The organism is Buttiauxella agrestis (genome assembly GCF_900446255.1).
Lineage (GTDB): Bacteria > Pseudomonadota > Gammaproteobacteria > Enterobacterales > Enterobacteriaceae > Buttiauxella > Buttiauxella agrestis.
Map to the genome: position 1 here is coordinate 2,811,515 of NZ_UIGI01000001.1, position 115,343 is coordinate 2,926,857.

Annotated in this window: 100 protein-coding genes and 2 tRNA genes (2 of these 102 running past the window's edge); 44 read left to right on the forward strand and 58 right to left on the reverse strand. The window is 51.4% G+C overall.

The genetic code is table 11. The features are described 5' to 3' along the window. Nucleotides 1-2,099, forward strand: partial view of a beta-galactosidase gene (locus DY231_RS13400; protein WP_115628989.1) — the 3' portion only. It extends 997 nt beyond the left edge of the window; only the last 2,099 of its 3,096 coding nucleotides appear in the window; its start codon lies beyond the left edge, outside the window; it ends in the stop codon at nucleotides 2,097-2,099. Between the two features lie 274 nt (nucleotides 2,100-2,373). After that, complete coding sequence (gene ansP / locus DY231_RS13405; RefSeq protein ID WP_115628991.1) at nucleotides 2,374-3,843, forward strand: L-asparagine permease; 1,470 nt, start codon at nucleotides 2,374-2,376, stop codon at nucleotides 3,841-3,843. A gap of 50 nt (nucleotides 3,844-3,893) precedes the next feature. Here ansP and DY231_RS13410 read toward each other — a convergent pair whose 3' ends face one another. The 3 genes from DY231_RS13410 to DY231_RS13420 are packed head-to-tail and all read right to left on the reverse strand — an operon-like array spanning nucleotide 3,894 to nucleotide 5,713. Beyond that, a complete protein-coding gene (locus DY231_RS13410; RefSeq protein ID WP_115628993.1) occupies nucleotides 3,894-4,547 on the reverse strand; it encodes an anti-sigma factor in 654 nt (217 codons plus the stop codon). Beyond that, on the reverse strand, nucleotides 4,544-5,098 hold the full coding sequence (locus DY231_RS13415; RefSeq protein WP_115628995.1) for an RNA polymerase sigma factor: 555 nt from the start codon (nucleotides 5,096-5,098) through the stop codon (nucleotides 4,544-4,546). Before DY231_RS13415 ends, DY231_RS13410 begins: the two co-directional genes overlap by 4 nt. Before the next feature lie 54 nt (nucleotides 5,099-5,152). Next, a complete protein-coding gene (locus DY231_RS13420) occupies nucleotides 5,153-5,713 on the reverse strand; it encodes a fasciclin domain-containing protein (protein ID WP_115628997.1) in 561 nt (186 codons plus the stop codon). 252 nt (nucleotides 5,714-5,965) lie between these two features. Between DY231_RS13420 and pqqU the strand changes: the two genes are divergently transcribed. Then, nucleotides 5,966-8,086 (forward strand): TonB-dependent receptor PqqU, encoded by a 2,121-nt coding sequence (gene pqqU, locus DY231_RS13425; RefSeq protein WP_115628999.1) that lies wholly within the window; start codon nucleotides 5,966-5,968, stop codon nucleotides 8,084-8,086. Between the two features lie 67 nt (nucleotides 8,087-8,153). On the opposite strand, the gene DY231_RS13430 is transcribed toward pqqU, so the two are convergent. Beyond that, nucleotides 8,154-8,873, reverse strand: coding sequence for an energy transducer TonB (locus tag DY231_RS13430; RefSeq protein WP_115629001.1), 720 nt, complete (start codon nucleotides 8,871-8,873; stop codon nucleotides 8,154-8,156). A 224-nt stretch (nucleotides 8,874-9,097) separates the two neighbouring features. Between DY231_RS13430 and DY231_RS13435 the strand changes: the two genes are divergently transcribed. Together DY231_RS13435 and DY231_RS25230 are read left to right on the forward strand one after the other, a co-directional pair. After that, the gene (locus DY231_RS13435; RefSeq protein ID WP_034455828.1) at nucleotides 9,098-9,394 is read left to right on the forward strand and encodes a YciI family protein; all 297 of its coding nucleotides are present in this window, start codon (nucleotides 9,098-9,100) and stop codon (nucleotides 9,392-9,394) included. A gap of 42 nt (nucleotides 9,395-9,436) precedes the next feature. Then, a complete protein-coding gene (locus tag DY231_RS25230; protein WP_172588694.1) occupies nucleotides 9,437-9,592 on the forward strand; it encodes a hypothetical protein in 156 nt (51 codons plus the stop codon). Between the two features lie 43 nt (nucleotides 9,593-9,635). Here DY231_RS25230 and DY231_RS13440 read toward each other — a convergent pair whose 3' ends face one another. Next, entirely contained in the window at nucleotides 9,636-9,818 is a 183-nt protein-coding gene (locus tag DY231_RS13440) for a YciY family protein (protein ID WP_072009405.1), read from the reverse strand. Nucleotides 9,819-9,963: 145 nt separating this feature from the next. On the opposite strand from DY231_RS13440, the gene cls reads away from it, so the two are divergent. Together cls and DY231_RS13450 are read left to right on the forward strand one after the other, a co-directional pair. Continuing rightward, a complete protein-coding gene (gene cls / locus DY231_RS13445; RefSeq protein WP_115629003.1) occupies nucleotides 9,964-11,424 on the forward strand; it encodes a cardiolipin synthase in 1,461 nt (486 codons plus the stop codon). Between the two features lie 37 nt (nucleotides 11,425-11,461). Beyond that, entirely contained in the window at nucleotides 11,462-11,791 is a 330-nt protein-coding gene (locus tag DY231_RS13450) for an HI1450 family dsDNA-mimic protein (RefSeq protein WP_034494996.1), read from the forward strand. 50 nt (nucleotides 11,792-11,841) lie between these two features. Here DY231_RS13450 and DY231_RS13455 read toward each other — a convergent pair whose 3' ends face one another. The 7 genes from DY231_RS13455 to DY231_RS13485 all read right to left on the reverse strand — a co-directional run bounded on the left by DY231_RS13455 (nucleotide 11,842) and on the right by DY231_RS13485 (nucleotide 19,764). Further along, complete coding sequence (locus tag DY231_RS13455; protein ID WP_115629005.1) at nucleotides 11,842-12,708, reverse strand: ion transporter; 867 nt, start codon at nucleotides 12,706-12,708, stop codon at nucleotides 11,842-11,844. A 15-nt stretch (nucleotides 12,709-12,723) separates the two neighbouring features. Next, complete coding sequence (oppF, locus tag DY231_RS13460) at nucleotides 12,724-13,728, reverse strand: murein tripeptide/oligopeptide ABC transporter ATP binding protein OppF (RefSeq protein ID WP_115629007.1); 1,005 nt, start codon at nucleotides 13,726-13,728, stop codon at nucleotides 12,724-12,726. Then, the gene (locus tag DY231_RS13465; protein ID WP_034494992.1) at nucleotides 13,725-14,738 is read right to left on the reverse strand and encodes an ABC transporter ATP-binding protein; all 1,014 of its coding nucleotides are present in this window, start codon (nucleotides 14,736-14,738) and stop codon (nucleotides 13,725-13,727) included. Before DY231_RS13465 ends, oppF begins: the two co-directional genes overlap by 4 nt. A gap of 11 nt (nucleotides 14,739-14,749) precedes the next feature. Further along, nucleotides 14,750-15,658: an oligopeptide ABC transporter permease OppC gene (oppC, locus tag DY231_RS13470; protein ID WP_034494990.1), complete on the reverse strand. Its 909-nt coding sequence runs from the start codon at nucleotides 15,656-15,658 to the stop codon at nucleotides 14,750-14,752. A gap of 14 nt (nucleotides 15,659-15,672) precedes the next feature. Further along, nucleotides 15,673-16,593, reverse strand: a complete 921-nt coding sequence (gene oppB, locus DY231_RS13475; RefSeq protein WP_034455836.1) for an oligopeptide ABC transporter permease OppB — start codon at nucleotides 16,591-16,593, stop codon at nucleotides 15,673-15,675. A gap of 126 nt (nucleotides 16,594-16,719) precedes the next feature. Beyond that, nucleotides 16,720-18,354, reverse strand: coding sequence for an oligopeptide ABC transporter substrate-binding protein OppA (oppA, locus tag DY231_RS13480; RefSeq protein WP_115629009.1), 1,635 nt, complete (start codon nucleotides 18,352-18,354; stop codon nucleotides 16,720-16,722). 762 nt (nucleotides 18,355-19,116) lie between these two features. Further along, entirely contained in the window at nucleotides 19,117-19,764 is a 648-nt protein-coding gene (locus DY231_RS13485; protein ID WP_034494989.1) for a YchE family NAAT transporter, read from the reverse strand. 480 nt (nucleotides 19,765-20,244) lie between these two features. Between DY231_RS13485 and adhE the strand changes: the two genes are divergently transcribed. Then, entirely contained in the window at nucleotides 20,245-22,929 is a 2,685-nt protein-coding gene (gene adhE / locus DY231_RS13490) for a bifunctional acetaldehyde-CoA/alcohol dehydrogenase (RefSeq protein WP_115629011.1), read from the forward strand. 125 nt (nucleotides 22,930-23,054) lie between these two features. Here adhE and tdk read toward each other — a convergent pair whose 3' ends face one another. Continuing rightward, a complete protein-coding gene (gene tdk / locus DY231_RS13495; RefSeq protein ID WP_034494987.1) occupies nucleotides 23,055-23,660 on the reverse strand; it encodes a thymidine kinase in 606 nt (201 codons plus the stop codon). A gap of 555 nt (nucleotides 23,661-24,215) precedes the next feature. Here tdk and hns point away from each other — a divergent pair. Continuing rightward, a complete protein-coding gene (hns, locus tag DY231_RS13500) occupies nucleotides 24,216-24,626 on the forward strand; it encodes a histone-like nucleoid-structuring protein H-NS (RefSeq protein ID WP_034494985.1) in 411 nt (136 codons plus the stop codon). A 598-nt stretch (nucleotides 24,627-25,224) separates the two neighbouring features. Here hns and DY231_RS13510 read toward each other — a convergent pair. The 4 genes from DY231_RS13510 to rssA all read right to left on the reverse strand — a co-directional run bounded on the left by DY231_RS13510 (nucleotide 25,225) and on the right by rssA (nucleotide 29,713). Then, nucleotides 25,225-26,565, reverse strand: a complete 1,341-nt coding sequence (locus DY231_RS13510; RefSeq protein WP_115629015.1) for a UDP-glucose dehydrogenase family protein — start codon at nucleotides 26,563-26,565, stop codon at nucleotides 25,225-25,227. A 24-nt stretch (nucleotides 26,566-26,589) separates the two neighbouring features. Then, entirely contained in the window at nucleotides 26,590-27,498 is a 909-nt protein-coding gene (gene galU / locus DY231_RS13515; protein WP_115629017.1) for a UTP--glucose-1-phosphate uridylyltransferase GalU, read from the reverse strand. A gap of 199 nt (nucleotides 27,499-27,697) precedes the next feature. Next, nucleotides 27,698-28,711, reverse strand: coding sequence for a two-component system response regulator RssB (gene rssB, locus DY231_RS13520; RefSeq protein WP_034494979.1), 1,014 nt, complete (start codon nucleotides 28,709-28,711; stop codon nucleotides 27,698-27,700). A gap of 93 nt (nucleotides 28,712-28,804) precedes the next feature. Then, nucleotides 28,805-29,713: a patatin-like phospholipase RssA gene (gene rssA / locus DY231_RS13525; RefSeq protein ID WP_034494978.1), complete on the reverse strand. Its 909-nt coding sequence runs from the start codon at nucleotides 29,711-29,713 to the stop codon at nucleotides 28,805-28,807. A gap of 116 nt (nucleotides 29,714-29,829) precedes the next feature. On the opposite strand from rssA, the gene DY231_RS13530 reads away from it, so the two are divergent. From DY231_RS13530 to DY231_RS13545, 4 genes are all read left to right on the forward strand, one after another. Continuing rightward, entirely contained in the window at nucleotides 29,830-30,288 is a 459-nt protein-coding gene (locus DY231_RS13530) for a YchJ family protein (RefSeq protein WP_115629019.1), read from the forward strand. Nucleotides 30,289-30,343: 55 nt separating this feature from the next. Next, on the forward strand, nucleotides 30,344-31,186 hold the full coding sequence (gene purU, locus DY231_RS13535; RefSeq protein WP_034494973.1) for a formyltetrahydrofolate deformylase: 843 nt from the start codon (nucleotides 30,344-30,346) through the stop codon (nucleotides 31,184-31,186). Between the two features lie 164 nt (nucleotides 31,187-31,350). Continuing rightward, nucleotides 31,351-31,435, forward strand: a tRNA-Tyr gene (locus DY231_RS13540). Nucleotides 31,436-31,485: 50 nt separating this feature from the next. Then, a tRNA-Tyr gene (locus DY231_RS13545) sits at nucleotides 31,486-31,570 on the forward strand. Nucleotides 31,571-31,748: 178 nt separating this feature from the next. On the opposite strand, the gene narI is transcribed toward DY231_RS13545, so the two are convergent. The 8 genes from narI to narU form a co-directional block, all read right to left on the reverse strand. Continuing rightward, complete coding sequence (gene narI, locus DY231_RS13550) at nucleotides 31,749-32,426, reverse strand: respiratory nitrate reductase subunit gamma (protein ID WP_115629021.1); 678 nt, start codon at nucleotides 32,424-32,426, stop codon at nucleotides 31,749-31,751. Between the two features lie 2 nt (nucleotides 32,427-32,428). Continuing rightward, nucleotides 32,429-33,130 carry a nitrate reductase molybdenum cofactor assembly chaperone gene (narJ, locus tag DY231_RS13555; RefSeq protein WP_115629023.1) on the reverse strand — a complete coding sequence of 234 codons (702 nt, stop codon included), beginning with the start codon at nucleotides 33,128-33,130 and terminating at the stop codon, nucleotides 32,429-32,431. After that, entirely contained in the window at nucleotides 33,127-34,662 is a 1,536-nt protein-coding gene (gene narH, locus DY231_RS13560; RefSeq protein WP_115629025.1) for a nitrate reductase subunit beta, read from the reverse strand. Before narH ends, narJ begins: the two co-directional genes overlap by 4 nt. Further along, entirely contained in the window at nucleotides 34,659-38,405 is a 3,747-nt protein-coding gene (locus DY231_RS13565) for a nitrate reductase subunit alpha (protein WP_115629027.1), read from the reverse strand. Before DY231_RS13565 ends, narH begins: the two co-directional genes overlap by 4 nt. Nucleotides 38,406-38,764: 359 nt before the next feature. Beyond that, nucleotides 38,765-40,012, reverse strand: coding sequence for an MFS transporter (locus tag DY231_RS13570; RefSeq protein ID WP_115629029.1), 1,248 nt, complete (start codon nucleotides 40,010-40,012; stop codon nucleotides 38,765-38,767). A gap of 100 nt (nucleotides 40,013-40,112) precedes the next feature. Continuing rightward, nucleotides 40,113-41,087, reverse strand: coding sequence for a sugar phosphate isomerase/epimerase family protein (locus tag DY231_RS13575; RefSeq protein ID WP_115629031.1), 975 nt, complete (start codon nucleotides 41,085-41,087; stop codon nucleotides 40,113-40,115). Further along, nucleotides 41,084-41,803 (reverse strand): GntR family transcriptional regulator, encoded by a 720-nt coding sequence (locus DY231_RS13580; protein ID WP_115629033.1) that lies wholly within the window; start codon nucleotides 41,801-41,803, stop codon nucleotides 41,084-41,086. Before DY231_RS13580 ends, DY231_RS13575 begins: the two co-directional genes overlap by 4 nt. A gap of 193 nt (nucleotides 41,804-41,996) precedes the next feature. Further along, nucleotides 41,997-43,388, reverse strand: coding sequence for a nitrate/nitrite transporter NarU (gene narU / locus DY231_RS13585; RefSeq protein ID WP_034495098.1), 1,392 nt, complete (start codon nucleotides 43,386-43,388; stop codon nucleotides 41,997-41,999). 309 nt (nucleotides 43,389-43,697) lie between these two features. On the opposite strand from narU, the gene narX reads away from it, so the two are divergent. Together narX and narL are read left to right on the forward strand one after the other, a co-directional pair. Further along, entirely contained in the window at nucleotides 43,698-45,482 is a 1,785-nt protein-coding gene (gene narX / locus DY231_RS13590; protein WP_115629035.1) for a nitrate/nitrite two-component system sensor histidine kinase NarX, read from the forward strand. Further along, nucleotides 45,475-46,125: a two-component system response regulator NarL gene (narL, locus tag DY231_RS13595; RefSeq protein WP_034494964.1), complete on the forward strand. Its 651-nt coding sequence runs from the start codon at nucleotides 45,475-45,477 to the stop codon at nucleotides 46,123-46,125. Before narX ends, narL begins: the two co-directional genes overlap by 8 nt. 103 nt (nucleotides 46,126-46,228) lie before the next feature. Here the strand turns inward: narL and DY231_RS13600 are convergent, their stop codons facing one another. From DY231_RS13600 to DY231_RS13630, 7 genes are all read right to left on the reverse strand, one after another. After that, entirely contained in the window at nucleotides 46,229-47,629 is a 1,401-nt protein-coding gene (locus DY231_RS13600; RefSeq protein WP_115629037.1) for a YchO/YchP family invasin, read from the reverse strand. 67 nt (nucleotides 47,630-47,696) lie between these two features. Continuing rightward, entirely contained in the window at nucleotides 47,697-50,273 is a 2,577-nt protein-coding gene (locus DY231_RS13605; RefSeq protein WP_115629039.1) for a nitrate reductase, read from the reverse strand. Next, nucleotides 50,270-54,337: a nitrite reductase large subunit NirB gene (gene nirB / locus DY231_RS13610; protein WP_115629041.1), complete on the reverse strand. Its 4,068-nt coding sequence runs from the start codon at nucleotides 54,335-54,337 to the stop codon at nucleotides 50,270-50,272. The genes DY231_RS13605 and nirB overlap by 4 nt, the downstream gene beginning before the upstream one ends. Before the next feature lie 10 nt (nucleotides 54,338-54,347). Continuing rightward, nucleotides 54,348-55,136, reverse strand: coding sequence for an ABC transporter ATP-binding protein (locus DY231_RS13615; RefSeq protein ID WP_115629043.1), 789 nt, complete (start codon nucleotides 55,134-55,136; stop codon nucleotides 54,348-54,350). Between the two features lie 2 nt (nucleotides 55,137-55,138). Next, a complete protein-coding gene (gene ntrB / locus DY231_RS13620; protein WP_115629045.1) occupies nucleotides 55,139-56,020 on the reverse strand; it encodes a nitrate ABC transporter permease in 882 nt (293 codons plus the stop codon). Nucleotides 56,021-56,030: 10 nt separating this feature from the next. Next, nucleotides 56,031-57,284 carry a CmpA/NrtA family ABC transporter substrate-binding protein gene (locus DY231_RS13625; RefSeq protein WP_115629047.1) on the reverse strand — a complete coding sequence of 418 codons (1,254 nt, stop codon included), beginning with the start codon at nucleotides 57,282-57,284 and terminating at the stop codon, nucleotides 56,031-56,033. A gap of 242 nt (nucleotides 57,285-57,526) precedes the next feature. Continuing rightward, entirely contained in the window at nucleotides 57,527-58,741 is a 1,215-nt protein-coding gene (locus DY231_RS13630) for a nitrate regulatory protein (protein ID WP_115629049.1), read from the reverse strand. A 71-nt stretch (nucleotides 58,742-58,812) separates the two neighbouring features. Between DY231_RS13630 and DY231_RS13635 the strand changes: the two genes are divergently transcribed. Together DY231_RS13635 and DY231_RS13640 are read left to right on the forward strand one after the other, a co-directional pair. After that, entirely contained in the window at nucleotides 58,813-59,166 is a 354-nt protein-coding gene (locus tag DY231_RS13635) for a DsrE/DsrF/TusD sulfur relay family protein (RefSeq protein ID WP_115629051.1), read from the forward strand. 236 nt (nucleotides 59,167-59,402) lie between these two features. Then, a complete protein-coding gene (locus DY231_RS13640; RefSeq protein ID WP_115629053.1) occupies nucleotides 59,403-59,648 on the forward strand; it encodes a DUF1883 domain-containing protein in 246 nt (81 codons plus the stop codon). Between the two features lie 42 nt (nucleotides 59,649-59,690). Here DY231_RS13640 and DY231_RS13645 read toward each other — a convergent pair whose 3' ends face one another. Together DY231_RS13645 and chaB are read right to left on the reverse strand one after the other, a co-directional pair. Beyond that, nucleotides 59,691-60,386, reverse strand: coding sequence for a gamma-glutamylcyclotransferase (locus DY231_RS13645; RefSeq protein ID WP_147295663.1), 696 nt, complete (start codon nucleotides 60,384-60,386; stop codon nucleotides 59,691-59,693). Nucleotides 60,387-60,611: 225 nt separating this feature from the next. After that, entirely contained in the window at nucleotides 60,612-60,842 is a 231-nt protein-coding gene (gene chaB, locus DY231_RS13650; protein ID WP_115629057.1) for a putative cation transport regulator ChaB, read from the reverse strand. Nucleotides 60,843-61,121: 279 nt separating this feature from the next. Here chaB and chaA point away from each other — a divergent pair, with 279 nt between their 5' ends. Then, entirely contained in the window at nucleotides 61,122-62,225 is a 1,104-nt protein-coding gene (gene chaA, locus DY231_RS13655; RefSeq protein ID WP_034494956.1) for a sodium-potassium/proton antiporter ChaA, read from the forward strand. A 66-nt stretch (nucleotides 62,226-62,291) separates the two neighbouring features. Here chaA and kdsA read toward each other — a convergent pair whose 3' ends face one another. From kdsA to hemA, 6 genes are read right to left on the reverse strand one after another with little or no spacing between them, the layout of a single operon-like run. After that, nucleotides 62,292-63,146 (reverse strand): 3-deoxy-8-phosphooctulonate synthase, encoded by an 855-nt coding sequence (gene kdsA / locus DY231_RS13660; RefSeq protein WP_034494955.1) that lies wholly within the window; start codon nucleotides 63,144-63,146, stop codon nucleotides 62,292-62,294. Nucleotides 63,147-63,186: 40 nt separating this feature from the next. Further along, nucleotides 63,187-63,996 (reverse strand): invasion regulator SirB1, encoded by an 810-nt coding sequence (gene sirB1, locus DY231_RS13665; protein WP_034494954.1) that lies wholly within the window; start codon nucleotides 63,994-63,996, stop codon nucleotides 63,187-63,189. Between the two features lie 3 nt (nucleotides 63,997-63,999). Next, on the reverse strand, nucleotides 64,000-64,389 hold the full coding sequence (locus DY231_RS13670) for a SirB2 family protein (protein WP_115629059.1): 390 nt from the start codon (nucleotides 64,387-64,389) through the stop codon (nucleotides 64,000-64,002). 5 nt (nucleotides 64,390-64,394) lie between these two features. Then, a complete protein-coding gene (prmC, locus tag DY231_RS13675; protein WP_115629061.1) occupies nucleotides 64,395-65,237 on the reverse strand; it encodes a peptide chain release factor N(5)-glutamine methyltransferase in 843 nt (280 codons plus the stop codon). Further along, nucleotides 65,237-66,319 carry a peptide chain release factor 1 gene (gene prfA, locus DY231_RS13680; RefSeq protein WP_064518434.1) on the reverse strand — a complete coding sequence of 361 codons (1,083 nt, stop codon included), beginning with the start codon at nucleotides 66,317-66,319 and terminating at the stop codon, nucleotides 65,237-65,239. The genes prmC and prfA overlap by 1 nt, the downstream gene beginning before the upstream one ends. Nucleotides 66,320-66,354: 35 nt before the next feature. After that, a complete protein-coding gene (hemA, locus tag DY231_RS13685) occupies nucleotides 66,355-67,611 on the reverse strand; it encodes a glutamyl-tRNA reductase (protein WP_115629063.1) in 1,257 nt (418 codons plus the stop codon). Nucleotides 67,612-67,821: 210 nt separating this feature from the next. On the opposite strand from hemA, the gene lolB reads away from it, so the two are divergent. From lolB to dauA, 4 genes are all read left to right on the forward strand, one after another. Next, nucleotides 67,822-68,439 (forward strand): lipoprotein insertase outer membrane protein LolB, encoded by a 618-nt coding sequence (gene lolB / locus DY231_RS13690; RefSeq protein WP_115631845.1) that lies wholly within the window; start codon nucleotides 67,822-67,824, stop codon nucleotides 68,437-68,439. Further along, nucleotides 68,439-69,308 (forward strand): 4-(cytidine 5'-diphospho)-2-C-methyl-D-erythritol kinase, encoded by an 870-nt coding sequence (gene ispE / locus DY231_RS13695; RefSeq protein WP_115629065.1) that lies wholly within the window; start codon nucleotides 68,439-68,441, stop codon nucleotides 69,306-69,308. Before lolB ends, ispE begins: the two co-directional genes overlap by 1 nt. Before the next feature lie 123 nt (nucleotides 69,309-69,431). Next, the gene (gene prs / locus DY231_RS13705; protein WP_034494941.1) at nucleotides 69,432-70,379 is read left to right on the forward strand and encodes a ribose-phosphate diphosphokinase; all 948 of its coding nucleotides are present in this window, start codon (nucleotides 69,432-69,434) and stop codon (nucleotides 70,377-70,379) included. A gap of 99 nt (nucleotides 70,380-70,478) precedes the next feature. Next, nucleotides 70,479-72,152 carry a C4-dicarboxylic acid transporter DauA gene (gene dauA, locus DY231_RS13710; RefSeq protein ID WP_256682667.1) on the forward strand — a complete coding sequence of 558 codons (1,674 nt, stop codon included), beginning with the start codon at nucleotides 70,479-70,481 and terminating at the stop codon, nucleotides 72,150-72,152. 54 nt (nucleotides 72,153-72,206) lie between these two features. Here the strand turns inward: dauA and ychH are convergent, their stop codons facing one another. Then, nucleotides 72,207-72,485, reverse strand: coding sequence for a stress-induced protein YchH (ychH, locus tag DY231_RS13715; RefSeq protein ID WP_034494910.1), 279 nt, complete (start codon nucleotides 72,483-72,485; stop codon nucleotides 72,207-72,209). 275 nt (nucleotides 72,486-72,760) lie between these two features. Between ychH and pth the strand changes: the two genes are divergently transcribed. After that, the gene (gene pth, locus DY231_RS13720; protein ID WP_115629069.1) at nucleotides 72,761-73,345 is read left to right on the forward strand and encodes an aminoacyl-tRNA hydrolase; all 585 of its coding nucleotides are present in this window, start codon (nucleotides 72,761-72,763) and stop codon (nucleotides 73,343-73,345) included. A gap of 137 nt (nucleotides 73,346-73,482) precedes the next feature. After that, entirely contained in the window at nucleotides 73,483-74,574 is a 1,092-nt protein-coding gene (gene ychF, locus DY231_RS13725) for a redox-regulated ATPase YchF (RefSeq protein ID WP_064518423.1), read from the forward strand. Between the two features lie 65 nt (nucleotides 74,575-74,639). Here ychF and DY231_RS13730 read toward each other — a convergent pair whose 3' ends face one another. The 4 genes from DY231_RS13730 to DY231_RS13745 all read right to left on the reverse strand — a co-directional run bounded on the left by DY231_RS13730 (nucleotide 74,640) and on the right by DY231_RS13745 (nucleotide 77,231). Continuing rightward, complete coding sequence (locus tag DY231_RS13730; RefSeq protein WP_115629071.1) at nucleotides 74,640-74,924, reverse strand: heavy-metal-associated domain-containing protein; 285 nt, start codon at nucleotides 74,922-74,924, stop codon at nucleotides 74,640-74,642. Beyond that, the gene (locus DY231_RS13735; RefSeq protein ID WP_115629073.1) at nucleotides 74,921-75,283 is read right to left on the reverse strand and encodes a mercuric transporter MerT family protein; all 363 of its coding nucleotides are present in this window, start codon (nucleotides 75,281-75,283) and stop codon (nucleotides 74,921-74,923) included. Before DY231_RS13735 ends, DY231_RS13730 begins: the two co-directional genes overlap by 4 nt. Further along, nucleotides 75,255-76,400 (reverse strand): transglutaminase-like domain-containing protein, encoded by a 1,146-nt coding sequence (locus tag DY231_RS13740; RefSeq protein ID WP_115629075.1) that lies wholly within the window; start codon nucleotides 76,398-76,400, stop codon nucleotides 75,255-75,257. The genes DY231_RS13735 and DY231_RS13740 overlap by 29 nt, the downstream gene beginning before the upstream one ends. Before the next feature lie 267 nt (nucleotides 76,401-76,667). Beyond that, entirely contained in the window at nucleotides 76,668-77,231 is a 564-nt protein-coding gene (locus DY231_RS13745; protein ID WP_115629077.1) for a winged helix DNA-binding protein, read from the reverse strand. A 160-nt stretch (nucleotides 77,232-77,391) separates the two neighbouring features. On the opposite strand from DY231_RS13745, the gene DY231_RS13750 reads away from it, so the two are divergent. The 4 genes from DY231_RS13750 to DY231_RS13765 all read left to right on the forward strand — a co-directional run bounded on the left by DY231_RS13750 (nucleotide 77,392) and on the right by DY231_RS13765 (nucleotide 81,716). Further along, the gene (locus tag DY231_RS13750; RefSeq protein ID WP_034494891.1) at nucleotides 77,392-78,120 is read left to right on the forward strand and encodes a DUF969 domain-containing protein; all 729 of its coding nucleotides are present in this window, start codon (nucleotides 77,392-77,394) and stop codon (nucleotides 78,118-78,120) included. Beyond that, nucleotides 78,117-79,103, forward strand: coding sequence for a DUF979 domain-containing protein (locus DY231_RS13755; RefSeq protein ID WP_115629079.1), 987 nt, complete (start codon nucleotides 78,117-78,119; stop codon nucleotides 79,101-79,103). Before DY231_RS13750 ends, DY231_RS13755 begins: the two co-directional genes overlap by 4 nt. 37 nt (nucleotides 79,104-79,140) lie before the next feature. Beyond that, complete coding sequence (locus tag DY231_RS13760) at nucleotides 79,141-80,136, forward strand: DUF2891 domain-containing protein (RefSeq protein ID WP_115629081.1); 996 nt, start codon at nucleotides 79,141-79,143, stop codon at nucleotides 80,134-80,136. 242 nt (nucleotides 80,137-80,378) lie between these two features. Then, nucleotides 80,379-81,716, forward strand: coding sequence for an MFS transporter (locus DY231_RS13765; protein WP_115629083.1), 1,338 nt, complete (start codon nucleotides 80,379-80,381; stop codon nucleotides 81,714-81,716). On the opposite strand, the gene DY231_RS13770 is transcribed toward DY231_RS13765, so the two are convergent. Further along, on the reverse strand, nucleotides 81,685-82,380 hold the full coding sequence (locus DY231_RS13770) for an IclR family transcriptional regulator (RefSeq protein ID WP_115629085.1): 696 nt from the start codon (nucleotides 82,378-82,380) through the stop codon (nucleotides 81,685-81,687). The genes DY231_RS13765 and DY231_RS13770 overlap by 32 nt on opposite strands. Nucleotides 82,381-82,443: 63 nt before the next feature. Between DY231_RS13770 and DY231_RS13775 the strand changes: the two genes are divergently transcribed. Continuing rightward, a complete protein-coding gene (locus DY231_RS13775) occupies nucleotides 82,444-84,702 on the forward strand; it encodes an FAD-dependent oxidoreductase (protein WP_115629087.1) in 2,259 nt (752 codons plus the stop codon). Nucleotides 84,703-84,758: 56 nt separating this feature from the next. Here DY231_RS13775 and DY231_RS13780 read toward each other — a convergent pair whose 3' ends face one another. Next, nucleotides 84,759-86,024 carry an MFS transporter gene (locus DY231_RS13780; RefSeq protein ID WP_115629089.1) on the reverse strand — a complete coding sequence of 422 codons (1,266 nt, stop codon included), beginning with the start codon at nucleotides 86,022-86,024 and terminating at the stop codon, nucleotides 84,759-84,761. A gap of 132 nt (nucleotides 86,025-86,156) precedes the next feature. Further along, entirely contained in the window at nucleotides 86,157-89,264 is a 3,108-nt protein-coding gene (locus DY231_RS13785; protein ID WP_115629091.1) for a beta-galactosidase, read from the reverse strand. Nucleotides 89,265-89,505: 241 nt separating this feature from the next. Between DY231_RS13785 and DY231_RS13790 the strand changes: the two genes are divergently transcribed. The 6 genes from DY231_RS13790 to DY231_RS13815 all read left to right on the forward strand — a co-directional run bounded on the left by DY231_RS13790 (nucleotide 89,506) and on the right by DY231_RS13815 (nucleotide 97,227). Next, nucleotides 89,506-90,576 carry a LacI family DNA-binding transcriptional regulator gene (locus tag DY231_RS13790; RefSeq protein WP_115629093.1) on the forward strand — a complete coding sequence of 357 codons (1,071 nt, stop codon included), beginning with the start codon at nucleotides 89,506-89,508 and terminating at the stop codon, nucleotides 90,574-90,576. 268 nt (nucleotides 90,577-90,844) lie between these two features. Further along, on the forward strand, nucleotides 90,845-91,339 hold the full coding sequence (locus DY231_RS13795; protein ID WP_147295647.1) for a hypothetical protein: 495 nt from the start codon (nucleotides 90,845-90,847) through the stop codon (nucleotides 91,337-91,339). Continuing rightward, a complete protein-coding gene (locus DY231_RS13800) occupies nucleotides 91,284-92,810 on the forward strand; it encodes an EAL domain-containing protein (protein WP_256682710.1) in 1,527 nt (508 codons plus the stop codon). Before DY231_RS13795 ends, DY231_RS13800 begins: the two co-directional genes overlap by 56 nt. A 335-nt stretch (nucleotides 92,811-93,145) precedes the next feature. Next, nucleotides 93,146-95,380, forward strand: coding sequence for a bifunctional diguanylate cyclase/phosphodiesterase (locus tag DY231_RS13805; protein ID WP_115629099.1), 2,235 nt, complete (start codon nucleotides 93,146-93,148; stop codon nucleotides 95,378-95,380). Further along, nucleotides 95,368-96,285, forward strand: coding sequence for an amino acid ABC transporter substrate-binding protein (locus tag DY231_RS13810; protein WP_115629101.1), 918 nt, complete (start codon nucleotides 95,368-95,370; stop codon nucleotides 96,283-96,285). Before DY231_RS13805 ends, DY231_RS13810 begins: the two co-directional genes overlap by 13 nt. A gap of 54 nt (nucleotides 96,286-96,339) precedes the next feature. Further along, a complete protein-coding gene (locus DY231_RS13815; RefSeq protein WP_115629103.1) occupies nucleotides 96,340-97,227 on the forward strand; it encodes a transporter substrate-binding domain-containing protein in 888 nt (295 codons plus the stop codon). Nucleotides 97,228-97,297: 70 nt separating this feature from the next. Here the strand turns inward: DY231_RS13815 and DY231_RS13820 are convergent, their stop codons facing one another. From DY231_RS13820 to DY231_RS13840, 5 genes are all read right to left on the reverse strand, one after another. Beyond that, the gene (locus tag DY231_RS13820) at nucleotides 97,298-97,612 is read right to left on the reverse strand and encodes a hypothetical protein (RefSeq protein ID WP_034494879.1); all 315 of its coding nucleotides are present in this window, start codon (nucleotides 97,610-97,612) and stop codon (nucleotides 97,298-97,300) included. Nucleotides 97,613-97,786: 174 nt separating this feature from the next. Continuing rightward, nucleotides 97,787-99,094: a histidinol dehydrogenase gene (gene hisD / locus DY231_RS13825; RefSeq protein WP_115629105.1), complete on the reverse strand. Its 1,308-nt coding sequence runs from the start codon at nucleotides 99,092-99,094 to the stop codon at nucleotides 97,787-97,789. 3 nt (nucleotides 99,095-99,097) lie between these two features. Continuing rightward, a complete protein-coding gene (locus DY231_RS13830) occupies nucleotides 99,098-100,237 on the reverse strand; it encodes a nuclear transport factor 2 family protein (protein WP_115629107.1) in 1,140 nt (379 codons plus the stop codon). 148 nt (nucleotides 100,238-100,385) lie between these two features. Further along, nucleotides 100,386-101,357 (reverse strand): nuclear transport factor 2 family protein, encoded by a 972-nt coding sequence (locus tag DY231_RS13835; protein WP_115629121.1) that lies wholly within the window; start codon nucleotides 101,355-101,357, stop codon nucleotides 100,386-100,388. Then, the gene (locus DY231_RS13840; RefSeq protein WP_115629124.1) at nucleotides 101,354-102,424 is read right to left on the reverse strand and encodes a LacI family DNA-binding transcriptional regulator; all 1,071 of its coding nucleotides are present in this window, start codon (nucleotides 102,422-102,424) and stop codon (nucleotides 101,354-101,356) included. Before DY231_RS13840 ends, DY231_RS13835 begins: the two co-directional genes overlap by 4 nt. A gap of 281 nt (nucleotides 102,425-102,705) precedes the next feature. Between DY231_RS13840 and DY231_RS13845 the strand changes: the two genes are divergently transcribed. The 6 genes from DY231_RS13845 to DY231_RS13870 all read left to right on the forward strand — a co-directional run bounded on the left by DY231_RS13845 (nucleotide 102,706) and on the right by DY231_RS13870 (nucleotide 108,843). Then, complete coding sequence (locus DY231_RS13845; RefSeq protein ID WP_115629126.1) at nucleotides 102,706-103,956, forward strand: MFS transporter; 1,251 nt, start codon at nucleotides 102,706-102,708, stop codon at nucleotides 103,954-103,956. A 94-nt stretch (nucleotides 103,957-104,050) separates the two neighbouring features. Continuing rightward, entirely contained in the window at nucleotides 104,051-105,382 is a 1,332-nt protein-coding gene (gene hisD / locus DY231_RS13850) for a histidinol dehydrogenase (RefSeq protein ID WP_115629128.1), read from the forward strand. Beyond that, the gene (locus DY231_RS13855) at nucleotides 105,382-106,149 is read left to right on the forward strand and encodes an SDR family NAD(P)-dependent oxidoreductase (RefSeq protein ID WP_256682668.1); all 768 of its coding nucleotides are present in this window, start codon (nucleotides 105,382-105,384) and stop codon (nucleotides 106,147-106,149) included. Before hisD (DY231_RS13850) ends, DY231_RS13855 begins: the two co-directional genes overlap by 1 nt. Beyond that, nucleotides 106,146-106,877 carry an alpha/beta fold hydrolase gene (locus DY231_RS13860; protein ID WP_115629131.1) on the forward strand — a complete coding sequence of 244 codons (732 nt, stop codon included), beginning with the start codon at nucleotides 106,146-106,148 and terminating at the stop codon, nucleotides 106,875-106,877. Before DY231_RS13855 ends, DY231_RS13860 begins: the two co-directional genes overlap by 4 nt. Then, complete coding sequence (locus DY231_RS13865; protein ID WP_115629134.1) at nucleotides 106,874-107,665, forward strand: HpcH/HpaI aldolase family protein; 792 nt, start codon at nucleotides 106,874-106,876, stop codon at nucleotides 107,663-107,665. Before DY231_RS13860 ends, DY231_RS13865 begins: the two co-directional genes overlap by 4 nt. Nucleotides 107,666-107,676: 11 nt before the next feature. Next, nucleotides 107,677-108,843, forward strand: a complete 1,167-nt coding sequence (locus tag DY231_RS13870; protein WP_115629136.1) for a cupin domain-containing protein — start codon at nucleotides 107,677-107,679, stop codon at nucleotides 108,841-108,843. Between the two features lie 70 nt (nucleotides 108,844-108,913). On the opposite strand, the gene DY231_RS13875 is transcribed toward DY231_RS13870, so the two are convergent. Next, the gene (locus DY231_RS13875) at nucleotides 108,914-109,120 is read right to left on the reverse strand and encodes a hypothetical protein (RefSeq protein WP_115629139.1); all 207 of its coding nucleotides are present in this window, start codon (nucleotides 109,118-109,120) and stop codon (nucleotides 108,914-108,916) included. A 340-nt stretch (nucleotides 109,121-109,460) separates the two neighbouring features. Between DY231_RS13875 and ynhH the strand changes: the two genes are divergently transcribed. The 3 genes from ynhH to DY231_RS13885 all read left to right on the forward strand — a co-directional run bounded on the left by ynhH (nucleotide 109,461) and on the right by DY231_RS13885 (nucleotide 111,620). Then, nucleotides 109,461-109,667 carry a protein YnhH gene (gene ynhH, locus DY231_RS25690; RefSeq protein WP_440898614.1) on the forward strand — a complete coding sequence of 69 codons (207 nt, stop codon included), beginning with the start codon at nucleotides 109,461-109,463 and terminating at the stop codon, nucleotides 109,665-109,667. Continuing rightward, on the forward strand, nucleotides 109,664-111,076 hold the full coding sequence (pykF, locus tag DY231_RS13880; protein ID WP_115629142.1) for a pyruvate kinase PykF: 1,413 nt from the start codon (nucleotides 109,664-109,666) through the stop codon (nucleotides 111,074-111,076). Before ynhH ends, pykF begins: the two co-directional genes overlap by 4 nt. Nucleotides 111,077-111,383: 307 nt before the next feature. After that, nucleotides 111,384-111,620 (forward strand): major outer membrane lipoprotein, encoded by a 237-nt coding sequence (locus DY231_RS13885; protein ID WP_034455915.1) that lies wholly within the window; start codon nucleotides 111,384-111,386, stop codon nucleotides 111,618-111,620. A 75-nt stretch (nucleotides 111,621-111,695) separates the two neighbouring features. Here DY231_RS13885 and ldtE read toward each other — a convergent pair whose 3' ends face one another. From ldtE to sufD, 4 genes are all read right to left on the reverse strand, one after another. Next, on the reverse strand, nucleotides 111,696-112,745 hold the full coding sequence (gene ldtE / locus DY231_RS13890) for a L,D-transpeptidase LdtE (RefSeq protein ID WP_115629144.1): 1,050 nt from the start codon (nucleotides 112,743-112,745) through the stop codon (nucleotides 111,696-111,698). 100 nt (nucleotides 112,746-112,845) lie between these two features. Further along, the gene (gene sufE / locus DY231_RS13895; RefSeq protein ID WP_115629146.1) at nucleotides 112,846-113,262 is read right to left on the reverse strand and encodes a cysteine desulfuration protein SufE; all 417 of its coding nucleotides are present in this window, start codon (nucleotides 113,260-113,262) and stop codon (nucleotides 112,846-112,848) included. Nucleotides 113,263-113,275: 13 nt separating this feature from the next. Then, nucleotides 113,276-114,496, reverse strand: a complete 1,221-nt coding sequence (gene sufS, locus DY231_RS13900) for a cysteine desulfurase SufS (protein ID WP_115629149.1) — start codon at nucleotides 114,494-114,496, stop codon at nucleotides 113,276-113,278. Further along, nucleotides 114,493-115,343, reverse strand: partial view of a Fe-S cluster assembly protein SufD gene (sufD, locus tag DY231_RS13905; protein WP_115629151.1) — the 3' portion only. It continues 430 nt past the right edge of the window; 851 of the gene's 1,281 nt are visible here — the last part of the coding sequence; the start codon falls outside the window, past its right edge; its stop codon occupies nucleotides 114,493-114,495. The genes sufS and sufD overlap by 4 nt, the downstream gene beginning before the upstream one ends.

Genomic DNA, 115,343 nt, shown 5'->3' on the forward strand with positions numbered 1-115,343 from the left:
ATGACGTGGGTTTCCGTAAAGTCGAAATCCAGCAAGGTTTGTTGAAGCTTAACGGCAAACCATTGCTGATCCGCGGTACCAACCGCCATGAGCATCACCCGATCCATGGCCAGGTGATGGACGCAGAAACCATGCGCCGGGACATTATGCTGATGAAACAGCATAACTTTAATGCGGTGCGCTGCTCGCATTATCCCAATCACCCGCTCTGGTATCGGCTGTGTGACAAATACGGAATGTACGTGGTCGACGAAGCAAATATTGAAACTCACGGCATGGTGCCGATGAACCGTCTGAGTGACGATCCGGTGTGGCTCCCCGCGATGACCGAACGCGTCACGCGAATGGTGCAGCGCGATTTCAATCATCCCTCGATTATTATCTGGTCGCTGGGTAATGAGTCCGGCCATGGCGCGAACCACGACGCGCTTTACCGCTGGATTAAATCCGTCGACCCGACGCGCCCGGTGCAGTACGAAGGCGGAGGTGCCGACAGCGCCGCCACAGATATTATTTGCCCGATGTATGCGCGAGTCGACCAGGATCAGCCTTTCCCGGCGGTCCCAAAATGGTCAATCAAAAAGTGGATTGGAATGCCCGGTGAAACACGCCCGCTGATCCTGTGCGAATACGCTCATGCCATGGGAAACAGCTTTGGCGGCTTCCATAAATACTGGCAGGCATTCCGCCAACACCCGCGTCTGCAAGGCGGTTTTGTCTGGGATTGGGTCGATCAATCGCTGATTAAACACGATGAAAACGGCAATGCCTTCTCAGCCTACGGTGGTGACTTTGGCGATAAACCCAACGATCGTCAGTTCTGCATGAATGGTCTGGTGTTCGCCGACCGCACGCCACACCCGGCGTTGTATGAAGCCCAACAGGCACAGCAGTTTTTCCAGTTTGAACTGCATCGCGAATCCCCACTACGCCTGGTCATTTCCAGCGAGTATTTATTCCGCCAGAGCGATAACGAACGCTTAATCTGGAATATCGCGCAGGCCGGAGAAACACTCGCCAACGGCGAAGTGCTGTTAGAGATCGCGGCGCTTGGTACGCAGACCGTTATCTTCGATTCCCTGCCGAAAATCACCCAAAACGGCGACGTGTGGCTGACGGTAAAAGTTGAACAAATCGACGCCACCGCCTGGTCTGATGCCGGTCATATTTGCGCCTGGGATCAATGGCAGCTTGCGGGTGCGCTGAATGCATCGGTGCCCCAACTTACGGGCGAAGCGCCGCGTCTGGAAACCAGCCCTTGTCACTTTAATGTTCACCTTGGCCGCCACCACTGGCAATTTAACCGTGAAACCGGGCTGCTCAATCAGTGGTGGACGGCGCAACAGCCCGCCCTGCTACACCCGCTGCACGATCAATTCACCCGTGCGCCGTTAGATAACGACATCGGCGTAAGCGAAGTGACGCGCATTGACCCCAATGCCTGGGTGGAGCGCTGGAAAGCCGCGGGCATATATCAACTCGAGTCACAACTGGAGTACTGCGAAGCCGAAGCGCTGGCCAATGAAGTCCAGTTGCGCACGGTTCATAGCTGGGTGCATGACGGTAAAACGCTGTTTGTCAGCCGCAAACTGTGGCGGATTGATTGCCAGGGCGAGTTGCATGTCAGCGTGGATGTTGATGTGGCGTTTGGCACGCCGCCGCCTGCCCGGATTGGTTTAACCTGCCAGCTTGCCCACGTCGATTCGCAGGTCAGTTGGCTCGGGCTGGGGCCGCACGAAAACTACCCCGACCGTCAGCAATCTGCACTGTTTGATTACTGGCAGCGCCCGCTTGAGGAGATGCACACGCCGTATGTTTTCCCTGGCGAAAATGGTCTGCGGTGCGACACTCAAAGGCTGGAATATGGCGATAATCAATGGCGTGGGAGTTTCCATTTCAACATCAGCCGCTTTAGCCAGCAGCAATTGCGCGAGACGTCCCATCGCCATTTATTAGTTGAAGAAGCCGGGAGCTGGCTGAATCTGGATGGTTTCCATATGGGTGTCGGCGGTGATGATTCCTGGAGCCCGAGCGTGTCGCCGGAATATCTGCTGGATAAACAGCATTATCATTACGAGCTGAGTTGGACGCGTCGCTAAGTCAGAATACGCTTTCGTAGGCCGGATGAGCGCAGCGTCATCCGGCATTTACGTCTGATTGTCGGATGACGCTACCGCTTACCCGACCTACAAAACCTGCAAAATAGTGTGTGTTTCCGCACCGCCCTCTCTATTTGAAAAAAGGCATTAGCGTCCTTAACCATTTATGGATAGGATCTAGCGCCCGTTTTGCCATGACGCTGCCGTTATAAGGCTGAAGTTAAAAAATGTCAGGTTACAAAACGGGATTCTTTTGACAAGGATAAAGGGAAACATGAACACAACATCGACCACAGAAGCAGAAAAACACGCAGCCAAACGACGTTGGCTAAATTCACACGATTCCGGTTATCACAAAGCGATGGGCAACCGCCAGGTGCAGATGATTGCCATTGGCGGCGCAATTGGCACCGGCCTGTTCTTAGGCGCAGGCGCTCGTTTGCAAATGGCTGGCCCGGCGTTAGCGCTGGTCTATCTGGTTTGCGGGATCTTTTCTTTCTTTATTCTACGTGCGCTGGGCGAACTGGTGCTCCATCGCCCTTCCAGCGGCAGTTTCGTTTCTTATGCCCGTGAGTTCCTCGGCGAGAAAGCCTCTTACGTTGCAGGCTGGATGTACTTCGTAAACTGGGCGATGACCGGCATCGTCGATATCACCGCCGTCGCACTGTATATGCATTACTGGGGCGCGTTCGGAGATATTCCGCAGTGGGTGTTTGCGCTCTGCGCCCTGGGGATCGTCGGCACGATGAATATGATCGGCGTGAAGTGGTTCGCAGAAATGGAATTTTGGTTCGCGCTGATCAAAGTCCTCGCCATTGTCGCGTTCCTGGTCGTCGGGACGGTTTTCCTCGGCAGCGGCAAAATGCTTGATGGCAACGCGACCGGCTTCCATTTAATCACCGATAACGGCGGTTTCTTCCCCCACGGCCTGTTGCCTGCTTTAGTTCTGGTGCAGGGCGTGGTGTTTGCCTTTGCCTCGATTGAACTGGTCGGCACGGCGGCTGGCGAGTGTAAAGATCCGCAGACCATGGTGCCGAAAGCGATTAACAGCGTTATCTGGCGCATCGGCCTGTTTTACGTCGGCTCCGTCGTTTTGCTGGTGTTGTTGCTGCCGTGGAATGCCTATCAAGCCGGGCAAAGCCCGTTTGTGACATTTTTCTCAAAACTCGGCGTGCCTTACATCGGTGACATCATGAATATGGTGGTGCTGAGCGCGGCGCTTTCGAGCCTCAACTCGGGCCTCTATTCCACCGGGCGTATTCTGCGTTCCATGTCGATGGGCGGCTCGGCACCCAAATTCATGTCAAAGATGAGTAAGCAACAAGTGCCGTATGCCGGGATTCTGGTGACGCTTGGCGTTTATGTGATTGGCGTGGTGCTGAACTATCTTGTGCCTTCGCAAGTGTTTGAGATTGTCCTGAACGTGGCCTCGCTGGGAATTATCACTTCCTGGGCGTTTATCGTGATTTGCCAGATGCGTCTGCGCAAAGCGATTAAAGAAGGGAAAGCAGCGGATGTCAGTTTTAAAATGCCGGGAGCACCGTTCACCTCGTGGTTGACGCTGTTGTTCCTGTTCAGCGTGCTGGCGTTAATGGCGTTCGATTATCCGAATGGAACCTATACCATTGCGTCCATTCCACTGATTGGGGTGTTGCTGGTGCTGGGTTGGTTTGGTGCGCGTAAACGCGTACACGAGTTGGCGCATAATCCTGATGCGCATCCAGACGATATTCCAAACGTTTAGTCCGGTTTAAACATACAGGGCAGAATGAGTATTCTGCCCTTTTGCAGTGTTTATAACGTCCCACTAAACACAACTGGCCCGGTCGGCTGCCCGGTTGGAGACCCCCCCTGCGGTTCGAGACTCATTGCAATCGTCATCCCTGCCACAAGCTTTACATTTCCTGCCGCTAACTGCGTCGTCTGCTGCGTATTCACTAAGCCCAATGAAATCGGTTTTTCCCCTTGCGGGATGGCCCACAGCTGCAAGCTGCTATTGGCGGCAATTTCACGCGTTTGTACCGGAACCAGCTTCAGCGTTTGGCGATTGCTGTCGGTGCTGATAATCCACTGCCCTTTCGCCGCATCGCTACTGTTTAATACCACCAGCGGTGCAAGTTCCGGAGTAGGACGGGTGAAATGTGGGACCAGCACAATTGCGGCAAGCCCTGCGGCCAGCGCCCATCCTAAATAGTTCCAGTTCCACCCTGCTATGCGCTTTGTTGGCGGCAAGCTGAGTTGTATTTTCTTCCACACGCGTTCCGGCGGCGTTCGCGCCACAACGTTGTTATCGAGTGCGGCTAGCATCGTTTGCCAGCGACCTAAAATGGCGACTAAATCGGGTTCGTTGGCCAGTCGCCGCTCAAAACGCAGACGCGCACCGCCACGCAATGTGCCCAGGGCATACTGTGCAGCCAGCGCGCTATCGATATCTTGTCTGCTTTTCATAATCCCACACAGTCCTTCAGATGGCCGAGCGCACGGCGAACCCAGCTTTTAATGGTGCCGAGCGGTTGATGCATCCATGTCGCAATTTCGCTATGCGACATCCCCTGGTAGTAAGCCAGAACCACACTTTGGCGCTGCTCCGGGGGGAGATGCGCCAGGCAGCGAGTGAGTTGCTCGACTTCGTCGTCGCCATGATGAGTTTCTGCGCTTTCGTTACCCGACATCGGTGTGAACTCGGTGAGTTCTTCTTCGAGTTCGCTGGCGCGTGCTGTACCGCTTCGCAGCCAGTCAATGCAACGGTTGCGGACAATATGCGTCATCCATGTCATCGGGGAGCTCGCCGTCGGGTCGTAAGAAGCGGCACGGTTCCACACCGAGAGAAAGCTGTCATGAAGCACTTCTTCCGCCCAGGCCGAACGGCGCAACATTCGCAAAGCGACGGGAAAAAGGTGCGGGGAAGTCTGGCGATAGAGTTGTTCAAAAGCGCGACGGTCGCCCTCGGCAACCGCCCTTACCAGCATAACCTGATGCTGCACCTGCTTATTATCCATATCCATCCTGATTGGGGTGTGGGCGAATTCACCCACACCGAGTATAGACAGGATTTATTTCGGCATCAGAACCGTATCAATCACATCAATCACCCCGTTTTTCTGATTCACATCATAAGTGCTGATATTGGCAATATTGCCTTTGCCGTCTTTAAGCTGAATGTTGTGCGGGCCATTGCTCATAATCCACAGCGGCTGGCCGTTGACGGTTTTCAGTTCTGCATGACCGCCGCCATCTTTGATTTTTTTCTCAAGCTGCTTCATGTCGTATTTACCTGCCACCACGTGGTAAGTCAGGATGCTGGTCAGCGTGGCTTTATTCTCCGGTTTTACCAGATTTTCAACGGTGCCTGCCGGCAGTTTTGCAAAGGCGGCGTTAGTTGGCGCAAACACGGTAAATGGCCCTGGACCTTGCAAGGTATCCACCAGCCCTGCCGCTTTTACCGCCGCAACCAGCGTGGTGTGATCCTTAGAATTCAGCGCATTTTCTACAATATTTTTAGAAGGATACATCGCAGCGCCGCCTACCATAACGGAGTCTGACATCATGGCAGCCATGGAGGTTGCACTGAACAGTAACGATGTAGTAACAGCAGCAGTAATCAATTTGTTCATGGTTAATTCCTCATTGCGTCAGGAGCGCGTTATTGGCTCACACTCTGATATACGAATGAGGAAACGAACTGGATGCAGAAAAAGTGAAATATTTTTCAGATTCGTTCTTTTTCTTCTTCACGCTAAAAATTTGCATTAACGTTATGTGCCGTTAACACTTTTCAAACATTCATCACAAGTATTAACATACCCACCTGAATGTTCCAGATGGTTCGTCCGGAACGTAAATGTCTCCACCAGTGAAAATGTCTGATGAAAATTGTGCACCATGGAAAGATTTCCCTACCGCTGATTTTAGCTCCGGCCCTCTCTACCTTTGCGCTTCCCGTGCTCGCGGTAGAAGACACGATGGTCGTCAGCGCCACGCCAGGCCCGATTTCCGAGCTGGACACGCCCGCGGCGGTGAGTGTGGTCAATGGCGACGATATGCGCCAGGCGGCCCCACGCGTGAATCTTTCAGAAAGCCTCGGCAGCGTGCCGGGTCTGCAAGTTCAGAATCGCCAGAATTACGCGCAGGATTTACAGCTTTCGGTTCGTGGGTTCGGTTCGCGTTCCACTTACGGTGTGCGCGGGATACGGATGTATGTTGACGGTATTCCTGCCACCATGCCTGACGGGCAAGGGCAAACCTCGAATATCGACATTAACAGCGTTGAAAGCATTGAAGTGCTGCGCGGGCCATTTTCAGCGCTCTACGGCAACGCATCTGGTGGCGTCATTAATGTCACGACAACCACCGGCACGCAGCCGCCGACGCTCGAAGCCAGCACGTATTACGGGAGTTTTGGAAGCTGGCGCAATAGCGTTAAAGCGACAGGCGCTACCGGCGACGGCACCCAGGCGGGCGATGTTGACTACGCTATCTCAGCATCACGCTTTACCACTCACGGTTATCGCGACCACAGCAGCGCACAAAAAAATCTCGGCAATGCCAAACTGGGCGTGCGGCTTAACGAGGCGAGTAAAATAACGCTTCTGCTCAATAGCGTAGATATTGATGCCAACGATCCGGGCGGTTTAACCGAGCAGGAATGGCATGACAATCCGACGCAAGCCCCTCGCGCTGAACAATACAATACACGCAAGAGCACTAAACAGACTCAAGCCGGGCTGCGTTATGACCGCCAGCTAAGTGCCAATGACGATCTGAGCGTGATGATGTATGCCGGTGTGCGAGAAACCACGCAATACCAGTCAATTCCCGTGGCTCCGCAGTTGAACCCTACTCATCCAGGCGGCGTGATAGCGTTGTCCCGGCATTACCAGGGGATTGATTCGCGCTGGACGCATCGTGGAAATCTGCTCGCGGTTCCGGTGACATTTACCACCGGGCTTGATTACGAAACCATGTCGGAAAAGCGCAAAGGCTATCAAAACTTTGTCGTCGAAAATGGCACAACGGTTTTGGGTGAGAAAGGCGACCTGCGACGCGATGAGCGCAACCTGATGTGGAATGTCGATCCTTATTTGCAAACCGCATGGCAATTCACCGATAAGCTGAGTCTTGATGCGGGTGTGCGGTTTAGTTCGGTCTATTTTGATTCAAACGATCAATATATTGTCGGGAAAAATGGCGATGACAGTGGTGACGCGAGCTACCACAAATGGCTGCCAGCCGCAGCACTGAAATATGCAGTGACCGACGCCTGGAATATTTATACCTCTGCGGGCCGGGGTTTTGAAACACCGACCATCAACGAGCTTTCCTATCGTGATAATGGGCAGTCTGGTTTGAATTTCGGTTTAAAACCGTCCACCAGCGATACGGTTGAAATCGGCAGCAAAACGCGTGTGGGCAATAGCCTGTTTAGCGCGGCACTTTTCCAGACAGATACCGATGATGAAATCGTCGCGGACCAGAGCAGCGGTGGGCGCACGACTTACAAAAATGCCGGGAAAACGCGTCGCCAGGGGTTAGAACTTTCTGCTGATAGCCAGTTTGCCAATGACTGGCGCGTGAAAATGGCGTGGACTTATCTGGACGCGACTTATCGCAGCAACGCCTGTGGCGCTGAAAACTGCGAGGGTAATCGCATTCCCGGTATTGCACGCAATATGGGATACGCGTCGCTGGGGTACGCCCCGCCAGAAGGTTTCTACGCGGGTGCCGATGTACGTTATATGAGTGACATTCAGGCGAATGATGAAAACACCGCGAAAGCACCTTCTTATACTGTCGCGTCGCTCAACAGCGGCTATAAATTGCGCATTCAGGAAAGCTGGATGTTAGATGTCTGGGGACGCGTTGATAACTTGTTCGACCGCGAATACGTCGGCTCCGTTATCGTTAATGAAGGTAATAATCGCTATTACGAACCGGCACCAGGGCGTAATTATGGTGTGGGAGTGAACCTGAGTTATACCTTCATGTAAGCGCATATCGTAAGCATAAAAAAACGGAACCAGGAGGTTCCGTTTTTTTACGGCGTCAGGAGTGCGATTACTCCATCGTCGCGCTACCGTTAAGTTTGAATATCACGTTAACTGTCAGGCCACGTGCAGGTTTGCCACTCTCGTAGCGCCATTTTTTCACGGCCATTTTCACCTCACGCGCGAACAGGTTTGCGTTCTTCCCATCCAGCACGTTGATATTCGTCACGCTGCCATCCGGTTCCACATCAAATTGCACACGGACGTTGCCATCGAGGCGCAAAGAGCGGGCTCGCGCTGGATAGGTCGGCGAATTTCGGCTCAATGCGCGAGGCCCTGTTGCAACAGGTGCCGTAGAAGTAACCGGTGCCGCTTTCGCCACCGGTGCCGGGCGAGCAGGCGCAGTATTCGTCGGCGCTGCCGGGCGCGGTTCAACAGGCTTCACGTCGCGTTTTGGCTCTTCAACCTTTTTCACCGGCTTCGGTTTTGGCTTAGGTTTAGGCTTCGGCTCTGGCTTATGAATGACCACCGGCGCTTCTTTCGGCGGCTCAGGGATCGGTTCTGGCTCAGGTTCTGCTACCGGCTCAGGCGGCGGTTGCACGACTTCAGGCTGTGGAGGCTCAAGCTCAGCAGGTGCCACCATCGTGACACTGATCGGCTGTGCCGGTGCGGGCAACTCAATAACCTGATGATGTACCGAGGTATAGAGCAACCCCGCAACTACAGCGCCATGTAGCACGACAGAGAGTGCGGTCGGCCACGGAAAGCGGCGAGGTAAATCAAGGGTCATTGACGTCATAATGGCTTAGGTGTCTTAAACAGGCGTTAATTTTAAATGCAAATAGCAATCATATTCAACAACGCATCGTATAAAGTCGTTTATTTTCCTGCCAGACGCTGGATTTTCCCTCATTCACCGCACCGATTTAACATCTTGTTTATCTTTCAATTGCAGTATTAACGTCATTCACTTACCGTACTTTACAACCCTCATATCATTAAGGAGTGCTGCTCGTGCTGTATGTCATTTATGCGGAAGATAATGCCGACTCTCTCGAAAAGCGTACGGCAGTGCGCCCTGCCCACCTCGCACGTCTACAATTATTACGCGATGAAGGCCGCCTGCTAACGGCGGGTCCAATGCCTGCGGTCGACAGTAACGATCCTGGTGCTGCGGGTTTTACCGGTTCAACGGTGATTGCTGAGTTTGCATCACTTGAAGATGCGCAAGCCTGGGCCGAAGCTGACCCTTATATTGCTGCGGGTGTTTATAAACAGGTGGCTATCAAGCCATTCAAGAAGGTATTCTGATTCAACTATCAGTTCGGTGAATGAAGTTATCAGGAAATTTTGATGGATCTTTTTGACGAGTCGTATGAACGCCATAAGCAATCGGTGGGTAATCAGGAAGCTCGCTGGAATGCCTGGCTGGCAAAGCATCCGTTAGTGATCGTCGCCGCAGGTTCGATAACGGTGTTGATTATCTTACTGGCAATGCATTTCTCGTAAAACGATTTGAAGATTCGGGGCACCGCAAGCGGTGCCCTTTTCTTTACGACGCCCATTGATCGTGAATGGCAAACAGCAAGGAATTACGTTGGCGGTTTGTCTGGCACTTTCTGATGGCGTGAATGCGCATGTTGCGGCGCGACTGACCTTCCAGCCAACGCGATCTGCGCCGTTGTGTCTGACGAAGCATACGCCACCGTCCGACCTCAGTTCTACTACGCCTCATTTTTACGACTCAGGTTGCATTTAACACGCGCCATTATAATGTCTTCTTCTCGCCAGGCCAGTCGTTTTACGATTAGTTTTAGTGTCAACAACTGGCGGTTGTGCGTAAACTCAAAAGCATACGGTTTCTAAAGGATTTTTGAACTATGACAACCTTCTATACAGTCGTTAGTTGGCTGATAATTTTAGGTTACTGGCTTTTAATCGCCGGCGTGACGCTACGCATTTTAATGAAGCGTCGCGCAGTTCCTTCTGCCATGGCATGGCTTCTGATTATCTATATTCTGCCGTTGGTCGGGATAATCGCCTATCTCTCGTTTGGTGAGCTTCATCTGGGTAAACGTCGCGCAGAACGCGCACGTGCTATGTGGCCGTCGACCGCCAAATGGCTTAACGATCTTAAAAGCTGCAAACATATTTTTGCTGAAGAAAACAGCGAAGTCGCCGCATCATTATTCCAGCTATGCGAACGCCGCCAGGGGATTGGAGGCGTCAAAGGCAATCAGCTCCAGTTGCTCACCACTTCTGATGAAACAATGCATGCGCTGATCCGTGATATTCAGTTGGCACGCCATAACATCGAGATGGTGTTTTACATCTGGCAGCCAGGCGGTTTAGCCGATCAGGTGGCGGAATCCCTGATGGCAGCGGCGCGTCGCGGTATCCATTGCCGGTTAATGCTCGACTCTGCGGGTAGCGTCGCATTTTTCCGCAGTCCCTGGGCGAACATGATGCGTAACGCGGGCGTGGAAGTAGTTGAAGCGCTCAAAGTTAATCTGATGCGTGTGTTCCTGCGCCGCATGGATTTACGCCAGCACCGCAAAATGGTGATGATCGATAACTATATTGCCTACACCGGCAGCATGAATCTCGTCGACCCGCGCTTCTTTAAGCAAGATGCAGGCGTTGGGCAATGGGTGGATTTAATGGCGCGCATGGAAGGCCCGGTCGCCACCGCAATGGGCATCGTCTATTCCTGCGACTGGGAAATCGAAACCGGAAAACGCATATTACCGCCCGCGCCTGACGCGAATATCATGCCGTTTGAGGAAGCAACAGGACACACAATTCACACCATAGCCTCAGGTCCTGGTTTCCCTGAAGATTTGATTCACCAGGCGTTACTGACTTCGGTCTATGCGGCGCGTGAATATTTGATTATGACCACGCCGTACTTTGTGCCGAGCGACGATTTGCTCCATGCGATTTGTACCGCTGCGCAACGGGGTGTAGACGTGAGCATTATCATTCCGCGCAAGAATGATTCGTTACTGGTGGGCTGGGCGAGTCGCGCCTTCTTTACCGAGCTGCTGGCCGCGGGCGTGAAGATTTATCAGTTCGAAGGCGGATTACTGCATACCAAGAGCGTGTTGGTCGATGGGCAATTGAGTCTGGTGGGGACCGTGAATCTGGATATGCGTAGTCTGTGGCTTAATTTCGAGATTACGTTGGTTATCGACGACTCCGGTTTTGCCAGTGACCTTGCTGCGGTACAAGACGACTATATCTCCCGCTCACGGCTGGTAGACCTGCGTTTGTGGGTGAAACGACCAATGTGGCAGCGCGTGGTAGAGCGACTGTTTTACTTCTTTAGCCCGTTGCTGTAAAACGTGGCGCATTAGCACTCGATAAGTGGAAAAAGAGATGGAAATGGATCTGAACAACCGCCTGACAGAAGATGAAACGCTCGAGCAGGCTTACGATATTTTTCTCGAACTGGCGGTAGATAATCTCGATCCGGCAGATGTGATTCTGTTTAACCTGCAATTTGAGGAGCGCGGCGGTGCCGAACTTTTTGACCCCGCCGAAGACTGGCAGGAACACGTTGATTTCGACCTGAACCCGGACTTCTTTGCCGAAGTGGTGATTGGCCTTGCCGATACCGACGGTGGCGAACTCAATGATATCTTTGCTCGCGTGCTGTTGTGCCGTGAAAAAGACCACAAACTTTGCCATATTCTGTGGCGCGAATAAGGCTTTGTAGGGCGGATACGCGTTAGCGCCATCCGCCATTTACATCTGAACTACAGCTTAGGTAACGCACTCCCGCAAGATTTGCAGAATCGCGCTTCTTCGTCGTGATTGCCTTTATGGCAATTTGGACACAGGCGCGCATTACGCTGCTTTTGAAATTCATTCGTCATATGCGCGGTGATAATCCCGGTTGGGATAGCAATGACCGAGTAACCAATCAAAATAAGTATCGAAGCAACCATTCGGCCAGGCCCGGTATGCGGCGTAATATCGCCATACCCCACCGTTGTCACCGTCACCACAGCCCAATAGACCGACGTGCTTAATGTCGTAAAGCCGTTGGGTGGCCCTTCAATGCCATACATCAAGCCGCCTGCCACCACCATGACAATCAAAATAAAGGCGTAAAACAGAATGAGCTGGTGCCGGGCATTGAGAATTGCCTGCCATAAAGAGTGCAGCGTCGGCATATAACGCAGTAATTTGAGGATCCTGAGGACGCGTATGGCACGCATTGCGCGCCAGGCGAAGACGTAATTGACGCCAATTTCGGGCCACAGCCACAAAACATATAACGGCAAAATCGTCGCCAGATCGATAAACCCCCAGAAACTAAATACATATTTGCGCGGATTGGGCCAACACAGTACCCGCAAAATATATTCCAGGGTAAATAGCAGCGTAAAACCGATTTCCAGGTAAACAAACAGCTTCCATTCGTCGTAAGTCAGATGATATTGCGTCCCAAGCCCTGATTCGACAAATACGGCAATCACACTGAGTAAGGCGAATAAGCCACAAAACGCTTCAAAGCGACGGCCTGAATGAGTTCTTTGATCGAAGAGAAGATGGTACATCCGCTTACGGGCGGTCGTAATCAGCACAGTAACCTCACAAACTAAAAGGGCTGGCATCATGCCAGCCCTGCGAGATTATAGCGGGTCTACCTTGAGACAGGAAACGGCATGCTTGAAGCTGCCCTCCAGTACCGGGCGAGTTTTCGCACATTCTGGTCCTGCAATCGGGCAACGCGTACGGAATACGCAGCCTGACGGCGGGTTAATAGGCGATGGCAACTCCCCTTCAAGAAGTTGTATCGTTTTATTTCTTTCCAGATCCGGGTCAGGAATCGGCACGGCTGACATCAATGCTTTAGTGTATGGATGCAGCGGATTGTGATAAACCTCATCGTAGGTACCCAACTCGACCGCATGGCCCAGATACATCACCAGAACACGGTCAGATATATGTTTTACCACCGCCAAATCGTGCGCGATGAAGATCAGGGAAAGCCCCATTTCACGTTGCAGTTTTTGCAGCAGGTTAACGACCTGAGCCTGAATGGATACGTCCAGCGCCGATACTGGTTCGTCGCAGATAATCAGTTTTGGCTCGAGGATCAGTGCGCGAGCAATCCCGATACGCTGACACTGGCCACCTGAGAATTCGTGCGGGTAACGGTTGATGAGGTTTGGCAGCAAGCCCACTTTCATCATCATCGCTTTTACGCGGTCGCGAACTTCCTGGCGTGGCATTTTCGGGTGATAAGTGCGCAGCGGCTCCGCGATAATATCGCCGATATTCATACGCGGGTTCAGGGAAGCCAGCGGGTCCTGGAAAATCATCTGGATATCGCTGCGCACTTCGCGCCACTGTTCCGGATTCATCCCCAGCAAATCTTTGCCCAACCAGGCTACGCGGCCTTCGGTCGCTTTAACCAGGCCGATAATGGCACGGGCAAAAGTCGATTTTCCGCAACCGGATTCCCCTACCACGCCCAACGTTTCGCCTTCGTACAAACGCAGCGTCACACCATCAACGGCTTTCAGAGTTTTGGACGGTTGCCAGAACCACTGTTTGCCATCTTTGATATCAAAATGCACTTTGAGATCGGCGATTTCTAAGAGAACTTTTTTCTCTTCAGTCACTGCGTTCATACTAATTCCTCCACTGGCTTAAAGCAGGCGCGCAAGCGACCTTCACCAAAACGCTCAAGTGGTGGCGCTGTGTTACAAATTTCCATTGCGTGTGGGCAACGTGGTTGGAACGGGCAACCTTTCGGCAAACGTAGCAGGTTTGGCGGATTGCCAGGAATGGTCAACAAAGACTCACCTTCAGCGTCCAGACGCGGAACCGCATTCAGCAGGCCGATAGAATACGGGTGCACCGGATTGTAGAACACATCCCGCGCCTGACCGTATTCCATGGTACGACCGGCATACATCACCAGCACTTTGTCGCAGATCCCGGCAACAACGCCGAGATCGTGGGTGATCATGATAATCGCGGTGTTAAATTCGCGTTTCAGCTCGTTTAACAGCGTCATGATTTGCGCCTGTACGGTGACGTCCAGTGCGGTTGTTGGCTCATCAGCAATCAACAGTTTCGGACGACACAGCAACGCCATTGCGATCATTACACGCTGGCGCATCCCGCCGGAAAACTCATGCGGGAACATACGCATGCGTTTACGTGCTTCAGGCATTTTAACCGCATCTAACATTCGAACCGATTCTTCAAACGCTTCCGCTTTACCCAATTTTTTGTGCAACATCAGCACTTCCATCAACTGCTCGCCTACACGCATGTAAGGGTTCAGTGAGGTCATTGGGTCCTGGAAAATCATCGAAATCTGTTCTGCACGCAAGCGGTTAAGCTGGCTTTCAGGCAGGTTGAGGATTTCGCGTCCGTTGAATTTAGCTGACCCGCCGATACGGCCATTTGCCGCCAGCAAGCCCATCAAGGCGAAAGCGGTTTGCGATTTACCGGAGCCGGACTCGCCGACAATACCCAGTGTTTCACCCGCTTTCAGGCTGAAATTCAGATCGTTTACCGCCGTAACGTCACCGTCTGGCGTACCGAAGGTGACACGCAAATCTTTTACGTCTAACAACGCAGAAGTCGCGTTCAGTGGAGTAACCACCGCAGGATTTTCAATTGTGCTCATCGCGGCACTCCTTAACGATCTTTCGGGTCGAGGGCATCACGCAGGCCATCGCCGATAAAGTTGAAACAGAACAGAGTGATAACCAGGAAGCCTGCCGGGAACATCAGCAACCATGGGGAAACTTCCATGGAATTAGCACCATCGCTCAGTAATGCACCCCAGCTACTTAACGGCTCTTGCGTACCCAAACCCAGGAAGCTCAGGAAGGATTCGAAGAGAATCATGCTTGGCACCAGCAGCGAGGCGTAAACGACGACCACGCCCAGTACGTTTGGCACGATGTGACGAACCACAATATTGGCGGTAGAAACCCCACCGACCTGAGCGGCTTCGATGAACTCTTTACGTTTCAGGCTGAGTGTCTGGCCGCGTACAATACGCGCCATGTCCAGCCAGGAAACCATCCCGATTGCCACGAAGATCAGCAGGATGTTTTGCCCAAAGAAAGTCACCAGCAAAATCACGAAGAACATGAACGGGAAGGAGTTCAGGATTTCCAGCAGACGCATCATTACCGAGTCGATTTTGCCGCCCAGATAACCCGCCATCGAACCGTATAACGTCCCGACGACGACCGCCACCAACGCTGCTGCAACGCCAACCATCAGCGAGATACGCCCGCCGATTGCCACTCGAACCAGCAGGTCACGACCTGAGGAGTCAGTACCAAAATAGTGACCAGAGGTCATATCAGGTGCGGCCGACATCATTCCCCAGTCGGTATCAAAATAACTAAACTGCGACAGCATCGGCGCAAAAGTGACGAACAGCGCGATAAATGCCAGGACAATCAGACTCGCAACCGCTGCACGGTTATGCATAAAGCGGCGGCGAGCATCTTGCCAAAGGCTACGGCCTTCTACTTCTAGTTTTTCACTGAAGTTTTCCAGCGCCTCGCTGTTTTTATTACTCAACATCATGGCGAACTCCAGTATCAGTAACGGATTTTCGGATCGATAACGGCGTACAGCACATCAACAATCGCGTTAAAGAGAATCGTCAGTGCGCCGACCAGAATGGTCAGACTCAGCACCAAAGAGTAATCGCGGTTCAGCGCGCCATTAACGAACAACTGGCCAATACCTGGTAATCCGTAAATGGTTTCGATAACCATTGAACCCGTAATGATACCGACGAAAGCCGGGCCTAAATAAGACAGAACCGGTAACAGTGCAGGTTTCAATGCGTGGCGCAAAATAATGCGGCGCATCGGCAACCCTTTCGCACGTGCGGTACGGATAAAGTTGGAGTGCAGAACTTCAATCATCGAGCCACGAGTGATACGCGCGATACTGGCAATGTAAGCCAACGACAGCGCGACCATTGGCAGTATCATGTATTGAATGGCCCCTCCGTTCCACCCGCCTCCGGGCAACCACTTCAGGGTTATCGCAAATATCAGAACCAGTAATGGCGCAACCACGAAGCTCGGGATAACGACCCCGGTCATGGCCACCCCCATTACGGCGTAATCCCATTTGGTATTTTGATTCAGTGCGGCAATCACCCCTGCTAATACACCTAAGACCACTGCAAAAATAAATGCAGCTGCGCCTAATTTGGCAGAGACAGGGAAGCTCGAAGCCACCAGGTCGTTCACTGAATAATCTTTATATTTAAATGACGGGCCAAAATCACCGTGTGCCAGTTGTTTCAGGTAGCTGAAATACTGGGTGGAGATCGGATCGTTTAAATGGTATTTGGCTTCAATGTTCGCCATCACTTCTGGCGGCAGTGCGCGTTCGCTGGTGAATGGACTCCCCGGCGCAAGGCGCATCATGAAGAATGAAATTGTTATAAGAATAAAGAGTGTCGGAATTGCTTCCAGACAACGACGTAGAATAAATTTCAACATTGCCCGTACCTTCTGGCTGTGCCTTTAGAGTGCGATAAAATAAGACACGATGGGGCAAAAATTACCCTAAATAATTCACGTTGCAGCGTGAATCATGAAGGCTAAAACTTGCCCCACGAATTGCCATTAATGTTTGATGATATACATATCTTTAGTATAGATATTGTCCATCGGGTCTTTACCGGTATAACCGCCAACCCATGGTTTCACCAGACGGGCATTCACGTAGTAATAAACCGGAACGATTGCAGAATCTTTGCCCAATTGCTGTTCCGCTTTATCGTATGCGGCAGCGCGTTGTGCCTCATCCGTCGCTTTCAGCGATTCCGCCATGATGGCGTCAAACGCTGGGCTCTTATAATGTGCGGTGTTCATTGAGCTTGTTGAAAGCATCGTGTTCAGGAAGGAAGTCGGTTCGTTGTAATCCGCACACCAGCCAGCACGCGCAACGTTGTAGTTGCCCTGGTGACGAGTATCAAGGAAGGTTTTCCACTCCTGGTTTACCAGCTTAACGTTCACACCGAGGTTTTTCTGCCAGATAGAAGCGGCAGCGATAGCCAGTTTCTTGTGCAGATCGGAGGTGTTGTACAGCAGGTCGAAGGTCAGCGGTTTATCTTTGGTATAGCCTGCTTCAGCCAGTAATTTCTTCGCTTCTTCGTTACGTTTTTCCTGAGTCCATGAGAACCACTCAGGTTTAGTCAGTTTTGCACCGTCAGTGTAAGGAGGGGTGTAGCCATATGCTGGCAGGTCGCCCTGCGCCTTCACTTTATTAACGATGATGTCGCGATCCAGGCCCAGTTTCAGAGCGGTACGAACGCGCGCATCGTTGAACGGAGCTTTCTGGTTGTTGATTTCGTAGTAGTAAGTACACAGATACGGGTCAACATGAACTTCAGCTGGAATTTCTTTTTTCAGCTTCTGGAACAGTTCGATTGGCAGGTTGTTATAGGTCATGTCAATCTCGCCGCTGCGGTAGCGGTTCACATCCGTCACTTCGGAAGAGATTGGCAGATAGGTAATTTGTGAAATAACCGTTTTGGCGTTATCCCAATAATTGGTATTACGCTCCATCACGATGCGTTCGTTAACAACCCAATCTTTCAGTTTATAAGCACCGTTGCTCACGATGTTTGCAGGTTGGGTCCACTTTTCACCAAACTTCTCAATGGCAGTTTTATTCACCGGGGACATCGCCGGGTTAACCAGAAGTTTGTAGAAGTAAGGAACAGGCTCGCTCAGAGTGACTTCCAGAGTGTGGTCGTCAATGGCTTTTACACCCAGTTCACTTGGTTTCATTTTGCCGTCGATGATGGCATCAACGTTTACGATATGGCCGTATTGCGGGTAGCTTGCGTATGGCGAAGCGGTGTTTGGATCAACCAGACGCTGCCAGCTATAGACGAAATCTTGCGCGGTAACAGGCTCGCCGTTAGACCATTTCGCATCTTTACGCAGATGGAAGGTCCAGACTTTAAAATCTTTATTATCCCAGGACTCTGCTACGCCCGGAATTGGGTGGCCATCTTTTGGAGAAGTAATTAATAAACCTTCAAACAGATCACGGCTCACGTTTGACTCAGGAACGCCTTCAATTTTATTTGGGTCCAGAGACTGTGGTTCAGCACCGTTGTTTCGAATCAACGTTTGCTTTTCTGACAGTTGAACACCTGCAGGAACTTCGGCCGCCATGGCCACATTGCCTACGATTAGCGCGGATAAAATGCTTGCTGCTACCAGACTTTTTTTTGTGATGATGGACATTGTGTTGATACTCCACTCATTATAATTACCGACCCGAAAGCCAGCCTCTTCCCCTCTGGGGGTTCCTTAACAGTGCAAGAGCGTTATGCAGCTGCCAGGTTGTTCTTCTGTGTTACTTGCTATCACCGACTTTATTTGGGGGATGCTCTTATTGGCACCCTGCTCCGTCGATTCTTAATCAACCTACCCTGTTCTCAGGTTGATATTGATGAGTCATCTGTAAATGAAACATTTTTCAGATAATTGTGTTGCCCGGAAAGTATCAAAAGCGCCTGATGCCCGCCAATACAATTTGCAAATTTGTTAAGCATTTCTCTTTTATCTAGTCAGCATCACATTTGTAGAGGAGCCATATCGGCGCATTTTCTCTACTTAAATGATTAAAAATAAAAGAGATAGTGGCGTGACCATAGGCAAGCGCTTTCCAGCATTTGGCGCAACTCCGAGATTCACAATAATTTAACAATTGGTTGTTTTTTAGCACATTCATCTACAAGAGAGCTTGATTAACTAATATCATCTCAATAAAGCGGCAGCAAGTATCATTGTGTAGTGTGAGTGAAATAACGATGCGATTGTGAATTTTATGTACAGTGGAAGAAAATCAAGGCGGCTAATGCCCCGTTTCCAAAGCATTTTCTTATGAATGATTTTTAAAATAAACGATGCGGGAATGTTCTTAACAGATGAGTTTTGGTGGGAAGTTAACAAGAAAAAAGCAGAATGGTTATTCTGCTTTTTCATATCTCAGATTCAGCAGAACTAACTTAGCAACCCTGGGAAGATAGTTTTCAGACCGGTGACGATAAATTCAATCCCCAAAGCCATCAATAACAAACCCATAATACGGGTGATGACGTTAATGCCCGTTTGCCCCAGCAGACGGACTAACCATGGTGCAAGGCGGAAAACCAGCCAACAACAGAAAGCAAATAGTGCAATAGCAATCGTAAAACCGATTAAATAATTCCAGCTATGGTAGCGAGTCCCCCAGACAATGGTAGAACTGATTGCACCAGGGCCGGCCATTAATGGAAGTGCCAGGGGAACAACACCGACGCTTTCGCGAATAGCACTTTCTGACTTCTCTTGTTTGTTCTGTTTATCTTCCCCGAGCTTACCGCTAATCATCGACATCGCAATAGTCACGACCAGAATCCCACCGGCAATACGGAAAGAATCTATTGATATGCCGAATAACTGAAGAATGCCGTCACCGAGGAACAATGACGTCCATAAGATGATAGCTACTGACAGATTTGCAGTAAGGTTGGTTTTATTCCTCGCTACCGCGGTTTGGTAGCTGGTCATGCTGATAAAGACGGGAATAATCCCCACCGGGTTTACCAGCGCGAACAAGCCAATAAAGAACTTAAAATAGGTAGGCAAATCAAACAAGGATTGAGCCACTAAAAACTCCGCAAATGAACGTAGCAAAGGCCGGCGTAATGTAATGGAAAACAGTTGCTGGCGCTACGCCCTTTCGTAGCATAGATAACTACTTTTAGAAGCAAATGCGATATTAATCAATAATGTTACCCGCTTGTTGAAAATATGGTAGTTTGTTTTGTCTTAGCTGTGACTAAAATTTTAAAGATTTATCAGTAACCTGATTCTGGCGTGCTGAATGGAGTCAGCCTTAGGATAATGTGATTTACATCACAAAAAACCTACTCAGAAGTGAGTACTCTTGGATACATCTGAAGAGCGTATAATTCAGACCATGAATAGGTTTTTTCGATAAGGCTCTTTTAGTAAATCAGCAGGTCGTTTTGGGAAGTTTTTGGATAGTCGTGGCTCGTGGTTTTACGCAAGCTGTTGCCCGCTGACTATACTGTCGTCTCGAGCAGCTCATTTACTAAAAGAGTTTAACATTATCAGGAGAGCATTATGGCTGTAACTAATGTCGCTGAACTTAACGCACTTGTAGAGCGCGTCAAGAAAGCCCAGCGTGAATATGCCAACTTTACTCAAGAGCAAGTTGATAAAATCTTCCGCGCCGCCGCTCTGGCAGCTGCCGATGCTCGAATCCCTCTAGCGAAACTGGCCGTTGCCGAATCTGGCATGGGTATCGTTGAAGATAAAGTGATCAAAAACCACTTTGCTTCAGAGTATATCTACAACGCCTATAAAGATGAAAAGACCTGTGGTGTTCTTAGTGAAGACCAGACCTTCGGGACTATCACCATCGCTGAGCCAATCGGTATCATCTGCGGTATCGTTCCGACGACTAACCCAACTTCAACGGCTATCTTTAAGTCTCTGATCAGCCTGAAGACTCGTAACGCGATCATCTTCTCTCCACACCCACGTGCAAAAGACGCGACCAACAAAGCAGCAGACATCGTTCTGCAAGCTGCGATCGCTGCGGGTGCTCCTAAAGATCTGATTGGTTGGATTGACCAACCTTCTGTCGAACTGTCTAACGCTCTGATGCACCACCCAGATATCAACATGATTCTGGCTACTGGTGGTCCAGGTATGGTTAAGGCTGCATACAGCTCCGGTAAACCAGCAATCGGTGTAGGCGCAGGTAACACTCCAGTTGTTGTTGACGAAACTGCTGACATCAAACGTGTTGTTGCTTCTATCCTGATGTCTAAAACCTTCGATAACGGCGTAATCTGTGCTTCCGAGCAATCAGTTATCGTTGTTGACTCTGCTTATAACGCAGTGCGCGAACGTTTTGCATCCCACGGCGGCTACATGCTGCAGGGCAAAGAGCTGAAAGCTGTTCAGGACATCATCCTGAAAAACGGCGCGCTGAACGCAGCTATCGTTGGTCAGCCAGCAACCAAAATTGCTGAACTGGCAGGCTTCACAGTACCGGCTGACACCAAGATTCTGATTGGTGAAGTTAGCGTGGTTGACGAATCTGAGCCATTTGCTCACGAAAAACTGTCTCCAACTCTGGCTATGTACCGTGCTAAGAGCTTCGAAGATGCAGTTGTTAAAGCTGAGAAACTGGTTGAAATGGGCGGCATCGGCCACACCTCTTGCCTGTACACAGACCAGGACAACCAGCCAGAGCGCGTTAAGCACTTCGGCGACAAAATGAAAACTGCACGTATCCTGATCAACACCCCTGCTTCACAGGGTGGTATCGGTGACCTGTACAACTTTAAACTCGCGCCTTCCCTGACTCTGGGTTGTGGTTCATGGGGTGGTAACTCCATCTCTGAGAACGTGGGTCCTAAGCACCTGATCAACAAGAAAACCGTTGCTAAGCGAGCTGAGAACATGTTGTGGCATAAACTTCCGAAATCTATCTACTTCCGCCGTGGCTCTCTGCCAATCGCGCTGGACGAAGTGATTACTGATGGTCACAAACGTGCGATGATCGTTACCGACCGTTTCCTGTTCAACAACGGCTATGCAGACCAGATCACTTCTGTTCTGAAAGCAGCTGGCGTTGAAACTGAAGTCTTCTTCGAAGTAGAAGCTGATCCAACTCTGACCGTGGTACGTAAAGGTGCAGAACTGGCGAACTCCTTCAAACCAGACGTGATTATCGCGCTGGGCGGCGGTTCACCAATGGATGCTGCGAAAATCATGTGGGTTATGTACGAGCACCCAGAAACTCACTTCGAAGAACTGGCACTGCGCTTCATGGACATCCGTAAGCGTATCTACAAGTTCCCGAAAATGGGCGTAAAAGCGAAAATGATCGCGGTTACTACCACTTCCGGTACGGGTTCAGAAGTGACTCCGTTTGCAGTTGTAACTGATGATGCAACAGGTCAGAAATACCCACTGGCTGACTACGCTCTGACTCCAGATATGGCGATTGTTGATGCCAACCTAGTGATGGATATGCCTAAGTCCCTGTGTGCATTCGGTGGTCTGGATGCCGTGACTCACGCACTGGAAGCTTACGTTTCCGTACTGGCAAGCGAGTTCTCTGACGGTCAGGCTCTGCAAGCGCTGAAACTGCTGAAAGAAAACCTGCCAGCATCTTACAACGAAGGCTCCAAAAACCCAGTTGCTCGTGAGCGTGTACACAACGCTGCGACCATCGCGGGTATCGCGTTTGCGAACGCCTTCCTGGGTGTGTGTCACTCAATGGCTCACAAACTGGGTTCACAGTTCCACATTCCTCACGGTCTGGCGAACGCCCTGTTGATTTCCAACGTTATCCGCTATAACGCGAATGACAACCCAACCAAGCAAACTGCATTCAGCCAGTATGACCGCCCACAAGCGCGTCGTCGTTATGCTGAAATCGCAGACCATCTGGGTCTGAGCGCACCGGGCGACCGTACTGCTGCTAAGATCGAGAAACTGCTGGCATGGCTGGATTCTATCAAGGCTGAACTGGGTATTCCTAAGTCCATCCGCGAAGCAGGCGTTCAGGAAGCTGACTTCCTGGCACACGTTGATAAACTGTCTGAAGATGCGTTCGATGACCAGTGTACCGGTGCTAACCCACGTTACCCACTGATCTCTGAACTGAAACAAATTCTGATGGATACCTTCTACGGTCGTGAATTCTCCGAAGAAGGCAACGAAGCAGCACCTGCTAAAGCAGCAGCTCCTGTCGCTAAAGCTGACAAGAAAGCGAAGAAAACCGCTTAATTGTTATCGCTAATAAAAAAACCCGCTTCGGCGGGTTTTTTTATGTCTGCATTTTTCAAAATCACACTGTAAAGCGTTATACAGCCTTCAAGGGGAAAGCCTCCCCTTCCCCTTCATTTAGTTTTTTAAGCGCCCTGAATGCCTTGTAGGGACCCTTTTTGCAGCGCTTCTTTGTAATGCTTGCGGCATACTGATACATAGCGTTCATTACCACCGATAACCACCTGCTCGCCCTGGTTATACGGTCGACCTTCGTGATCAAGTCGCAATACCATGCTCGCCTTACGACCACAGAAACAAATGGTTTTTAATTCCACCAGCTTATCTGACCATGCCAATAAATATTGGCTCCCGCCAAAAAGCTCACCCTGGAAATCAGTGCGTAATCCATAACACAGCACGGGAATATCAAGATCATCTACGACATCTGATAAAGCTAATACTTGATCTCGCGTCAGGAACTGACATTCGTCCACCAGGACACAATTGACGGCATTACGCTGATGCTCATCGCGTATTTCATTGAATAATTGAGTTGAAGCATTGTAGAGCTTTGCAGGCGACGACAATCCAATACGCGAACTCACCTTTCCAGAGCCAAATCGATTGTCAATTTCTGCGGTATACACCAGCGTGCGCATTCCGCGCTCTTGATAGTTGTATGAAGATTGCAGTAATGCAGTGGATTTCCCCGCATTCATTGCGGAATAGTAAAAGTAGAGTTGTGCCATTGGTCAGCTAGCCTGAGTTAAAATGTAAATATTATTAACACGGATTATATCATAAGCCGTTACAGAGTTGCCGCTACCTGATGATGGTATGGAAAATTCCTGCATTATTTGGCTGATATATAAATCTCAGAGCGCATTGGTTCGGCGTGCCTGTTGTTTAAAAGCCATCACACGACACTTAACTTACGGAGTTTTCAGTGTTTTCCGCACTATTCATTAGAGTGTGATGAATCGCTAATAATAATGTTCTATTAAGAATACCCCCTGAAAAGGACAATAATACCAAAGGTTGATATTTCGCCATTAATGCTCTTATGCCTCAATTTACTGCACCAACAACCCCTGCCTCTATCAGGGTTGTTGAAGAAAAATTGAGTTATCCACGTTTTGTTTACCATGCATGTAAGTCAAAATTTAAGTTAATACGCTTTTATAAATCGACAAAATATTATGGAATTTTAGATTCCTTACATTACCCCCTATTGCAGAACTTAATTTAAGCCTCTATTATTAGCCCAACAAGCCAACCATCAATATAAGATTGAGATTACTAAAATGAGCGAAGCACTTAAAATTCTGAACAACATCCGTACTCTTCGTGCACAAGCTAGAGAATGTACTCTGGAAACGCTGGAAGAAATGCTGGAAAAATTAGAAGTTGTTGTTAACGAACGTCGCGAAGAAGATAATGCTGCTGCAGCAGAAATTGAAGAACGCACTCGTAAACTGCAACAATACCGTGAAATGCTGATTGCTGATGGCATTGATCCTAACGAATTACTGAATAGCATGGCTGCTGTTAAATCTGCAGGCAAAGCAAAACGCGCTGCGCGCCCAGCTAAATATCAGTACATCGACGAAAACGGCGAAAGCAAAACCTGGACTGGCCAGGGCCGTACTCCAGCAGTAATCAAAAAAGCAATGGAAGAACAAGGCAAAAAACTGGAAGACTTCCTGATTGCCTAATTTTTGCTTTTAGTGCTGCTTATTAAATCCCGCTTCGGCGGGATTTTTGTTTTATACGCTTTCAACAAGAACATAAAAAGAAACCAGGTGGCCTTTTCATTTCACCGCCTCTGAAATCATCCTGATTTGCCCTGAGCCTCTCTCCCTGCCACTGTACGCCGTTCCGCTATCAATATAAATTCGAGTATGTATGTGCCAGCGAATCGTCGATTTTGTGGATTACCACATATAAAGAAATGGAATTAACAGTTCCATCGCAGAGCATTAAAATGGTTGTCAGGTTTGGATCCGCACAAATCGAGTGGTTTCGAACGAATAACAAACCCCGTTCTGCACTGTGAGATGAATCACGGATCAATTTGTCTGCGGTCAATAAATCAGCCATAGCATTACGGCGGGCAGGGTCAAATTGCTGCCGGTAGAACTAAGAATGGGAGGAGATGGGATAAAACGGGATTTGCTATAAGCTCGAGTAATAATAGTCTTGCGGGGAAGCGATATCTGTATCCGGGAAACCGGACGCCAACAAATCCTCAGGACGGGATAGCCAATAAGATTTGCCGCGCCGGTAACCGGATATTTCCTACAACCCTACTTATTACGCAATATTGAGGGACGCTCCGCGACCGATTGCATAATAAACAAAACCGCGCTTACTGAGCCTTTCAGGATCATACAAGTTACGGCCATCGAAGATAATAGGTTGTTTCAGGGACTTCTTAATTGCATCGAAATCAGGTGCTTTGAAACTCTGCCATTCAGTACAAATGACCAGAGCATCCGCGCCCTGCAATGCAGCTTCTTTCGTTCCCATCAGTTTCAGATCTGAGCGATGTCCATAAATGCGCTGGGTTTCATCCATTGCTTCCGGGTCATACGCCTGCACCTGAGCACCGCGTTCCCACAGCGCTTCCATCAGGACGCGGCTTGAGGCTTCACGCATATCGTCAGTATTAGGTTTGAAAGAAAGCCCCCACAGCGCGAAGGTTTTGCCTTCCAGATTTTCACCAAAGTGACGATAAATAAACTCAGGGAGTTTTAACTTCTGGTCCTGGTTTACCTCTTCAACCGCCTGCAGAATCCGTGGCGTATAGCCAATCTGCTGGGCAGTGCGAATCAGAGCCTGAACATCTTTAGGGAAACAGGAACCGCCATAACCACAGCCTGGATAAATAAAGCTATAGCCAATACGCGAATCTGAGCCGATACCCATGCGCACTTTTTCGATATCCGCACCCAGGCGTTCTGCCAGGTTCGAAATCTCGTTCATAAAGCTGATTTTGGTCGCCAACATACAGTTGGCTGCGTACTTGGTCAGCTCCGCGCTACGGATATCCATCAGGATCATGCGGTCGTGGTTACGGTTGAATGGCTCGTACAACTCACGCAGAAGATCAACGATGTCTTCGTTATCGGTGCCGATAACGATACGCTCAGGACGCATACAGTCGGAAACCGCCGCACCTTCTTTCAGGAATTCCGGGTTAGAGACCACATCAAAGGAAACATCCACGCCACGCGCTTTCAGGGTTTCTTCCATTACGGCGCGTACTTTATCTGCGGTGCCAACCGGAACCGTAGATTTATCGAGCACAACTTTATGGGAAGTCATGTACTGGGCGATGGTACGCGCGACGGCTGTAACGTATTTCAGGTCGGCAGAACCGTCTTCATCAGGCGGTGTACCCACGGCGATAAATTGCATTTCACCATGCTGAACGCCCATTTCAGCATCAGTGCTGAAGTGTAAACGCCCTTCTTCATAGTTTTTTTTCACCAGCGGCGTTAAGCCCGGTTCAAAAATAGGGATCACGCCGTTTTTCAGATTTTCGACTTTCTTTGCATCGACATCTATGCACATTACATCGTGCCCGACTTCCGCAAGCACTGCTGCCTGCACGAGTCCTACATAGCCGATACCAAATACAGTAACTTTCATCTTTCTATCCTGCGTTGCAATGAATTACTTTTTCGCGCCAACCGTCTCTTCAAGCCATGCTTTGAAATCAGCACCCAGAGTGTTGTGACGAATACCGTATTCCACAAACGCCTGCATATAGCCAAGTTTGTTACCACAGTCATGGCTCACGCCTCTCATGTGATACGCTTCAACGGTCTGTTTTTCCATCAGCATCGCGATGGAGTCAGTCAGCTGAATTTCATCGCCCGCACCTGGAGGCGTTTTGGACAACAGCGGCCAGATATCGGCGGTCAGCACGTAACGACCCACAACAGCCAGGTTGGATGGTGCGACGTTTGCTTTAGGCTTCTCAACGATACCAACCATCGGCACGCTATCACCTTCATTTAATTCAACGCCTTTACAGTCAACAACACCGTAAGCCGTCACGTCTTCTACCGGTTCAACCATAATCTGGCTGTGGCCTGTCGCATCAAAACGTTTGATCATTTCTGCCAGGTTGTCTTGAGACAAATCAGACTCGAATTCATCAAGGATTACGTCAGGCAGAATAACTGCTACCGGCTCATCACCGACAACCGGATGCGCGCACAGTACGGCGTGGCCGAGGCCTTTCGCCAGACCTTGACGAACCTGCATGATAGTTACATGCGGTGGGCAAATAGCCTGAACTTCTTCCAGCAACTGGCGCTTAACGCGTTTTTCCAGCATGGCTTCCAGTTCAAAACTGGTATCGAAATGGTTTTCGATGGAGTTTTTCGACGAGTGCGTTACCAGCACAATTTCAGTAATACCCGCGGCGATACATTCATTGACCACATATTGAATAAGTGGCTTATCAACCAGCGGCAGCATCTCTTTTGGAATTGCCTTGGTGGCCGGTAACATGCGTGTACCCAATCCCGCAACAGGGATTACTGCTTTTCTTACTTTAGAATTAATGGCAGCCATTGAAAAATCTCCTGGACTGTTCAAGTTTTCACTTGCAAGTCAATTAAAATACGCATCGAGTATATCAGCTTAAAAATGAAATCTGCCGCTGTTTACCCGCTGCGCTGGTAATTTAAGATAAATACGAGTTGGTTAAGTACGATATTACCACCAGCAAAGATAGGGGAGAAAACCTAAATGTTTTCAAGCATCCAGATGCTCATTCCGCAGACAACATGAGTCTTAAACGCCCGCCTGAACCCCACACCTGACACTGCCAGGATTCGCAGCGCTGGCTAATTTGATTAAGGTAAGTATTGCCCAGAGTGCCCAGAGGCACACCATTACTGACCTGAATTTGATGTTCGCCGGTATTTAACGTCGCATTAAGTCCAGCGGAGACCAAAATGAGGTTTTTAAGCTCACTATGGTAATAGCCAACCATGAGGGGAAACTGTCCGGTCAAATTAGCTTGTCGTAATAACTGGTTAACTTGTTTTAGCAAATTCCCTAATTCTGGTAACCGCTGATGCTGGTGGGAAAGCTGTTCCTGCAATAAGCCATTAAATAATGCCCGTAATAGCAGTGCAGCTAACACGCCGTTATCCCCAGCTCGAGTCACATCGAGGCAATAAAATGCCAGGTCGTTTTCTGAAAGCGGAGCGATATCCAGAACCAGCCCAGGTTGATTGAGGGTAATCAGTTGACGGTAATTGACGCGACAATGCGACATCACCTGTTGCACCGGGGGTTGCAGTTCTTGCAGTAATTTAGACGCCGCCTGCGGGTCGCTGACCAGCGCGTCCCAGTCCTGGAACAAACGTTCTTCTTCTTCAACCCGCGAATTAAACATATTGGGATAGAGGCAAGCAAAAACGGTTTCACGCAAGCGGTTAAGATCTTTAATAGGTTTAAGCAGAACATCCTGTACGCCAAAACGCAGCGCTTTGGCGATATCTGACATATTTTCAGTCGCGGAAATGACTAATATTGGCGTTTGCACCCCTTCATTACGCAGATGCTCGACTAACTTCAGCCCATTCATGCGCGGCATCGCCAAATCACAAATCAACAAATCGGGTGCAAAAGTGGATATTTTTTCCAGAGCGTCGATACCATCTGTGGCAACGGCAATGATTGCCCCTAAAGAAGAAAGATAATTCTCCAGCAAAGAGCGGAAAACGGGCTCGTCCTCAACAATGAGAATCTGTTTTCCAACGAGTGGCTGTGTCATGTGCGCTCCCCTGACTGGCGATAGATCAATAGTGGCATGGTATGACAATCACCGCCTGTCAGAATTGCCTGAAGATGCGAGTTTTCACCGTACTCATTCATGGGTACGAACCAAAGGTAACAGCTCATCCATCTTTTTCTCGACGGCCAGACTCCCCGCACTGATCGCTTCTGCGGCGCGGTGGAAATCCAGGGTAGAAATCTGAGGGCAAAACGGCTGGAGCAAAATATCGGGAGGATCACCGGCCATACGGTTGCGTTTTAAGCGGTTTTCCAACACCTGAATGGACGTGGTCATGATCTCCATGGCCGTTGGCGTGGTATTGGCGCGTCGCGTGGTGATTTTACCGAGTTGCTCGCGTAAACGGCCACGCCAGGAATCCGGTTGCACCTGGTTTTCAGCCAACGGCGTGGTCATATTTACGGAAAGTAAATCTTGCTGCATCAGATGGGCGTCATGCTGAAGATCGACAGCAATAACAATATCAGCGCCTAACGCACGGGTCAGCGACACCGGCACCGGGTTAACCACCGCACCGTCCACCAGCCAGTAGCCATTGTATCCGACAGGCGACAGCAACCCCGGCATACTACAAGAAGCGCGTACGGCCTGATGAAGATCGCCATCGGTGAACCACAACTCGCGCCCGGTGCTTAAATTGGTTGCAACCGAGCCAAACCGCAGCGCGCAATCTTCAATTTTTTCTTCAGTTATGATTTTACGGACGTTATTGAAAACTCGCTCGCCACGTAACAAACCGCCCCGGCGCCAGGAAAGATCCATCAGCCGCAGTACGTCCCAATAGCCGAACGAACGCACCCAGCGTTCCATCATAGGTAAACGATTACTGGCGTACGCCGCACCAACCAGCGCCCCCACCGAGCAACCTGCTACGATATCAACCTGAATTCCAGCTCGTTTTAACGCATTAATGACACCAATATGCGCCCATCCTTTTGCTGCTCCCGACCCTAATGCCAGGCCGATCTTTACCTGTCTCATTTCGCCTCGGTCTTTCTTCCCCGGTATATCACCGCGTGGCGAACTCGCCACAGCTCAGTTAACATAACTACCCCGCGTATTTACGCTGACTATTTTTTTGTAACCAAGGAGATGCTGTGTCGCAACTTTGCCCTTGTGGTAGCGGTCTGGAGTATAGCTTATGTTGCCAGCCTTACCTACGCGCGGAGCGCCATGCGCCAACACCATCACAGCTTATGCGCTCACGTTATAGCGCCTATGTGATGCAAGACGCAGATTACCTTGTCGCAACCTGGTATCCCCAGACTCGTAGCCCTTCGCTGAAGACCGATATTTCCGGTAGTTTTGCGACGACGCAATGGCTAGGTTTAACCGTTTATGAATCGGCAGATGGCGATGAAGCAAACGAAGGTTTCGTCAGTTTCGTCGCACGCTTTGAAGAGCAAGGCGAGGAAAGTGCGATCATTGAACGTTCTCGTTTCTTAAAGGAAAACGGTCAATGGTACTATGTCGACGGAACCCGCCCGCAATTTGGTCGTAATGACCCCTGCCCTTGCGGTTCCGGCAAAAAATATAAAAAGTGTTGTGGGCGTTAACGCGACGTGGCACAAGATATTTAGCAAACAAACGAACAACAGGACTCACCCTGCAATGCAATCATTACAGCGAAAAGTACTCCGCACCATTTGCCCTGACGCAAAGGGCCTGATCGCCAAGATCACCAATATTTGTTACAAGCACGAACTGAATATCGTTCAGAACAATGAGTTTGTTGACCATCGCACCGGGCGCTTCTTTATGCGTACCGAACTCGAAGGCATTTTCAACGACACCACTTTGCTGGCAGATTTGGATGGCGCATTGCCTGAAGGTTCATTGCGTGAACTCATTCCTGCTGGCCGTCGCCGCGTGGTGATTCTTGTCACTAAAGAAGCGCACTGCCTGGGCGATTTATTAATGAAAGCGAATTACGGCGGCCTGGATGTCGAAATCGCCGCCGTTATTGGCAACCACGAAACGCTGCGCACTCTGGTCGAGCGTTTTGATATCCCGTTTGAGCTGGTGAGCCATGAAGGTCTGACGCGCGAAGATCACGATAAACAGATGGCAGACGCGATTGAAGCGCATCAACCTGATTATGTGGTGCTGGCTAAATACATGCGCGTGTTAACTCCGGAATTTGTTTCACGCTTCCCGAACCAGATTATCAATATCCACCACTCATTCCTGCCTGCTTTTATTGGCGCGCGCCCTTATCACCAGGCTTATGAGCGCGGCGTGAAGATCATTGGCGCCACCGCCCACTATGTGAATGACAATCTGGATGAAGGCCCAATCATCATGCAGGATGTGATTCACGTCGATCACACCTACACCGCAGAAGATATGATGCGTGCCGGGCGTGATGTTGAGAAAAATGTTTTGAGCCGTGCTCTGTATCAGGTTCTGGCGCAACGCGTGTTTGTTTATGGTAATCGCACGATTATTCTGTAGATCAATCATGTAATTGCTTAGGTTTACGACGTTACGTGTAAAAAAACGGCAAACGATTCATTTTCTTACAGCGAATGCTTTACAGCGGCGCTTCATTTGATATGATGCGCCCCGCTTCCAGACAAAGGACGCGAGCAAGAAAGCCAACAAAAAGTAATACCCCTGGCGGGGTTCCCGAGCGGCCAAAGGGAGCAGACTGTAAATCTGCCGTCATCGACTTCGAAGGTTCGAATCCTTCCCCCGCCACCATCTTCAAGCATTAAGTACGGCCAGTAGTTTCAAACAAGCATCATACCCCTGGCGGGGTTCCCGAGCGGCCAAAGGGAGCAGACTGTAAATCTGCCGTCATCGACTTCGAAGGTTCGAATCCTTCCCCCGCCACCATCTCTCGCAATACCTCTAAACAAATCCCCAATCGCATAATATTCAACACCAAACACAAAACTAAAAACGCAAAACCGATCCGTAGGTCGGATAAGCGCAGCGTCATCCGACACCATCAACAAAAGCACAAAAAAATACCCGGCCGAAGCCAGGTATCTTTCAAATCAAATAACAACACTCAACGACGAGCGCGAACGACCTGATACTTACGCGTCAAATACTCCACCGGCGCGCTCCAGACATGCACCAGACGGGTGAATGGGAACAGCAGGAACAGCGTCATCCCCAACACCAGATGCACACGGAAGATAAACGCCACGCCATCCAGATGCTCAGATGCGCCGCCGTGGAACGTCACCACCGCCTGCGCCCATCCCACCAGCTTCATCATCTCGCTGCCGTCCATATGCTGGGCAGAGAAAGGAATAGTCAGCAGGCCGAGTGCGCATTGAATCATCAGCAAGCTCAGAATCAAAATATCCGCCACGCTTGATGTCGCCCGCACACGTGGATTAAACAGACGACGCTTGAGCAGCAGCAAACCGCCCACCAGCGTCATCACACCACATGCGCCACCGGCAATCATCGCCATCTTCTGCTTCACATCGATTGGCAGGAATGACTCGTACATCCAGTGTGGCGTTAACATGCCTAGGAAGTGTCCGGCGAAAATCCCCAGAATTCCGATATGGAACAAGTTAGAAGCCAGATTCATGCCTTTGCGATCCAGCATCTGACTGGAACCGGCTTTCCACGTGTACTGCCCGTAGTCATAGCGCAGCCAACTGCCCAGCAGGAAAACCGTACCGCAAATGTACGGATACATGTCATAGAAGAACACATTGAGAAAATGCATGATTACTGTCCTCCGATATTCAGATACTGCGGAGCGACAGCCCCGGCAAAACGACGCTGATGGCTGCTAATTTCAGACTCGCCACACCCTGCGTCTGCAACAAATTTCACCTGCTCTTCTTCCCAAACGGCATCCAGCGCTTGCGGAGTATCATCACGTGCTTCACCGGCAATTTGTTGGCTCACACTTTCAACGACCACATCGCTTTGCGATAACCCCAGCAGCACATCAAACAGAGCGGCGTAATCACTTTCGCGCTGTTTCAGGCGCGCTGCCAGCAGTGCCAGAATCGGTGCCACATCCTGCAAACCGCCACGCGCTTCGGCTTCGTTGCGTTGTGATAAGTATTCCAGGTATAACGGAAGATGGTCCGGTAGCTCGCGGCTGTCGATCTCCATACCCGCCTGCTGATACTGATTCATCAGGTTCACCATCGCCTGCCCGCGATCACGGGATTCACCGTGAACGTGTTCAAACAGCAATAGTGATGTCGCGCGGCCACGGTCAAACAGTTCGCTGTAACTTGCCTGCGCATCCAGCAAATCACGGCTGCACAATGAGGTAATGAAACCGTTGAGCTGGGCCGCTTGTTGCAGATTTAACGCACTCCCTTCAGCCAATGCCTCGCGGAGTTCCTGTTGATGCTGCCACAGGGCAGCATCCGGATACTCCAGCAAGCGGGAAATCACCAGAAGTTCAATCATGGTTTTGGCTCCGTTTTGCTGGACACATCAATCGCGTCAATGCGTTTACTGTTGAACAGGTTGAATTTGCTGTCTGAGCCATGGCAACCATCACCAAAGCTGAAACCACAACCTTTGCTTTCAGGGAATGCATCTGCGGCCAGTTCACGGTGGCTGCTTGGGATCACGAAGCGATCTTCGTAATTCGCAATGGCCAGATAGCGATACATTTCCTGCGCCTGTGCTTCAGTCAAACCCACTTCTTCCAGCGCGCTAACGTCGTGAACACCTTCCACCGTTTCAGCACGTTTGTAATGGCGCATTGCCATCATGCGTTTCAGGGCGCGCAGAACCGGCGTGGTGTCACCCGCCGTCAACAGATTGGCCAGGTATTCCACCGGAATACGCAGGCTTTCAACGTCAGGCAGGATCCCGGTATGCGGAAGCTCACCTGCGTCAGCCGCAGACTGAATTGGCGACAACGGCGGCACATACCACACCATCGGCAGCGTGCGATATTCCGGGTGCAACGGCAGCGCCAGTTTCCAGTCCATCGCCATTTTATAAACTGGCGACTGCTGTGCTGCGTCGATTACGCTCTGCGGCACGCCATCTTTCAGCGCTTGTTCAATCACCGCCGGGTCATTCGGGTTGAGGAAAATGCTCAACTGACGCTCGTACAGATCTTTTTCGTTCTCGGTGCTGGCTGCGGATTCAATCGCATCCGCGTCGTACAACAACACGCCGAGGTAACGAATACGACCTACGCAAGTCTCGGAACAGACTGTTGGCTGGCCTGCTTCGATACGCGGATAACAGAAAATGCACTTCTCTGATTTGCCGCTCTTCCAGTTGAAGTAGATTTTTTTGTACGGGCAACCGGTAATGCACATCCGCCAGCCGCGACATTTGTCCTGGTCAATCAGCACAATGCCGTCTTCTTCACGTTTATAGATGGCACCGCTCGGGCAAGTCGCCACACATGCCGGGTTCAGGCAGTGTTCGCACAAGCGCGGCAGATACGCCATAAAGGTGTTTTCAAACTGGCCGTACATCGCCTTCTGCATATTGACGAAGTTCTGATCTTTGGCGCGTTTTTCAAATTCACCACCGAGGATCTCTTCCCAGTTCGGGCCAGCTTCGATTTTGTTCATGCGCTGGCCGGTAATCAGCGAGCGTGGGCGTGCAATCGGCTGGTGCTTACCTTCCGGCGCGTTATGAAGATGCTGATAGTCATAATCAAACGGCTCGTAATAATCGTCGATGCCCGGCAGATGCGGGTTAGCGAAGATTTTACCCAGCAACATGGCGCGGTTGCCCATGCGCGGTTGCAGTTTGCCGTTGATTTTACGAATCCAACCGCCCTTCCATTTCTCCTGGTTTTCCCAGTCGTTCGGGTAGCCAATCCCCGGTTTGGTTTCGACGTTATTGAACCACGCGTACTCCATCCCTTCGCGGCTGGTCCAGACGTTTTTACAGGTCACAGAACAGGTGTGACAGCCGATGCATTTATCAAGATTCAGCACCATGCCGACTTGTGAACGAATTTTCATTTTACGCTCTCCTGTTTCTGGTCGTTGCCTTCACCGTCTAACCAGTTAATGTCTTTCATCTTACGCACCACCACGAACTCATCACGGTTTGACCCGACGGTGCCGTAGTAGTTAAAGCCGTAGGCCAGTTGCGCGTAGCCGCCAATCATGTGCGTTGGTTTCGGGCTAATTCGGGTGACCGAGTTATGAATCCCCCCGCGTTGACCGGTAATTTCAGAACCCGGCAGGTTCACGATGCGTTCCTGGGCGTGATACATCATGGTCATACCTTCCGGCACACGCTGGCTCACTACCGCACGCGCCGTCAGCGCCCCGTTTTTGTTGAACACTTCAATCCAGTCGTTATCTTCGATGCCCAGATCTTTGGCGTCGATTTCACTCATCCAGACAATCGGCCCACCGCGTGACAGCGTCAGCATCAGCAAGTTGTCGCTGTAAGTGGAGTGAATGCCCCATTTCTGGTGCGGCGTCAGGAAGTTCAGCGCCTTCTCCGGATTACCGTTCGATTTCTTACCCATCACACCTTTTACGGAGCGGGTATCAATCGGTGGACGGTACACCAGCAGGCTTTCGCCAAAATCACGCATCCACTGATGATCCTGATACAGCTGCTGGCGGCCAGACAGCGTGCGCCATGGAATCAGCTCGTGAACGTTGGTGTAACCCGCGCTGTAAGAAACGTGTTCGTCTTCCAGGCCAGACCAGGTCGGGCTGGAGATGATTTTGCGTGGCTGCGCCTGGATATCGCGGAAGCGAATCTTTTCGTCTTCTTTATTGAGCGCCAGGTGCGTGTGGTCACGACCGGTAAATTCACTCAGAGCCGCCCAGGCTTTCACGGCCACCTGGCCGTTGGTTTCAGGTGCCAGGGTGAGGATCATTTCTGCGGCGTCGATTGCCGTATTGATCATCGGCTGGCCTTTCGCCGGACCGTCTGCTTTGGTGTAGTTGAGCTTACGCAGCAAGTCCATCTCAGACTGGGTATTCCAGGCAATGCCCTTACCGCCGTTACCGATGGTTTCCATCAGCGGGCCAATCGAGGTGAAACGCTCGTAAGTCGCCGGGTAATCACGTTCAACGGTGATCAAATGCGGTGCGGTTTTACCCGGAATCAGGTCACATTCGCCCTTTTTCCAGTCCATGACGCCAAAAGGCTGCGCCAGTTCTGCGGCGGAATCGTGCTGAATCGGCAGCGTGACCACGTCAGTTTCTTTACCTAAATGGCCGACGCACACTTCGGAGAATTTCTTGGCGATGGCTTTATAAATTTCCCAGTCGCTTTTCGAATCCCAGGCTGGGTCAACGGCTGCTGAAAGCGGGTGAATAAACGGATGCATGTCCGAAGTATTCATATCGTCTTTCTCATACCAGGTCGCCGTTGGCAGCACGATATCGGAATACAAACAGGTGCTCGACAGACGGAAGTCCAGCGTCACCACCAGATCCAGTTTGCCATCCAGACCGTTATCAATCCACTCGACTTCTTCCGGCATCACGCCGCCTTCTTTGCCCAAATCTTTGCCCTGAATACCGTTCTCAGTACCCAGCAAATATTTGAGCATGTACTCGTGGCCCTTACCGGAAGAACCCAGCAGGTTTGAGCGCCAGACGAACAAGTTGCGCGGATGGTTATTGCCTGCATCAGGTTGCTCAGCCGCAAAGCGAATGTCGCCGCTTTTCAGTTGCTGCGCGGTGAAATCAGCCGGGCTCATGCCCGCCGCTTTCGCCTGCTTAGCAATGTGTAATGGATTGGTGTTGAGCTGTGGTGCCGATGGCAACCAGCCCATGCGTTCAGCACGCACGTTGAAGTCAATCAAATGGCCGCTATAACGGGATTTATCCGCCAGCGGGGACAGCAGTTCTTCGGCAGTCAACGACTCGTAGCGCCACTGGCTGGAGTGGTTGTAGAAGAATGACGTGCTGTTCATATGGCGTGGCGGGCGCTGCCAGTCGAGGGCGAATGCCAGCGGAGTCCAGCCGGTTTGTGGGCGCAGTTTTTCCTGGCCGACATAGTGTGCCCAGCCGCCGCCGCTTTGGCCGACGCAACCGCAGAAGATCAACATATTGATCAGGCCACGGTAGTTCATGTCCATGTGGAACCAGTGGTTCATACCGGCACCGACGATGATCATCGAACGGCCATGGGTTTTGTCGGCGTTGTCAGCAAATTCACGAGCGATGCGGATAATGTTCTGGCGAGAAACGCCGGTGATATGTTCCGCCCACGCCGGGGTATACGCTTTCACGTCGTCATAGCTGGAGGCGCAGTTTTCGTCGTTCAGGCCGCGATCCAGACCATAGTTCGCCAGCGTCAGGTCATATACGGTCGTGACCAGCGTGCTGGAACCATCCGCCAGTTGAATACGTTTCACCGGCAGTTTGTGCATTAGCACGTTATCGAGCTTAACGTTGCTGAAGTGTTCGGTGCTTTCGCCACCGAAGTACGGGAAGCCCACATCCGCCACTTCGTCGTGGCTGCCGAGCAGGCTCAGGCGCAGTTCGGCTTCTTCACCGCTGGTGCCATCACGCTGTTCAAGGTTCCACTTGCCCTTCTCGCCCCAGCGATAACCGATAGAACCGTTCGGTGCCAAAAGTTCGCCGTTCTGGTTATCGAGTGCGACCGTTTTCCATTGCGGGTTGTTTTCCTGACCCAGACCATCAACCAGATCGGATGCACGTAACATGCGGCCTGCGGCGTAGAAACCGTCACGCTCTTCGAGCATCACCAGCATTGGCATGTCGGTGTAACGGCGCACGTAATCGGCGAAATATTGGCTTGGGTTATCAAGGTGGAATTCACGCAGCATAACGTGGCCCATCGCCAGCGCCATCGCCGCATCCGTGCCTTGTTTCGGTGCCAGCCACTGGTCGCACAGCTTGGCGATTTCAGCGTAATCCGGCGTCACCGCCACGGTTTTGGTGCCTTTGTAACGCACTTCGGTAAAGAAGTGGGCATCTGGCGTACGGGTCTGCGGAACGTTAGAACCCCAGGCGATGATGTAGCTCGAGTTATACCAGTCGGCAGATTCCGGCACGTCCGTCTGCTCGCCCCAGGTCATCGGTGACGCAGGTGGCAAATCGCAATACCAGTCGTAGAAGCTCAGGCACGTCCCGCCAATCAGGGAAAGATAACGAGCACCAGAAGCATACGACACCATCGACATCGCCGGAATCGGCGAGAAGCCTGCGATACGGTCAGGGCCGAACGTTTTTGCGGTAAAGACGTTAGCGGCGGCAATCAGTTCGTTTACTTCAGCCCAGCTTGAGCGCACAAAACCACCGCGACCACGGGCTTGTTTATAACTTTTTGCTTTTTCCGGGTCGTTGATGATTGAGGCCCAGGCATCGACTGGGTCTTCATGCAGTGTTTTCGCTTCACGCCAAAGTTTGATCAGACGCTTGCGCATCAAAGGATATTTCAGGCGGTTCGCGCTGTAGAGATACCAGGAATAACTAGCGCCGCGTGGGCAGCCGCGTGGTTCATGGTTTGGCATATCCGGGCGGGTACGCGGGTAGTCAGTTTGCTGAGTTTCCCAGGTCACCAGGCCGCTTTTGACGTAGATCTTCCAGCTACAGGAGCCAGTGCAGTTTACACCGTGAGTGGAGCGAACCACTTTGTCGTGCTGCCAACGCTGACGATAACCTTCTTCCCAATCACGATTGGTATCGAGCAGTTGGCCATGTCCATCGGCAAAAGTTTCGCCCTTCTGTTTGAAGTACCGAAACCGGTCAAGAAATTTGCTCATCGGGGTTCTCCTGATGTGGAGCCTGGAGGCTCTATCTTATGAATACGACATTGCTAATTTGTTGGCACGGTAACGCGCGCATATGAAGGGAGAATTGATAACGATCAACTGTGGCGGAGGAAGATTTGCACGCGCACGGTCGATATACCACCAAAGTGGCAATTCATATCTGATAGTTAAACAACTGATATATAGACAAAATACCGATTCACTGCTTTATGTAAGGAGTAGAAATCAGAGCGACTGGGTATTAAGGGGTAAGTCAGCCGATATGGGGGGCACGGAAGCAAAAAAATGGGGCATCCCCTTGCAGAGAAGCCCCATGTTGAATGCTGTAATGATCAGACAGAGGTTAGCGGTTAAGTTTTGCGTTCCGCACGAATGTTTTTGATAAGCAGGCCCGAAATCACTATTCCGGCGCAGGCGAAAACAGCCATCAAGCCAAATACGATTTTGTAGCCCAATAACCCTGGGTTGGTATCTAAGATGTAGCCATACAGGCTGTAGCAGAACATCGCTGGGGCATAACCGATAAAACTTCCTAACGCCATTGCCGCACCGGTGTTTTTCTCACTGATTCCCGCCTCGCCAATAGGGGCGAAGAATACCGCTCGCTGAGTAAAGATGACCGCACCAAACATCAGGGTGCAGGCCATGCCTAAATAAACAGGCATTTGTTCATGAGGCAGTAATATCAATGCGACCAAAGCCAGCGCACTAATAATAAAGGTATAGAACAAATATTGGCTGGGGGATTTTAAAACCTTATCAGCAACTAAACCACCAATCGGGCCACCTACCATTTTCAAACAATATTGATTGATAATTCCGTATGCCCCTACCAGTGCAATTGGCAATGCGTAAACATTTCTTAAGAATGGAATAAAGAATGTCAGTCCACAATACACCGCATAAACACAAAACACACTAAAAGCGATTAACCAGACAGTTTTGTTTTTTAATACATTACCGAGACCAGGATTCGCTTCTTTTTTCTCTGCCTTCTCTTGTTTAGCCGCTTGTTCTTCCGGGCTTTCTTTTAATACAAAGAAAATAACCACGCCAACCAGAATAGCGATAAAAGAGTAAAACAATATTGCGGCTTTAAATCCGAAATAATCGCTACCAAACCAGGTGAACACCGCCAGGGCGCTAAATGCGATAACGGTATCGACAATCCCTCGCCCGGTTTCAAAGAAGCCAAATAAGCGCCCCTGTTGAGTGTTGTCACCCAGCAAACTCACCGACTTTAGCAACACCGGCCAGTTGAGCATGTCGCAGGTCACGCCGAACAACGCCCAGACAAAGAGTATCCCCCAGTAGCCTGGCATTGTAGAGAGGTAGATCCCCAGCAGGCCGGTCGCAATCAGGGAAAGCGACATGGTAAAGCGGCGCGGTAATTTGTCAGAAAAGTAAATGGATAAGAAGAAACCAATGGTCGTCACAATCGAGTTAACCGACATCGCATTCCCAATCTCACCGTTGGTCAGGTGAAAATACTCCTGCATAGGAACATAAAATGCGTCTTTCAATGACGGCAGTTTATATATTGTGCCGCCGCACAAAACCAACAAACTAAATATAGTCCATCTTTTTTTAGATAGCATAAGACACCCCACCCCTGAATTAGCGGAATTAATTATTATATTGAGAGTACAGTGACCTCACAAAAGGTGAGACAGCTGAATTTAAATGTTTATTGATTAATTACTTTCTTAAAATAGCCACAGCATCTTTATGAAGTTCGCCAACAATATTGCGCACATGCATTATTTGATTCGTTGCATCGTCAATTTCTTTATTGAGCCTTTCTTCCAGCCCGGAGGTCGGCAACGGGGTTTCACTCATCTGGCGCAATGGAATCCACGGATTTTTATCTTCGTTAGTAAAACGAAATGCCGGTGCGTAATAATCCACTTCTTCTTCCAGACCGAATGCGGTGACTTGCGGTTGATCTTCGCCCAGACAAATTAATTGCAGTAATAACTCTTTAAACGGTAATTCGCCTTCGCCAGAAATACAGGCCGTATGCCCGCGTCCTTCACCTTCATGGTTAATTAACGCATCTTTGATATGCACCTGCGTGACTTCTTTTCCCATCACCGCCAGCGCTTCAAGCGGCTCTTCGTTGGCATTAATCATGTTGGCGAAGTCAAACAGCAGGGAGAGCTGTGGGAAGTCAGCCTCCTGAACCAGCTTCACCAGTTCGTGGCTTTGCAGATCTTCGTGTTGCTCAAGCGTAAATGTCAGGCCGCTATGCTGGTATTTTGCTTTAATATATTGAATATCCTGAGCAATGATTTCCATGACCTCAGAAAGTGTCCCTTCATAACGCGGATAAAACCTCACCGAAGTCGCCCCGGATTTCAGCGCAATGTTCACCGCCTCATCAATGGTTTGGGCATCCGAGGCGCTGGTTTCGATGTGAACATCCAACCCCAACTGGCGCGATTTTTCTGCAAAATTCTCAAGTCGCTCATCGCTGGCATGCCTTAAAGACTGGCTTTCTCCATCCACAACATGAATTTTCACCCCTTTCAGTTGCTGCTGGCTGGCAATATCCAGTAAATCTTCCGGCAGAATCCTCTCCATGCGCATATTTAAATGAAACGCATAGGCATGCAGATACAGCGGCAGATTTATGGCGCGTTCGACAATTTTTGTAGCCTGGATGTTGTTCATGGAAACTCCTGGAAATCGATATAAAACTCTACTGATTCAAAACGCCAATATTCGATATCAACCTGAATAACTTGCCCGGATTCGTCGGCGCGGTATTTTTCAACCCGGATAGAAGGTGTCCCTGCGGTGCCGCCCATCCCTTTGCAAGCCCCTGCCGAAAGTCGTGTAGGTTTAAACGCTAAATGCTGCGTGTGCGAGCTTTTGCCGAAGGCTTCTTGCCATACATCAACAAAAGAACGATCGCCTAATTTGTCGATAAAACCGGGGGCGGACTGCGCGTTGATAAAGGTTTCGTGATAGAAAACTTTATGGTTATCAAGCGCTCCCCAACCACAGATTTTGTAGATTTCATCGCCGTCTTTTACATTCAACTGCGACAAAATTTCGGGTTCCGCTGTGTAAACCCGCTCTTTTTCCAGAAAACCCCAGGACGGCAAACGCCCCTGCTCCAGAGCTGCCTGCTTAAAACTGGTGGAAGTGTTCGGGGTGTATTTGAAGCACGGCAAGGCCACAAACCAGCCGCGACGATCTTTTCGAAAGATCTTTTCTTCCCCTTCGAGAAACAACAACGCCTGTCGCAGTGTCATGCGCTTGATGCCCAGTAATTCTTCCAGCTCACGCTCGGAAGGTAATTTCCCGCCCGGCTGGACGACACCTTTGCTCAGCCAGTCATTGAGCATCTCTTTTGCCGTTTCTACGGTGGAATGGGTTTTCATGTTTTAATCCATTTGGTTTAAACCAGATTTGTCGTCACGGTACTCTTAGCCAGCGAATGTGACAATGGGATCTGGCGGGGTAGTTATTCTAAATGTGAGGTTTCTCGCAGAATAAAGTCGGATCGGGGAGGAATTTCAGGCAAAAAAAAGCGCGACCGAAGTCGCGCAAGGGATAACCAAAAGGTCAAAACGATTATTTGGATGACTTCCGGCCATATACGGCCCAGGTGATCACCACACAAACAATATAAAACACGAGGAACACTTTCATCGCGCCCGCCGGAGAACCGGTCAGCGCAAGCGAGGTGCCGAACGCTTTCGGGATAAAGAACCCGCCAATCGCACCAATCGCAGAGATAAAGCCCAATGCTGCAGCAGTGTCGGTAGCCGCTTCACGCAGCGCACGCTCTTCCGTTCCACCCTGCGCTTTCACGCGATCCATGGTCAATTTGCGGAAGATAACAGAGATCATCTGGAAGGTAGAACCACTTCCCAGACCGGCCGTCAGGAACAGCATCAGGAACACGCCAAAGAAGGCAATAAAGTTACCGCCAACGCCATTGTGAGGCAGCGTGGTAAACAGCAGCGCACTGAAAATCGCCATAAAGATAAAGTTCAACAGCGAAACACGCGTGCCGCCAAAGCGGTCAGAAATCGCCCCGCCTGCAGAACGTGCCAGCGCACCAAACAGTGGGCCGAAGAAGGCAAAATGCAAAATGTTGACGTCCGGGAACTGCGTTTTTGCCAGCATCGCAAAACCAGCAGAGAAACCGATAAACGAGCCGAACGTCGCCAGATACAGCACGCCCATAATCCACAGGTGAGCACGTTTCAGAACCGGCAACTGCTCTTTTAAAGAGGCTTTAGATGTTGCCAGGTCGTTCATGCCAAACCAGGCTGCAATGGTGAAGATAGCCAACAGCGGCACCCAAACCCATGCGGCGTTTTCGAGGAACAGCATGGTGCCGTCAGCCTGCTCAACGCCTGTTCCGCCAAATACCGCAAACATGGAAAGCGAGATCACCAGCGGGGCGACTAACTGCATCACGCTCACGCCCAGGTTGCCTAACCCACCGTTAATACCCAGCGCGCCGCCCTGTTTTGCTTTCGGGAAGAAGAAGCTGATGTTTGCCATGCTGGAAGCAAAGTTCGCCCCGGCAAAACCGCACAGCAACGCAATCATGATAAACACGCTAAAAGGTGTTGCCGGGTTTTGCACCGCGAAGCCCAACCACACGCAAGGGATGATCAAAATCCCGGTGCTAAATGCAGTCCAGCGGCGGCCACCGAACACAGGCACCATAAAGGAGTAAGGCACGCGCAACAAAGCGCCAGACACAGACGGCAGCGCCGTCAGCATAAAGAGTTGGTCAGTGGTGAAGTTAAAACCGACTTTGTTCAGGTTAACGGCTACCGCACTGAACAGCATCCAGACGCAGAACGCCAACAACAAACACGGTACGGAAATCCATAAGTTACGGCTGGCAATGCCGTGACCCTTACTTTGCCAGAAGGCGGGTTCTTCTGGCCGCCACTCGGTGATGAGCGACCCCGATTTCTGGTTATTTGTGGGGGACTGAGACATAAACACCTCAAAAAGAGTGAGAGTAATTGCCGCCACATTAGGTGCTAACGAGGAATAAAAATTGATGTGAATCAAGGGATAACCCATCAGAATAATGGTTAAAATTTAACCGTCATTCTTTGTGGGTAATGAAAAAATCCTTAAATAGTGTGGTTTTTCACATGCCTGAAAGAAGGTGTTAATACCCTTACACCAAAATATGCCACCCCTGGCAATTAGTGGGTAATCCTTAAGGGGTATGGGTATACTCCGGGGGATGTCTGAAAATACCCGCATTGTCATTTTTCACTCAACGGAGTTCCTCTGTTAATGCTTAAACGCCTGCTCTCTCCGCTCACTTTGTTCAACCAACTGGCCTTAATTGTGCTGTTGCTGGCATTGTTGGGTGTCGCGGGTATGAGTCTTGCGGGCTGGCTGGCGCAAGGAATTCAGGGTAACGCGCACGCCATCAATAAGGCGGGTTCGATGCGCATGCAAAGCTATCGTCTGCTGGCAGCGATCCCTCTTATTGAAAAAGACAGCGCGCTACTCGATGAGATGGAACAGACCACCTGGAGCAAAGATTTACAGGAGGCGGCGGAACAAGACGGCCAACAAGATAAACTCGCCGCCCTGCAACATTACTGGCGTGAGGAACTCGAACCCGCGCTGCGCCGTGCCAACAATGCCGACCAGGTCAAACCGCATGTTGCCGGTTTTGTCGCCCGCATCGATAAGCTTGTCACCACCTTTGATCACACCACCGAAATGCGCCTGCACCGGATTATCCAGCTGCAACTTGGCATGGCGGCATTAATGGGCCTGCTGATCATTTTCACCGTCATCTGGTTACGCAAACAGTTACTGCGTCCCTGGCAGAAATTGCTGACCATGGCGCAGGCGATTGGGCAGCGGGACTTCACTCACCGCGTGAACGTTCGTGGTCGCAATGAAATGGCAACGCTGGGTATCGCGCTCAATAGCATGTCTGCCGAACTGGCGGAAAGCTACGCCAGCCTTGAGCAACGCGTGCGTGAAAAAACCGCCGGGCTTGAGCAAAAAAACCAGATCCTCTCATTTTTGTATCAGGCTAACCGCCGCCTGCACTCGCAAGCTCCGCTGTGCCAGCGCCTGTCGCCGGTTCTCAGCGAATTACAGCATTTGACCCCGCTGCGTAACATCGAGCTGCGGGTTTATGAATATGAAGACGAAGAGAATTACGAAGAATATACCTACCAGCCTGACAGCAGCTGTGAAGCCAGCGGCTGCAATCTTTGCCCGCGCGAGCCGTTGCTACAGCCTTGCGAAACCACCGCACAAAAATGGCGATTGACCGATAACCACATTCAGTACGGTCTGGTGCTGGCACAATTACCGCTCGGTAGCAGCCTGACGCACGACCAGCAGCAGCTAGTTTTAACCCTGATGGAACAGCTCACCGCCACGTTGGCGCTTGAGCGGCAGTACGAGCGCCAGCAGCAACTGGTGGTCATGGAAGAGCGCTCCGCCATCGCCCGCGAATTGCATGATTCCATCGCCCAGTCGCTCTCCTGCCTGAAAATGCAGGTCAGCTGTCTGCAAATGCAAGGCGCTTCCCTGCCCCCTGAAATGCAGACGTTACTGGGGCAGATGCGTAGCGAACTGAATACTTCATGGCGACAACTGCGTGAATTACTGACCACCTTCCGCCTGCAATTAATTGAACCGGGGCTGCGCCCGGCGCTGGAAGCCAGTTGCCGCGAATTTAGCGAAAAACTGGGCTTCCCGGTCAATCTGGATTACCAGGTGCCGCCGCGCCTGGTGCCGTCTCATCAGGCCATTCACCTGGTGCAAATTACCCGTGAAGCGTTAAATAACAGCCTGAAACACGCCAACGCCACCGCAAGTGGTGTCAGCGTAATTCATCGCGACAATCAAATTACCTTAACCATCTGGGATAACGGCTGTGGCATTCCCGGCAACGGCGAGCGCCGCAACCATTACGGTCTTATTATTATGCGAGATCGTGCGCAAAGTCTGAGAGGCGATTGCCAGGTGCGCGAACGCCCTGGTGGCGGCACTCAGGTCATCGTGAGTTTTATCCCCGAACTAACCCCAGGAGCACAACATGAGTAACCCGGAAGCCTCGACCATATTGCTTATCGACGATCATCCCATGCTGCGCACTGGCGTTAAACAACTCATCAGTATGGCGCCGGAACTGGCGGTTGTCGGTGAAGCGGGGAATGGAGAACAAGGCGTTCAACTTGCCGAGGAACTCGACCCGGACTTGATCTTGCTGGACTTAAATATGCCCGGCATGAACGGCCTGGAAACGCTCGACTGCCTGCGTGAGAAACCCCTCTCCGGCCGTATTGTAGTGTTCAGCGTATCGAACCACGAAGAAGATGTGGTTACGGCGCTGAAACGCGGCGCAGATGGTTATCTGCTGAAAGATATGGAGCCAGAAGATTTGCTCAAGGCGTTGCAACAGGCCGCCGCGGGTGAAATGGTATTAAGCGAAGCATTGACGCCAGTGCTGGCCGCCAGCCTGCGTGCAAATCGCGCCACGTCTGACCGTGACGTTAACCTGCTGACACCACGCGAGCGCGATATCCTTAAACTCATCGCCCAGGGTTTGCCAAATAAGATGATTGCCCGCCGCCTCGATATCACCGAAAGCACGGTGAAAGTTCACGTGAAGCACCTGCTTAAAAAGATGAAGCTGAAATCCCGTGTCGAAGCGGCGGTTTGGGTGCATCAGGACCGGATATTTTAAGGTTAGAACGGGGAATGTGGTGGATGACGCTTCGCTTGTCCACCCTATAAAACCGAATCAAATCATAGGTCGGATAAACGCTAGCGTCATCCGACATCTGTGATTATTCCGGTATTAACTCGTAGCGCGGATCTGCCGCAGGGCTGATGACCAAAGGCTCCGCCAGTTTCAGCGTAATCCAGTTAGACGTCACTTTCTGACCCTTATCATCTTCAATCACCACAGAAAGACGATATTCATTCGGGCCGTTATCGTTCCACATCGGCATGATCATGCTCCAGCCGTTAGCGTCGCGGTTATTCGCAGGTGGCGTCAGGCTCAATGCCTGAGTATCGCCCTGCCAGGTAATGCTGCGAATACCGTGGCTGGCGCGGATTTGCAGCTTAAGTGCCACCGTTTCGCCCGCGTGCAACTCCCATGGCGGTGTTGCCAAAAATACCGATAACGTTTTGCGCTGGCGATACTCCATCACCGGCAAGGAATCACGTTCCACGTTGTCGTAACGGCTACCGCGTAAAGAACTGGTGGTCGCAACTTCAGCCGCAGACAACTGCTTTGCTACCGGCACGCCAAAACGGTAATTCAGCTTCAGGCCGAGATTATCCTGCGACACGCCGCTTTCACCCTGCTTATGCTGCGCGGTGAGCGTCAGCAGCGGTATCGGCGTGTAACTCAATCCCATCGTCACCGCCACCGGGTTACGATAACCCGTGCCGCTATCAAACAAGTCAACGCTATTACCGTAGTATTTCTCGAAGCTGAGGCTGGTATTGATATGGCGATAAAACGGTAGCCACGCCTGCGCGGTAATGTCATAACCTCGCGCCAGACGCTGCTCCAGGGTTTCGCTACTCCCGTCCTGCCAACTGGATAATGGCTGATAATAATTAGCCGACAGACGTAAATACTCGCCCCACGCTTCGGTGCCAAACCCGGCACGCTGCAAATTGTTGGCAAGCTGATTGTCGTAAAAAGCGTTATATCCCAGCAGCCAGTCGCCCGCCACCCAACGCTGCCCGGCACCGATATTCCCTATCGACCCGTCGTCATGCTGGGTAAACCCTACCTGACTCCAGGTGAGATAACGGTTGTTATCCTGCCAGGGCGTAAACAAAGAGGCGCTGCTGCCGTTCCAGTTACCGTGCTCATCCACCAGCAAATTGACGCTGGCTTTCCCCCAGGGAGATAACAGCGATTCCGCTTCACTGGTGACTTTGTCGGTGAGCACATCCCGCAGGCGAGTAAAAGCCAGCAACCGTGCCTGATCGCCCGCATCCAGCCCATCATCGACCATACTGGCTTCACCGAATTTCTTCGCCATGGCGGCAATTTCGCGTGCAGCGGCGTCCGATTCCGGGGCCATCCCCAGATCGGGCAATTGTTCGGTTGACTGGTCAAAAGGGTTTTCGGCTTTCTCGATAAAGATCTGCCGGGTACTGGCAGCCCCTCCAGCGCTAAGGAGTGCGTATGACAGGGTGAAAAATGGAACGGCTTTTCTAAACATCTGGAAATTATAACATCACACCGCAGCAATTCATTCCCAAACTCGTAAACACAGATTACTCCGGGTGTTATTTCAACAACGCTTTAAGTTCTGGAATACAAGAGCCGCAGTTGGTGCCACAGCGCAGTTTTTCACCCAGCTGTGCGACTGACTGGCAGCCCCCTGCGATTGCGGCAAGAATCGTTTTCTCTCCCACACCAAAGCAACTACACACTGTCGCACCCGCATCGGCTTGTGCACCGGGCGCTTTTCCGGCTAACAGCCGATGGCGTTCCGCCGCCGTTGCCGGGGCCTGTTCAAACGCATTCACTACCGCAGCCGTGGCGATCTCAGGCCAGACGTTTGCACTATAGAATGCCAGCTGTAACACCCCGTTTTGCCAGGCGAGGACATGGTAAAACTGACCGTCCCCGCAGGCGGTTTGCAACTGCCAGCCGCGCCCGGCGGCAAGCGTTTCTATCCATGCATCAGCATGAGTGTCTGCGGCACACAGGAAATGCGTAACACCGGGTGAAGCCTGCTTCCACCAGTGGATTTCCTGCGCAAACACGATGTCTTCACGTGCAAAAACCTCACCACACCATTCAGGCTGCCAGCGCTGAATGCGCACGGCTGTTTGTTTGCTTTCAGGCTGTCCGGAATGGGGATCGCACACGCTATTCACGAGGCTGTTGATCTGCCCTTTGCGCGCAAACTGTTGGTTCCAGTGCATCGGTACAAACACATTTCCCGGCAGTTGGTTTTCGCTCACCAACACCTTCGCCACCATGCCGCCGGAACGTGAAGCCACTCTGGCCAGACCATTATTGGTGACACTGTAACGCTTGGCGTCACGCGGATGGATCTCCAGTAACGGCAATTTCATGTGCTGCATCAGGCGCGGTACGCTGCCGGTGCGCGTCATGGTGTGCCACTGGTCACGAATACGCCCGCTGTTGAGAATCAGCGGGTAAGTGTGGTCGGCGCTCGCCTGGGGTAAAGCCGGTTCAACCGGCAGCAACTGGAACTTCCCGTTCGGATGCCAGCTTTTAAAGGGTGGATGCTCCTGCTCCGTGACCGGCCAGCGCACAGGTTCAAGTGCGTCGTATTGGGCGCGGCTTAAATTTGCCAGGCCGCTGATATCAAATGCGCGAGTGCCGTTATTTTCATAGCCGGAAAGAGCCGCATGTTCGCTAAATATTTGATGGGGATGTTGCCACTGAAAGGCTTCGCGATAACCCAAGCGTTGGGCAATTTGCGCGACCATCCACCAGTCGGCACGCGCCTCGCCCGGTGCGGGTAGAAACGCACGCTGGCGTGAAATACGCCGTTCAGAGTTGGTGACGGTTCCGTTTTTCTCCCCCCATGCCAGTGCCGGAAATTTGACGGTGGCGAAACGCGAAGTATCCGTTTCCCGCACCACTTCCGAGACAATCACAAGCGGGCAGTTCGCCAGCGCCTGCGCCACATGCGAGCTATCCGGCAGCGAAACCAGAGGATTGGTGCCCATAATCCACACCGCTTTGACTTCACCGCGCCCTATCGCTTCAAACAGTTCGACGGCCATTAACCCCGGCGTTTCGGCAATACGTTCACTGCCCCAAAAACGCCCGACACGGGCGATATCGGCTGGCTCAAAATTCATATGGCAGGCCAGCTGATTGGCCAGGCCGCCGACTTCACGCCCGCCCATGGCATTCGGTTGTCCGGTCAGCGAAAAGGGGCCGCACCCTTCGCGCCCAATTTTGCCGCTCGCCAGATGCACGTTGATGATCGCATTGCATTTATCACTACCGCTCGACGACTGGTTAATGCCCATGGTGTAAAGCGTCATCGCCCGGTTTGCCTGGGCGAACCATTGCCATAAAGTCTGCACATCTGCGCTTTCGAGCTGGCAAAAGTCCGCGCATTTCTCCAGTGTCCAGTCGGCGGCGATATCCAGCGCTGCGGTTTGCCCGTCAAATGTCGTTTCCGCCAATGACGGCTGCAAATGATGCAATAACCCGACGAACAATGCGGCGTCGCTTCCGGGGCGAAGCGCGAGGTGCAAATCGGCAATGTCACACGTCGCCGTACGACGCGGGTCGATAACCACCACTTTCATCTGCGGGCGCTGTTGTTTAGCCTGCATCAGGCGCTGATACAGAACCGGATGTGCCCAGGCCGCATTGGAACCCACCAGGATAACCAAGTCGGTTTGCTCCAGATCCTCATAACTGCACGGCACAAAATCCGCGCCAAATGCGCGTTTGTATCCCACTACCGCCGAGGACATACACAGCCGCGAATTGGTGTCGATATTCCCCGCGCCAATAAACCCCTTCATCAGCTTGTTGGCGGCGTAATAATCTTCGGTTAGCAGTTGGCCGGAGGCGTAAAACGCCACGGCTTTGGGGCCGAATTCGTCAATAATCCCTTGCAGACGACGGGCGGTTTCATCCAGCGCGGCTTCCCATTCCACGCGCTCGCCATTGATTTCGGGATACAGCAAACGCCCTTCCAGACCCAGCGTTTCGCCTAATGCCGCACCTTTGACGCACAGCCGCCCAAAGTTTGCTGGATGCTGTTCATCGCCGCTAATCTGGAAGCCGTTTTCCGTTGGCTGCGCTTTTACGCCGCAACCGACGCCGCAGTAAGGGCACGTTGAACGCACGACGTTAGTCATGATGCCTCCGCACGCATAATCAGCGCCTGGCTTCCCACCCACACGGTGCCTTGTTCCACTTTCACCGGCCAGGCGCGAACGGCAGGTTCGCCATCCTGCGTTCGCCCATCGCGCAAGCGAATGCGATGTTTATAGAGCGGGGAAATAACAATCGGCTCACCGGCGGCGTCACCGACAATACCGCGCGACAGAACATTGGCATCGCTGCCCGGTTCGAGGTTATCGAGCGCGTAAATCGCATCGCCAAAGCGGAACAAAGCGATTTGCTGATCCCCCAGACGCGCGCCGATTCCCGCCTGCGCGGGGATTTCGCTGATATGACAAACTGCCTGCCAGGGTTTGGCTGGCACGACCGTTGGCAGATGCACCACTTCGCTGACCGGTTGTAACTGGCCTCGCAGAGTCTGACGCTGCACCGCTTCGTCCGGTTGTTCGCTGTTCACGTAAGAGCGGAACAATGCCAGGCGATCCGGGCTGTTGAGCGTGGTTTGCCATTCGCACTGGAAGGTATCGACGACGCTGACCATCTCTTTTTCCAGCTCGTCGTTCAGGCCGAGGCTGTCGTGCAAAATCACCTCGCGCAGATAGTCGATTCCGCCCTCAAGGTTATCCATCCAGGTGCTGGTGCGTTGCAGACGGTCGGCTGTGCGGATGTAAAACATCAGCAGGCAGTCGATGGTACGTATCAACGTTTCGCGGCTCAGGTCGCTGGCAAACAGGTCCGCATGGCGCGGTTTCATGCCGCCATTTCCGCAAACGTAGAGGTTCCAGCCTTTGTCGGTTGCAATCACACCGATATCTTTGCTCTGCGCTTCGGCACATTCCCGGGTGCAACCGGAGACCGCCATTTTGATTTTGTGCGGCGAGCGCAGCCCCTTGTAGCGGTTCTCGAGTTCAATCGCCAGCCCCGTCGAATCTTGTACGCCGTAACGGCACCAGGTCGAACCGACGCAGGATTTCACGGTGCGCAGTGATTTACCGTAGGCGTGTCCGGTTTCAAAACCTGCTGCAACCAGCTCTTCCCAAATCGCTGGCAGCTCTTCCAGGCGCGCGCCAAACAGGTCGATTCGCTGGCCGCCGGTAATTTTGCTGTATAGCTGGTAGCGTTTTGCCACCTGACCGATGGCGATTAAACCGTCCGGGGTGATTTCACCTGCCGGAACACGCGGCACAATCGAGTAAGTGCCATCTTTCTGGATGTTAGCGAAATAACGGTCATTGGTGTCCTGTAACGGCAGATGGGCAGGTTTGAGCAAATATTCGTTCCAGCACGACGCCAGTACCGACGCCGCCAGCGGCTTGCAGATTTCACACCCGCTCCCGTGTCCGTAGCGGCTAATGAGTTGCTCAAAACTGCGGATATGGTTGACGCGCACCAGATGGTAGATTTCCTGGCGCGAGTACGAGAAGTGTTCGCAGATGTCCTTTTTCACCTCCACGCCCTGCTCTTGTAACTGGTATTCCATCACTTGCTTCACCAGTGCCGAGCAGCCGCCGCAGCCCGTTGCCGCTTTGGTACATGCCTTAATCGCGCCCATGTCTCCCGCGCCGTTGCTTACCGCGGCGCAAATATCGGCTTTGCTGACGTTATGGCACGAGCAAATTTGTGCGGTTTCCGGTAATGCCGCGACACCCAACCCTTTTGGCGCGCCGCCTGCCATTGTTGGCAAAATCAGGCTTTCCGGTTGCGCAGGTAGCGCCATGCCGTTGAGCATCATTTGCAGCAGCGTGGCGTATTCCTGGCTGTCGCCCACCAGTACGCCGCCGAGCAGGGTTTTGTTATCGGCAGAGACCACGATTTTTTTGTAGATTTGCTGTGGGCCGTGGGTCCACTGGTAACTCTGGCAGCCTGGCGTGCGCCCGTGAGCGTCACCAAATGAGGCCACTTCAACGCCCAATAATTTTAGTTTGGTACTCATATCGGCACCCAGGAATGCTGATTCCTGCCCGGCAAGGGTTGCAGCCGTTACACGTGCCATTTGATAACCCGGCGCGACCAGACCGAAAATTTTCCCTTCCCAAAGTGCGCATTCGCCGATGGCATAAATTGCGCTGTCGCTGGTTTGGCAACGGTCGTTAATCACAATCCCACCGCGTTCGCCAAGTGCGAGTTCACTGCTACGTGCCAGCGCATCTTGCGGACGGATACCCGCAGAGAAGACGATAAGATCGGTATTGAGCGTCTCGCCATCGGCGAAATTAAGCTGCAAACCGTCAACGTCGGTAATCGCTGTTGTAGATTTGCTGGTATGCACCTGCACGCCAATATCGCTGATTTTTTCGCGCAGCATCGCCGCACCCGCATTATCGAGTTGCACCGCCATCAGATTGGGCGCGAACTCCACAACATGCGTTTCCAGACCCAGCTGTTTGAGCGCATTTGCGGCTTCCAGCCCCAGCAAACCACCGCCAATCACGACGCCGCGAGTGGCATTGCGGGCCCGTTCGGCAATGGCGTCCAGGTCATCAAGCGTGCGGTAAACAAAACAGCCCGGCAGATCGTGACCCGGAACCGGAGGCACAAACGGAAACGACCCGGTCGCCAGCACCAGTTTGTCGTACCAGGTTTCACGTCCTTCGTGGTCACGCACCACCCGTTGTTGACGGTCAATCTCAACGATTTTACTGTTGCAGCGCAGTTCAATACCGTTCTCTGCAAAGAAATCGCCCTGCACCATTGAGAGCGACTGCGCGCTGCGTCCCGCAAAATATTCCGACAGATGCACACGGTCATACGCCGGGTGGCGCTCTTCGCCAAACACCACAATGTGATGGCTGTGATGCAGTTTCTGCGCCACACACTGTTCCAGAAAGTGGTGTCCGACCATGCCGTGACCAATTACTACCAGCGTTGCTTTTGTCATGTCGTCATTTCCGGCAGCCAACGGCTGCTCATCAGAGTGGTATTCATCAAACAGCACGTCAGGCGTAATGGGCGCCGCGCTGAGTAAAATATCGGTGAGCGCATTTGCAGGGCTGATATCGCCCATTAACAGTGCGCCCACCAGCTTGCCGTCCCGCAAATGCAGGCAGCGATAATGTCGGGTGATGGGATCAAAGGCGGTGAGCACGCGTGTGTCCGGCTGGGTGCGAATGTCGCCTGCGGAAAATAGCGGGATACCGCTGACTTTCAGGCGCGTGCCGCGATCCTGATAGTGGAAGTCGTTTAATGCGCTGCCGCATAAACGGGCGGCTAAAACGTCGGCCTGTTGCAGACAAGGTGCCACCAGCCCCCAGGTTTGCCCGTCTATTTCGCAGCATTCGCCCAGTGCGCTGACGCAGGGCGTCGTGCTACGCAGTTGTGCGTCAACGGTGATGCCGCGCTGGCAAGAAATACCCGCCTGCTGCGCAAGCCGGATATTGGGTTTAACGCCGGTGGCGATAATCACTCGCCCGGCGGGGATAACCTCGCCGGTGTCCAGCACTACGCTTTGCGCCGTAATGCGTTTGATGCCGCAATTTAGCTGGCAGCAAATCCCCCGTTGTGCGAGATGCTCCGCAAGCAAAGCACCTGCCTGCGGGTTGAGTTGAATATCCATGAGCCACGGCTGACGGTGAATCAAAGTGACGGAAATGCCCTGCGCACAAAGTGCCGCCGCGGCTTCCACCCCCAGTAAACCTCCGCCAAGTACCACAACATGGCCTTCGCCGCCCAGAATCGCGTCGACATCTGCCAGGGTGCGAAAGCCGTGCACATGTGGCTGTTGATGCCCCTCAATCGGCGGAATAAACGGGCGTGAACCGGTGGCGAAAACCAGTTCGTCATAGTCGAGAGTGCGACTATCAGAGCGAACCGTCTGGCGCTGCGTGTCCACCTCCAGGACCGCCTCTCCCGTCAGCAACTCAATGCCCTGGGAAACGTACCACGCGGCGTCGTGTAACTGCGTCGCCTGGGCGGTTTTTTCCCCCGCCAACACCGGCGAGAGCAAAATGCGGTTGTAACTCAGCACCGGCTCTTCACCAAAAACGGTAATGGCAAAACGTCCCGCCGCTCGCGCCACGATTTGCTCCACCAGGCGGATAGCGGACATGCCGTTGCCGATCACAATCAGACGTCGCATCATGAGCGGCTCCTCAGGCAGCCTTAGGCTGCTTTTCGTAGAGGAAGCGCAGCACCTGCTGGCGCAGATGGTGATAGCGGTTGTCTTCCGCCAGTTCCACGCGATGACGCGGACGCGGCAAATCAACCTGTAGCGTTTCACCCACGGTGGCCGCCGGGCCATTGGTCATCATTAATACGCGGTCAGAAAGCAGCACCGCTTCATCGACGTCATGAGTAATCAGCACAATGGTGGTGTGCAGTTCTTGTTGAATATGCATCACGGCATCTTGCAAATGGGCGCGGGTCAGAGCATCGAGGGCGCCAAAGGGTTCGTCCATCAGCAACACTTTCGGTTTCATCGCCAGCGCGCGGGCGATGCCGACACGCTGTTTCATGCCGCCGGAAATTTCGCCAGGACGCTGATTGATGGCGTGCCCCATTTGCACGCGCTCAAGGTTGTGAATAATCCATTCGCGGCGTTCGGCTCGATTCATGGTGTGGCGAAACACTTGATCTACCGCCAGCGCGACGTTTTCAAAACAGGTCATCCACGGCAGCAGGGAGTGGTTCTGAAACACCACGGCGCGCTCAGGCCCCGGCCCTGCGATTTCTCGGTTGTCGCACAGTAAGCCGCCTTCGGAGGGCAACGTGATGCCAGCAATCAGGTTCAGCAGCGTGGATTTGCCACAGCCCGAGTGCCCTATCAGGCTGATGGTTTCGCCTTCTTCAATGTCAAAACTGACGTTGCTCAGCGCTAAAAACTCGCCGCTGGCCGTGGAAAAACGCTGGCTAACATTTTGAACCTGAATAATTTTCTTCATGATTATTTCTCCCAGCTGAAACGACGCGCCAGCAACATCAAACCCTGCTCGAGCAGCAGCCCGACGACGCCGATAATCACAATCGCAATAAGAATGTTTTCGACGTTGAGGTTGTTCCACTCATTCCAGATCCAGAAACCGATACCCAACCCGCCGGTGAGCATTTCGGCGGCGACAATCACCAGCCATGCAATGCCTATGGATAAACGCACGCCGGTTAATACCGCGGGTAAAACCGCCGGGAATAAAATCTTGCGCATCACCGTCCATTCGGACAGTTTCAGCACCCGTGCCACGTTGAGGTAATCATCGGGAATGCGTTTTACGCCCTCGGCGGTGTTAATCACCATCGGCCAGATAGAGCAGATAAAAATGGTCCAGCTCGACGCCGGTTCAGCTTTCTGGAACAACAGCAGGCCAATCGGCAGCCAGGCCAGCGGGCTGACCGGGCGCAATAACGAAATAATCGGGTTGAACATGTGGGCTAAGAAGGTAAAGCGGCCAATCAGGAAACCTGCCGGAATACCGACAATGGCGGCGAGGCCAAACCCAACCGCCACGCGCTGGAGCGAGGCCAGCACATTCCAGCCAATGCCCTGATCGTTAGGCCCGGCGTTATAAAACGGGTCTGAAAATAGCGTAATAGCCGATTCCAGCGTACTGAGCGGCGTGGGAAAACCCTGGCTATTTAGCGCGGCGATTTGCCAGGCGACAATCAACAATCCCATCCCCAAAACGGCGGGCACCAGGCGCTGGAAAAAACTCAGGCAGTAAGTGCGCCACGGCGATTTACGGCGGCGAACGGTGACGGGCGGCAGAGTAATCACTTCCCCTGCCGTGACGCTAAGTGCGGTGGTCGGCGGTTTCTGTGCAGGCTGATTCATGTCATTCCCCTTAGCGTTTGTTAATGGCAAAACTTGCGGCGTAGGCAGCCGGATCGCTGCCGTTCCAGGTACTTCCATCCATCAGGGTGCTGGTGCGCATCGGGGTGGCTGGAATGGAAATGTTGCCCACGGCGGTAGCGGCTTGCTGATAGATATCAATGCGGTTGATACGTTTGGCGACGGCAAGGTAATCCGGGTCGCTATCCAGCAGGCCCCAACGACGGTGTTGTGTCAGGAACCACATGCCGTCAGAAAGCCACGGGAAGGTCACTTCGCCCTCGCGGAAGAAATGCATGGCATGGTCGTCCTGCCATTTTTTGCCGATGCCGTTGTCGTATTGCCCGAGCATGCGTCCGGTCAGATAGTCCGCTTTGGTGTTCAGATAAGCGCGCCCGGCAAGGACACTTGCGGTTTCACGGCGATTGTCGTCACTGGCATCAATCCAGCGCGACGCTTCAAGAATGGCTGCCACCAGCGCGCGGGCGGTATTCGGGTTTTGTTCCACCCAGGCGCTGCGTGTGCCAAGAATTTTTTCCGGATGATCCGGCCAGATGGATTGCGAGGTTGCGGCGGTAAAACCGATCCCGTCGCTAATGGCTCTTTGGTTCCAGGGCTCACCGACACAAAAACCGTGCATGTTGCCGATGCGCATGTTCATCACCATTTGCGGAGGCGGAACCACAACGGTTCGCACATCGGTAAACGGGTTGATCCCCGCCTGTGCCAGCCAGTAATACAGCCACATCGCGTGTGTGCCCGTCGGGAAGGTATGCGCGAAGGTAAAACTGCCCGGCGCTTTGCTGGCCACGAGTTTTTTCAGGCTTTCCGCATCCGTCACGCCCTGTTTGGCGAGATCCATCGAAAGAGAGATCGCCTGGCCGTTATTGTTGAGGGTCATCAGGTTGGCCATTGACTGTTGCTTACCGGCGATACCCATTTCCAGCCCGTAGACCAGCCCGTATAAAACATGGGCGGCATCAAGTTCGCCGGAAACCATTTTGTCGCGCACGGCAGCCCAGCTCGCCTCTTTACTCGGCACAATCGAAATACCGTATTTTTTATCGAAGCCTTTGACCGCAGCCATGACGACCGAGGCGCAATCGGTAAGCGGAATAAAACCGACTTTCACCGTGGTTTGCTCCGGTTTGTCGCTCCCCGCAGCCCACACAGAATTCATCATGCCCGGCAGTAAATACGCACCGCCTAGTGCCGCACCCGCCTGTAAAAATCGGCGGCGCGAGAGGGTTATGGTTTTATTGCTCATCGGCTTCATCCTGATAAAAGGGTAAAAAAAAAGCGCCCGACAATGTGTGGTTAACACATTGAAGGACGCCTTTGTCCAACCCGAACCGCACCGCCATTGGCGCACTTCGGGTCAAAGTAATTTTCATAAAGAGTGTTGCAACTCGCGTGCCAGTTTTTGAAGTCCGTAATTCATGGGTTCTGATGGAAAACAGGGAGTGACTCGCACCATAAACACGCAGTTTACGCCCACTGTTTGTGCAGCTACTCCTTAGTGGGTATCTGCCAGATATCCGCCACAGACACCATCGCGCTGGCGACATCCACCATGCGCTTGTTCTGGTTCATTGCCATCTTGCGCAGAGTCTGCCACGCCTGTTCTTCGCTGTACCCTTGATGGCGAATGAGTAGCGCTTTGGCCTGATCGATGACTTTACGTTCCTCAAGCGTGGCTTTGAGCGAGGCTAATTGTTGCGCCATGGTTTCGAGTTGCCGCGCCTGTTGACGCACCAACGGCAAAAGATGACGGTCAAAATAACGTTCTGCGTCGTGGCTGCCGTGCCCTGCCACCCAACGGGCAATTTCAAGCTCGTCCGGATCTCTTTGCTGCAAAACCTGCCCGAGCGCTTGCTGCGCCTGCGCCATAACGCGCTCGATCAGCGCTTCTTCCACCTCTTTTAGCGCATCAATTCGCGTCGTTAAGAGTGCAAACCAGCGCAGCGCGCGTTGCGGTTCATCGCCGTCGTGTTGCAGCCGGGTGCAGGCCATGCGACGGAGTTGTTCGGTTTCGCGACACGGTTCACCACAGGTCTGAAATTGCTGACGCAGTTGCGAGTCCGTCATGCTGCAAAAAGCCTCAAAACAGTGTTGCTGGCTGTCGATTCTGTCGACCAGTTGCTGGCGCAATGTGTCGCTAAACTCCCCCAGAGTAAACCCGAGTGCACCAATCGCCCGCTCTTGCCCGGCAAGTTCTTTACCCTGCATAAAACTGAATAACGCCGCCAGCGCGCGAGCTACACCGGCATCCTCAACCACATTGCTGGTTTCGGGAACAATACTCAGCAGATGGCGCAGCGTGATATTGAACTGCTCCATGGCCTGCAACGGTTGAATTTGTTGAGCGGTAATCAGTGTGCGCAGCGAGGGTAATCGTTCAAGGTAATGCAGCGCGCAGGCGAGGCTGACAAATAGCGCGCTTCCCGGCAGGTAATCCGGTTCGGCGATAGCCTGGCGGAAAAGCGCCAGCTCACGATCAACCCCGGCGATACAACGCAGATGATCATCACCAAACATCCGACCGGAGGAGCACAGCCAAATGTTGGAAGCCCCGCGTTCGCGTTGTAGCATATGGGCGAGCCTGGCTATGCAGCCGGTGAGTTCACCGATTTGCAAAATATCCTGCAACTGCTCACGCCCACGGGTTTGGGCCGCCATTAAAAAGTCACGAGCAGTGGGATTCACGGCGACGATAGCCTTCATAAAACGCTCCTGAACGGCATGTAATGCTATAGATAAGCAAAAGTCGTGCCGAAGGGTGCATAGGAGAATACATGCAAAAAATAGTGATTATTGCCAACGGAGCTGCTTACGGCAGCGAATCTCTGTTTAACAGCCTGCGCCTGGCTATCGCGTTATGCGACCAACAGCCGCAACCGGAAATGAAACTGTTTTTGATGTCTGACGCAGTGACCGCGGGTTTACGCGGCCAGAAACCGTCTGAAGGCTACAATATTCAGCAAATGCTGGAGATTCTGACTGCGCAGAATGTGCCGGTAAAACTGTGCAAGACCTGCACCGACGGGCGCGGCATCACGGCTTTGCCTTTAGTTGATGGCGTTGAGATTGGCACGTTGGTTGAACTGGCTGAGTGGACGCTGGCCGCCGATAAAGTCTTAACCTTCTGATACCAGATTTAATGATGACCAGAGGCTAATTTTCCGCATAAAAATTCATCAGCTGAATGGTTTCAGGCGCATGTACACTAAAGTTGATTCGTTACAGCATTTTTTGATCAAAGTCAGCATTTGTGACGCTGGGGTCTGGTGTTATGCGTTAAGTGCGATTTGTGAACAACATCACTGATTGCCAACAAAACCAGCGGCGCGGATGTCTAACTTTGTTGTGATAGCGGAGTATAAAAATGCCTGTAGTGAAAGCCAGTCTGCATCTTTTTGGCGGTGATACCGTGGTGGTTCACTGTTCAAATAAAAGCCATATTCATTTGATGAGCGACAACAGTTCTGCGGGTAATCCGCAGGCGGATATTTTGAGTGTGGAAGATAAGCAGTCTGCTTATTTGACGGTGCCGTACAGCGGGAAGTGGAAGGTGTTGATTGATAGCCACAGCAAATCGCTCGAGCATTCAATTAGTTATGTCCCTGCTTAAAAGCAGTATTCCGGCTCTTATGACAAAGAGCCGGAATGAATTTTATGCGAAGTGAGTTTGCAAATCCCCTTCATCACCCTTCGGCTGTAGCCAGTCTCTGACTTTATTCACCAGCTCATCCAGGCAATCGTCATGCATCCCCCGATTGATCAACTCTTGTTCCAGCGAGAAGAGATACTGCGCATTGGTGCCCAGTGGGCCACTGGCGGCGGCAATTAACGGCGCGATAATTTCAGCTCGCGTATCGGCTTCGTACAGCGGATGACGCGGATCCATGATAAATACCAGCGCGTTGACGACACGACCATCATCGAGTTCGAGTTTGCACCACGTCGGCAAATAGCAGCCGGTGATCATTTCCCGCTTCCACACCAGCGTCAGCTCATCTTCAAGTATGGCTTCGGGAAGGCGGTAAGCCAGCCCGGTGGTGCGCCCGCCTTCTTTGAGCGCCAGCATGCGCCCAGGCTGACAAGCGGTTCCGCGCCCTGCCGTCAAGCGCAGGCAAAAAGCACGGTGCCAGCCAACTAGTGTTCCTGCGGCTGACTCTTCATATTCAAATGCCGGGTTCCACATCAGGGAACCATAGCCGAAAATCCATACGGGGCTGTTATCGGGACGACAAGCAATCGTCGCGGCGAGTGATGCCGAGCGCTGCTCAGGACTCCACAACAACGATTCCTCAATGGAACCAAAAGCTGTCTTACAATCCGCTTTCATTAAGAAATCACGCGTTAACACCATACACCTCCGCCACTGCAAACTTCCGTGTGACTACGTCAGATGCGCCTTCCGGGCTTTTTAGTTACTGCTTAATATTAAAACAACATATACCTGAACATAAGCAATTAGCGGGGCGCTGGCAAGTTTGATGACGATCACAAAACAACAAAAATGTCATATTAACTTGCCATACTGATGTGTGTTGCGGCGTTTGAATATGGATATCAATACATTATGTAGGGTTTACTTTTTCTTGTGCCATTTGTCGTCATCCCCTTTTTGATACCCGTGTTTCACCGCCGCCCAGGCAACCTTATGGGCTGTTTCTTCGCGACTGGCATCATCGCGACGGTCATCTTTGTCTTTATATTCATCCCAGGCGCTATTAAATGCCTCTTTGTAGATATCCTGGGCATGGGCGGGAAGAACGTTTTGAACATTGTCAGGGAGGTCACTTCGGTTGTTGTAAGGCATCACACCATCCTCAGTCAGGGAAAACTAAAGTGTGAAACAACATTCGTGATTTTGCCAGAAATCGGGGTTATTGCTTTTATAGAAAACCTATCTCTATGTTTAGTATTGCTTAAAATCAGTAAACTGTGATTTTTATTCATCAGAAATACTATGGCTATATAAGCGGTAAAACTGAGTAAATTTCCCCATGAAAACGCCTTAGTTTGCTATTTTAGCGGGGTTTTAATGTCCGACTATAATAACTAAATTGCTTAATACCTATGCAACTGGAGAAGTATTTTGACCAAAACACAACATGAGGCGGTGAAAACCCGTCATAAGGAGAGTTCCCTCATTTTCCCGGTATTAGCGCTGGTCGTACTGGCGGTGTGGGGAGGAAGCCAGTCTTTACCGGCGGTTGTAGGGATTAACATCCTGGCCCTTGTGGGCATTTTAAGTAGTGCTTTTAGCGTGGTGCGTCATGCTGACGTGCTTGCGCACCGTTTAGGTGAACCCTATGGTTCCCTGATTCTTAGTCTTTCGGTGGTTATTCTCGAAGTTAGCTTAATTTCTGCATTAATGGCGACCGGTGATGCCGCGCCGACACTGATGCGCGACACACTCTATTCCATCATCATGATTGTGACGGGGGGTCTGGTCGGTTTCTCTCTTCTGCTGGGTGGAAATAAATTCGCCACGCAGTATATGAACCTGTTTGGCATCAAACAGTATTTGATTGCCCTGTTTCCCCTTGCGGTGATTGTGCTGGTGTTACCCACAGCACTTCCGGAAGGTAATTTTAGTACCGGCCAGGCGTTAATGGCTGCCGCTATTTCAGCGGCAATGTATGGCGTGTTCTTGTTGATTCAGACCAAAACGCACCAGAGTCTGTTTGTCTATGAACATGAAGATGAGTCTGATGACGACGACCCACATCATGGTAAACCGTCAGCGCACAGCAACACCTGGCACGCCATCTGGCTGATTGTGCATTTGGTTGCGGTCATTGCGGTGACTAAGATGAATGCGGGGCCACTGGAATCGCTGCTCACGACGCTGAATGCGCCAGCGCAATTTACGGGCTTCCTGGTGGCGCTGTTGATTCTCTCCCCGGAAGGTTTAGGGGCATTGAGAGCGGTGCTGAGTAACCAGGTGCAGCGCGCAATGAACCTGTTCTTTGGCTCAGTGCTGGCAACCATTTCACTGACCGTTCCGGCGGTGACGTTGATTGCCATGCTAACGGGCAACGATCTGACCTTTGGTTTAGGGATGCCGGAGTTGGTGGTGATGCTCACGTCGCTGGTGTTGTGCCAGATTTCGTTCTCAACCGGGCGAACCAATGTGCTTAATGGTACGGCGCACCTTGCTTTGTTTGCCGCCTATTTGATGACGATCTTTGCCTGATAATCCAAAGGCATAAAAAAAGCCCTTATCGCGAGATAAGGGCTTTTTATTTTCTGATTCAAAAAATTACTTGCTGGTATCCAGCGGCTCGAAATTCTTCACCAGATCGTCAATCGCTTTAATCTGCTTGAGGAATGGCTCAAGTTTCGCCAGTGGCAATGCAGATGGGCCATCGCAACGCGCGTTGTCTGGATCCGGGTGCGCTTCGATAAACAGGCCAGCCAGACCCGTAGCCATGCCAGCACGTGCCAGTTCAGTGACCTGAGCTCGACGACCGCCAGATGCGGAGCCAAACGGGTCACGGCATTGCAGGGCGTGTGTTACATCAAAGATGACCGGTGAACCGTTAGACACCTGTTTCATCACGCTGAAGCCCAGCATGTCGACGACTAAGTTGTCATAACCGAAGTTAGCGCCACGGTCGCACAGAATGATTTGATCGTTGCCGCCTTCGTGGAATTTATCAACGATATTACCCATTTGGCCTGGGCTGACGAACTGTGGTTTCTTAACGTTGATTACCGCGCCGGTTTTAGCCATCGCTTCAACGAGGTCGGTCTGACGAGCAAGGAACGCAGGCAACTGAATCACATCAACCACATCGGCAACAGGTTGCGCCTGGCTTGCTTCATGAACATCAGTAATGATTTTCACACCGAAGGTTTGCTTCAGTTCCTGGAAAATCTTCATCCCTTCTTCCAGGCCTGGACCACGGTAAGAGTTGATGGATGAACGGTTGGCTTTATCGAAAGACGCTTTGAAGACGTAAGGAATACCCAGTTTCTGAGTGACGGTGACGTAATGCTCACAAATACGCATCGCCAGGTCACGGGATTCCAGCACGTTCATGCCGCCAAACAGCACGAATGGCAGGTCGTTTGCGACCTTGATGTCACCAATCTTAACTACTTTTTGTTCCATCTTTATCTCGCCTTGTTGGGAAATATTTAAAAATTTGGCATCAGTGCAAGGTGATCTGCTTTTGCGAAATCGAGTTAATTTGCGCTTTGATCATCTCGCTTATCGGGTCTTCCGGGCACTGCTCAACAAAATAGCTGAGGTCTGTCAGTGCGACGTGTTCGCAATCGAGTTGAGCATAAATCAAACCACGGTCGCGGATTTCGTACGGATCTTCCGGATTAAACTGGAGCAGAACCTGGCTTGCACGCAGTGCCAGCTCCATTTGACGCTCTTCCATCAATGCCGATTTCAGGGTGTCGAGCAACTTACGCACCACTTCCGCGTTATCGGCTTCGTCTAAATCTTCATCGAACAGTTCGGCAGTCGGCCCAACGTTACCTTTGAGCCACACTTCCAGCGTGTGTTCGTTGAGTGTGTCACCGTTAAACGGGTTGATAAGCCACATTTCACCGTCCATCCAGTCGCCGCGTAAAATCAGCTGCGTCGGGAAAATGACCGGATTTAATGGGATATCAAGGCGTTCGGCAATCCACAACAGAATAGCGCCCAATGACACCGCACTGCCCTGGCGTTTTGCCAGCACTTTATCGAGCCACAACGCATCAGATAAACGGTAGACGCCACTGGCGTCTTTAAAACCCCAGGTGCCATAAAACAGTTCAATTAATTTTTCGAGTTGCACATCCTGGTGGAGACCTTCGCAGATCTCTTCACGCGCCTGACGCGCCAGGCTTTCCAGTTGTGCACGCACTTCTTGCGCCGGGAAATCATCACGGATCAGCTGCGAGACTAAAACCATACCCTCGCACAACGGCGCCTGATTGAATTCAAAATCGGCCAACGACCTCATGACTTACCCCAATAATGGTATTTTTGTGGTGGCGAGTTTAATGATGATGTAAAGCACCACCAGGGCCAGCAAAAAGGCAAACAGCCGAATTTGCTGGCTGCGCGGGCGTTTGCCCAGCACGATAAACCCTAAAACAATATAGATAATAACGCCAAATAGCTTCTCAGTCAGCCATGTACCTTGCGGCGTGAAGGGATAGAAATGCGTAATCATCACTAATGCGGCGCCACTGACCAGCAATACCGTGTCGTTGATATGCGGCACAATGCGCACCCAGCGCTTGTTTGACATCGCTGAATGACGGTATTGCCACCAATAACGTAAAACGAACAGACTGATGGAAATGAAGACCGTCAGAATATGCAAATGCTTGAGCGCGAAGTAAGTTGCCATTTTGCTCAGTTCCTTATGTAAAAATAGCGTCCCACTGTCAGACGGTCGTTCCCACCGTAATCCTGACAGCTCTGTATCTCGGTATATCCAGCATCATTAAACAGTTCACGCATCTGCGCCGCCTGCTGCCAGCCATGTTCGAGCAGCACCCAGCCACCCGGCTCAAGGAAGTTTCGCGCGGTCTCTACCAACGTGCGTAAATCGGCTAAACCGTGGTTTTCAGCGACCAACGCGCTACGAGGTTCAAAACGCACGTCACCCTGTGAAAGGTGCGGATCTTGCGCATCGATATACGGCGGGTTACTGACAATCACGGTAAAACGTTGTGTATTGAGCGCACTAAACCAATCGCTTTGCAAGACCTCAACATTGGGAATTCCGAGGCGACTCGCATTATCGCGAGCAAGTTCTACAGCATCAGGGATAAGGTCGAGTGCGGTGACGCAACAATCCGGACGTTCGCTGGCAATCGCCAGGGCAATGGCCCCGGTTCCGGTGCCTAAGTCCAGCACCGAACACGACGTTTCAGGCATTCTGGCGAGGGCTTGTTCAACCAGGCATTCAGTATCTGGACGCGGGATTAACGTCGCTGGCGAAACTCGCAGCGGCAGCGACCAAAACTCACGTTCGCCCACCAGGTGAGCGATAGGCTCACCCTTCACCCGGCGCGCCAGCAAAACGTCCAACGGCTGTAACTGTTCGGCGGTCAGTTCGGTTTCACCAAAGGCCAGAATAAAGGTTCGCGCTTTTCCAGTGACGAAACCGAGCAGGATTTCCGCGTCACGACGCGGACTTTCACTTTGCTGAAGCTGGGCGATGGCCTGTTGTAGCCAGTATTTAAAATCCATTAATCCTGCTCAGACAGCGCCGCTAACTGGTCTGCCTGGAATTCCTGCACGATGGGTTCGATAAGCCCGTCGAGCTTACCTTCCATCACTTCATCAAGGCGATATAACGTCACGTTGATGCGGTGATCGGTCACGCGGCCTTGCGGGAAGTTATAGGTACGGTTGCGGTCTGAACGGTCGCCACTGCCCAGCAGGTTACGGCGCGTTGAGGCTTCTTCTTGCTGACGTTTAGCCATTTCAGCGGCACGAATACGCGAACCCAGCACCGAAAGCGCTTTGGCTTTGTTTTTGTGCTGTGAGCGTTCGTCCTGGCACTCAACAACGATACCGGTCGGCAAGTGGGTAATACGGATTGCGGAGTCGGTGGTGTTAACGTGCTGACCGCCCGCGCCCGAGGAACGGAAAGTGTCGATACGCAAATCACCCGGGTTGATATCCGGCAGTTCCGCTTCCGGAATTTCTGGCATCACCGCAACGGTACACGCTGAGGTGTGGATACGGCCCTGGGATTCAGTCGCAGGAACACGCTGCACGCGATGGCCACCGGACTCGAATTTCAGACGCCCATAAACCCCATCGCCGCTGATTTTAGCGATAACTTCTTTAAAGCCGCCGTGTTCGCCTTCGTTGGCGCTGAGGATTTCGACTTTCCAGCGACGTGATTCCGCGTAACGACTGTACATACGGAACAGATCGCCTGCGAAGATAGCCGCTTCATCGCCACCCGTTCCGGCGCGAACTTCAACAAAGGCATTGCGTTCGTCATCCGGATCTTTCGGCAGTAACAGCACTTGCAGTTGTTGTTCTAATTCTTCGCTATCACTTTTTGCCTGGTTTAATTCTTCTTGCGCCATCTCGCGCATTTCCGGGTCATCAAGCATGCTCTGCGCGGTTTCAATATCTTCCTGAACCTGGCGCCATTGCAGGAAGCAACGGGAAACGTCGCTTAATTGAGCGTATTCACGCGACAACGCGCGGAAACGGTCCTGGTCGGCAATTGTGGAAGCATCACCAAGCAGGGCCTGAACTTCTTCATGGCGCTCTTGCAGGGCTTCTAGTTTGGCAACGATAGAAGACTTCATGGGCGGTGTTTCACCTTGTAATAAGAGTTTATTTGCTAATCCAGCCCGAGGCTGTTACGCAGAATCTGCAGGCGTTCGTCATCCCCGTCACGGGCAGCCTGCTGGAGAGATTTGGTTGGTGCGTGGATCAGGCGGTTGGTTAATTTCCACGCCAGATCCTGAAGAACGGTTTCGGCATCGCCCCCCTGCTTGAGGGCGGCGAGCGCTTTGGCGGCCAGGTCATCACGCACCTGTTCAGCCTGACTACGATATTCGCGGATGGTTTCGGTGGCACTTTGCGCGCGCAACCAGGCCATAAATTCGCTGCATTCTTGCGCGACAATGGTTTCGGCTTCAACCGCGGCGGCTTTGCGCTGCGCGAGGTTGCTTTGAATAATCGCCTGCAAATCGTCAACGCTGTACAAATAGGCGTTCGCCAGTTTGCCCACTTCGGGTTCTACGTCGCGCGGAACGGCGATATCCACCAGCAGCAGCGGTTGGTTGCGGCGAGCTTTCAGGGCGCGCTCCACCATGCCTTTGCCGATAATCGGCAGCGGACTGGCGGTGGAACTGATAATAATGTCGGCTTCCTGCAAACGTGAATCGATGTCGCTGAGGCTGATAACTTCTGCGCCGACTTCATCAGCCAGCACCTGAGCGCGTTCACGTGTGCGGTTGGCGATGATCATTTTCTGCACGTTGTGTTCACGTAAATGACGCGCCGCTAACTCGATAGTTTCACCCGCACCGACCAGAAGCACCGTCACGGTCGATAAGGATTCAAAGATTTGTCGCGCCAGCGTACAGGCCGCAAACGCCACGGAAACGGCGCTGGCACCGATATCGGTTTCAGTTCTGACACGCTTCGCCACGGAGAAGGATTTCTGGAACATGCGTTCCAGCTCGCTGGAGTGCGAGTGCCCTTTCAGGGAATCCGCGTAGGCTTTTTTGACCTGCCCTAAGATTTGCGGTTCGCCAAGCACCAGGGAATCCAGACCACTTGCGACGCGCATTAAATGCGTGACCGCTTCGTTATCGTGATGCCAGTACAGGCTGTTACGCACTTCATCTTCGTCGAGGTTGTGGTAGTTACACAGCCAGCGCACCAGTTGCTCGTGCAGGTTTTCCTGTTCTTCAACACTCAGGTACAACTCGGTGCGGTTGCACGTTGAAAGCACCACTCCGCCCTGCACCATCGGCTGTTCGAGCAGGCTCTTCAAAGCGAGGTCGAGCGTGTCCGGCGAAAACGTAACACGTTCTCGCAACGAGACTGGAGCTGTTTTGTGGTTGATGCCAAGTGCTAACAGGGTCATTGAGCGGTCTGAATAATACCGATGTTGATAAGGATTAACTCGGCGCATCATACAGGATGCGGGCAGTCAATAAAAGAGAGTCACCCCTTGTGGAGTATCACTGCAATTAATGATTTAAGATAACTTGACCGTAGACGACCTGGCCTGGCACCGCTAGCATAAACAGTTAACAACTAAAATTAATGAGAAGGATCCGCCGCCACTATGTTTATGACGAAACCCCGTCTGCTGTGCCTTGCGCCACTGGCAAGCCTTGTTTTAACTGCTTGTGTGACTCCTCAGTCAACAGGCCCAGGCAAAAGTCCTGACTCCCCGCAATGGTTACAACACCAGCAACAAGTTCAAAAAATCACCCAATACCAGACGCGTGGTGCTTTTGCCTATCTTTCCGATAGCCAAAAAGTTTATGCGCGTTATAACTGGCAGCAAACCTCACCTGACCGTTACCGCCTGTTGCTGACCAATCCATTAGGCAGCACCGAACTGGAGCTGAATGCCCAGCCAGGCGTTGTGCAACTGACTGACCGCAACGGCAAAAAGTACGTTTCTGATAACGCCGAAGAGATGGTGGGCAAACTGACAGGCATGCCGATTCCACTCAATAGCCTGCGTCAATGGATCCTCGGCCTGCCGGGTGAAGCCACAGATTACAAACTGGATGACAAGTACCGCCTGAGCGAAATCAACTACACCCAGGACGGCAAAACCTGGAAAGTGGTTTACAGTGATTATGATGACAAGGTGCAACCTGCACTGCCATCAAACATGGAATTGCGTGAAGGTTCGCAGCGAATCAAACTCAAAATGGACAGCTGGACGGTTAAATAATGAGAAAACGTTGGCCATCACCGGCAAAACTGAATCTTTTTTTGTATATCACCGGGCGTCGTGAAGACGGCTACCATAATTTACAAACTTTATTTCAGTTCCTCGATTATGGCGACACACTGACCATTGAGCCGAGAAATGATGGTCAAATTCATCTCGCGACACCCATTGCAGGTGTGCCAGATGAAGAAAATTTAATTGTTCGTGCCGCACGTTTATTGCAAGACACCGCTCTGCTGATGGGTTCGTTACCTCAGAGTGCCGGGGCTGAAATCAGCGTTGAGAAAAAGTTGCCGATGGGTGGGGGTTTAGGCGGTGGTTCCTCCAACGCGGCAACCGTGTTAGTGGCCCTCAACCATATCTGGAACACCGGCCTGACTGAAGATCAGCTTGCGGTCATTGGCGTTACGCTGGGTGCTGATGTTCCGGTCTTCGTGCGCGGTTTTGCTGCGTTTGCGGAAGGTGTTGGCGAGAAGCTCACACCGGTTTCTGTGCCGGAGAAATGGTACCTGGTCGCACATCCTGGTGTCAGTATCCCCACCCCGGTCATTTTCCAGGATCCTGAGCTGCCACGAAATACCCCGATTAGATCAATTGACACGTTATTAAACTGTGAATTTGGTAATGATTGTGAGGTTATCGCAAGAAAACGTTTTCGTAAGGTTGATGAGCTGCTTTCCTGGCTGTTAGAATACGCGCCGTCGCGCCTGACCGGCACCGGCGCTTGTGTGTTTGCAGAATTTGACACCGAGAACGCTGCCCGCCAGGTGCTTAAGCAAGCCCCGGAATGGCTGCATGGGTTTGTTGCGCGAGGCGTTAATGTCTCCCCGCTGCATCAGGCCATATCCGGGCAAGCTGAGTATTGGTGACAACGTCACCTTGTTTCAGACGTTGCATCAAGCTCTTTATACACCGCCTGGATGGCGCTACCCCCGCCCGCATAAGCTGCGGTAGTACCATCCGCCACTGGACGCATGCCTGAGGTTTTTCTCGTGCCTGATATGAAGCTTTTTGCTGGTAACGCCACCCCGGAACTAGCACAACGTATTGCCAACCGCCTGTACACCTCCCTTGGTGACGCCGCCGTCGGTCGTTTTAGCGACGGCGAAGTAAGCGTACAAATCAACGAAAATGTACGCGGTGGTGATATTTTCATCATCCAGTCCACCTGTGCACCAACCAATGACAACCTGATGGAATTGGTTGTTATGGTCGACGCCCTGCGCCGTGCTTCTGCAGGTCGTATTACCGCTGTTATCCCTTACTTTGGTTATGCTCGTCAGGATCGTCGTGTACGTTCCGCCCGTGTGCCAATCACCGCGAAAGTGGTTGCTGACTTCCTCTCAAGTGTTGGGGTTGACCGTGTTCTTACCGTGGACTTGCACGCAGAACAGATTCAGGGCTTCTTCGATGTTCCTGTAGATAACGTCTTCGGCAGCCCAATCCTGCTTGAAGATATGCTGCAAATCGGCCTGGAAAATCCAATCGTGGTTTCTCCAGATATCGGTGGTGTTGTGCGTGCTCGTGCTATCGCGAAACTGCTCAACGATACCGACATGGCTATCATCGACAAACGTCGTCCTCGCGCTAACGTTTCCCAGGTTATGCATATCATCGGTGATGTTTCTGGCCGTGACTGTGTACTGGTTGACGATATGATCGATACCGGCGGCACTCTGTGCAAAGCAGCTGAAGCGCTGAAAGAACGTGGTGCTAAACGTGTGTTTGCTTACGCAACTCACCCGATTTTCTCTGGCAATGCGGTTCACAACCTGCGTAACTCCGTGATCGACGAAGTTATCGTATGTGACACCATCCCACTGTCTGAAGAAATCAAAGCACTGCCAAACGTCCGCACCCTGACTCTGTCCGGAATGCTGGCTGAAGCAATTCGCCGTATCAGTAACGAAGAATCAATCTCTGCGATGTTCGAGCACTAATCGAACTCGCTTAAAAAAACCCGCCACGGCGGGTTTTTTCTTTTACAGGCCTCCTAACTGCCATAAATGACAGTTGATGCGCTCACGGATGGAATCAAAGTGAAAAACGTATCTTCTTCTGTATTACCTTTCCGCGCTCTGGTAGACGCTTGTTGGCGTGAGAAATACACCGTTTCCCGTTTTAGCCGCGATGTTATTGCCGGTATCACCGTGGGGATTATTGCTATCCCTCTGGCGATGGCCCTGGCGATTGGCAGCGGCGTTGCCCCTCAGTACGGCCTTTATACTTCCGCGATTGCCGGGATTGTTATCGCTTTAAGCGGAGGTTCACGCTTTAGCGTTTCCGGACCTACCGCCGCATTTGTTGTAATTCTCTACCCGGTCGCCCAGCAGTTTGGCCTGGCGGGATTATTGATTGCGACGCTGATGTCAGGCGTGTTTCTTATTTTGTTTGGTCTGGCGCGTTTTGGCCGCCTGATTGAATACATTCCCGTTTCCGTGACGCTCGGTTTTACCTCCGGGATTGGGATTACCATCGCGACCATGCAGGTGAAAGATTTCTTTGGCCTGACGCTCGCCCACGTTCCCGAGCATTATCTGAATAAAGTCGCGGCACTGGCGATGGCGATGCCGACCATCAATATGGGTGATGCCGCAATTGGCGTTGTCACTCTTGCCGTGCTGATCCTCTGGCCGCGCCTGGGCATTCGTTTGCCGGGGCATTTACCGGCGCTGTTAGCGGGCTGCGGGGTGATGGCTGCGGTTCATGCTATGGGATTTGACGTGGCGACTATCGGCTCACGTTTCCACTATGTGCTGGCCGATGGCACGCAGGGCAACGGCATCCCGCAGCTATTGCCGCAACTCATGCTGCCGTGGAACATCCCGGCATCTAATTTCACGCTCAGTTGGGATTCGCTCAGCGCCCTGCTTCCGGCAGCATTTTCGATGGCAATGCTTGGCGCAATCGAATCGCTGCTGTGCGCGGTGGTGTTAGATGGCATGACCGGCACCAAACACAATGCGAATAGCGAACTTATCGGCCAGGGGCTGGGCAATATCATTGCGCCATTCTTTGGTGGGATTACCGCAACCGCCGCCATTGCGCGTTCTGCCGCTAACGTGCGTGCCGGAGCGACATCACCGATCGCCGCCGTAATTCACGCATTACTGGTGATTATGGCCTTGCTGGTGCTGGCGCCGCTGCTTTCATGGCTGCCGCTTTCGGCAATGGCTGCCCTGCTGCTGATGGTGGCGTGGAATATGAGTGAGGCGCACAAAGTGGTGAGCCTGCTGCGCCATGCGCCAAAAGACGACATTATCGTGATGCTCATCTGCATGTCGTTGACGGTGCTGTTCGATATGGTTATCGCCATTAGTGTGGGGATCGTGCTGGCGTCGCTGCTGTTTATGCGTCGTATCGCGCGAATGACGCGCCTGGCCCCGGTGAATATCACCACACCAGAAGGTGTTCTCGCATTACGTGTTACCGGGCCGCTGTTTTTTGCCGCTGCGGAAGGGTTGTTTAACGACCTCACCCAACGCATTGAACAAAACCATCTGATTATTCTGCAATGGGATGCTGTACCGGTGCTGGACGCGGGGGGGCTGGAGGCGTTTCAACGTTTTGTGGAAAAACTACCGGAAGGTTGCGAACTGCGGGTCACAAATCTGGAATTTCAGCCGCTGAAAACCCTGGCGCGAGCGCGTGTGCAGCCCATACCTGGTCGCCTTGCTTTTTATTCTGACGTTCAGGCCGCGCTGGCCGGATAAATTTTTGCCAAAAAAAACGGTTCTGAAGAGAACCGTTTTCCTGTCGTGAATGGACTAGCTGTGCTTGTGGCTATCATTTCGACGACAACGTTTATCGAAGTGGCGTACCCACCAATAACGATCGCCGACTTGTTCGTGGCCGCCTACGCGCGCACCGGCCAGCCAAAGTACCGCCCCAACGAATATGCTCAAAACGGCACCGTGGGCGAAGTATTGCGGGAAGTTGAATTGAGGGAGCTGGTTCAAAATAGAATAACCAACACCGCCCACCATGACGACAAGTCCCAAGCCCATGAAAATATTACCGAGTAATGAAGCGTTTTTGCGTTTCATGTGTCACCTCCGGGTGTTCCTGGGTCGGCGGGGGAAATCCCCATTCCTTGTGTGTAAAGTATAGACAACACCGCTTCGGATGATGTGCGCGGGCGATCACAATTACGAATGAAAGGTCTACAAATATTTACAAATAACACGCTGAATAGCATGAAATTCTAATGGTTCACGCACTGAATTATTCAACTGTTGAATGGGTAATGCATTGCTTCTTTGTCATCGCGACGGGAGCGCAGTAAACTACGCGGCTCTGGTCTGTTTTCAGGATATTAAACGTGAGTATTAAATTAATTGTTGGCCTGGCAAACCCAGGTGCGGAATATGCGGCAACGCGTCACAACGCAGGTGCCTGGTATGTGGATCTGCTTGCTACGCGCCATAATCAGTCGCTTAAAGAAGAAAGCAAATTCTTCGGTTACACCGCGCGCATAAACCTTGCCGGAGAAGATGTTCGCCTGCTGGTGCCAACCACGTTTATGAACCTCAGCGGTAAAGCGGTCGGAGCGATGGCGACATTTTTCCGCATTGCGCCTGAGGAAATCCTCGTCGCGCATGATGAACTGGACTTGCCGCCTGGTGTGGCAAAATTCAAACTCGGTGGCGGCCACGGCGGGCATAATGGCCTGAAAGACATCATCAGCAAATTGGGCAATAACCCCAACTTTCACCGCTTACGTGTCGGAATCGGCCATCCGGGCGATAAAAACAAAGTTGTTGGCTTTGTGCTGGGCAAACCTCCTCTTAGCGAACAAAAGCTGATTGATGATGCAGTAGACGAAGCGGCGCGTTGCACCGAGGTTTGGTTGAAAGAAGGTTTGACCAAAGCCACCAATCGCCTGCACGCCTTTAAGGCGCAATAAACGTCTGCGCGGCGGTCAGCAAGGATTTCTGCGCCCGTTATATGCCGTTTGCGTGTATAATGGGGAAAGTTATGATCATTTTATCAATGAGACAACATCAACTCATTGAATATCAAGTAATTAAGGTGAATTAAACCATGGGATTCAAATGCGGTATCGTCGGCTTGCCGAACGTTGGTAAATCAACCCTGTTCAACGCGCTCACCAAAGCGGGAATCGAAGCAGCAAACTTCCCGTTCTGTACCATTGAGCCGAACACTGGTGTGGTGCCAATGCCGGACCCACGTCTGGATAAACTGGCCGAAATCGTTAAACCACAGCGCATTTTGCCTACCACCATGGAATTCGTTGATATCGCCGGTCTGGTGAAAGGCGCATCCAAAGGTGAAGGCCTGGGTAACCAGTTCCTGACCAACATCCGTGAAACCGAAGCTATCGGCCACGTTGTGCGTTGTTTTGAAAACGACAACATCATTCACGTGAACAACAAAGTTGATCCAGCCGATGACATCGAAGTCATTAACACCGAGCTGGCGCTTTCTGACCTCGATACCTGTGAGCGTGCGATTCACCGTGTGCAGAAGAAAGCTAAAGGCGGCGATAAAGACGCAAAAGCTGAACTGGCTGCGCTGGAAAAATGTCTGCCACAGCTTGAGAACGCTGGTATGTTGCGTGCGCTTCCTCTGACCGAAGAAGACAAAGCGGCTATCAAATACCTGAGCTTCCTGACGCTGAAACCAACGATGTATATCGCGAACGTCAATGAAGACGGTTACGAAAACAACCCATACCTCGACAAAGTGCGCGAAATCGCCGCTGCCGAAGGTTCTGTGGTTGTTGCTGTCTGTGCCGCCGTTGAGTCAGATATTGCTGAACTTGACGATGCTGACCGTGACGAGTTCATGGCAGAAATGGGTCTGGAAGAACCAGGCCTGAACCGCGTTATCCGCGCGGGTTATGAGCTGCTGAATCTGCAAACTTACTTCACCGCGGGTGTGAAAGAAGTGCGTGCATGGACTATCCCTGTTGGTGCAACCGCTCCACAAGCCGCAGGTAAAATCCACACTGACTTCGAAAAAGGCTTCATCCGCGCTCAGACAATCGCGTATGAAGATTTCATCACCTACAAAGGTGAGCAAGGCGCGAAAGAAGCAGGCAAAATGCGTGCAGAAGGCAAAGACTACATCGTGAAAGATGGCGATGTTATGAACTTCCTGTTCAACGTCTAATCTCTCAGCTCCAATCTAAAAAGCCACGCAATTGCGTGGCTTTTTTGTTTTTAAATCAGCTGCAATTACTTTACGTCATTCACATTGTTTATTTGCCCCGTGAAACCCGTTTTCGCAATCGCCGCCAACAGTTGCTGGTTATCAAAATCCTCAGGGACTATTACCTGTGCCTGATGTGTTTTTAAAGATGCCTTCGCTTTAATCACACCGTCAGTACTGCGCAAAGCCTGGTTGATGGAAATAACGCACAGCGGGCAGTTCATCTGGCTGATATCAATCGTGACCATTTTATTTGCAGCCCAGCTAAGCGGCGCAAAAAAAAGCAGCCCGAGGCAAACTAATTTCTTCATTCCAGATATTCCCAAATCCAGGGTAAGACATACGGATATGTGGTCAAAAAAAGCACTAGCGGCACTGACAACCAATACAAGCAGACCAGCACTCGTCGGCTAACTACACTGGTGCAAACCGGTTTTGGAGACAGATACAACCGCCAGAAGCCACGAATCATTAGCCCCAGAGACACCAAAACCATTGGAATTTGCAGCCATGGGAGCGTGGGTATGCCCGTCAGCCCGGCAGCTGAAATACCGAAAACCAGATACAGCAAAGGGCCGATGCAGCACAGTGTCGATGCGCCAGCCGCCACCAGCGCCGCTATCAGGGTGACGATATTGCCCTTAATGCTGTTCGGTGCTGACGTAGTCATAACTGAATGCTGCCGGGTCATAGAAGTTTATAGGATCGCCATCTACCTCGGCATACGGATACCCCAGGTTGTTAACATCCCCCTGCTCCGCCGCTGGGAACAGCGCGAAATCGCGAGCATGGTTAAAGCCGACCCAGTTCATTTCCCAGTTGCCGAACAGGTAATCATTGACGGCTTGCACTGCCGCATCGCCATTCTCTTTCTTCTCAGTCAGGCGCATTTTAGTGACATCCGCCGGGTCAGCGGGCACCCAGCCAAAACCTGCAAGCCAGAACATCGCACGGCAATGTTGCCCGCCGTTAATTTTTGCGATGCCCTGCGCATCAGCACTCCCAAAAGCTTTCTTCGAGTACTGCTCAAGTTTGCGACTGGCACCAAGGCGAATACCGAACATTTCACGCGCCGGAATGCCCACGGCGCGGCACAGCGCCACAAACACCGAGTTAATATCAGTGCATTTGCCGCCCAATTTGCCCGCTTTAAGGATTTCGCCCACATCACCCGTGCCACACCCGATAATCGCGTCATCACGATGCATATGTGTGCTGACCCAGTTGTGAATCAGTCGAGCTTGTTTGAGCGGGGCTTTTTCCTCGCCGATAATTTTCAGCGCCGTTTCTTTGACGAGCCCGTCAACCGGAATATGCGCTGTGGCGAGCAAGAAAGGTTTAACTTCGTCGGGGATGATAGCGTCGTGCTCAGGCAGTAACCAGTCGGCCAGCTTATTCTCCTTCAGCACTTCCCAGTCACGGGTTTCAATCGTCATTTCAACCCGAATATCCAGCTTACCTTCAGAATCCGGCCAGGTGACAAACAGCATTCTTGCACCGTAAGGATTATTGGCCGTGAGGTTGGCTTTCTGGTAATTACCGTTAAAGGAAAGGTCGCACAAACGTTGGAAGGAGGTATCTTCCGGAACAGGTATCCACAGATTCACACGCCCTTTCGAGCCTGCCGGGGCTTTCAGACTGTACGTTTGTGTCATGACAAAACGACGGGAAGAGTCAGAAGAGCGGATAGCAGGGTTATCAACACGCTGCGTTGCTGAAAACGCCGGACGGACCAGACCAATAGTGGATAGTGCTGCAACGCTTTTCAGAAAGTTTCGCCTTTCCATTACTATAACCCTTCATTCGCCAGTAAAAGCTGGCGCTTAACCCCGCACCTGCGGAGGTCGGCCGCCATTATGCAATCAAGTAAACTCAGCAATAATAGACTGGATCAAGAGGATTACATTTTTCTCCCTTTTTAACCCCGCGCGCCTGGTCACACTTCACTTATTAATCGTTTTAATGAGTGAATGAGTGATTCAACAATCCAATATCCAGACCCTTAACAAGGTTAATATCGCAAGTTAACTTAAATGTGCTTCCATAAGATTTAATTATAGTGATGCAGCGGTTCGCGCCGCATTATCATAGAGCGCCGAAATGGCACGTAATAATTGTGCGTTCTCGCCAATAGATTTAGCAGAAATACCTGTCTCAACCTGCAAACCAATAAGACATGTTTCGCGGACCTCACGATATTTAGCACACAGTACTTTTCCTTTTTCAGTGGTGGAAAAGTAAAGTTCCTTGCCCTGCTTTTCACTTTTAACGTAACCCGACTTAACCATTTTCTTTAATGCATAGGCAACGATATGGGTGTCTTCGACGTTCAGAACAAAACAAATATCCGCCAGTTTTTTTTGCCGATCGCGGTGATTGATATGATGCAATAATGATACGTCGAGCGGCCCCATATCTGGCTCTCCGGCGGCGGTCATGCAGCGTACCATCCATTTGTTAAACGCATTGCTGGTCATGATTAATGCGTATTCCAGCTCCGATAATTCCGCACATCTTTCAGAAACCAGATGGTGAGAAGAGACAATAGGATCTTTTAACCCTGCGCTATTAGCGATTATTTCTGCTGCTGAATCGAGTCTTTCTTTCTCAGACGCCATTGGCTGCCCCTTAATATGATGTTCATAAAACATAATTGAATCCGAATAAAACACCAATAAATTAATGATAATTTATTTTCATTTTATCTTCGTTTTGCTATATGTTTTTACCTCTTCGTCATTCTAAAAAAACACAACACACATAGACAGGGTAAAAATAATGGATAGTGCCACCCTTTTACCGCTCATCGGAATACCCGTTGTTGTTATTGGTTTTGCACTCCGATTCAATCCGCTGATTGTTGTCGTTATTGCAGGATTAACAACTGGACTCGCCGTAGGAATGGATTTCGGAATGCTACTGGAAACCTTTGGCGAGAAATTTTTCAATAGCCGCTCGCTCGCCACCTTTATTCTGATTCTGCCCGTGATTGGCCTGTTGGAATATTACGGTTTGAAAGAGCGCGCTCAAGCCTGGATTGCCAAAATAGCCAGCGCCACGTCCGCACGCATACTGATGATTTACTTTATTGGCCGCGAAGGTACTGCCGCACTTGGGCTGATGTCTCTCGGCGGCCACGCGCAAACCGTTCGCCCGCTATTAGCGCCAATGGCAGAAGGTGCGGCCCTGAACAAGTACGGTGAACTTCCCCTGCACATTCGCGATAAAATAAAAGCCCACGCCGCAGCATGCGACAACATCGCCGTCTTTTTTGGCGAAGACATTTTCATCGCCTTCGGTGCGGTTCTGCTGATTGATGCGTTTTTGAAAGAAAACGGCATTACGAATATTGAACCGCTGCATATCGGCCTTTGGGCCATCCCCACAGCAATTGCCGCGCTGATCATCCACATGTTCCGCCTCACGCGACTTGATGCGAGCCTCCACCGCGATGTGATGGCCTGGCGTGCTCAACAAGAACCTGAAATGAAAGAGGTGACAAAATGAGCACTCTGCTAACCATAAACCGTGTTTATTACCTGATTGGCATTATCGTCATGATTCTGGTGGTGATGACCCTGCGCGATCGCGGCAATCCTAAACGCCTGACCACCGCTCTTTTCTGGTTCCTGTTTGGCGCAATTTTCCTGTTTGGCGACCTGATGGTGGACACCCTCGGAAAATCCCTGGCTTACCGAATCATAGGAGGAAGCGTGATTGTCATTGCGCTCCTGGCAGGCTTTGGATTAGTGGGCAAAGGGCATTACGCCATGGCGACAGACGAGCAACGAGAAGCCTCTGCCTCGCGCATCAAAAACTGGTTATTTTTGCCCGCGCTCCTGATCCCCGTCATCACCGTCATCTGCACGCTGTTCATGAAAAACGTGTCGATTGGCGGCGTTTACCTGCTTGACCAGAAACAACTCACGTTGGCCTCCCTGTGTGTGGCAAGCGTGGCGGCAATTTTAACGGGATGGTGGATAACCAAAGGTTCGCCGGTGCAGGCCATTGCGCAATCGCGCCGAATTGTTGACACCGTGGGCTGGGCAATCATTTTGCCGCAAATGTTAGCGATGCTTGGCGGGGTGTTTATCGTCGCCAACACCGGTGAGTCGGTACGCAAAGTGGTCGAGTTGTTTGTTGACCCGGAAAACCGCTTCATGCTGGTCGTGATTTACTGTGTGGGCATGGCGGTATTTACCATGATTATGGGTAACGCTTTTGCTGCATTCCCGGTTTTAACGGCAGGTATCGCGATGCCGTTTCTTGTCATCCACCATAACGCAGACCCCGCGCCATTGCTGGCGATCGGGATGTACGCAGGCTACTGCGGCACGTTAATGACGCCGATGGCCGCGAACTTCAACATTGTCCCGGCCGCGTTGCTTGAGCTTAAAGATAAATACCAGGTCATCAAGATTCAGATCCCGAGCGCCCTGGCCATACTGCTGGCAAACGTGTTCTTGATGTACTTCCTGTCATTCCGCTAAAGCACTGAAAAACGATGAATATCAAAGGAGTTTTTTTATGTCATTAAGCCCGATTCAGGCTGAAGCATTTGCCAACATGCCGCTGACGTTTTTACGCCAGGAATATCCTAATCACATCATGCATTTGCTCAATGATGATGGTGACGTGTTGCCGCCCCGGGAATTACACCCGATTTTTTACGGCTGTTTTGACTGGCACTCGGCGGTTCACGGTTACTGGTTGCTGCTGCGTTGTTTGCGCCGTTTCCCTGAACTGCCTTCCCGCGAGGCAATCATTTCTCTGTTTGATGAACACGTTACCGAAGCTAACGTGGCCCGCGAACTGGCCTATTTTACTGCCCCGTTCCGCGCGTCGTTCGAGCGCCCTTACGGATACGGTTGGCTACTGGCGCTGGCGCAAGAACTGGCGGAATCGACTCTGCCGCAGGCAAAACGTTGGTCCGCTCTGCTTGAGCCGCTGACACAGGATATTCGTGCGCGCCTGATAGGCTACCTGGAAAAACTCACCTACCCGATTCGCGTCGGTACGCATTACAACACCGCTTTTGCCCTGGCGTTAGGGCTGGACTACGCCCGTTCGCGCCACGATACGGAACTCGAGACGGCTATCATTGATGGAGCAAATCGATTCTATCAGCATGATGTCAATTATCCGGCTCACTATGAACCGGGCGGCGATGAGTACGTTTCCGGTGCGCTCTGCGAAGCGTTGCTGATGAGCCAGGTCAGCACGGACTTCCCAGGCTGGTTTGACCGTTATCTGCCAGAAATCGCCAGCATCAATGCGCTGATGCATCCGGCCGTTGTCAGTGACCGCACCGACCCAAAAATCGCGCATCTCGATGGCCTGAATCTCAGCCGCACATGGTGCTTTAAACGTATTGCGGCGGCATTACCGGCTGAACACCCTGCCCAGCCAGCCTTGCAACAGGCGATAACCCGCCATCTCGACGCCAGTCTTGATCATGTGGTCGGCAGCCATTACAGCGGCGGGCACTGGTTAGCCAGTTTTGCCATGTTAGCCCTGGAGTAATCGCCCCGTCTTAAACCCTTTCCCCGCCCGACCTGGTGCGGGGAAACTCTTGCCCCAGCGCAGTACTTCCTCGCCGCTCATTTCTCTGATTCATTCACCCCATAAATTTTACTCTGATCACAATTCAGGCGATTTCTCTTTGCTTACGCCTTATTGTTTCTATAAAAGAAACACAGAAAGATAAAAAACCCCACTCTGTTTCCGAAACAGGCCGTGAGAACAAAAACAAAGAGAACATTGATATGGCAGAACAACCGCTTTCTACCGCAAAGGTAAAACACACCGGGCGTGTCCGATTTCTGGTGCTCGGGCTGGTTTTCATCAACATCATTATTAACTATATGGACCGCACCAATCTCTCGGTTGCTGCCACGCAAATGGCGGGAGATTTACAGTTCACGCCGTTGCAAATGGGGCTGGTGTTTTCAGCTTTCGGCTGGATTTACGCCGCGCTGCAAATTCCGGGCGGCTTTGTTATCGACCGCTTCGGTTCGCGCATTGTTTACGGCGTCGGGTTGTTCATCTGGTCTTTGATAACCGCGCTGCATGCGATTGCCAATAGTTTTGGCGGACTGGTCGGTTTGCGTCTGGGCGTGGGTGCTTTTGAAGCACCGGTCATGCCCTCCAATAACCGCGTGATTTCCAGTTGGTTCCCGGAAAACGAACGCGCCAGCGCCATTGGTATTTACTCTTCCGCGCAGTTTGTTGGTCTGGCCTGCATGACGCCGCTGCTGTTCCATGTGCAGGAGCTTTACGGTTGGCGCGGTCTGTTTCTGATTACCGGTATCGTCGGGATGGTCTGGGCGGTGGTGTGGTATTGCCTCTATCGCGAACCACTTGAACACAAAAGCGTTTCACAAGCAGAACTGGATCATATTCGCCAGGGCGGCGCGATTCTGGAAAGCCGACAGGAAGCCGCCAAACGTAAGTTCGCCTGGAGCGACCTGGCCTTGATGTTCAGCAGCCGCAAACTGATTGGCATTTACTTCGGGCAGTTCACCATCTCCGCCACCTTCTGGTTCTTCCTGACCTGGTTCCCGACGTATCTGGTGCAATATCGCCATATGGATTTTATTAAGTCCGGTTATATCGCCTCAATACCTTATCTGGCGGCCTTCTTCGGGGTATTGCTGGCGGGATTTGTTTCAGACCGTCTAATAAAACGCGGCGTTAGTGCAAGCTTCGCCCGTAAAGCGCCGGTGATTCTTGGCATGTCTTTAACGCTGTTTATCCTCGGCGCCAACTACACCGACAACCCGACATTCATCATTCTTTTCATGTCGATTGCTTTCTTTGGCAACGGCCTTGCCACCATCACCTGGGTGTTTGTAACGGCACTCGCGCCGCGCCATTTAATTGGCCTGGCGGGCGGCGTCTTTAACTTTACCGGCGCGTTGTCATCCATCGTGGTACCGATTGCGATTGGCGCTTTAATTGACGGGCATAACTTTGCCCCGGCACTGATGTTCATCGCCATTCTTGCAGGGCTTGGAATTTGCTCTTACCTGTTTGTGGTTGGGCGCATCGATCTGGACGCGCCGCAAGAAACTAAGCCGCAGGGGTCACGAGTTGCGCGGTGAGTTGATTGAGCTGAGCGAGGCGCGGAGCAATCTGTTGTTCATCCGCGTCCCACATTCCGGCAAAAGCGATAGCTGCATTATGCGCACCGAGCGGCTGGGCCATCGACAGCTCGCCGTCTTCGTGCCGCCAGACAACATGTCCGGACTCACGTTGCTGGGCGAGCTTAGGGGCCATTTCTTGCCAACGCTCTGGCGAGAAACGCGACTGCAACGCCTCGTCTGTTTCTGCAGCAAGCAAAGCCATGCCGATAACCGACTGCCATGCCGGGAGCGTGTGGAAACCCGCCAGCGCCTGGCTCACCTGGCTACCCGGTTCGGAGTGATAGATGTAGATAACCTGGTCTTCCCACAGCACGCCGAGCGCCACCACGATGTCTTTTGGCGCGTGGCGCTCAAGCAACGGCAATGCCTGGGAGAACAGTGCAGAGCCACGAATCGCCTGCGCCGCCAGGGCGTGAATACCCGGGCCTGGCAAATAACGGCGCTGTTCATCTTGTTGGGTCAGGCCAATCGCCGCCATGGTCATCAACAGGCGGTTAACACGAGTGGCATTAATGCCCATCAGGCGCGCCAGTTCCCGGCAACCAATTGCCCGGCCACTGGTCACCAGATACTGCAAGCAACGGATACCGTCGATAAGACTTTGATTCGGTTGTGATGACATAGCGCGCTTCACATTAATTTAAGAACCACGATTTTATCGTCAGTTTTATAGGAAACAAACTTTATGCAAATTTTTCAGCAAACCAACGCCCGGGAATTTCCGTCTCAACAATTAAAAACAGACTTGTTGGTCGCCGGTGGCGGTCTTGCCGGGTTGTGTGCAGCTTTGGCTGGCGCACGGGATGGCTTGCAGGTAGTTCTGGTTCAGGACCGCCCGGTTTTAGGGGGCAATGCATCGAGCGAAGTCCGTTTGTGGGCCAACGGTGCCACCTCTCACATGGGCAACAATAACCGCTGGTCGCGTGAAGGCGGGATTATGGGCGAAATCATGGAGGAGAACGTTTACCGCAATAAAGAAGGCAATCCGGTGATGTTTGACCTGGTATTGTTAGATATGGCCCGCAGCGAACCTAACCTGACGCTGCTGCTCAATACGGCTTTATACGAAGTCGAGACGGCAGGTAAACGCATTACGCGCGCCAAAGGGTTCAACGCCATTAACGAAACCTTTTATGACATTGCCGCCACACAATTTTGCGATGCAACCGGCGACGGTGTGTTGGGGCATCTTGCCGGGGCTGAATACCGCGTAGGGGCAGAAGACCCGGAAGAGTTTGATGAAAAAATGGCGCCGGGGGATAACTTCGGCCACAAACTTGGGCACTCAATCTATTTCTATACCAAAAAAGGCAGCGCGCCGGTTAACTTCATCCCGCCCACTTTTGCGCTGAAAGATATTGAAGAAATCCCCCGCTACACGCGCCTGACCTCCACGCTTAACGGTTGTGATTTGTGGTGGCTGGAATGGGGCGGCCGCCTGGATACCATTCATGACAGCGAAGAAATTAAGTGGGAGCTGTGGAAAATAGTCTGGGGCGTCTGGGATTACATTAAAAACTCCGGACAATTTCCGGAGGCAGAAAACATGACCATCGAATGGGTTGGAGCAATCCCTGGCAAACGTGAAAGCCGCCGTTTTGTCGGCGACCATATGCTCTGCCAGCAAGATATTATCGAACAGCGCGATCACTACGACGCCGTCGGATACGGCGGCTGGTCGATTGACCTTCATCCGGCGGATGGTGTTTACAGCAAGCACGACGGCTGCCGCCAGTTCCACAGCAAAGGCACTTACACCATTCCTTATCGCAGCTTATACAGCCGTTCGATGGAAAACCTGTTCCTGACCGGGCGCCTGATTTCTGCCTCGCACGTGGCTTTTGGCAGTGCACGCGTGATGTGTACCTGTGGCTTATTGGGCGAAGTGGTTGGTCGTGCGGCGGCACTGTGCCACCAGCAGCAAATCAATGCGCCACAACTGGCAGACCAGAGCCGCATCGGCTCGCTGCAACAACATCTACAACAAACCGGCTGTTATATCCCGCGCCAATGGTTGAGCGACCCGGCGCAGGGTGCGAACGTAACGACCAGCAGCGAATGGCAATTTACAGAATTGCCCGCAAACGGTACCTGGAATCCCTTGAATGAACGCATGGCGTTATTGCTTCCACTTAAAGCCGGTGAAACCTTACCCGCGCTCAATTTCTCTTTGCGTACCGACTCATCACAGTCGCTTAAAATCAGCCTGCTGGGCAGCCAACGCGCCGGTAATTTCACCCCTGATATGCCGCTGGATGAACGGGAAATAACGGTCCTTGAAGCGGGCGAATATAGCGTGCAGTTTGATTATCAAAGCTCGCGGGATGAATATGTATTTATCGCTTTTGAGCGTAATGAGCACATCGACATCGCACTGACCGACGTGCGTCTTCCGGGCATTATGACGGTATTTAACAGCCTGAACGCCAGGGTGGCGAAACATACGCGTCAGGTTGCTGATGGCGATTTTGGCGTGGATGAGTTCGATTTCTGGTTACCGCGCCGCCAGCCAAATCAAATGCTGCCGGCCCTGCGCCTCGCTTCACCGTTGCGTTGTTTCGCAACAGAAAACCTGGTCAACGGCCGTTTGCGCCCGGAACAGCACACCAATGCATGGGTACCTGCCGCGGGCGATAGCTTACCGACCGTGACCTGGCGCTGGGAACAGCCTCACACTTTGCATGCCCTGACGCTGGTGTTTGATAACGATTTTGATAACGCCATGGAAACGGTACAAATGGGCCACGCCCTGGCGGTGACGCCGCATTGTGTAACTCACTATCGTTTGTGGGCCGATAACACTTTGCTGGCAGAAGTGACCGACAACCGCCACTCCGTTTGTGAGCATCGGTTGCCAAAGGCCATCAGTGCGAAACAGGTCAAACTGGAGATAGTCAATACCGCTGGAAGTATTTCCGCCCTTTACTCTCTGAACGTCCGATAAAAGAAAGCCACCGCAGTGTGATACTGCGGTGGCTACTGTTCGCCAAATAAAACCGATCAGGCTTTACTCACTTCCGGCGTCAAAAACTGGCTGCGCGGCGAATTACGCAACGTAAAGAATGAGATAGCCGTGAAGCAGGCGGTAATCAAACCTAGCGTCAGATAAGCCTGGCTAAAGCCCACCGAGTCATACATTGAACCCGCCCAGGTTGAGAGCACAACCCCAGAAAGCTGTTTGGATAAGTTAAAACCAATCAGGAAGAGCGTCGCCGACAAACGCGGATCGAATACCGAAGAGATATATTTGAAGGTTCCCACCAGCAAGAATGGCAATTCAAACATATGCAGCATTTTCAGAATAATAACTTCAGTGCCGGTCGTGGCAAACGAGGAGCCAATGATCCTCACAGACATAATCACGCCCGCCACCAGCAAGGCATTTTTTGCCCCGATGCGATTAATAATGAAAGGTGCGAAGAACATAATCGTGGCGTTCAGTAATTCTCCGCCAGTGGTGACAAAACCAAATATTTCAGTCCCTCTCTGCGGCGATGAGAAAAAGCCTTTAAAGAAGTTAGCGAACTGCTGATCGAACACATCGTAAATACTGGCCACGCCAATCACGTACAACAAAAATGCCCAGAAGCGCGGCATCTTCAGCAATTCCACCACCATATGCAGAGAAAATTCCTGTTTTTTATTTACGCCCGTCTCGGCAAGTTCAGATTCCGTTTTAGGATCGGGCTTTGAGAGCAGTAAAAGTACCGCCAGCACCAGAGCGAAACCGGAGGCAATCCAGAAGGTAATATTCGGGTTAATGCTAAATAAGATACCGGTCAACGAGGCGCAAATGGCCCAGCCCACACAGCCTGATACGCGCACCTGGCCGTATTCGAAACGGTTATGACGGCTGACACGTTCTATATACGCTTCCACCGCACCAGAACCGCCGGAAAAAACGCAACCGAGGTAGATCCCGCCTGCCATCGCCCCCAGATAAATATTGAATTGTAATAGCGGCGATAAAACGTAGATAAAGAACGGCGCAAACAGAACCAACAGCACGACGATGAACCACAGTAAATGTTTCCGCAGTCCTAACTTGTCGGAAATTAATCCAAAAGCAATCTGAAAGATAATAGCGAATAACGAGATCGACGAGAACACCACGCCGGTTTCGGTTTTGGTCAGATGGTTTACGTCCGCAAGCCATACCGGGAAGAACGGAAAGTAGGCAGACATAATGAAATAATAGAAAAAGAAGAACAGCATAAAATAGATGAAATTATGGTGTTCCCGACGACTCAACGCTGACAGTTTCATAGGGTATTTCCAGTTATTATTATTTATGGATTGAGGGACAAAGGCTGATAAACGTTTTTTGTAGGGGGAATAAGCGTTAGCGTCATCCACCACTTGCGTCTGTGGTGTCGGATGACGCTGCGCTTATCCGACCTACGTAAGGCTAAGAGTCAGTTGATAGTGCCATTGTGTATCCAGTAACAACCATTTCTTCAGCACGGATGGCGTCCAGGAATCATCTCCACCTACGCCCATATGATGGGCATCGAGCGAAATAGTGACCCCGTCTTCTGGCACCATTTTGTGCCAGTGCGTCACCGTCATCAGCTGTTCGATACTCCAGGGTTGAACAGAGAAATGGAAATTCCCGCGCGCCTGCCAGATCCCCCAGTCGAGCGATTTTGTTCCACCACGTAATCCATTTTCCGTTGGGAAGATATACGGCGTGCTCATCTCATCTAGCGGCAATACCCAGCGAGAGAAGATCGCGCTATTACGACGGTCAGGGTAGTTTTCATGCGGCCCGAGTCCCAGCCAGCTAACCTCTTCGCTCTGCGGTTTCACCTGGAAAACCACGCCGACACGAGGCAGCGGCGGCAGGGTTTCGGCGCGTTCTCCGGTCACGGTAAGATGCAATTGCCCAAGGCCATCAAAGCGCATCTGCCAGCAGCTCACGATCGCCACACCTTGATGATTGTGATATCGCCATTCGCTGACCACCACAATATCATCGCCAAATTGCGTCGCTTCGCAACGCACGCGCTCCCTTTCCAGTTGATATAGCCCGGCACTTTTCCAGCGTTCCGCCCACGCATTCGGATCGATGCGCGTCACTTCGCTGACGCCGATATCGTTGTCGATAGGGGCGCGGACAAAGTTGTCACGCAGCGGTTGCAGCAACTGCTCGTCACCGCCCTTCAACCAGCTGCAAAGTAAGCCAGTGGCGCGATCGACTTGCCACTGCTGGCCTGCGGCCTGCACGGTAAATCGGCTTGCGGATGTGGTGAGTACCGGCGCATTGGTCGCCGCAGGTTTGGCGGACAAAACCAGCGGTGCGGCGATTGAAAACTGCTGCCACGCCACGCGATGCCCGGCGGCTGACCACGGCGTTTCGTGAGGCTGAATCACTTCAAGCGTCAGCCAGACATCTTTTGCTCCGGCAGGAAGAATCAGGTTTTCAGTCAGTGTCAGCTCAACGCTGGCTTCGGCTGCAAGTGTCAGCTTTTCCTGCCCGGTTAGCACCGGCAGCCCCGCTGCCTCGATACGCCATTGCAGCGTTTCGTTATCGGTATCGCGGAACAAATATTCACTGTGGACTCGCACCCTAAGCGGCTGCTGGCTAATCAACTCGAACTGGAAGTATTGCTGCGCTTGTTTGGCTTCAAACAGTGAAGGATGTGGCGTGCGGTCAGGGAAAACCAGACCATTCATACAGAACTGGCGGTCATTCGGCGTGTCGCCAAAATCTCCGCCATAGGCCCAGCCTTGTGAACCATCGTCGAAGGTTTTCATGATGGCCTGATCCGCCCAGTCCCAAATGAACCCGCCCTGCAAACGAGGATATTCACGGAATGCCTGCCAGTAATCTGAGAAGTTACCCAGGCTGTTGCCCATCGCGTGGGAATACTCACACAAGATCAGCGGACGCTGCTCACCCGGCAGGCTGATCCACTTTTTAATCGCCCATTTCGGCACCGCCGGAATAATCAAATCCGTTTCAACGCGCGAATACATCGGGCAAATAATATCGGTGACTGCCGTATCCCCGCCGCCGCCTTCATATTGCACCGGGCGCGATGGGTCATTTTTTTTCAGCCAGTGGTAAACCGCGTCGTGGTTTGCACCGTAGCCGGACTCATTGCCCAAAGACCAGATAATAATGCACGGATGGTTGCGGTTAGTCTGAACCATGCGCGTGACGCGTGCGCTGTAGGCAGGCAGCCAGCTGGCATCATCAGAAAGACGGTTCATCGGCACCATGCCGTGAGTTTCGATGTTTGCCTCATCAACCACATACAAACCATAGCGGTTACAAAGCTGATACCAGAGCGCGGTGTTAGGATAATGAGAGCAGCGCACGGCATTAAAGTTGTTCTGCTTCATCAGCAAAATGTCCTGCACCATATCGGCCTCGGTCACGACCTGGCCGCGAAGATGATGGTGTTCATGGCGGTTAACGCCGCGAATCAACAACGGTTTGCCGTTCACCCGCAGCAGCCCGTTTTTGATTTCGACCTGGCGGAAACCCACGTCGCACGCTTCGGCCTGAATCAACTCATCACCCTTCCACACCGCCACAACGGCGCGATAACAATGCGGCGTTTCCGCGCTCCACAACAGTGGGCGCTCAACCGGCAACCTGAGATAAGCGCGCTCGGCGTAATTGCCCCGGTCGTCGATCATCGGCGTGCCAAGAGGCTGGCGAATGGCGGCAATTTGCTGATTTCCCTGCCAGAGAGTGGTTTCCACTTCCAGTTCGGATAAACACGCGGTGGGAGCCGCAACCGCGATGTGGATATTGAGCGCCGCATCGCGATACAACGCATCCAGTTCGGGGGTTATCTGCATATCAGTCAGATGAATTTCCGGCAAATTCATCAGTGAAACCGAGCGGAAAATACCGCTCATGCGCCACATATCCTGATCTTCAAGCCAGGTCCCGGCACTCCAGCGCAACACCATTACACACAGGCGATTTTCCCCGCCGTGCAAAAACGGGGTCAAATCGAATTCGGCAGGCAAACGGCTATCGACCGAATACCCCACCCATTTGCCGTTACACCACAAATGAAAAGCGGAATTCACACCGTCAAAAATAATGCGTGTCTGCCCGGATGCCAGCCACGGGTCGGAAATATCCACCGTACGGGTGTAACATCCGGTGGCATTTTCTTCCGGCACAAACGGCGGCGTAGTTTCGATGGGATAGCGCACGTTGGTGTAAATCGGCGCATCGTCGCCGGTCATTTGCCAGTTCGACGGCACGGTAACAGGACGTGCATCCGCCAAATCGCGCTGTAACCAACTGGCTTCAACAGCCTGTGGTTTAGCCCGCCAGCTAAATTGCCAGTCGCCATCAAGCGATCGATGCTGTGGCGATACATGCTCGTCACGCGCTGCCGTAATATCCCGCCAAGCCCTGAACTGCGGGTGTGCCGGTAAACGGTTAATCTGCGTCACCGCCTGTTGCTGCCAGTCACGGCGGTTAAGAATTGCTGCAAACTCTGCTTCTGGGTCAAAGGTGCCCGAACTTTGCGTCATGCTGATTCACCTGTAGTCGTTAAAATGTTATGCGCAATACAATTGAGCAAATTTAGGCAGAGAATCCGCATCACTGGCAAACACAGGTTTTATCAATTTTAAGCACGATCGCAAAAGCGGTCGATTAATCAACATTTCTGTCGTGAGCATGACAATAAATGTTAGCGCTATACATTTCATGTATCGCTGGCTTGACGCAACCCAATCTGCGCCGCATTATGCGAACAAAAAGGGGTATGCGATGAGCACTCGGCAGGCAACATTAAATGATGTGGCGCGTGAAGCAGGCGTGTCTCAGCAGACGGTTTCGCGGGTATTGAATAGCCCGGATTTGGTGTCGTCTCGTACCCGTGAAAAAGTGCTGCATGCGATGAACGTGCTGCACTATGTGCCGAACCGTTCCGCTCAATTACTGGCGGGTAAAACGATGCCTGCGCTCGGGCTCATCACCTCGTCTCTCACCTACCATGCGCCGTCACAAATTGCCGCGGCCATAAAAAGTCACGCCGAAGAACAGCAATTGCAGGTTTCTGTCGCGATGCCAAAAGGGGCGGAGTATGAAGCATTGCAGGCAGTGCTTAACGAATTTCGGGCGCAAAACATTCGCGGCGTGATTGCGAATCTGCCACTTGAGAGCACGCTCGCGGAACAACTGGCGCGGGAAAATGACGATCTGGCTTGTTTATTTCTGGATGTTCCGCCGGAGACTGACATTTCTTGTGTGCGCTTCGATCACCAGGACGGTTCTGGCGCCTGCGTGAAGCATTTGTGGGAACTGGGACACCGACAATTTGGTCTGTTAGCAGGTCCGGCGGAGTCGATTTCCGCCCGTCTGCGCCTGGGTTGCTGGCGTGAAACACTTCATCGATTTGGCGTCAGCAATGCCATAACAGCATGGGGTGACTGGAGTGCCAGCAGCGGCTGGGCAAAAACCTTTGAACTGATTCATGCCAATCCTCGCATCAGCGCCATTATCGTCGCCAACGATCAAATGGCTTTAGGTGTATTAAGCGCGTTGGCGCAACTTAAACGCAGCGGCGCAAATGCGGTTTCAGTGACGGGTTATGACGATACCGCAGACAGCCTCTTCTTCCAGCCCGCGTTAACAACGGTGGCGCAGGATTTCGATCTGCTCGGCAAACGTGCGGTGGAAATCGTGACATCGCTGATGGCGCAATCGCCGTCACCACAAAAAATACTGAAGCTGCTTCCTACTCGCCTCGTCATTCGCGAGTCGACTTATCCCTTCCCACAGAATGAGACACCGACAGATATTGTGGCGCAGCTGAAATTGCTCATTAATCAGCTATAAATATTCATGGACATGAGCAGCCACAAATAATGTGTAAAAATGGATATTGGTTGGCGGCGCCATTATAAAACAAACTGATTAGCATTATCTCCGCATTAATTATAGTGATATAGTAGAGTTTGTTCTTGCCACACCGATAACAACTCAACCCACAACTAAGCAACGAATGAATCACAATATAATCATAAGAAACACGAAAAGTATCATTCATCAATTAAAAGTAGCCTTTATTAATAATCGTATTTCGCAAGCGGTTCTGAGTTGCACCATGGCTATTATGCCATTTTCAGTCTTACGCGGCGTCGTTATTGTTGCAGGGACGTTAGCACTGAATTTTCATTGGGTAAAAATTTCTCAATGGTTAGGTGATTTGCAACAAAACATGCTTATTTTTTTGCCTGTTTTGTTAAATATTATCTTTTCATTACAATGGGCCGTCAGATATCGCCTTTCAATCATGCTCAGCATTTCTCTTAGCCTGACGGTACTATTTGGAATTACTGGTCTTGAAAATAATCATGAAGCTAATTTTCTCTTTGGCGTTAGCCTGCCCGTCGCCCTACTCTCCGCTATTTTCACAAGTTTAATACTTGAAAGAAACATCACCTTATTTAGAACCAATAAGTTTCAATTAAACTGGAAGTCGGCAAAAATATTATCTTTTTTTCATTGCCAGGCTAACCTCGCTGATTGTTATTGGGCATATTATATTAAGTGCCAGCAGTTGGTTAACAAAAGATATTTCCATCGCCATTTATCCTGATGGCTTTGTTCATGGTTTGCTGTATGAAATGATCCGTGAATTTACCTGGTTCTTTGGTATCCACGGGTTTTATATTTTCCAGGATATCGGGTTCAGATTCATGAACAATACGATATCTAACATGGACGCATGGAAAGCCGGCCATGGGTCTTTAAATATCCTGAGTATTACTTTTTATGAGATGTGGTGTGCATCCGGCGGATGCGGTGGCACGTTAAGCCTGTTAATCTGCTTATTAATCAGTCGCAATCCGTCTAACCGTCATCTTATTAATGTCTCACTGCCACTGGCGATATTTAACATCAATGAACCGCTGATTTTTGGCGTGCCCGTGGTGCTCAACCCCGTGATGTTCGTCCCTTTTCTGATGACTCCAGCGGTAGATTACGTCCTCGCTTACTACGCCACGCTGTGGCACATTATCCCGCCCGCGCAGCAACTGGTGGGTTGGGCAACACCGGCCCTCATTAATTCATGGCTTGCCACCAATGGTGCATTCAGCGCGGTCTTCTTCCAGATATTGCTCATTGGCACAGGAATAGGTATTTACTGGCCTTTCCTGCGCTATATGGAAAAGCGTGATTATAAAGAAATCGCCTTGCCGTGCGGCAAAAAACGATTTGTTCCGCTAAAAGGTAATCAGTTCCAATTGACGGTGCCGGGTCATCGAGAGGCAGAATCGCCGCATCATTACCTTTCTGAGGTAAATGAATATATTGAAGCAAGACGTCATATTAACGCTCTGCAAAATAGTGGTAATTTTGTTTTGTGGTTTCAACCTCAAATCACTCTCGATGAGCGGAAAATAGTGGCAATGGAAGTCTTACTTCGTCATCAAAGTGATGATGGTAAAATTACGCCACCGTATTTTCTAAAATATTATGAACGTATTGGCATGATGCCCGAAGTTGATTTTTGGGTACTGGAAAATGCCGTTGAAGTGATTCATCACGAATTTTCACGATTTCCTGGCATGACGCTTTCGGTAAATATTTCTCCGCAAACGCTGCTTGAACCTAATTTCCTGAGCGTGGTGAGTAAGTTGCTCCGTAACACGTTGCCTTCTGGCTGGCAGTTGGAAATGGAAATTACCGAATCGCAAAAAGTGAAAGAACCTCAGCAAGTGATTGAGGTTCTGGCTGTCTTGCGCCAGTTTGGTATCAAAATAGCGCTGGATGATTTTGGTTCGGGTTATTCAACCTTATCCTATCTGACACAATATGAACTGGATAAAATTAAGCTGGATCGTACTTTGGTGCTGGGATTAGCCCGAGAAGGAGGCGAAGCGTTTCTCCATCATGTTGTGCAGTTATGCAAAACCTCGGGCAGTATTGTACTGATTGAAGGGGTGGAAACCGAAGAAGAACATCAAATTGTACAAAATTGTGGAATCCATTTAGCACAAGGTTTCCTGTTTCACCGCCCACAACCTTTAAGCCAATTATGCGAACTTTTAGAAACAAATACTTAGCCGGGCATGACACCTATTTTTATTCATAACGCTCTGGATTTTATTGTCCAGACTTGAATAAATAGTTGAGTAAAAATACACGAACAGCAACAGGGCTGTGTTAATATTTATCGTTGACGCATTAATTAGCCAACTTTATAATCCTGTTAATTAAATGAAAGCGCATTTCTCATAAATCGAACAAATCGATAGAAACCTACATTGCGCTAACATCAATTAAACAACATATTAAAGTACAGCTGTATACAAACAACAAATAAAAACGATAATTTATCTCATTGAGAATTCCTTTCGAGCCTTCTTTAATCGCTTATAAAAGAGTACGAATAGAAAAAATGGTTGTTAAAGAGCTCATTCAACATGAAGTTGCACCTGTCTGCGAACAGGAACCCCAGCTGCGTGGGGATTATCATTGGTATCATTCAATTACCGGAAAAGTTGCTATCTATCTGATGCTAGGGATTTTAATTGCCTATGGCATCGGTTCTGGCGCTGGAGTTTTTGAAGTAAACCGTATTTCGCATGAACAATGGTACAAACAAGCCGCCACCAATTCTCAAATCACCAGTTATATTATTCGTAATATTTACACCTCCACCACGGTTACATCCAACCACGAAGGACAAGTGGTTTCTATTGAATCCGAACGACCGCTCAGTGATGATGAAACCATTATCCAAACCGGATTTAACCCGGCCGATATGCTCACTCTGGTATCAACACAAACTCATAATCCAACCTGGTTATTGTTGTATGACAAGAAACACGGTTTTACCGACCTCAATAACACGGACGACATCTCGCAAAAAATCACCACCGCTGCGGATACCGCCAATAGATCAGCGTTAACGGCCTATTATCGCGGCTTCGCGGATATTGGCGGCAAAGAGTATTTCGTCGGTTCGATTCCTATTGTAGACCCCTCAGGAAAGTTACTCGGTGCCGTAGTAAGCAGTATCGGAGAACGGGACGCGCTATTTGCCACCCACAATGCATTGCTGAAAAATACCCTACTGATGCTGATTTTAATCCTCGGCATTACGGTTGTGGTGGTCAATTGGCTGGTGCGTAATCTCTTTCGCCCCGTTCCACGTCTGATTCAAGCCGTCTCACTTATCGCGGATGAAAAAACCGACCAGGTCACCCCTTTCCAGACCCAGGATGATGAAATCGGTGAACTGGCGAAAGCCATTGAAAAACTTCGTGTGGCTATGGTTGACCGGGGTTATCTGCAACGGATGCAGGAAATGGCGCAAAAAATGGAGTACATGGCGTATCATGACTCTTTGACGCTGCTGCCTAACAGGGTTTCTTATCGAAATTCTATCGACGAGCGGCTGATAAAATTGAGAACCGAAGGCCGAATTTTCAATCTGTTGCTCATCGATTTAGATAATTTCAAACCGGTTAATGATACTTACGGCCACGTGGTTGGCGATGAACTCCTTATTGAATCATCAGTACGTCTGTGCGCCATTATCGGTGAAAAAGATATGGCCATTCGCCTGGGCGGCGATGAATTTGCCATTCTTCAGGAAGTGCAACGCGACTCAATTCTTGAAGCACAAACGCTGGCAAGAAAAGTGCTGGCGACGCTGAACGAACCGTTCACCTGTAGCGGGAATACGTTTTCTATCAGTGGCAGCATCGGGATTTCCTGTGCTCCACAACATGGAAACACCCGTGAAGATTTATTTGCCCATGCCGATCTTGCGTTGTACACCTCTAAAAGTTTCGGCCGCAATTGTTTCCATTTCTATTCTCCGGGTATGACGATGAACCCTTCCAATAACCTGCTCTTTAGTCAGGAAATTGAGAACGGCATCAGAAATAATGAGTTTTTCCTGCACTACCAAAAGATTGTCAGCCTTGATAATTGCCGCAGCGAAGGCTATGAAGCGCTGGTCCGCTGGCAACACCCGGTTCGCGGACAACTGCAACCCCATCATTTTATTTCGGTTTCTGAAGATATAGGGCTGATTGCAAGACTTGGTGAGTGGCTGATACGCAGCGCCTGCATAGATGCGGCTAACTGGCCGGTAGCGAAAACCGTTTCAGTGAATGTTTCCCCGCACCAGCTTCGCCACCCGAGAATTTTAGACACCATTCGGAATGCCTTGCGCGACAGCGGCCTGGATCCTGCTCGTCTGGAAATAGAAATTACCGGTTCTGAGCCGTTGGACAGAGAGATTATTCTTCCCATTCTCAATGCCATTCAGGCGCTGGGCATCGGAATTGTGCTCGATGGATTCGGCACTGGCTTTGCCACGCTCGATTACTTAATTATTTTCCCGTTCAGCCATATCAAAATTGCCCGCCCACTGATTGATATGCTCGATAAGTGCGAGGACAGGCAGGCGTTAGTGAGTATGTTGGTTCGTTACGCGCTACAACGTGGGCTGAAAGTGACCGCTGAAGGCGTTGAAACCCAGCAACAGTATGAATTCTTGCTCTCACTGGGTGGCGTAAAAATGACGGCGCAAGGTTTTTACTTTGGCAGAGCCGTAGAAAATTCAAATGTAGTGGCAGAACTGGAGCAAGAGAAAATGGAACAACAATGTCACTTCTAATCAATAATTTATATCAAGCATCAATGTCTGCCGCTGCAGCATTACTATTTTCCCTTGGTATGCTCATTCCTTCGAGCGGCCACGCGGAAGACATTTTGTCTCGCATCATCCAAAGCAAAACCATCACGCTGAGTTATCAGACAGATGTATTTCCTTATTCTTATTTCGAAAATAATAAGCCACAAGGTTATTCCATTGATATCTGCCATAAACTGATCGGCATGATTAAGCAGGAGTTAAAGCTTCCTGAGCTTCGCATCAAATGGGTTCCCGTTACCACTGCCACGCAATTTATCACCATCAAAAATAAAAGCATCGATATGGGCTGCATCCCCACGATTTACACGGCAGAAAGGCAAAAAATCGTGACCTTTTCTGAACCGTATTTCTTCTCAGCGACCCGCTTTGTGTCGCGTATGGAAGATGATATTACGGATATTGAAGAGCTGAACGGCCATACGGTTATCGTGAAAAGCGGTACAGTGTTTGTCAGACATATCCAGGAAGCGAACGCCCAGCACCAGCTGTCGCTCAATATTGATCTCGGCACCGACAATATGAAAGCCTTTACCGAACTGGAAAGTGGCAGAACGCCGGTTATTGTCTCCAGCGACGTATTACTGCTTGCACAAATAGCGCTTTCTGGACACCCGCAAGCATTCAGGATTTCTGCGGACTCTCTCAGTCCACGGCTACCCGTTGCCATGCCGATGCAGAAAGGTAATCCTAAATTTACCGCTCTTATTAATACCTCAATGAAACATCTGCTGCGCAGTTCAGATTTCACCACGATTTATAACAAATGGTTTTTGCAGCCGATAATGCCTGAAGGGATCACGCTCAACTTGCCATTATCGCCAGAATTGAAGCAGATAATCTCATCGTCTGATCCTTACGCTTATTAACTATTTTTCGCTGATGTGAACAGCGAAGAGAAAGACAAACTATAAAGTCCATACATGAAACCCAAACAATTCCTGAGTTATATATTAAGTTTGTTTATGCTATTTACCGTAACTGCGGTGAAAGCAGAACCGAGTATGCCTACGCTGGAAAGAATTTCCAGCCATAAAATCATCAATATTGGCTATCGTGATGCGCCGCCCTATTCTTATAAAACCGGTGATGGACATGTTGTTGGGTATGTCATTGAATTATGCAAAAACGTGACAGAGAGTTTGAAAAAGAACCTGCACATTAATCATCTGGAAGTTAACTATATTCCTGTGCCCAGATCCATGCGCATCACGATGCTAAAACATAATGTGATTGATATGGATTGTTCGGTTAATACGGATACCGTAAAACGCCGAAGCGTCGTTTCGTTCTCCCGCCATTATCTGTTAGTGCAGACACGATTCGGTACCCCTGTCGGTACGAATATTCATACTTTTTTAGACTTAGCGGGCAGAACAATCAGTGTAACCAAGGGAACGGCAGACTTAATTAGTGCTAATACCCTGAATCGGGTACAGAATCTTAATCTATTTGTTTTGACTCAACCGACAATGAAAGATGCCTTTATTACTATGACTCAGCATAAGAGTTTTGCGACAGCAACGAATGAGGTTTCGCTTAAGGAACTGATTGAAAGTAGTGAACATCCTGAAGATTATCAGATGTCAGATCTGACGCTGGGTACGCCGCAAAATCTGGGCATCATGCTCCGTTATGACGATCAAGAATTCAAAAAAATAGTCGATGCCTCTCTGGCTGATCGGTTCAAGCGCCATGATTTTAAGTCATTTTATGATCAATGGTTTAATAGCGTCTTACCCGATAAAAATATCAACCTGCATCTTCCTCTAACAGCTGAAATGTATAAATACATTGCACAGGACACTTGATTTTAAAACTATAACTCCGCGCAATAAAAAAGGGAGAAAGTAAACTTTCTCCCCTAATACACGATATTAATTACATTAGTTGAAGCAACATGCAGAAAGACATTCCGCACAAAACACCATATAACAAATTGCTCTGCGCCGTTTTACGCACACGTTTTTGAGAATGAATGGTAACGTCTTCCAGTCTTTTACGAACGTTGCGCGAAACCTGTGTATGGTGTGTTATGACATCTTTTGAACAGTGCCGGAACCTTGCGATGTCATCCCTTATAAACTCATCAACAACGCCTTTGTTGGCTTTGAGTTCGCGGACAATTCCTTCAAGCATTTTTTCCATGCCTTTTACCCGCAGGACAACATCTTCTTCCATTTCCAGTGACAGCATAATCCAAATCCATGATTAATTATAACACCTGGGGGTAATTCATTTACCGCCCATCCCTTTCAGGATAATAATGTCGTTAAGAAACAACCTAAGCAAGACAATAAACATTAATAAAACTTAAGTTGAAAATATTTCAGGTGAATTGGCGCTATATTGTTCACCAATAAAAAATAATTAATCACGCTCTCCATTTGTTATTGCATCAATACTTTCTGGTAACAAACGAATTTCCGCCGCGCGGCGATGAGCCTGCATTCCTTCAGTGCGACTTTGGCGGACAGCAGGTTGCGCGACGGCTGCAATTCCATGGTCATCAATCCACTGGTGGGTGCAAATTTTCACATACGCACCAACCCATAAACCGCCGGTATAGCGAGCCGCAGCCATCGTTGGCAGTGTATGGTTGGTTCCGCAGCACTTGTCAGAGAACACAACGCTGGCATTTTGCCCGATGAACAACGAACCATAATTACGGATTTTGCTCGCCGTCGCATGTGGGTCACGGGTGTGCACTTGCAGATGTTCCGTGGCCATATGGTCTGCCCAGGCGATGAGCTGTTCTTCGTCGCGGCAAATCACAATTTCGCCCTGACGTTTCCAGGCTTCACCTGCGGTTACTGCCGTGGGTAAATTCGACAGCTGGCGTTCAATTTCAGCCAGCGTGGCGCGGGCGATTTGTGGACTGGTGGTCGCCATCCCGACGCGGGTATGCACATCATGTTCAGCCTGAGCCAACAGGTCCGCAGCCAGGATTCGCGGGTCTGCGCTGTCATCCGCAATCACATAAATCTCACTTGGCCCAGCCAGTGCATCAATGCCGACTTTACCAAACACCTGGCGTTTAGCTTCGTTAACGAAGGCATTGCCCGGCCCGACAACTTTATCCACGACCGGGATAGATTCTGTCCCCCAGGCCATAGCGGCAATCGCCTGCGCGCCACCGACCTTAAAGATGCGGTGCGCCCCCGCAAGGTGGCAAATGGCTATCATCGCCGGATGCGCCCCCGGCGGCAGACAGGCAATAATCTGGTCACATCCTGCCACTACCGCCGGGACAATTGACATTACCGGCGCGGATAAAATGGGGTAACGCCCGCCTGGCACATAACAGCCCACGGTCTGAATTGGGATAATGCGGTGCCCGAGATGCACGCCCGGCAGCGTTTCGATATCCAGCGGTTGCATGGTTGCCAGTTGCGCCTGCGCAAAGCGTTTAACCTGCGCAATGGCAAACTCGCTGTCCTTGCGCGTTTGCGGGTCGAGATCCGCCAGTGCGCTGGCAATTTCATGTTCCGAAACTTCAAATTTGTCCGGTGTGGTTTTATCAAACTTTGCCGAGTAGTCACGCAGCGCGGCATCGCCACGCTCGCGCACCTGGTCGATAATATTCTGCACCGTCTCGGTTAGCGTGCGATCCGCCTGAACATCCTGCCCCTGCGGACGTTTAATAAACTCAACATCAGCCTCAGAAATCGTTGCCATTTCTTACTCCTCCATTTGTCCCAGTTTAATTTGTGCCAGCAGAGCCAGATGGTCGTAGACCACCCATTCATCAACGATTTTGCCGTTGACGATGTGATAGTGGGACATCCCCATAACGAACAGGTGCTCACCGGTCGGTTTGCCCAGCTCGCCGTAACCCAGGTGGTGGCCTTCCATGATCCAACGCACCGCCACTTTGGTCCCGCCTTCTTCGCAAGGATTGGAGCAGACATGCTGCGGCATCCACGCCCCGTCCGGGATCATGCCAATCAGCGCAAGCGTCTGGTGGATAACCGCCGCCTGACCGTACAACTCTTTCATCAGCGGACCATGCCACTGCACATTCGGGGCATACACATCTTTGATTTTGCCGAGCATGCGACGGTTATAAATTTCGTGCAGCCAGCGCAGGCACTGCTCTTCGGTATCGGTATGCGCAATGGAAACGTCACATTCCATTTCTGGCGGATACTGCCCGACCATGCGGCGGTTTTCGCCGATATCGGTGACGCGGAAGCCCTTATCGAACTGCTCCTTCGCCATGCCGTAGGCTATCGCGTCGGTATCCAGACCCAACTGACGCATCATCGCCATGTTGTCGCTGACCACCCACTCGCGATAAATCTTGTTTTCGTGGATCATGCAGTCCGCCACGGTGCGGGTCACAAACGTACGGTTAGTCGGTTTACCCAGATGGCTGTATTGAGTGTGGCGACCAGTGCCGGTTACCAGGTGGGAGGTGTAAAAACCGTCAACGTCGTTACCATTCCAGATAACTTGCGTTGCCATACCGCGGCGTTCAGGGAAGGCAATTAAGCGCTGCAACGTATCCTGCACAACCTGCTCGCGGTTATACATGGTACCGAGCGCATTATATAAAACACAGTTGTGGGTATAGTGGGTGTAAATTAAACCAACGTCACGCTCGTCCCATATTTTATGGGTGCAACGCACAATGTAATCGACAATATCCGTATAACAATCATCAAAGCCACGTAATGATTGCACGCGCGGACGTTTCTCCGGAACCAAATCAATAAAGTCACGGCGTTCCACTTGTAAGACAGGTTCATCGCGCGTGGATTTTACATTGGTTTTTTCTGAAGCTACCGGCGTTTTATTAGTTGTTTCAGTTGAAGACATATGACCTCCTGCGTTATTTGATTGCGCTATGGGTATTGTCAGCGCACATTATTCAGGGATAGGAATATCCCTCACCTGCAAATGGCGATAATATTTATTTCCTGGGTTAGATATTTGGCGAGGAGATCATCCTCGCCAATAAATGTAATTAATTAAAAATCTGTGACCATATCGCTAATTCATCAACACCCAGATATTCCCGGATAATTAACCCATCGCGTAATTCCAGTTGGCTAATACCGGTAATAGAAACCGGGCGACGGGTCGGCGTACCGAATTTCCCATAACCGTCGTGCCAGGTTAACAGCGACCAGCGCAACGAGAGGCGCACCGGTTCATTGGCATCGCGGCGCACCACCAGATGATGGAGATGCGTTTCGCTGTCGGCGAACGACGCCCGGTATCCCGAAAGAAAACCGCCGATAGCCTGCTCGCCGGTACACAACACGTGGCCTGGCCCATGCAGCGTTGCGGCGGGATGGTATAACCCCGGCACCACGCCGCTGTTGCCACCTGCCCACATCGATAAATAGCGTTCAATCAGCCCGGCAAGTGGGCCGTCAACGTCATCACCTTCAGGGCCGCCCGCCCAGCGAGCGTCCATCTCTTCGGCACTGATATTTTCCAGCCCGGCTTCACGACGTGAATCTGCGAGTTGTCTCGCAAAATCACGCACTTCCATGCCCGTTTGCAAAATGATGGCTGCGCGGTCTTGCAATAACCACTCCTGGCACACCGCACCTTCAGCGCAAACGCGATCCGCCCAGGTGCGCACCCAAATCGATTTGCCGCTAGGTTTCCCAAAGAACCCCTCGCCCTGATGCTGGATACAGGCCACCGTGCGTTGCGCGGCGTAATATTCAAACTGCGGCGAATGGGTACAAAGAATATCTTCGGTTAGCACAGTGCGCTGCGGGAAACTGTGCATCGCTTCAAGCGTGAGCCGCATAAATTGCGACAGGTCATTGAGCTGTTTTTCCGGCGTGTTAAATACCACCGGATTGGCGTAGAAATCTGCCAGTTGGCCGATGTCTTTTTGCTCCCACACCACGTGGGTCAGCGTCAAAATAAACTGCTGGATAGAATCAAACTGAGGGCTAAAGCCCGGCAACCTGGTCATTCAACCTCCTGCGGCTGGAACAATGACAGCCCATCTTTTTCGATAACGCCAAATTGTGGCCGCCTTGCGGAATGACGCACCACCAGCACACCGGGAACCACAACCTGTTCCGGTTCAATGTTTTCACTCTCAATCTGTTTCATCAGTAGCGCTATCGTGGCTCCGACCATGGCATCAACGGGCTGAGATGCTGACGTCAAAGAATAAGACGGCCACCCTGAAGGGCCGGTATCGTCATAACCGATGACTGAAAGATCTTCCGGAATCCGCAGGCCAAATTCGAAACGGGCAACATCCATCACGGTGAGCGCCATATGATCGTTGGCAGCAAAAATGGCATCCGGCCGCTGTGGCGAAGAAAACAGTTCCCAGGCCGCTTTTGCGGTTTTCCTGGCATCGTAATCCCCGTGCACCACGCGGATATCCTTAATTCCGTGTTGATTTAGCGTATTAATAAACCCACTCTGCCGCGCCAGATTGACCGAAGAATCAGAAAGCCCGGCCACATAAGCAAAGTGCTGGTGCTCCCCGGCGAGCAGGAATTCAGCAATCTGTCTGGCCGCCGCTTCGTTATCGGTATTCACGCTCGAGGCTGTGGCATTTTCTTCGCTGCGATTAAACAGCACCACCGGGATCCCGGCAGCGACACACTCTTCGGAAAGCTCGACCGACAGCGAAACCGAAGCCAGCACAATCCCGTCAACCCGGTATTGCATGATCTGGTCGAAAATCCGGTCGACGTTACCGTCGCGGTCGCCCACAAACAGCAACAGGTGGTAGTTCAGCTCATCGAGCTTTTGCGCCAGTGCTTCCAGAACCTGCGGGTAAAACTGGTTATCAAAATAGGACATCACCACACCCACAATCCTTGAGCGGGCGGTGTTCAACGAGCGGGCAATGGCATTTGGCCGATAGCCTAATTCACGCGCCGCCTTCAGCACTTTTTCACGCGTTGCCGGAGAAATACTCGCTCCAGGCGTGAAAGTGCGCGATACCGCCGATTGTGATACTCCCGCTATTTGCGCCACTTGCTGAGAAGTCACGGGGCCAAAAGTCTTACGTTTCATGATTTGGTAGTCCTTATCCACATCCCTCTGGAATGCCTGTTTTTTATACTTACACCATCTTTGCATGCGTATGCAACAGACAAAATTATTTTTTTCACATTTACATTATCTGCCTTTACAAAATTGAAACCTTTTCGTAACTTCAACTTTTGAATACGTATGCAGAAAACAAAAAATACGCCGTCAGTTTTACCGGTGACGCAAGTTAGCGACAAAGGATTGCACCGGTTAATGCCGTACTTGATTGGTTATAACCCATTAATATTTAAGAGGTTCACCACATGTTTCGTGCACTCTTTAGTCGATCCGAAGTCAGACTGTTTTTTACCATTAGCGTGTTGTTCTTCATTTGCATCCACAGTATCGATGCCTTCCTCGCCCCGATGTTAATCAGCGAAGGAATGCAGCCAGAAGTGGTGGGAATGATTATGGGCGCCAGTGGATTAGCCACGTTATTTATCCGTTTCCCGATTGGCATTTTGTCGGACGTGGTGAAGAGCCGAAAAATATTTATCCAGATCAGCCTGCTGTTACCGATGGTGACATGGCCGATAGCCTACCTGGAACCCACTGCCGTGACGTTATACCTGGCGAAAGCCGCCGACGGATTCACTGCGGCGACCTGGGTTTTGTATAACATCCTGTTTATTCGCTATTTTGATAAAAAGGATGCGCCTGCTGCTGTGGCATTACTGGCACTTGCCGGGCCATTAGGGGTTTTCCTCGGCAACTGTATTGGTGGCGTGTTAATCCACTTTTTTGACAAAAACATCGGTTATTTTGTCTCAAGCGTCTCGGCGCTGCTGGCATTGATTCTCACGTTTCGCATTAAAGAATTTCACGATGCTGCCCGCGCACCCACGCTTAAAGCCTGTATTAATAGTGCGAAGCGCCAGCTCGCGGACTCTTCCGTATGGTTTATTGGCCTGCTGGCCACCATTGTTATTCTGGTGCCTTTCGCCACCCGCGATACGCTGACCCCTATTTATGCCCAACAGCTCGGCGCGAAAGCAGGTATTTTGACCTTGCTGAGTAATATCCATTTGATCTTCTACGCGCTGGCGATAGCGATGTGTAGTTCGGTGTTTTATAAACGCCTGGGGCTGGTGAACACCGCCGTTATTGGCATTATCCTGCAAGTGATTTCCAGTATCGGCATCCCTTTCACCAGCAATATGTACCTCATCTATTTCTTACAGGCGATGGCGGGTTTCTCGTTTGGTATGGCGTTCGCTGTGTTTATGTCGTTAAGCGTGGTGAATACGGTTGAAGATGAACAATCAACGCGCATGGGCTTATTCCAGACCATTTATTCTGTCGGCATGTTTGTCGGCCCGGTCGCAATGGGTCTGATGTTGCAGCACATTAATTTGTCTTCCGGGTATCTGATGATTGGCGCACTGTGCGTTATTGCGGCCTTCCTCACACCGTTGGCGGCACGCAGTGTGGAGCAGCGACAGATAAAAGCGGCGCAAAAGAATCTGCCTAAAGTTTCTTCGGCACAGGAATATGCTAATAAAACCAGCCAGTAAATTTAAACCTTAATCGTTTATTTAATCCGATTCACCCCATTCACCCGCAATGCCGGGCGGGATAAACACGTATTAAAAATCACAGGAGAGCGTCATGGCGCAATATTTAAAAACCAGTAAATCATTATCTGAACGCCAGCAGGCCAATAAACAGGTCAGTATTATGGTGGAAAATACGCTGGCAGATATTGAACAACGCGGCAATCAGGCTATTCGTGAGTTATCCATTAAATTCGATAATTACGATCGCCAGGATTATCGTTTATCGCAAAGTGAAATTAATGCCTGCATCAAACAATTAAGCCGCCAGGATATTAAAGATATTGAGTTTGCCCAGCAGCAAGTTTTTAATTTTGCTACTGCGCAAAAAAGCTGCCTGACCGATCTTGAAATCGAAACCCGCCCCGGCGTTATTCTTGGTCATAAAAACATTCCGATTAATGCCGTCGGTTGTTATGTCCCCGGTGGGAAATATCCGCTGCTGGCTTCGGCGCATATGTCGATTATTACGGCCAACGTCGCGGGTTGTTCGCGCATTGTGAGCTGTGCGCCGCCATTTAATGGTCGCCCTGCCCCGGCGATTGTCGCTGCACAGGCGATGGCGGGTGCGTCCGAGATTTACGCATTAGGCGGTATTCAGGCCATCGGCGCGATGGCGCTCGGCACCGACACCATTGCTCCGGTGGATATGCTGGTCGGCCCCGGTAACGCCTTCGTTGCCGAAGCTAAACGCCAGCTGTTTGGCCGCGTCGGCATCGACTTGTTCGCCGGGCCAACGGAAACGCTGGTGATTGCCGACGAAACGGTAGACGCGGAAATCTGCGCCACCGACCTGCTGGGCCAGGCCGAACACGGCGTAACCACACCTGCGATCTTGCTCACCAACTCGCTGAAACTGGCGCAAGAAACAATACGTGAAGTTGAGCGCCTGCTGACGCAATTGCCCACCGCAGAAATTGCCCGCCAGGCATGGCGCGATTATGGCGAAGTGATTGTTTGCGACAGTTACGAGGAAATGTTGCAGGAAGCCGATCGTATCGCTTCTGAGCATGTGCAGGTCATGACCAATCGCGACGACTGGTTCCTCGCCAATATGACCAACTTTGGCGCACTGTTCCTTGGCCCGCGCACCAATGTCGCTTACGGCGATAAAGTCATTGGCACCAACCATACCCTGCCAACGCAAAAAGCGGCGCGTTATACCGGCGGACTTTGGGTCGGTAAATTTATGAAAACCTGCACCTGGCAGAAAGTGCTGAGTGATGAAGCCTCTACAGAAATTGGCAGCTATTGCTCACGCTTGTGCCAACTAGAAGGTTTCTCGGGCCATGCGGAGCAAGCCAATATTCGCGTGCGTCGTTACGGCAACCAGGATGTGCCATACGCAGGCTCGGTTCCGGCGGCGGATATTGAGAAGGCATCGTAATGATGGCACTTCCTCGCACACCGGAATTCCGGCTCGACAATAAGCGGGCTTTAGTGACGGGCGGTTCTCGTGGTATCGGTTTTGCAGCAGCCTTAGCCCTTGCGCGAGCCGGGGCGCAGGTGTGGATTATTGCTCGCCAGGCGCAGCAGCTTGAGGAGGCGGTTAACAGTGCTGCCGCAGAAGGTCTGCAATTAAACCGCCTGGCGTTGGATATTACCGATACCACTCAGGTGGGTGCTGCGTTGGCAGACCTGCCCGGTTTCGACATTCTGGTAAACAGTGCCGGGCTTGCGCGTCATCAGCCATTTCTTGAAGTGAGTGAAGAAAATTTTGATGCGGTGATGGCGCTCAATCTGCGGGCAACCTTCTTTATTAGCCAGCTAGTTGCACGCAGTATGAAAATGCGCCAGATCCCCGGTTCAATTATTCACATCTCCTCGCAAATGGGGCATGTCGGCGGCCCGCAACGCAGCGTTTATTGTGCGTCTAAGTTTGCCCTTGAGGGTTTGACGAAAACAATGGCGCTGGAGTTGGGCGAGTCGGGTATTCGGGTGAATACCCTGTGCCCGACGTTTATCGAAACCGAGCTGTCGCGTGCGAATCTTGCAGACCCGGCGTTCAGTCGCTATGTGTTGGACAACATAAAGCTGAAGCGGCTGGGGACGCTGGAGGATGTGATGGGACCGGTGGTGTTTCTCGCCTCCCCCGCTTCAGCCCTGATTACCGGCACGGCATTAATGGTCGATGGCGGGTGGACAGCAACATGAATACGATGCCTTTGCTGGAAAACCATCACGCGCCGCTGATTCTGCTCGGTGGGACGCTGTGTAACGGGCGGCTGTGGCAGCCGTTAAGTGAACAGTTAAACGTCAGCTCTTTTAGCTGCATCACGCTCAGTGCGGGCAAATCGGCTCATGAGCTGGCAAGTCAGTTGCTCGCGGTTTTGCCGCCGAGATTTTGCCTGGCGGGTTTTTCACTCGGGGCAATGGTGGCTCTGCAAATGGTGGCTTTGGCTCCGCATCGAATTACCGCTCTGGCGCTGCTGTCCGTGAACCCGCTGCGGGATTTACCCGGTAACGCGGTCGGGCGACGTGCGGCGGTGAAAGAAGCCGCACGCCTGGGAATCGCGCCGTGGCTCACGAAAACTCTCTGGCCGAAATATGTCGCCCCGCATCGTCTGGATAACGCGTCGCTTCACCAGACAATCGTACAAATGGCTGAAGAGTGCGGCATTGCGGTTTTTGCAGACCAGACTGAGGTGGCGATTTCACGCGATGACCATCGCGCGGCTCTGGCCACGTTCCCCTCTCCGATACTCATCATCAACGGCGCGTATGACGCCATTTGTACCCATTCACATCACCAGTCGGTTGCCGCAGTCGCTCCTCATGCCCGCTGGATAACGCTTCCTGAAAGCGGCCATTTCTTACCGCTTGAAGAACCGAAACTGGCGGCCATCGCCATGCGCAACTGGATACAGGAGTCACAATCATGAGAAAAAACCCGCTGAAAGCGGCCTTTCGCCAGCAGCAGCCCATCATTAATGGTTGGCTGGCAATCCCTTCGGGCTACAGCGCCGAAATCGTCGGGCATCAGGGCTATGATTCCGTCACCGTCGATATGCAACACGGCATGATTGATTTCGCCAGCGCGTTGTCGATGCTTCAGGCCATTTCGGCGACGCCCGCCACGCCGCTGGCCCGCGTGAATACCAACGAACCAGCGCAAATTATGCGCCTGCTTGATGCCGGTGCCTGGGGAATTATCTGTCCGATGATTTCGACGGCGGAACAAGCGCAGCAGTTTGTTTCAGCCTGCCGCTACCCGCCACTCGGTAACCGCTCTTTTGGCCCGGCCCGCGCACTTTTATACGGTGGCAAAGATTACCCGCAGTATGCCAATGAAGAGATCCTGACGCTGGCGATGATTGAAACTCGTGAAGGGCTGGAAAATCTCGACGCGATTCTGGATATCGACGGGCTGGACGGCGTATTTATCGGGCCAAACGATCTTTCTTTAACGCTCACGGGAAGTGCCAGCGCCGAGTCGCAACACCCTGAAATGTTGGCCGCGATAGAGTTAGTGCTGAGTCGTTGCAAAGCACATAACAAGCTCGCCGGGATTTTTTGTACCTCAGGCCCGGCTGCGGCAAACCGTATCGCACAGGGCTTTAATTTTGTCACCCCCGCCAATGACGTTATGCAACTGGGCAGTGCGTCACGCACCGCAATCGCCGCCGCGCGGGGTGAAGCCGCGCCAACCAGTGGCGCATCTGGATATTAATAGAGGACATTATGCAAAATATTACTCTGACTCAAGAAGAAGCCCAGCGCCGCCTGGTACGCCCGGAAGACCGCGTTTCCTGTAGCGTGGCATTTATCGACTGCAAACTGCCCGGCTCACACCTCAAACAAAACTATTCCTTTATTGGCCCAGGCGTGACGCAATCGGCTTCGCAAGTGGTGAATATTCCTGAGCCGCACGGCTTTAATATCGGTGCGGCGGCGATGCCAAAAGGCGTGACCAACAATCTGCATCTGCATTTCACCGCCGAAGTGTTTTTGATTCATGAAGGGAGCTGGCGTTTCCGCTGGGGCGCCAATGGCGAGCATCAGGCTGAATTCAGCGCACCCGCCATTTTGTCTATCCCAACGTGGATTTTCCGCGGTTTTACTAACGTCAGCCCGAGTGATACCTGCGGCATGGTGTTCACCGTTTTGGGGGGCAATAACACCGGCGGGATTATCTGGCATCCGTCGATACTTGAGGCCGCAAGCGAATATGGTTTGTATCTGAGTCGCGACAATATGCTGATTGATGTCGAGGCCGGTGACAAACTGCCCACGCAATCCGAGCTATTGCAGCCGCTGGGGGCGGAACATATCGCCGCGTTGCGCGATTATTCAATAGAGGAAATGAGCCAGCGCGCCGTGACGGGCGAGCAGCGAACATGGTCGGCAAACGCTCTGTTGGATTCTGTTTTGCCAGGACACGGTGGCGAACTGGCGCCGGTGATTGGCTACGGAATTTCACAAGACCTGCATAACGCGCCGCCAATTCTGAATCCGCATGGTTTCTCTGTGGAGTGGCTGCGCATTCAGGAGCAGCATCGTGTTGGGCTACATTTCTGCCCGGACGTTCAGGTGCTGATGGTGTTTAAAGGAACGCTGGGAGTCACGTGGAATCGAGCGGGTGAAGAAGTCACGATTGTGGCTGAAGAAGGTTCGGTAATTTCAGTTCCTGCCAATAGCTGGCGTCAGTACCGGGCGCTGGATGGCGTGATGGAAGCCACGCTGACCACTCAGGGCGATCATCGTAAAAAGATTTACTGGGATGCGGAAATTATTGAGCAAGCGCTGGAGCGGGATCGCTGTCTCGATCCCGATGGCTACGTGGCAACGGCAAGTATCCTGCCTGCAACCGCGCGCCGGGCGGGTGAGAAAATAGCTCGCGCCGTTTAGGCGAGATCAGAGCGAGATTCTCACTTTTTGCAGGGACGCACAGGGTGCGACACATTGCCGCGTAATACACTTATTTCTGGGTGTTTACGCGGCTTGCCAGTGCGGAAAGGTCGTTATCGGGAAATGGACTTTCCATCGCAAAATCCCATTCGTGTGCGGCACAAACCCCATCGCTGCCCCCCTGGTTTTCACATTGCGCAATTCTTTTTGCCGGAGCATTCCCGCATACCAACAGGAAAGCGACAACCACAACACCGGGGATAAACCACTTAATCATGACAAAAATTCTTCATTAATATAAAAGCCGTCAACAGGACGTTATAGCTCACCGACCCTGCCATTCAAAAAAATATTATATTCCGCAATTATATTTTAATGAATAACTCATATTTATTATAAATGACTAAAAAAGTTGCAAAGTCGCGCCCAGGGTCGCTGAGACCAGGAATGCGCCTCCCCACCCTTTTGTGACGCCAACTTTGTTAATAACCACTTAACGCACTGATAACACTTCGCCGTATTTCTGCGCATTCCGTATTTGAAACAGCGTTTTCAATTCCTTTCGGAGCAAGTTACCTCTATAATGAGCGCGTCTTGACTTGAATGGTTTCAGCGCATTGAACTGTCCTAATACACTAGAAAGCAATCAATATCCCCGGCAGGCTGAACCGCAAGCACACTTTCCTCTGCACGCTTTATTTCTGTCACCTATCCTTACCGGGTGGCACATGAACAATATCAGCTTTAGTTTGCGCTCCGGCGCCCGTATCGACCGGAACCGAATTTTCACAATCCTTCTCAACTTACAGATAAGACTGTCATGAAAAAGACTAAAATTGTTTGCACCATCGGTCCGAAAACCGAATCCGAAGAAATGCTGAGCAAAATGCTTGATGCTGGCATGAACGTAATGCGTCTGAACTTCTCCCACGGTGACTACGAAGAACACGGTCAGCGTATCAAGAACCTGCGCAACGTAATGGAAAAAACCGGTAAGAAAGCAGCGATCCTGCTGGACACCAAAGGTCCTGAAATCCGCACGATCAAACTGGAAGGCGGCAACGACGTCTCTCTGAAAGCGGGTCAGACCTTTACTTTCACCACCGACAAAACTGTTGTGGGTAACAGCGATATCGTTGCTGTCACTTACGAAGGTTTCACCAGCGACCTGAGCGTTGGCAACACCGTACTGGTTGACGATGGTCTGATCGGTATGGAAGTCACTGCAATCGAAGGCAAAAACGTTGTTTGTAAAGTACTGAACAACGGCGACCTGGGCGAAAACAAAGGCGTTAACCTGCCGGGCGTTTCCATCGCGCTGCCAGCTTTGGCTGAAAAAGACAAACAAGACCTGGTGTTCGGTTGCGAGCAAGGCGTTGATTTCGTAGCGGCTTCCTTCATCCGTAAACGTTCTGACGTTGTTGAAATCCGTGAGCACTTAAAAGCGCATGGCGGCGAGAACATCCAGATCATCTCCAAAATCGAAAACCAGGAAGGCCTGAACAACTTCGACGAAATCCTCGAAGCTTCTGACGGCATCATGGTTGCTCGTGGTGACCTGGGCGTTGAAATCCCGGTTGAAGAAGTTATCTTCGCGCAGAAGATGATGATTGAGAAATGTGTCCGCGCTCGTAAAGTTGTTATCACTGCAACTCAGATGCTCGACTCCATGATCAAAAACCCACGCCCTACTCGCGCAGAAGCGGGTGACGTTGCTAACGCCATCATCGACGGCACCGACGCAGTAATGCTGTCTGGTGAGTCTGCTAAAGGTAAATACCCACTGGAAGCTGTGACCATCATGGCGACCATCTGTGAGCGTACTGACCGCGTGATGACCAGCCGTCTGGATAACAACCATGACAGCCGTAAACTGCGTATCACCGAAGCAGTTTGCCGTGGTGCGGTTGAAACTGCTGAAAACCTGGCAGCTCCAATCATTGTTGTTGCAACCCAGGGCGGCAAATCAGCTAAAGCTGTGCGTAAATACTTCCCGAACGCAACTATCCTGGCGCTGACCACCAATGAACTCACTGCTCGTCAGTTAGTTCTGAGCAAAGGCGTGATTCCACAGCTGGTTAAAGAAATCGCTTCTACTGATGATTTCTACCGTCTGGGTAAAGAAGTTGTGCTGGAGAGCGGTTTAGCTCGTAAAGGCGACATCGTAGTGATGGTTTCTGGTGCATTAGTACCAAGTGGCACCACCAATACTGCGTCTGTTCACGTACTGTAAATTTCCTGTGAACGAATAATTTGCTAAAAAAGCGCCTGCGGGCGCTTTTTTTATTGGGTTTAATAGACTGTCTGAAATAAAAATCAAATCGGCTTGCTCTATTTAAGATGCAATTTAGTAAGATGAATCCGATTAAAATCCTCTGTTTTTTCTATTTTTTTTAGTTTTTAGCCCCGGTTCGGTGTTTCTTTGAGCGAACGATCAAATTTAAGTGCATTCCCATCAAAAATTTATTCTCAAGATAAAAAACTTTGTGTAATACTTGTAACGCTACATGGAGATTAACTCAATCTAGAGGGTATTAATAATGAATCGTACTAAACTGGTACTGGGCGCGGTAATCCTGGCTTCTACTATGCTGGCAGGTTGTTCTTCTAACGCTAAAATCGATCAACTGTCTTCTGACGTTCAGACTCTGAACGCTAAAGTTGATCAGCTGAGCAACGACGTGAACGCAATGCGTTCAGACGTTCAAGCTGCTAAAGACGACGCAGCACGCGCTAACCAGCGTCTGGACAACCAAGCTCACTCTTACCGTAAGTAAGAGTACTTGTATTAAAATGGCGCACATTGTGCGCCATTTTTTTTGCCTGTCATTCCTGTTCCCGTAAAAACTCCGCTAGTTCATCACCACGCTGTTTTGTCCGCTAACCACACTTCCGCTACCGTTCGGCGCTATCGTGCCGCCAGTGGACGCTTTGACGCTCTGTATTGGCGTGATATTAACCGGTTGCGATGGCACTCCCTGCGGCGCATTCACCAGCACCGGATAACCCGCTCGCCGCACAATAGCGCTATCAACCTGCGCCTTGTCGCTCATTGAGTTATCGATAAACGAGGCGAAAGAGGCATTAATCGCAATCGGCACGGTCTGTGGGTTTTCCCAGTCGTTACGCGACAGCGGCTGATGCACTTCCACAAATCGCCTGCCGTCCGGCTCAATCGTAAATTTCACCGGCTCATTAATGATTTGCACACGTGTGCCCCAGGCCACCTGGCTAAACAGCGCCTTAATATCTGGCGCCCGCATACGCATGCAGCCAGAACTCACGCGCAGCCCAATGCTGTTACGTGCGTTGGTACCATGAATCAGATATTCCCCCCCGCCCTGTTCAAGACGCAGCGCATAGCGCCCAAGCGGGTTATTAGCACCCGCTGGCACCACAGCGGGCAAGGTTATTCCCTGCGCGGCAGAACGTGCACGAATATTCGCCGTCGGAGTCCAGGTCGGATTAGGGATTTTCTGGCTGATACGCGTCACCATAACCGGTGTTTCACGCCCAAGCTGGCCAATTCCCAATGGATAGACTTCGACACGATTCTGTCCTGGCGGATAGTAATACAGCCGCAGTTCAGCAAGATTAATCACAATACCGACTCGCGGCGTATCCGGCAGGATCATTTGTGAAGGAATGGTCAATTCACTGCCCGGTTTTGGCAGGAAAGGATCGACAGTATTATTGGCCTCCAGAAGTAATAACACGCCGGTATTATATTTCGCGGCTACCGCTTCGAGGTTTTTACCATCATTCGGAACTATATAAGTTTGATTCACGCCAATAATCCGGCTGCCCGGTGGCGGGAGTAAATAATCAACAGCCCATGCCGACTGGCTTGCAGCCAGGGCGCTTACCAACATAAGTGTTATTTGAGAGAACGCGCGTTTCATACTGAATTCCTGTATTCACCGGCTGAATGCCGGAATGCTGAAAGCCATGCGAGGCAATAAAATTACCTCGCGTTAACAGGATGAAAGCTGTTCTAAGAGTTTAGCTAAGATTGGTGGCTTTGGTGCGGATTGCGCGGATCATTGCCTCAAGCCCCTGAGAGCGAGACGGCGTAAGATGTTGAGCAAGTTCAAGTTTCTCAAACCATGGGCGTACATCAAACGCGACAATATCCTGCGCAGTCATCTGTTGGTAGAGAATAAAAACGATAGCAATCAGCCCTTTGACAATCGCGGCGTCACTGTCACCCTCAAGCGTAATCACACCATCCGGCTGCTGATGCATCACAATCCACACCTGGCTTTGGCAACCCTGAATGGTATTTTCCGCTTTATGTTGAGCCGGTGGGAGTTCGGGTAAGCGCCCGCCAAGCTCAATGATATAGAGATATTTCTCTTCCCAGTTACTACAGCGGCTGAAATTCTTCAGCAGTTTTTCTTTGTCTGGCAACGTAGCCATGGCTTTCTCCGTGTTAGCCCAGCAGGCGATGGATGCGCTGTAATCCCGTGACCAGGCGGTCCACCTCTTCTTCGGTATTGTACATCGCAAACGAAGCACGACACATTGCCGGAACCTTGTAGAACGCCATTAACGGCATCGCGCAATGGTGCCCGGTTCGTACCGCAATACCATAGTTATCAAGGAAGCTGCCGACATCATAAGCATGATGTTTACCGAGGTTAAACGCGATAACACCGAGCCGCTGTTCAGGGCCATAAATCGTTAAATCCGGCACAGCCTTCAACGCCTGCTGCGCGTAATGCATCAGCGATTGCTCATACTCGCCCACTTCCGCCAGGCCAAGATTTTCAACATATCGCAAAGCGGCACCCAGCCCAATAATCCCGGCTGTATTTGGCGTTCCCGCCTCAAAGCGCCAGGGTGCGGCGGCGTAAGTCGTGCCTTCTGTGAGACTCACACTGGCAATCATCGACCCGCCCCCTTCCCACGGCGGCATGTTTTGCAGGATTTCTTCACGCGCATACAGCACGCCAATTCCCGTCGGGCCGTAAATTTTATGACCGGAGAAAAGGTAGAAATCGCAATCCAGTGCCTGCACATCAATGGCGTGATGCATGATGGCCTGCGCGCCGTCCACCAGCACTTTTACGCCCGCCTGATGCGCAGTCGCAATCATTTGTTGTACCGGGTTTTCGGTGCCAAGTACGTTTGAAACATGCGTAATCGCCAGCAGTTTTGTGTGCTCATCAATCAGCGTCGGGAACACTTCGAGTTGTAGCGTACCATCCTCATTAAGCGGGATAACGCGCAACGTCGCTCCCGTGTGTTCGCACAGAATTTGCCACGGCACGATATTGGCGTGGTGTTCCATCGCGGAAATAATAATATTATCTCCGCGCCGAATATTGGCTCGCCCCCAGCTGTTGGCAACCAGATTGATCCCCTCAGTGGTGCCTCGAACAAAGACAATCTCTTCAGGAGATCGCGCATTAATGAAGCGCGAAACCTGATTGCGCACGTTTTCCATGAGCTGCGTCGCTTCCGCGCTCAGCGTGTGGATCCCGCGATGTACCGCCGCGTAACCGTGGCTGTAAAAGTCCAGTTCAGCGTCGATAACCGCCTGCGGCTTTTGCGCACTGGCCGCGCTGTCTAAATAGGCCAGCGGCTGGCCGTTGACTTCGCGGCTCAGAATGGGGAAATCAGCCCGCACCCGTTCGATGGAAAAACTCATGCATCGCCTCCCGCAAAGCGCTGGCCGATCCGTGCCAGAACCTGCTGTTTTAATGCTTCGTCGCGAATACTTTCCGTAAGCTCTGCGGCAAAGGCATAAATAATCATCTGTCGGGCGGCCTCTTCTTTAATGCCGCGCGAACGTAGATAGAACATCTGTTCGTCGTCGATACGCCCGATCGTCGCACCGTGACTACATTTCACGTCATCGGCATAAATTTCCAGCTGTGGTTTGGTGTCCACTTCCGCCAGACGCCCGAGCAACAGGTTATTGTTGGTCATCTGTCCGTCGGTTTTAATGGCATGTTGAGCCACTTTAATCATGCCGTTGAACACCGCACGACCTTTATCACGCACGATAGTTTTGTGCAGCTGACGGCTGTTGCAATAACCCTTGTTGTGCTCAAGCCAGGTTCGCGTGTCGCACACTTCGTTATTTATCGGCAACGCCAGGCTGTTCATGTGTAGTTGCGTGTTCTCGCCGTTAAGTTGCGTACTGGTGTTGTGGCGCAACACCGCCGCCCCCAGCAGGAAGCTATTACTCTCAACCGTCGCATCCTGGCCGACCACTAAATCGTTATGCGCAAAGTGATAGCTCTGCGCATTTTCAAACGCCATTTTGTCATGGTGCAACTGGCTGTTTGCGCCGATTTCTGCGGTAAAGCGGGCACCCGTAAAATGCGCATGCTCGTCAAAACTCACGTAGTGCTCAATAACCGTCGCGTTTGCGCCTTCGCCCAGAGACAAATGGTGGCGATAATGTGCCGTATTCATCTCACCCTGCGCACTCCCCCGGCTGACGTGCATTAGCAGCAACGCTCTTGCCGGACTGTGATTACGCGCTACGC

Bases quoted from the DNA above. Each gene is read 5' to 3' on its own strand.
- DY231_RS13785 (WP_115629091.1), bottom strand. From the start codon at position 89,264: ATGACGCAAAGTTCGGGCACCTTTGACCCAGAAGCAGAGTTTGCAGCA.
- hisD (WP_115629105.1), bottom strand. From the start codon at position 99,094: ATGGCAACGATTTCTGAGGCTGATGTTGAGTTTATTAAACGTCCGCAG.
- oppF (WP_115629007.1), bottom strand. From the start codon at position 13,728: ATGAACGCAGTGACTGAAGAGAAAAAAGTTCTCTTAGAAATCGCCGAT.
- DY231_RS13835 (WP_115629121.1), bottom strand. From the start codon at position 101,357: ATGACCAGGTTGCCGGGCTTTAGCCCTCAGTTTGATTCTATCCAGCAG.
- nirB (WP_115629041.1), bottom strand. From the start codon at position 54,337: ATGATGCGACGTCTGATTGTGATCGGCAACGGCATGTCCGCTATCCGC.
- DY231_RS13810 (WP_115629101.1), top strand. From the start codon at position 95,368: ATGTCACTTCTAATCAATAATTTATATCAAGCATCAATGTCTGCCGCT.
- DY231_RS13600 (WP_115629037.1), bottom strand. From the start codon at position 47,629: ATGTTTAGAAAAGCCGTTCCATTTTTCACCCTGTCATACGCACTCCTT.
- oppA (WP_115629009.1), bottom strand. From the start codon at position 18,354: ATGTCCATCATCACAAAAAAAAGTCTGGTAGCAGCAAGCATTTTATCC.
- DY231_RS13760 (WP_115629081.1), top strand. From the start codon at position 79,141: ATGTCATTAAGCCCGATTCAGGCTGAAGCATTTGCCAACATGCCGCTG.
- ychF (WP_064518423.1), top strand. From the start codon at position 73,483: ATGGGATTCAAATGCGGTATCGTCGGCTTGCCGAACGTTGGTAAATCA.
- DY231_RS13755 (WP_115629079.1), top strand. From the start codon at position 78,117: ATGAGCACTCTGCTAACCATAAACCGTGTTTATTACCTGATTGGCATT.
- DY231_RS13420 (WP_115628997.1), bottom strand. From the start codon at position 5,713: ATGAACAAATTGATTACTGCTGCTGTTACTACATCGTTACTGTTCAGT.
- rssA (WP_034494978.1), bottom strand. From the start codon at position 29,713: ATGAGACAGGTAAAGATCGGCCTGGCATTAGGGTCGGGAGCAGCAAAA.
- narI (WP_115629021.1), bottom strand. From the start codon at position 32,426: ATGCATTTTCTCAATGTGTTCTTCTATGACATGTATCCGTACATTTGC.
- hisD (WP_115629128.1), top strand. From the start codon at position 104,051: ATGGCGCAATATTTAAAAACCAGTAAATCATTATCTGAACGCCAGCAG.
- sufE (WP_115629146.1), bottom strand. From the start codon at position 113,262: ATGGCTACGTTGCCAGACAAAGAAAAACTGCTGAAGAATTTCAGCCGC.
- DY231_RS13440 (WP_072009405.1), bottom strand. From the start codon at position 9,818: ATGAGGCGTAGTAGAACTGAGGTCGGACGGTGGCGTATGCTTCGTCAG.
- DY231_RS13625 (WP_115629047.1), bottom strand. From the start codon at position 57,284: ATGAGCAATAAAACCATAACCCTCTCGCGCCGCCGATTTTTACAGGCG.
- sufS (WP_115629149.1), bottom strand. From the start codon at position 114,496: ATGAGTTTTTCCATCGAACGGGTGCGGGCTGATTTCCCCATTCTGAGC.
- DY231_RS13640 (WP_115629053.1), top strand. From the start codon at position 59,403: ATGCCTGTAGTGAAAGCCAGTCTGCATCTTTTTGGCGGTGATACCGTG.
- DY231_RS13605 (WP_115629039.1), bottom strand. From the start codon at position 50,273: ATGACTAACGTCGTGCGTTCAACGTGCCCTTACTGCGGCGTCGGTTGC.
- hemA (WP_115629063.1), bottom strand. From the start codon at position 67,611: ATGACCCTGTTAGCACTTGGCATCAACCACAAAACAGCTCCAGTCTCG.
- DY231_RS13570 (WP_115629029.1), bottom strand. From the start codon at position 40,012: ATGCTATCTAAAAAAAGATGGACTATATTTAGTTTGTTGGTTTTGTGC.
- DY231_RS13735 (WP_115629073.1), bottom strand. From the start codon at position 75,283: ATGACTACGTCAGCACCGAACAGCATTAAGGGCAATATCGTCACCCTG.
- DY231_RS13865 (WP_115629134.1), top strand. From the start codon at position 106,874: ATGAGAAAAAACCCGCTGAAAGCGGCCTTTCGCCAGCAGCAGCCCATC.
- DY231_RS25230 (WP_172588694.1), top strand. From the start codon at position 9,437: ATGGATCTTTTTGACGAGTCGTATGAACGCCATAAGCAATCGGTGGGT.
- ldtE (WP_115629144.1), bottom strand. From the start codon at position 112,745: ATGAAACGCGCGTTCTCTCAAATAACACTTATGTTGGTAAGCGCCCTG.
- DY231_RS13510 (WP_115629015.1), bottom strand. From the start codon at position 26,565: ATGAAAGTTACTGTATTTGGTATCGGCTATGTAGGACTCGTGCAGGCA.
- DY231_RS13855 (WP_256682668.1), top strand. From the start codon at position 105,382: ATGATGGCACTTCCTCGCACACCGGAATTCCGGCTCGACAATAAGCGG.
- prmC (WP_115629061.1), bottom strand. From the start codon at position 65,237: ATGGATTTTAAATACTGGCTACAACAGGCCATCGCCCAGCTTCAGCAA.
- DY231_RS13770 (WP_115629085.1), bottom strand. From the start codon at position 82,380: ATGTCATCACAACCGAATCAAAGTCTTATCGACGGTATCCGTTGCTTG.
- pykF (WP_115629142.1), top strand. From the start codon at position 109,664: ATGAAAAAGACTAAAATTGTTTGCACCATCGGTCCGAAAACCGAATCC.
- DY231_RS13455 (WP_115629005.1), bottom strand. From the start codon at position 12,708: ATGATGCCAGCCCTTTTAGTTTGTGAGGTTACTGTGCTGATTACGACC.
- DY231_RS13805 (WP_115629099.1), top strand. From the start codon at position 93,146: ATGGTTGTTAAAGAGCTCATTCAACATGAAGTTGCACCTGTCTGCGAA.
- oppC (WP_034494990.1), bottom strand. From the start codon at position 15,658: ATGATGTTGAGTAATAAAAACAGCGAGGCGCTGGAAAACTTCAGTGAA.
- narL (WP_034494964.1), top strand. From the start codon at position 45,475: ATGAGTAACCCGGAAGCCTCGACCATATTGCTTATCGACGATCATCCC.
- lolB (WP_115631845.1), top strand. From the start codon at position 67,822: ATGACGAAACCCCGTCTGCTGTGCCTTGCGCCACTGGCAAGCCTTGTT.
- DY231_RS13430 (WP_115629001.1), bottom strand. From the start codon at position 8,873: ATGACCCTTGATTTACCTCGCCGCTTTCCGTGGCCGACCGCACTCTCT.
- narX (WP_115629035.1), top strand. From the start codon at position 43,698: ATGCTTAAACGCCTGCTCTCTCCGCTCACTTTGTTCAACCAACTGGCC.
- ispE (WP_115629065.1), top strand. From the start codon at position 68,439: ATGAGAAAACGTTGGCCATCACCGGCAAAACTGAATCTTTTTTTGTAT.
- tdk (WP_034494987.1), bottom strand. From the start codon at position 23,660: ATGGCACAACTCTACTTTTACTATTCCGCAATGAATGCGGGGAAATCC.
- adhE (WP_115629011.1), top strand. From the start codon at position 20,245: ATGGCTGTAACTAATGTCGCTGAACTTAACGCACTTGTAGAGCGCGTC.
- ansP (WP_115628991.1), top strand. From the start codon at position 2,374: ATGAACACAACATCGACCACAGAAGCAGAAAAACACGCAGCCAAACGA.
- narH (WP_115629025.1), bottom strand. From the start codon at position 34,662: ATGAAAATTCGTTCACAAGTCGGCATGGTGCTGAATCTTGATAAATGC.
- DY231_RS13740 (WP_115629075.1), bottom strand. From the start codon at position 76,400: ATGGAAAGGCGAAACTTTCTGAAAAGCGTTGCAGCACTATCCACTATT.
- purU (WP_034494973.1), top strand. From the start codon at position 30,344: ATGCAATCATTACAGCGAAAAGTACTCCGCACCATTTGCCCTGACGCA.
- DY231_RS13830 (WP_115629107.1), bottom strand. From the start codon at position 100,237: ATGTCTTCAACTGAAACAACTAATAAAACGCCGGTAGCTTCAGAAAAA.
- DY231_RS13565 (WP_115629027.1), bottom strand. From the start codon at position 38,405: ATGAGCAAATTTCTTGACCGGTTTCGGTACTTCAAACAGAAGGGCGAA.
- rssB (WP_034494979.1), bottom strand. From the start codon at position 28,711: ATGACACAGCCACTCGTTGGAAAACAGATTCTCATTGTTGAGGACGAG.
- DY231_RS13845 (WP_115629126.1), top strand. From the start codon at position 102,706: ATGTTTCGTGCACTCTTTAGTCGATCCGAAGTCAGACTGTTTTTTACC.
- narJ (WP_115629023.1), bottom strand. From the start codon at position 33,130: ATGATTGAACTTCTGGTGATTTCCCGCTTGCTGGAGTATCCGGATGCT.
- DY231_RS13415 (WP_115628995.1), bottom strand. From the start codon at position 5,098: ATGGATAATAAGCAGGTGCAGCATCAGGTTATGCTGGTAAGGGCGGTT.
- DY231_RS13750 (WP_034494891.1), top strand. From the start codon at position 77,392: ATGGATAGTGCCACCCTTTTACCGCTCATCGGAATACCCGTTGTTGTT.
- DY231_RS13730 (WP_115629071.1), bottom strand. From the start codon at position 74,924: ATGAAGAAATTAGTTTGCCTCGGGCTGCTTTTTTTTGCGCCGCTTAGC.
- DY231_RS13765 (WP_115629083.1), top strand. From the start codon at position 80,379: ATGGCAGAACAACCGCTTTCTACCGCAAAGGTAAAACACACCGGGCGT.
- DY231_RS13745 (WP_115629077.1), bottom strand. From the start codon at position 77,231: ATGGCGTCTGAGAAAGAAAGACTCGATTCAGCAGCAGAAATAATCGCT.
- DY231_RS13630 (WP_115629049.1), bottom strand. From the start codon at position 58,741: ATGAAGGCTATCGTCGCCGTGAATCCCACTGCTCGTGACTTTTTAATG.
- narU (WP_034495098.1), bottom strand. From the start codon at position 43,388: ATGTCTCAGTCCCCCACAAATAACCAGAAATCGGGGTCGCTCATCACC.
- DY231_RS13780 (WP_115629089.1), bottom strand. From the start codon at position 86,024: ATGAAACTGTCAGCGTTGAGTCGTCGGGAACACCATAATTTCATCTAT.
- ntrB (WP_115629045.1), bottom strand. From the start codon at position 56,020: ATGAATCAGCCTGCACAGAAACCGCCGACCACCGCACTTAGCGTCACG.
- pqqU (WP_115628999.1), top strand. From the start codon at position 5,966: ATGAAAATTGTGCACCATGGAAAGATTTCCCTACCGCTGATTTTAGCT.
- chaB (WP_115629057.1), bottom strand. From the start codon at position 60,842: ATGCCTTACAACAACCGAAGTGACCTCCCTGACAATGTTCAAAACGTT.
- cls (WP_115629003.1), top strand. From the start codon at position 9,964: ATGACAACCTTCTATACAGTCGTTAGTTGGCTGATAATTTTAGGTTAC.
- DY231_RS13670 (WP_115629059.1), bottom strand. From the start codon at position 64,389: ATGGCAACTTACTTCGCGCTCAAGCATTTGCATATTCTGACGGTCTTC.
- DY231_RS13870 (WP_115629136.1), top strand. From the start codon at position 107,677: ATGCAAAATATTACTCTGACTCAAGAAGAAGCCCAGCGCCGCCTGGTA.
- DY231_RS13840 (WP_115629124.1), bottom strand. From the start codon at position 102,424: ATGAAACGTAAGACTTTTGGCCCCGTGACTTCTCAGCAAGTGGCGCAA.
- sirB1 (WP_034494954.1), bottom strand. From the start codon at position 63,996: ATGAGGTCGTTGGCCGATTTTGAATTCAATCAGGCGCCGTTGTGCGAG.
- DY231_RS13775 (WP_115629087.1), top strand. From the start codon at position 82,444: ATGCAAATTTTTCAGCAAACCAACGCCCGGGAATTTCCGTCTCAACAA.
- ychH (WP_034494910.1), bottom strand. From the start codon at position 72,485: ATGAAACGCAAAAACGCTTCATTACTCGGTAATATTTTCATGGGCTTG.
- DY231_RS13820 (WP_034494879.1), bottom strand. From the start codon at position 97,612: ATGCTGTCACTGGAAATGGAAGAAGATGTTGTCCTGCGGGTAAAAGGC.
- DY231_RS13410 (WP_115628993.1), bottom strand. From the start codon at position 4,547: ATGAAAAGCAGACAAGATATCGATAGCGCGCTGGCTGCACAGTATGCC.
- DY231_RS13860 (WP_115629131.1), top strand. From the start codon at position 106,146: ATGAATACGATGCCTTTGCTGGAAAACCATCACGCGCCGCTGATTCTG.
- DY231_RS13450 (WP_034494996.1), top strand. From the start codon at position 11,462: ATGGAAATGGATCTGAACAACCGCCTGACAGAAGATGAAACGCTCGAG.
- DY231_RS13875 (WP_115629139.1), bottom strand. From the start codon at position 109,120: ATGATTAAGTGGTTTATCCCCGGTGTTGTGGTTGTCGCTTTCCTGTTG.
- DY231_RS13885 (WP_034455915.1), top strand. From the start codon at position 111,384: ATGAATCGTACTAAACTGGTACTGGGCGCGGTAATCCTGGCTTCTACT.
- DY231_RS13575 (WP_115629031.1), bottom strand. From the start codon at position 41,087: ATGAACAACATCCAGGCTACAAAAATTGTCGAACGCGCCATAAATCTG.
- kdsA (WP_034494955.1), bottom strand. From the start codon at position 63,146: ATGGAACAAAAAGTAGTTAAGATTGGTGACATCAAGGTCGCAAACGAC.
- oppB (WP_034455836.1), bottom strand. From the start codon at position 16,593: ATGTTGAAATTTATTCTACGTCGTTGTCTGGAAGCAATTCCGACACTC.
- DY231_RS13815 (WP_115629103.1), top strand. From the start codon at position 96,340: ATGAAACCCAAACAATTCCTGAGTTATATATTAAGTTTGTTTATGCTA.
- prfA (WP_064518434.1), bottom strand. From the start codon at position 66,319: ATGAAGTCTTCTATCGTTGCCAAACTAGAAGCCCTGCAAGAGCGCCAT.
- DY231_RS13635 (WP_115629051.1), top strand. From the start codon at position 58,813: ATGCAAAAAATAGTGATTATTGCCAACGGAGCTGCTTACGGCAGCGAA.
- DY231_RS13615 (WP_115629043.1), bottom strand. From the start codon at position 55,136: ATGAAGAAAATTATTCAGGTTCAAAATGTTAGCCAGCGTTTTTCCACG.
- hns (WP_034494985.1), top strand. From the start codon at position 24,216: ATGAGCGAAGCACTTAAAATTCTGAACAACATCCGTACTCTTCGTGCA.
- DY231_RS13580 (WP_115629033.1), bottom strand. From the start codon at position 41,803: ATGAAAACCCATTCCACCGTAGAAACGGCAAAAGAGATGCTCAATGAC.
- DY231_RS13790 (WP_115629093.1), top strand. From the start codon at position 89,506: ATGAGCACTCGGCAGGCAACATTAAATGATGTGGCGCGTGAAGCAGGC.
- DY231_RS13795 (WP_147295647.1), top strand. From the start codon at position 90,845: ATGGCTATTATGCCATTTTCAGTCTTACGCGGCGTCGTTATTGTTGCA.
- DY231_RS13465 (WP_034494992.1), bottom strand. From the start codon at position 14,738: ATGAGCACAATTGAAAATCCTGCGGTGGTTACTCCACTGAACGCGACT.
- galU (WP_115629017.1), bottom strand. From the start codon at position 27,498: ATGGCTGCCATTAATTCTAAAGTAAGAAAAGCAGTAATCCCTGTTGCG.